The 115,343-nt window shown below is 61.8% G+C and carries 93 protein-coding genes and 1 tRNA gene (2 of these 94 only partly in view); 38 read left to right on the top strand and 56 right to left on the bottom strand.

Going from position 1 to position 115,343, the window contains the following annotated elements; genetic code table 11:
- Positions 1 to 519, top strand: the 3' portion of a protein-coding gene (locus AC1Q9F_RS01495; protein WP_492619205.1) for an MBL fold metallo-hydrolase. Its footprint begins 432 nt before the window's first position; the window shows 519 of its 951 coding nt (coding positions 433-951); its start codon lies off the left edge, out of view; its stop codon occupies positions 517 to 519.
- Between the two features lie 133 nt (positions 520 to 652).
- Here the strand turns inward: AC1Q9F_RS01495 and AC1Q9F_RS01500 are convergent, their stop codons facing one another.
- The 5 genes from AC1Q9F_RS01500 to AC1Q9F_RS01520 all read right to left on the bottom strand — a co-directional run bounded on the left by AC1Q9F_RS01500 (position 653) and on the right by AC1Q9F_RS01520 (position 4,919).
- On the bottom strand, positions 653 to 1,027 hold the full coding sequence (locus AC1Q9F_RS01500; RefSeq protein ID WP_492619204.1) for a response regulator: 375 nt from the start codon (positions 1,025 to 1,027) through the stop codon (positions 653 to 655).
- A gap of 131 nt (positions 1,028 to 1,158) precedes the next feature.
- Entirely contained in the window at positions 1,159 to 1,680 is a 522-nt protein-coding gene (locus tag AC1Q9F_RS01505) for a hypothetical protein (RefSeq protein ID WP_492619203.1), read from the bottom strand.
- 15 nt (positions 1,681 to 1,695) lie between these two features.
- On the bottom strand, positions 1,696 to 2,364 hold the full coding sequence (locus AC1Q9F_RS01510; RefSeq protein ID WP_492619202.1) for an AraC family transcriptional regulator: 669 nt from the start codon (positions 2,362 to 2,364) through the stop codon (positions 1,696 to 1,698).
- Positions 2,365 to 2,450: 86 nt separating this feature from the next.
- On the bottom strand, positions 2,451 to 3,911 hold the full coding sequence (locus tag AC1Q9F_RS01515) for a PAS domain-containing sensor histidine kinase (protein ID WP_492619201.1): 1,461 nt from the start codon (positions 3,909 to 3,911) through the stop codon (positions 2,451 to 2,453).
- A gap of 360 nt (positions 3,912 to 4,271) precedes the next feature.
- On the bottom strand, positions 4,272 to 4,919 hold the full coding sequence (locus AC1Q9F_RS01520; RefSeq protein ID WP_492619200.1) for a response regulator transcription factor: 648 nt from the start codon (positions 4,917 to 4,919) through the stop codon (positions 4,272 to 4,274).
- 418 nt (positions 4,920 to 5,337) lie between these two features.
- Between AC1Q9F_RS01520 and AC1Q9F_RS01525 the strand changes: the two genes are divergently transcribed.
- Entirely contained in the window at positions 5,338 to 6,312 is a 975-nt protein-coding gene (locus AC1Q9F_RS01525; RefSeq protein WP_492619199.1) for a LysR family transcriptional regulator, read from the top strand.
- 110 nt (positions 6,313 to 6,422) lie between these two features.
- Here AC1Q9F_RS01525 and AC1Q9F_RS01530 read toward each other — a convergent pair whose 3' ends face one another.
- Positions 6,423 to 7,241 carry an alpha/beta fold hydrolase gene (locus tag AC1Q9F_RS01530; protein WP_492619445.1) on the bottom strand — a complete coding sequence of 273 codons (819 nt, stop codon included), beginning with the start codon at positions 7,239 to 7,241 and terminating at the stop codon, positions 6,423 to 6,425.
- A gap of 346 nt (positions 7,242 to 7,587) precedes the next feature.
- Positions 7,588 to 9,762 (bottom strand): TonB-dependent siderophore receptor, encoded by a 2,175-nt coding sequence (locus AC1Q9F_RS01535; RefSeq protein WP_492619198.1) that lies wholly within the window; start codon positions 9,760 to 9,762, stop codon positions 7,588 to 7,590.
- 404 nt (positions 9,763 to 10,166) lie between these two features.
- Here AC1Q9F_RS01535 and AC1Q9F_RS01540 point away from each other — a divergent pair, with 404 nt between their 5' ends.
- Positions 10,167 to 10,607 (top strand): hypothetical protein, encoded by a 441-nt coding sequence (locus tag AC1Q9F_RS01540; RefSeq protein ID WP_064596053.1) that lies wholly within the window; start codon positions 10,167 to 10,169, stop codon positions 10,605 to 10,607.
- A 132-nt stretch (positions 10,608 to 10,739) separates the two neighbouring features.
- Here AC1Q9F_RS01540 and AC1Q9F_RS01545 read toward each other — a convergent pair.
- Positions 10,740 to 10,827, bottom strand: a tRNA-Ser gene (locus tag AC1Q9F_RS01545).
- A gap of 122 nt (positions 10,828 to 10,949) precedes the next feature.
- Between AC1Q9F_RS01545 and AC1Q9F_RS01550 the strand changes: the two genes are divergently transcribed.
- The gene (locus AC1Q9F_RS01550) at positions 10,950 to 11,621 is read left to right on the top strand and encodes a Bax inhibitor-1/YccA family protein (RefSeq protein WP_007955123.1); all 672 of its coding nucleotides are present in this window, start codon (positions 10,950 to 10,952) and stop codon (positions 11,619 to 11,621) included.
- A gap of 72 nt (positions 11,622 to 11,693) precedes the next feature.
- On the opposite strand, the gene AC1Q9F_RS01555 is transcribed toward AC1Q9F_RS01550, so the two are convergent.
- Positions 11,694 to 12,020, bottom strand: a complete 327-nt coding sequence (locus AC1Q9F_RS01555) for a YceK/YidQ family lipoprotein (RefSeq protein ID WP_007955122.1) — start codon at positions 12,018 to 12,020, stop codon at positions 11,694 to 11,696.
- 39 nt (positions 12,021 to 12,059) lie between these two features.
- On the bottom strand, positions 12,060 to 12,497 hold the full coding sequence (locus AC1Q9F_RS01560) for an Lrp/AsnC family transcriptional regulator (RefSeq protein ID WP_492619197.1): 438 nt from the start codon (positions 12,495 to 12,497) through the stop codon (positions 12,060 to 12,062).
- 150 nt (positions 12,498 to 12,647) lie between these two features.
- Between AC1Q9F_RS01560 and AC1Q9F_RS01565 the strand changes: the two genes are divergently transcribed.
- Complete coding sequence (locus AC1Q9F_RS01565) at positions 12,648 to 13,541, top strand: DMT family transporter (protein ID WP_492619196.1); 894 nt, start codon at positions 12,648 to 12,650, stop codon at positions 13,539 to 13,541.
- A 3-nt stretch (positions 13,542 to 13,544) separates the two neighbouring features.
- Here the strand turns inward: AC1Q9F_RS01565 and AC1Q9F_RS01570 are convergent, their stop codons facing one another.
- The gene (locus AC1Q9F_RS01570; RefSeq protein WP_492619195.1) at positions 13,545 to 14,582 is read right to left on the bottom strand and encodes an FUSC family protein; all 1,038 of its coding nucleotides are present in this window, start codon (positions 14,580 to 14,582) and stop codon (positions 13,545 to 13,547) included.
- A gap of 49 nt (positions 14,583 to 14,631) precedes the next feature.
- Complete coding sequence (locus tag AC1Q9F_RS01575; RefSeq protein ID WP_179695189.1) at positions 14,632 to 16,257, bottom strand: NADP-dependent glyceraldehyde-3-phosphate dehydrogenase; 1,626 nt, start codon at positions 16,255 to 16,257, stop codon at positions 14,632 to 14,634.
- A 294-nt stretch (positions 16,258 to 16,551) separates the two neighbouring features.
- On the opposite strand from AC1Q9F_RS01575, the gene AC1Q9F_RS01580 reads away from it, so the two are divergent.
- From AC1Q9F_RS01580 to AC1Q9F_RS01640, 13 genes are all read left to right on the top strand, one after another.
- Positions 16,552 to 16,914 carry a c-type cytochrome gene (locus AC1Q9F_RS01580; protein WP_492619194.1) on the top strand — a complete coding sequence of 121 codons (363 nt, stop codon included), beginning with the start codon at positions 16,552 to 16,554 and terminating at the stop codon, positions 16,912 to 16,914.
- Between the two features lie 76 nt (positions 16,915 to 16,990).
- Positions 16,991 to 18,319, top strand: coding sequence for a D-arabinono-1,4-lactone oxidase (locus tag AC1Q9F_RS01585; RefSeq protein ID WP_492619444.1), 1,329 nt, complete (start codon positions 16,991 to 16,993; stop codon positions 18,317 to 18,319).
- Positions 18,320 to 18,393: 74 nt separating this feature from the next.
- Positions 18,394 to 19,602 (top strand): DSD1 family PLP-dependent enzyme, encoded by a 1,209-nt coding sequence (locus AC1Q9F_RS01590; RefSeq protein ID WP_492619443.1) that lies wholly within the window; start codon positions 18,394 to 18,396, stop codon positions 19,600 to 19,602.
- Between the two features lie 271 nt (positions 19,603 to 19,873).
- The gene (locus AC1Q9F_RS01595) at positions 19,874 to 20,500 is read left to right on the top strand and encodes a transposase (RefSeq protein WP_074690888.1); all 627 of its coding nucleotides are present in this window, start codon (positions 19,874 to 19,876) and stop codon (positions 20,498 to 20,500) included.
- A 55-nt stretch (positions 20,501 to 20,555) separates the two neighbouring features.
- Positions 20,556 to 22,151: a ShlB/FhaC/HecB family hemolysin secretion/activation protein gene (locus AC1Q9F_RS01600; RefSeq protein WP_492619193.1), complete on the top strand. Its 1,596-nt coding sequence runs from the start codon at positions 20,556 to 20,558 to the stop codon at positions 22,149 to 22,151.
- A gap of 14 nt (positions 22,152 to 22,165) precedes the next feature.
- The gene (locus tag AC1Q9F_RS01605; protein WP_492619192.1) at positions 22,166 to 23,965 is read left to right on the top strand and encodes a DUF2341 domain-containing protein; all 1,800 of its coding nucleotides are present in this window, start codon (positions 22,166 to 22,168) and stop codon (positions 23,963 to 23,965) included.
- Positions 23,966 to 23,976: 11 nt separating this feature from the next.
- Complete coding sequence (locus AC1Q9F_RS01610; protein WP_007955109.1) at positions 23,977 to 24,402, top strand: ExbD/TolR family protein; 426 nt, start codon at positions 23,977 to 23,979, stop codon at positions 24,400 to 24,402.
- A gap of 3 nt (positions 24,403 to 24,405) precedes the next feature.
- On the top strand, positions 24,406 to 25,110 hold the full coding sequence (locus AC1Q9F_RS01615) for an energy transducer TonB family protein (protein WP_103386885.1): 705 nt from the start codon (positions 24,406 to 24,408) through the stop codon (positions 25,108 to 25,110).
- A gap of 39 nt (positions 25,111 to 25,149) precedes the next feature.
- Complete coding sequence (locus AC1Q9F_RS01620; RefSeq protein WP_492619191.1) at positions 25,150 to 26,847, top strand: putative porin; 1,698 nt, start codon at positions 25,150 to 25,152, stop codon at positions 26,845 to 26,847.
- 16 nt (positions 26,848 to 26,863) lie between these two features.
- A complete protein-coding gene (locus tag AC1Q9F_RS01625) occupies positions 26,864 to 27,493 on the top strand; it encodes a DNA repair protein (protein ID WP_085604179.1) in 630 nt (209 codons plus the stop codon).
- A gap of 29 nt (positions 27,494 to 27,522) precedes the next feature.
- Complete coding sequence (locus tag AC1Q9F_RS01630; RefSeq protein WP_007955105.1) at positions 27,523 to 27,990, top strand: YbjN domain-containing protein; 468 nt, start codon at positions 27,523 to 27,525, stop codon at positions 27,988 to 27,990.
- A gap of 11 nt (positions 27,991 to 28,001) precedes the next feature.
- Complete coding sequence (locus AC1Q9F_RS01635; protein ID WP_492619190.1) at positions 28,002 to 28,934, top strand: peptidylprolyl isomerase; 933 nt, start codon at positions 28,002 to 28,004, stop codon at positions 28,932 to 28,934.
- 171 nt (positions 28,935 to 29,105) lie between these two features.
- A complete protein-coding gene (locus AC1Q9F_RS01640) occupies positions 29,106 to 30,083 on the top strand; it encodes a LysR family transcriptional regulator (protein WP_492619189.1) in 978 nt (325 codons plus the stop codon).
- Between the two features lie 136 nt (positions 30,084 to 30,219).
- Here the strand turns inward: AC1Q9F_RS01640 and AC1Q9F_RS01645 are convergent, their stop codons facing one another.
- The gene (locus AC1Q9F_RS01645) at positions 30,220 to 30,591 is read right to left on the bottom strand and encodes a DUF6124 family protein (RefSeq protein WP_179695182.1); all 372 of its coding nucleotides are present in this window, start codon (positions 30,589 to 30,591) and stop codon (positions 30,220 to 30,222) included.
- 380 nt (positions 30,592 to 30,971) lie between these two features.
- On the opposite strand from AC1Q9F_RS01645, the gene AC1Q9F_RS01650 reads away from it, so the two are divergent.
- Both AC1Q9F_RS01650 and AC1Q9F_RS01655 read left to right on the top strand, forming a co-directional pair.
- Positions 30,972 to 31,481 carry a GNAT family N-acetyltransferase gene (locus AC1Q9F_RS01650; RefSeq protein ID WP_492619188.1) on the top strand — a complete coding sequence of 170 codons (510 nt, stop codon included), beginning with the start codon at positions 30,972 to 30,974 and terminating at the stop codon, positions 31,479 to 31,481.
- A 116-nt stretch (positions 31,482 to 31,597) separates the two neighbouring features.
- Entirely contained in the window at positions 31,598 to 32,089 is a 492-nt protein-coding gene (locus AC1Q9F_RS01655; protein WP_492619187.1) for a hypothetical protein, read from the top strand.
- 131 nt (positions 32,090 to 32,220) lie between these two features.
- On the opposite strand, the gene AC1Q9F_RS01660 is transcribed toward AC1Q9F_RS01655, so the two are convergent.
- Together AC1Q9F_RS01660 and ccoN are read right to left on the bottom strand one after the other, a co-directional pair.
- On the bottom strand, positions 32,221 to 32,442 hold the full coding sequence (locus AC1Q9F_RS01660) for a cbb3-type cytochrome c oxidase subunit 3 (protein WP_492619186.1): 222 nt from the start codon (positions 32,440 to 32,442) through the stop codon (positions 32,221 to 32,223).
- A gap of 15 nt (positions 32,443 to 32,457) precedes the next feature.
- Complete coding sequence (gene ccoN, locus AC1Q9F_RS01665) at positions 32,458 to 33,885, bottom strand: cytochrome-c oxidase, cbb3-type subunit I (protein WP_492619185.1); 1,428 nt, start codon at positions 33,883 to 33,885, stop codon at positions 32,458 to 32,460.
- A 279-nt stretch (positions 33,886 to 34,164) separates the two neighbouring features.
- Between ccoN and AC1Q9F_RS01670 the strand changes: the two genes are divergently transcribed.
- The 3 genes from AC1Q9F_RS01670 (at position 34,165) to AC1Q9F_RS01680 (ending at position 37,418) form a co-directional block, all read left to right on the top strand.
- Positions 34,165 to 35,838 carry a nitrite/sulfite reductase gene (locus AC1Q9F_RS01670; protein ID WP_492619184.1) on the top strand — a complete coding sequence of 558 codons (1,674 nt, stop codon included), beginning with the start codon at positions 34,165 to 34,167 and terminating at the stop codon, positions 35,836 to 35,838.
- Positions 35,835 to 36,314 carry a DUF934 domain-containing protein gene (locus AC1Q9F_RS01675; RefSeq protein ID WP_492619183.1) on the top strand — a complete coding sequence of 160 codons (480 nt, stop codon included), beginning with the start codon at positions 35,835 to 35,837 and terminating at the stop codon, positions 36,312 to 36,314. The genes AC1Q9F_RS01670 and AC1Q9F_RS01675 overlap by 4 nt, the downstream gene beginning before the upstream one ends.
- A gap of 129 nt (positions 36,315 to 36,443) precedes the next feature.
- Entirely contained in the window at positions 36,444 to 37,418 is a 975-nt protein-coding gene (locus tag AC1Q9F_RS01680; protein ID WP_064381826.1) for a hypothetical protein, read from the top strand.
- A gap of 42 nt (positions 37,419 to 37,460) precedes the next feature.
- Here the strand turns inward: AC1Q9F_RS01680 and AC1Q9F_RS01685 are convergent, their stop codons facing one another.
- Positions 37,461 to 39,818, bottom strand: a complete 2,358-nt coding sequence (locus AC1Q9F_RS01685; protein WP_492619182.1) for a tetratricopeptide repeat protein — start codon at positions 39,816 to 39,818, stop codon at positions 37,461 to 37,463.
- Between the two features lie 201 nt (positions 39,819 to 40,019).
- On the opposite strand from AC1Q9F_RS01685, the gene AC1Q9F_RS01690 reads away from it, so the two are divergent.
- On the top strand, positions 40,020 to 40,691 hold the full coding sequence (locus AC1Q9F_RS01690) for a DUF3313 domain-containing protein (RefSeq protein ID WP_085604143.1): 672 nt from the start codon (positions 40,020 to 40,022) through the stop codon (positions 40,689 to 40,691).
- Positions 40,692 to 40,737: 46 nt separating this feature from the next.
- Here the strand turns inward: AC1Q9F_RS01690 and AC1Q9F_RS01695 are convergent, their stop codons facing one another.
- From AC1Q9F_RS01695 to AC1Q9F_RS01760, 14 genes are all read right to left on the bottom strand, one after another.
- Positions 40,738 to 41,721, bottom strand: coding sequence for a DUF3829 domain-containing protein (locus tag AC1Q9F_RS01695; RefSeq protein ID WP_492619181.1), 984 nt, complete (start codon positions 41,719 to 41,721; stop codon positions 40,738 to 40,740).
- Between the two features lie 8 nt (positions 41,722 to 41,729).
- Positions 41,730 to 43,376, bottom strand: a complete 1,647-nt coding sequence (locus tag AC1Q9F_RS01700; RefSeq protein WP_207986095.1) for a J domain-containing protein — start codon at positions 43,374 to 43,376, stop codon at positions 41,730 to 41,732.
- A 99-nt stretch (positions 43,377 to 43,475) separates the two neighbouring features.
- Positions 43,476 to 45,980, bottom strand: coding sequence for a spermidine synthase (locus AC1Q9F_RS01705; RefSeq protein ID WP_492619180.1), 2,505 nt, complete (start codon positions 45,978 to 45,980; stop codon positions 43,476 to 43,478).
- Positions 45,981 to 46,189: 209 nt separating this feature from the next.
- Complete coding sequence (locus tag AC1Q9F_RS01710; RefSeq protein ID WP_273898604.1) at positions 46,190 to 47,764, bottom strand: arylsulfatase; 1,575 nt, start codon at positions 47,762 to 47,764, stop codon at positions 46,190 to 46,192.
- Between the two features lie 52 nt (positions 47,765 to 47,816).
- A complete protein-coding gene (locus AC1Q9F_RS01715; protein WP_492619179.1) occupies positions 47,817 to 48,839 on the bottom strand; it encodes an HAD family hydrolase in 1,023 nt (340 codons plus the stop codon).
- Positions 48,836 to 50,254: a BatD family protein gene (locus AC1Q9F_RS01720; RefSeq protein ID WP_492619178.1), complete on the bottom strand. Its 1,419-nt coding sequence runs from the start codon at positions 50,252 to 50,254 to the stop codon at positions 48,836 to 48,838. The genes AC1Q9F_RS01715 and AC1Q9F_RS01720 overlap by 4 nt, the downstream gene beginning before the upstream one ends.
- Positions 50,251 to 51,831, bottom strand: a complete 1,581-nt coding sequence (locus AC1Q9F_RS01725; RefSeq protein WP_492619177.1) for a VWA domain-containing protein — start codon at positions 51,829 to 51,831, stop codon at positions 50,251 to 50,253. Before AC1Q9F_RS01725 ends, AC1Q9F_RS01720 begins: the two co-directional genes overlap by 4 nt.
- A 1-nt stretch (position 51,832) precedes the next feature.
- Positions 51,833 to 52,825: a vWA domain-containing protein gene (locus tag AC1Q9F_RS01730; protein WP_492619176.1), complete on the bottom strand. Its 993-nt coding sequence runs from the start codon at positions 52,823 to 52,825 to the stop codon at positions 51,833 to 51,835.
- Positions 52,812 to 53,399 carry a DUF4381 domain-containing protein gene (locus AC1Q9F_RS01735; RefSeq protein WP_207986102.1) on the bottom strand — a complete coding sequence of 196 codons (588 nt, stop codon included), beginning with the start codon at positions 53,397 to 53,399 and terminating at the stop codon, positions 52,812 to 52,814. Before AC1Q9F_RS01735 ends, AC1Q9F_RS01730 begins: the two co-directional genes overlap by 14 nt.
- Positions 53,396 to 54,334: a DUF58 domain-containing protein gene (locus AC1Q9F_RS01740; RefSeq protein ID WP_492619175.1), complete on the bottom strand. Its 939-nt coding sequence runs from the start codon at positions 54,332 to 54,334 to the stop codon at positions 53,396 to 53,398. The genes AC1Q9F_RS01735 and AC1Q9F_RS01740 overlap by 4 nt, the downstream gene beginning before the upstream one ends.
- Positions 54,335 to 54,342: 8 nt before the next feature.
- Positions 54,343 to 55,323: an AAA family ATPase gene (locus AC1Q9F_RS01745; protein WP_492619174.1), complete on the bottom strand. Its 981-nt coding sequence runs from the start codon at positions 55,321 to 55,323 to the stop codon at positions 54,343 to 54,345.
- Positions 55,324 to 55,385: 62 nt separating this feature from the next.
- A complete protein-coding gene (locus AC1Q9F_RS01750; protein WP_492619173.1) occupies positions 55,386 to 56,336 on the bottom strand; it encodes a SphA family protein in 951 nt (316 codons plus the stop codon).
- A 12-nt stretch (positions 56,337 to 56,348) separates the two neighbouring features.
- Complete coding sequence (locus AC1Q9F_RS01755; RefSeq protein ID WP_492619442.1) at positions 56,349 to 57,725, bottom strand: DUF1254 domain-containing protein; 1,377 nt, start codon at positions 57,723 to 57,725, stop codon at positions 56,349 to 56,351.
- Positions 57,726 to 58,040: 315 nt separating this feature from the next.
- A complete protein-coding gene (locus AC1Q9F_RS01760) occupies positions 58,041 to 58,466 on the bottom strand; it encodes a YciI family protein (RefSeq protein ID WP_085604104.1) in 426 nt (141 codons plus the stop codon).
- A gap of 132 nt (positions 58,467 to 58,598) precedes the next feature.
- Between AC1Q9F_RS01760 and AC1Q9F_RS01765 the strand changes: the two genes are divergently transcribed.
- The 9 genes from AC1Q9F_RS01765 (at position 58,599) to AC1Q9F_RS01805 (ending at position 73,372) form a co-directional block, all read left to right on the top strand.
- Positions 58,599 to 59,042, top strand: coding sequence for an SRPBCC family protein (locus AC1Q9F_RS01765; protein WP_492619172.1), 444 nt, complete (start codon positions 58,599 to 58,601; stop codon positions 59,040 to 59,042).
- A gap of 132 nt (positions 59,043 to 59,174) precedes the next feature.
- The gene (tpx, locus tag AC1Q9F_RS01770; protein ID WP_492619171.1) at positions 59,175 to 59,675 is read left to right on the top strand and encodes a thiol peroxidase; all 501 of its coding nucleotides are present in this window, start codon (positions 59,175 to 59,177) and stop codon (positions 59,673 to 59,675) included.
- Between the two features lie 188 nt (positions 59,676 to 59,863).
- The gene (locus tag AC1Q9F_RS01775; RefSeq protein ID WP_492619170.1) at positions 59,864 to 61,180 is read left to right on the top strand and encodes an MdtA/MuxA family multidrug efflux RND transporter periplasmic adaptor subunit; all 1,317 of its coding nucleotides are present in this window, start codon (positions 59,864 to 59,866) and stop codon (positions 61,178 to 61,180) included.
- Positions 61,177 to 64,281, top strand: a complete 3,105-nt coding sequence (locus AC1Q9F_RS01780) for an MdtB/MuxB family multidrug efflux RND transporter permease subunit (protein ID WP_085604098.1) — start codon at positions 61,177 to 61,179, stop codon at positions 64,279 to 64,281. The genes AC1Q9F_RS01775 and AC1Q9F_RS01780 overlap by 4 nt, the downstream gene beginning before the upstream one ends.
- Positions 64,278 to 67,385 (top strand): efflux RND transporter permease subunit, encoded by a 3,108-nt coding sequence (locus tag AC1Q9F_RS01785; RefSeq protein WP_492619169.1) that lies wholly within the window; start codon positions 64,278 to 64,280, stop codon positions 67,383 to 67,385. Before AC1Q9F_RS01780 ends, AC1Q9F_RS01785 begins: the two co-directional genes overlap by 4 nt.
- A complete protein-coding gene (locus AC1Q9F_RS01790) occupies positions 67,382 to 68,851 on the top strand; it encodes an efflux transporter outer membrane subunit (RefSeq protein WP_492619168.1) in 1,470 nt (489 codons plus the stop codon). Before AC1Q9F_RS01785 ends, AC1Q9F_RS01790 begins: the two co-directional genes overlap by 4 nt.
- Positions 68,852 to 69,160: 309 nt before the next feature.
- Entirely contained in the window at positions 69,161 to 71,242 is a 2,082-nt protein-coding gene (locus tag AC1Q9F_RS01795) for a putative bifunctional diguanylate cyclase/phosphodiesterase (protein WP_179695157.1), read from the top strand.
- A gap of 85 nt (positions 71,243 to 71,327) precedes the next feature.
- Positions 71,328 to 72,074 (top strand): SDR family oxidoreductase, encoded by a 747-nt coding sequence (locus AC1Q9F_RS01800; RefSeq protein WP_207986111.1) that lies wholly within the window; start codon positions 71,328 to 71,330, stop codon positions 72,072 to 72,074.
- A gap of 158 nt (positions 72,075 to 72,232) precedes the next feature.
- A complete protein-coding gene (locus AC1Q9F_RS01805; RefSeq protein WP_492619167.1) occupies positions 72,233 to 73,372 on the top strand; it encodes a Kelch repeat-containing protein in 1,140 nt (379 codons plus the stop codon).
- 8 nt (positions 73,373 to 73,380) lie between these two features.
- Here AC1Q9F_RS01805 and mapR read toward each other — a convergent pair whose 3' ends face one another.
- The 3 genes from mapR to AC1Q9F_RS01820 form a co-directional block, all read right to left on the bottom strand.
- Positions 73,381 to 74,790 (bottom strand): GntR family transcriptional regulator MpaR, encoded by a 1,410-nt coding sequence (gene mapR, locus AC1Q9F_RS01810; protein ID WP_410238675.1) that lies wholly within the window; start codon positions 74,788 to 74,790, stop codon positions 73,381 to 73,383.
- A 132-nt stretch (positions 74,791 to 74,922) separates the two neighbouring features.
- Positions 74,923 to 76,353 carry a cytochrome c oxidase accessory protein CcoG gene (ccoG, locus tag AC1Q9F_RS01815; RefSeq protein ID WP_492619166.1) on the bottom strand — a complete coding sequence of 477 codons (1,431 nt, stop codon included), beginning with the start codon at positions 76,351 to 76,353 and terminating at the stop codon, positions 74,923 to 74,925.
- Between the two features lie 195 nt (positions 76,354 to 76,548).
- Positions 76,549 to 76,797, bottom strand: coding sequence for a DUF3203 family protein (locus AC1Q9F_RS01820; RefSeq protein ID WP_492619165.1), 249 nt, complete (start codon positions 76,795 to 76,797; stop codon positions 76,549 to 76,551).
- Positions 76,798 to 76,920: 123 nt separating this feature from the next.
- Here AC1Q9F_RS01820 and AC1Q9F_RS01825 point away from each other — a divergent pair, with 123 nt between their 5' ends.
- Positions 76,921 to 77,427: an MgtC/SapB family protein gene (locus AC1Q9F_RS01825; protein ID WP_262192505.1), complete on the top strand. Its 507-nt coding sequence runs from the start codon at positions 76,921 to 76,923 to the stop codon at positions 77,425 to 77,427.
- Here the strand turns inward: AC1Q9F_RS01825 and AC1Q9F_RS01830 are convergent, their stop codons facing one another.
- Positions 77,428 to 77,586 carry a hypothetical protein gene (locus tag AC1Q9F_RS01830; RefSeq protein ID WP_007952133.1) on the bottom strand — a complete coding sequence of 53 codons (159 nt, stop codon included), beginning with the start codon at positions 77,584 to 77,586 and terminating at the stop codon, positions 77,428 to 77,430.
- 218 nt (positions 77,587 to 77,804) lie between these two features.
- Here AC1Q9F_RS01830 and AC1Q9F_RS01835 point away from each other — a divergent pair, with 218 nt between their 5' ends.
- From AC1Q9F_RS01835 to glgB, 3 genes are all read left to right on the top strand, one after another.
- On the top strand, positions 77,805 to 79,802 hold the full coding sequence (locus AC1Q9F_RS01835; RefSeq protein WP_492619164.1) for an alpha-1,4-glucan--maltose-1-phosphate maltosyltransferase: 1,998 nt from the start codon (positions 77,805 to 77,807) through the stop codon (positions 79,800 to 79,802).
- A 146-nt stretch (positions 79,803 to 79,948) separates the two neighbouring features.
- On the top strand, positions 79,949 to 83,290 hold the full coding sequence (treS, locus tag AC1Q9F_RS01840) for a maltose alpha-D-glucosyltransferase (protein WP_492619163.1): 3,342 nt from the start codon (positions 79,949 to 79,951) through the stop codon (positions 83,288 to 83,290).
- A gap of 2 nt (positions 83,291 to 83,292) precedes the next feature.
- Positions 83,293 to 85,533 (top strand): 1,4-alpha-glucan branching protein GlgB, encoded by a 2,241-nt coding sequence (gene glgB / locus AC1Q9F_RS01845; protein WP_492619162.1) that lies wholly within the window; start codon positions 83,293 to 83,295, stop codon positions 85,531 to 85,533.
- Positions 85,534 to 85,681: 148 nt separating this feature from the next.
- Here glgB and AC1Q9F_RS01850 read toward each other — a convergent pair whose 3' ends face one another.
- From AC1Q9F_RS01850 to AC1Q9F_RS01940, 19 genes are all read right to left on the bottom strand, one after another.
- A complete protein-coding gene (locus AC1Q9F_RS01850; RefSeq protein WP_492619161.1) occupies positions 85,682 to 86,752 on the bottom strand; it encodes an autotransporter outer membrane beta-barrel domain-containing protein in 1,071 nt (356 codons plus the stop codon).
- A gap of 323 nt (positions 86,753 to 87,075) precedes the next feature.
- Positions 87,076 to 89,547 carry an autotransporter family protein gene (locus AC1Q9F_RS01855; protein ID WP_492619160.1) on the bottom strand — a complete coding sequence of 824 codons (2,472 nt, stop codon included), beginning with the start codon at positions 89,545 to 89,547 and terminating at the stop codon, positions 87,076 to 87,078.
- 192 nt (positions 89,548 to 89,739) lie between these two features.
- Positions 89,740 to 90,537, bottom strand: a complete 798-nt coding sequence (locus AC1Q9F_RS01860) for an endonuclease/exonuclease/phosphatase family protein (RefSeq protein ID WP_221533837.1) — start codon at positions 90,535 to 90,537, stop codon at positions 89,740 to 89,742.
- Between the two features lie 91 nt (positions 90,538 to 90,628).
- Positions 90,629 to 91,390: a PIG-L deacetylase family protein gene (locus AC1Q9F_RS01865; RefSeq protein ID WP_207986125.1), complete on the bottom strand. Its 762-nt coding sequence runs from the start codon at positions 91,388 to 91,390 to the stop codon at positions 90,629 to 90,631.
- A gap of 183 nt (positions 91,391 to 91,573) precedes the next feature.
- Positions 91,574 to 92,233 (bottom strand): glycosyltransferase family 2 protein, encoded by a 660-nt coding sequence (locus AC1Q9F_RS01870; RefSeq protein WP_207986126.1) that lies wholly within the window; start codon positions 92,231 to 92,233, stop codon positions 91,574 to 91,576.
- Entirely contained in the window at positions 92,230 to 92,829 is a 600-nt protein-coding gene (locus AC1Q9F_RS01875; protein WP_492619159.1) for an SAM-dependent methyltransferase, read from the bottom strand. The genes AC1Q9F_RS01870 and AC1Q9F_RS01875 overlap by 4 nt, the downstream gene beginning before the upstream one ends.
- Positions 92,826 to 93,584, bottom strand: coding sequence for a PIG-L deacetylase family protein (locus AC1Q9F_RS01880; protein ID WP_492619158.1), 759 nt, complete (start codon positions 93,582 to 93,584; stop codon positions 92,826 to 92,828). The genes AC1Q9F_RS01875 and AC1Q9F_RS01880 overlap by 4 nt, the downstream gene beginning before the upstream one ends.
- The gene (locus tag AC1Q9F_RS01885) at positions 93,581 to 94,579 is read right to left on the bottom strand and encodes an acyl-CoA dehydrogenase family protein (protein ID WP_492619157.1); all 999 of its coding nucleotides are present in this window, start codon (positions 94,577 to 94,579) and stop codon (positions 93,581 to 93,583) included. The genes AC1Q9F_RS01880 and AC1Q9F_RS01885 overlap by 4 nt, the downstream gene beginning before the upstream one ends.
- 1 nt (position 94,580) lies before the next feature.
- Entirely contained in the window at positions 94,581 to 96,740 is a 2,160-nt protein-coding gene (glgX, locus tag AC1Q9F_RS01890; RefSeq protein ID WP_492619156.1) for a glycogen debranching protein GlgX, read from the bottom strand.
- A gap of 106 nt (positions 96,741 to 96,846) precedes the next feature.
- Positions 96,847 to 97,179 carry a DUF2934 domain-containing protein gene (locus tag AC1Q9F_RS01895; RefSeq protein ID WP_492619155.1) on the bottom strand — a complete coding sequence of 111 codons (333 nt, stop codon included), beginning with the start codon at positions 97,177 to 97,179 and terminating at the stop codon, positions 96,847 to 96,849.
- A 29-nt stretch (positions 97,180 to 97,208) separates the two neighbouring features.
- Positions 97,209 to 99,983 carry a malto-oligosyltrehalose synthase gene (locus tag AC1Q9F_RS01900; RefSeq protein ID WP_492619154.1) on the bottom strand — a complete coding sequence of 925 codons (2,775 nt, stop codon included), beginning with the start codon at positions 99,981 to 99,983 and terminating at the stop codon, positions 97,209 to 97,211.
- A complete protein-coding gene (gene malQ / locus AC1Q9F_RS01905) occupies positions 99,980 to 102,058 on the bottom strand; it encodes a 4-alpha-glucanotransferase (RefSeq protein ID WP_492619153.1) in 2,079 nt (692 codons plus the stop codon). Before malQ ends, AC1Q9F_RS01900 begins: the two co-directional genes overlap by 4 nt.
- Positions 102,055 to 103,857 carry a malto-oligosyltrehalose trehalohydrolase gene (gene treZ, locus AC1Q9F_RS01910; RefSeq protein ID WP_492619152.1) on the bottom strand — a complete coding sequence of 601 codons (1,803 nt, stop codon included), beginning with the start codon at positions 103,855 to 103,857 and terminating at the stop codon, positions 102,055 to 102,057. Before treZ ends, malQ begins: the two co-directional genes overlap by 4 nt.
- A gap of 18 nt (positions 103,858 to 103,875) precedes the next feature.
- A complete protein-coding gene (gene glgA, locus AC1Q9F_RS01915; protein WP_492619151.1) occupies positions 103,876 to 105,462 on the bottom strand; it encodes a glycogen synthase GlgA in 1,587 nt (528 codons plus the stop codon).
- A gap of 529 nt (positions 105,463 to 105,991) precedes the next feature.
- Positions 105,992 to 106,945, bottom strand: coding sequence for a D-2-hydroxyacid dehydrogenase family protein (locus AC1Q9F_RS01920; RefSeq protein WP_492619150.1), 954 nt, complete (start codon positions 106,943 to 106,945; stop codon positions 105,992 to 105,994).
- Between the two features lie 13 nt (positions 106,946 to 106,958).
- Positions 106,959 to 107,984: an alpha/beta fold hydrolase gene (locus AC1Q9F_RS01925; protein WP_492619149.1), complete on the bottom strand. Its 1,026-nt coding sequence runs from the start codon at positions 107,982 to 107,984 to the stop codon at positions 106,959 to 106,961.
- Positions 107,985 to 108,069: 85 nt separating this feature from the next.
- Positions 108,070 to 108,504 carry a YqaA family protein gene (locus tag AC1Q9F_RS01930; protein ID WP_085667105.1) on the bottom strand — a complete coding sequence of 145 codons (435 nt, stop codon included), beginning with the start codon at positions 108,502 to 108,504 and terminating at the stop codon, positions 108,070 to 108,072.
- Entirely contained in the window at positions 108,504 to 108,950 is a 447-nt protein-coding gene (locus AC1Q9F_RS01935; RefSeq protein ID WP_007957572.1) for a DUF411 domain-containing protein, read from the bottom strand. The genes AC1Q9F_RS01930 and AC1Q9F_RS01935 overlap by 1 nt, the downstream gene beginning before the upstream one ends.
- Positions 108,951 to 109,114: 164 nt before the next feature.
- Complete coding sequence (locus AC1Q9F_RS01940) at positions 109,115 to 111,106, bottom strand: methyl-accepting chemotaxis protein (RefSeq protein ID WP_492619148.1); 1,992 nt, start codon at positions 111,104 to 111,106, stop codon at positions 109,115 to 109,117.
- A gap of 382 nt (positions 111,107 to 111,488) precedes the next feature.
- Here AC1Q9F_RS01940 and AC1Q9F_RS01945 point away from each other — a divergent pair, with 382 nt between their 5' ends.
- The gene (locus AC1Q9F_RS01945; protein ID WP_492619147.1) at positions 111,489 to 112,022 is read left to right on the top strand and encodes a hypothetical protein; all 534 of its coding nucleotides are present in this window, start codon (positions 111,489 to 111,491) and stop codon (positions 112,020 to 112,022) included.
- 40 nt (positions 112,023 to 112,062) lie between these two features.
- Here the strand turns inward: AC1Q9F_RS01945 and AC1Q9F_RS01950 are convergent, their stop codons facing one another.
- The 3 genes in view from AC1Q9F_RS01950 to AC1Q9F_RS01960 are tightly spaced (each overlapping or abutting the next) and all read right to left on the bottom strand, a layout consistent with a single transcriptional unit that may run on beyond the window.
- Positions 112,063 to 113,007, bottom strand: a complete 945-nt coding sequence (locus AC1Q9F_RS01950) for a GNAT family N-acetyltransferase (protein WP_492619146.1) — start codon at positions 113,005 to 113,007, stop codon at positions 112,063 to 112,065.
- Positions 113,007 to 114,296: a phenylacetate--CoA ligase family protein gene (locus AC1Q9F_RS01955; protein WP_492619145.1), complete on the bottom strand. Its 1,290-nt coding sequence runs from the start codon at positions 114,294 to 114,296 to the stop codon at positions 113,007 to 113,009. Before AC1Q9F_RS01955 ends, AC1Q9F_RS01950 begins: the two co-directional genes overlap by 1 nt.
- Positions 114,280 to 115,343, bottom strand: partial view of an aldehyde dehydrogenase family protein gene (locus tag AC1Q9F_RS01960; protein ID WP_492619144.1) — the final stretch only. 1,387 nt of this gene lie beyond the right edge of the window; 1,064 of the gene's 2,451 nt are visible here — the last part of the coding sequence; its start codon lies off the right edge, out of view; it ends in the stop codon at positions 114,280 to 114,282. The genes AC1Q9F_RS01955 and AC1Q9F_RS01960 overlap by 17 nt, the downstream gene beginning before the upstream one ends.

Here is a 115,343-nt window from a genome sequence, read left to right on the forward strand (position 1 = left end):
GGCCTGCTGGTCGACGAAGTGAAGAGCCGGTTGCGTCCGGACGTGCGCATCCACGTCTCGGCGAAAGAGGTCGAGTTCTGGGAAACGCCGGACTTCACCCAGACCGTCATGCCGGCGCCGGTGCCTGACGTTCTGCGTGCGACGGCCAATCAGTTCATCAACGATTACCGCGGCCAGGTGCGCACCTTCGAGGATGAATACGAAGTGGCGCCGGGTGTGGTGGTGAAACTCACCGGCGGCCATACGCCGGGGCACAGTATTGTCTACGTCAACTCCGGCGGCGAACGCCTGACCTTTGCCGGCGACGCGTTGTTTCCGGTGGCCTTCGAGCACCCGGAGTGGCACAACGGTTTTGAGCATGATCCTGAAGAATCGGTGCGTGTCCGTGTGCGCCTGATGCGTGAGGCGGCGGCCAGCGGTGAGTGGTTCGTTGCTACCCATCTGCCGTTCCCGTCGGTGGGCCGCGTGGCGGTCGATGGTGATGCGTTCCGCTGGATCGCAGCGTTCTGGGATTACTGATTGGCTGTTGGCGACCCGGCTGCATTTTGCCGGGCTCCCATCAAGACACGGCCCCGCAAGTGATGAACTTGCGGGGCCTTTTTTTGTTTTGAGGTTTATCGGTCGGGCAGCGGTGCCAGCGCTGCCCAGGTGTTCAACGTCGACGCATCAGCGCCTGCTCGATGCAGGCCAGCAGAGCCTCGGTATGGAACGGTTTGGAGAAATAGCCTTCCGGCGTCTTCACACGGGCACTGAACTCGGGGGGCAGGCCTGGTTTGCCGGTGATGAAGATCGTCGGAATATGGATCTTCCTGGCCGCCAGCGCCTCGTACATTTCGACCCCGCACATGCCCGGCATCTGAATGTCCGAGATCAGACACCCGGTCTGCTCTGGCGCGCTGGATTCAAGAAATGCAAAAGCGCTGGTGAACGTCTTGACTGTATAACCGCAAGACCGCAACAAGCTGTCCAGTGAAACCAGAACAAGTTCGTCATCATCGACAACTGAAATAAGAGCTGAGTTGAACATGGGGGAAACCTTGCGTCTTTTGCGGGTGGCTGTAGCGCCCGCCATACTTGCAAGATACGCTTTCAAAAATTGTGGAATAGTATACGTGGGTATGTTTGAACGGTTTTTTGTTAGTTGCGACAGTTAATCAATTATTCAGGAAACAAGTGGTTGTTGATTAACGAAAGAAAATAACCGTTATGCCGCGTGCAGGCTTCAAAGAGTTGTCGGCTGGCGTAGTCGTTGTTGGCAATTGCGCTGGCGCGACAGTCGCGGAACAAGGCGTCGGCAGCCCGTAGCGTTCGGAGGGCGCGATCGATGCCTTTCAGGCAGTCGGCGAAACACAAAGGCTCTGCAGCGTCATTGAGGCGATAGAGAGCGTCACGCTGGGCATGGCCGCCCAGGTCGGTGATGCCGGTGACGAGAAAGTCGGCGTATCGGGTATTGGCATTCAACAGTCTGCGCAACAGTGTCTGCACCGGCAAAAAGCTGACGGTGCGCAATGTCTGCTGGCTGTGTCTGAGTCGCGCCAGAATGTTCAGCGTAGCGCCCAGGGTCTGCGTCAACGCGTCGATGATCTCCACGCGTTCAGCGGTGGACAAGGATGTGTGCGTGCCATAGCGACTGACGCAGGGCGGGTGACTGACAAGATAGAGTTTGTGCGGTGCGTTCATGACCACCGTCTCCGGCTAGCGCTCGGGCGCGATTGAATGTTGTGATTGCAGCAGCGGACTCCACTGTTCCTGGTTGTCCGGGCGTCGGTAGTACACGACCATGCGCCGGGCGACCTGCATGGCCAGATCGCGACCGTTGTCGGCCTCGACCAGCGCCAGTGCCAGATCGATTCCCGCGCTGACGCCGGCGGTCCACACCGAGGCCTGGCGGACGAAGATGGCTTCGCGATCCAGTTCGACCTTGGGGTACAGCCGCTCGAACATGTCAGCCATCAGCCAGTGTGTCGCCACGCGCAGGCCGTCGAGCAAACCAGCCTGGGCCAGGAAAAAAGCGCCGCTGCATACCGACGTCGTTCGGTCGGCCGTGGCTGCCGTGACGCGCAACCAGTCCACCAGCGGCGCGTTGTCGAGCATGGCCTGGCGAATGGACGCCGAGCCCGGAACGATCAGCGTATTGATCGGCTCATGGCTCAGCTCATCCAGCCGCCGGGTTTGAACCACCAGGCCTTCGCCGGTCCGCACCGGCCCGCCTTGCAGGCTCGCGGTGTGCAAGGCATAACCGGGCAACCCGAGTTGCGCCAGCCTGCAGGTCGCTGCCCAGAACACGGTCTGGGCACCGGTCAGATCCAGCAGGCCCATTTGCGGATACGCCACGAAAACGACGGTTCGGTCTCGTACCGGCATTTCGGGTCCAGCGCCAGGGTTTGTACTTTCGATAGACAATGCGGATCTCCATGTCACCGGCCGGCAACATCAGGGGTGGATGACGGTCATTGATCGTGTTCGAGCGCAGCCAATGGAATTGCAAACACAAACTGCGTTCCGACGCCCTCAGTGCTGTTGACCCAGATGCGCCCGCCGTGGAACTCAATGATCGAGCGGCAGATCGAGAGGCCCATGCCCAGGCCCGTTGGCTTGGTCGTGAAGAACGGATCGAACAGCGAAGGCAGGATGTCTTCGGCAATGCCGACGCCGGAGTCGGCGATTTCAAGCACGGCCTCGTTGTGCAGCATCGAGGTGTTGATCCGCAGTGTCCGGGCCCGGTCATGCACGTTGGCCATGGCCTGGCAGGCGTTGATGATCAGGTTGATGATGACTTGCTGCAGTTGCACCCGGTCGCCTTTGATCAGTGCGCCGCGGGTGCCCAGTTGGGCCTGCGGGCGAACCTCATGGAAGCAGATGTCGTGTTGCATCAGCGTCAGCGAGTCACTGACGATGTCGTCGAACACTTCGACATTGCGCTGCACCTCGCTGTGGCGCGACAAGGCCCGGATACAGGCGATGACATCGGAAACCCTGACGGAGTTTTGAATGATCCGGTCCAGCGAACGGCGCGCTTCTTCCAGGTTCGGCTCGGGACGGTTGATCCAGCGTTTGCAGGATTCACCGCTGGTGATGACCGCCGCCAGCGGCTGATTGATTTCGTGGGCAATCGACGCGGCCAGTTCGCCCATGGAGGTCAGGCGCGTGACGTGGGCGAGGGTGGCCTGGGAGTGAAACAGCGCCTCTTCGGACTGTTTGCTGGCGGTGACGTCCATCAGCGCCCCGGCGTATTCCGTGCGCCCGCGATGCCTGGGCAAGGGGCTGGCGATCATCTGTACATGCTTGATCCGGCCATCCGGCATGAGCAGCCGATGCTCTGCTTCGATCAGCTCCTGCCGGCGCGCGAACTGGTCCAGCACCTGATCGATCACCGGCAGATCATCGGGATGGGTGCGTGACTTGACCAAGGCGAGTGTCGGGGTGACGTTCGGCGGATACTCGAAAATGCGCGAGGATTCTTCCGACCAGGACAAGGACACGCTGACTTTTTTATCGATGATGAAACCGATACTGCCGGTGTGACTGAGCTTCTGTGCGCCGAGAAAGAACGCTTCTTTGCGCCGCAGCGTTTCAGTGGCGCGCTTGCTGCGCAGTGCCAGCAGAGAAATGGTCGTCAGCGCGATCACGCACCTGACGAATCCGGCGATGCCCCGGTGATCGCGATAACCTTCGTCGACCAGGAAGTCAGCGGTCAGCAGTGTGAGGCAACCCAGCGCGACGGCCAGGAATACCGGAACCGGGAAGATGTTCGCGGACATGAACACCAGCGTGATGTAGAACAACGTCGGCGCAACATCCAGATCAAGGTACGCGTTGGTGATATAGATCATGCTGCCGACCGCAATGGCGGCAAGCCAGGCGAAGGCGTCTGAGCAAAGAAGTTGTGCGCGACGTTTGATGATAGACATTTATTCTTCCAGATTTTTGCTATCGGACGGCAGGTCGTGTTCTCTCGATGAAGCAGGCAAACGCTATGAAAGGCGTATTAATGAAGAGGTTTAAAAGTCTGAAGTTGTTTTTCAGGCATGACGGTTGTTGGCGACTGTCGGTCATTCACCAATCGTTGTATTGAGTAATGTTTGTTTGAATAAAGATGTTATTCGAAGCGTTGTTTTCTGGCACCGCTGCATTGGGTCAATCGAAGTATGACTATGTATGAAAGGGATATACCTAAGTGTTAGTTGTGCCGGGTCTGTCGATGTCTTGTCTGATGGCGCAAGCATGCGCCATCCCGGCAATCCTGAGCCGTACCGTATCGGTTCATTCGGTTACCGATTGACAGGCTGCGCCGCGATGACCTCGGCCATGCGCACCAGGTCGGCAAAGGAGCGCGCGCCCATCTTGCGCATGGCCTGGCCCCGGTGGATCTTCACGGTGATTTCACTGAGGCCGATTTCCCCGGCGATCTGCTTGTTCATCAAGCCCGAGGCCGCCAGCGCCATGACCGTCTGCTCACGGGGTGTCAGCGTCCCATGGCGTGCACGCAGCTCATCGGCATGTCGCCCGGACTCGCGACGCTGCTTGTCCCGCGAATGAGCGGCACAGACGGCATCGATCAGGTCCTGCTCGCGAAACGGTTTGGTCAGGAAGTCCACCGCGCCGGCTTTCATGGCGCGCACCGTCATGGCGATATCGCCGTGTCCGGTGATGAACACGATCGGCACGTTGATGCCGGCGGCGGCCAGTTCACTCTGGAAATCCAGCCCGCTGCTGCCTTGCAGGCGCACGTCGAGCACCAGGCAACTCACGGTGTCCGGACGTTGATACTTCATGAACTCGGCGACCGACCCGAACAGTTCGACCTTAAGGCCAATGGAGCGCAACAGGCTGCCGAGGGATTCGCGCAGCGCTGCATCGTCGTCGACGATGAATACCACCGGCTCGCTGGGGCTGTTGCTGATGGGATTGTTGTTCATTGCTTTTTTTCCCAAGAGGTTGTGACGTTGTGGGTCTCGTCGTGGTATCGACGAGGACCCATCAAGAATATGCCAATCCCTCGGCATCGGTGCCTGTGTTTGCTCGTTCGAGTTTATGCCCGACCAAAGGCACGGTCATGCTGCGGGTGTGGGCGGGGGAGCAGATAAACGGTTCAGCATCGTAGTGGCGCGGCACTCCGTCAGCTAGGACAAAAAACCCGAAAAAACGGCCATCGCGGCGGTCTTTTCGCGGCCGGATACAGCCATCCGTATCAAACGGTTCATACGCAAGTATCAAAACTCTCACCTAACGCATGATCTCGCTGACCCCAAGTACCACAGACGCCCGGCAGGCTCGCCCTTAACCTTTACCTGCTCTCCGTCGATCTCAATGGCCGCGTGCCGGGTGGTGAACTTCATGAACAGAAATGATCTCCGTCGTGTCGACATCCATCTGCTGGTGGTCTTCGAGACGCTGATGCATGAGCGCAATGTCAGCCGGGTCGGCGAAAAGCTGTTTCTCGGCCAGCCGACCATCAGTGCGGCGCTGGGGCGCTTGCGCGTGCTTTTCGACGACCCGTTGTTCGTGCGCGCGGGGAGGGTGATGGAGCCGACGGCGCGGGCCGAAGAGATTTTCGCCAACCTGACGCCGGCGCTGGATGGCGTGGTCGCGGCGTTGAGCCGTTGCCAGCCGTTTGATCCGGGCACCAGCGAGGCAACCTTTCAGGTCGGCCTGTCCGACGATGTCGAATATGCGCTGCTCCCGCGACTGCTGCGCCAACTGCGTATCGAGGCGCCGAACATTGCCATGGTGGTGCTGCGTGTCGATCAGCAGCAGATGTCGCAGCGGCTGTTCAATGGCGAGATCTCTCTGGGGATCAGCCCTACGCTCGATCTGCCGGCCAACGCCCGACGCAGGAGTCTGCGGTCGATCCGGCCGATGCTTTTGCGCTCGGACATGCGCCCGGGACTGCTGGCGCTCGATGAATTCTGCGAGCGACCGCACGCCATCGTGTCATCCATGGGCAACGCCAAAGATGACACCGACCACGCACTGGACCTGCTCGGGCGTCGGCGCAAAGTGGTGCTGGCGGTGCCGCAGTTCAGTGCCTTGCCAAGGTTGTTGGCGCAGAGCGACATGCTGGTCATCGTCCCCGATTACGTGGCCAGGGCCATGGCCTCGGTGGAGGGCATCAGGGCCGAGCCGGCCCCTCTGTTGCTGCCATCGCGGGAGCTTTCCATGGTCTGGCGTGCCGCTGCGCACAACGATTGCGCTCAGCGTTGGCTGCGGTCGCGTTGCCAGGCGTTTTTCGGCACGCCGATCGAGTTGCAGGTAGTGCCCAAGCTGCGCCCGGCGTTGCCCGTCGATCAGGCATTGATGATGGCCCGGTAGATAACTGCAACGGCTGTGTCATTCGCCCAATAAAAAAGCTCCGACTTGATCGGAGCTTTTCTTTTTACGGGGTTTTACGCGGCTTGCCGTGGGGGCGCGGCCCCGGCACATCACGCATTGATGAACGCCAGAAGGTCCGCGTTGATGGTGTCGCCGTTCGTGGTGCACATGCCATGGGGCAGGCCGGGATAGGTTTTCAGCGTGCCGTGCTTGAGCAGTTTGATGGACAGATGAGCCGAATCCGCGATCGGCACGATCTGGTCATCTTCGCCGTGCAACACCAGGGTCGGCACATCGATGCTTTTCAGGTCATCGGTGAAGTCGGTTTCAGAGAACGCACTGATGCAGTCGTACTGCGCCTTGATCCCGCCGTTCATGCCCTGACGCCACCAGTTTTCGACGATCGCTTCAGACACTTTCGCGCCGGGGCGATTGAAGCCGTAAAACGGGCCGCTCGGGAAGTCACGATAAAACTGGCTGCGATTCTGCGCGAGTGCCTTGCGCAGTCCGTCAAACACTTCCATTGCAAGCCCGCCGGGATTTTTTGCGGTACGCAGCATGATCGGCGGCACGGCGCCGATCAGCACGGCCTTGGCCACCCGGCCGCGACCATGACGCGCGACATAGCGTGCCACTTCACCGCCGCCGGTGGAGTGGCCGATGTGCACGGCATTGCGGATGTTCAGGTGCGCCATCAACTCGGCAACGTCGGCGGCGTAAGTGTCCATTTCGTTGCCCGTGGCGGTCTGCGAAGAGCGACCATGGCCACGTCGATCATGGGCAATGACGCGAAAGCCCTTGCTGAGGAAAAACAGCATTTGCGCGTCCCAGTCATCGCTGGAAAGGGGCCAGCCATGATGGAAAACGATCGGCTGCCCTTGGCCCCAGTCCTTGTAGAAAATCTGCGTGCCATCCTTGACGGTGAGCATCCCCGAGCCACTGCCGTTGCCGGCGCTTTTGCTGACCCCTGACGCGGATGCCGGTGTCTGCTGCGTCGCCAGCGCCGGCAATGCCACCGCCAGGGTCGCGGCCATGGCCCCCGTCGTGATCAAGCCACGACGCGTGGTTCCGTTTTTCTCGTCAGTCATTTTGAACACCCATTGAGTTATTGAAGTCGCACAGGCGGCGCAAGGCTGCTGCCCTGGCCGAACGTAATCTTTGGGCAAAGGAGAACCGCTGAAAACCAGACATGGGTTTTCGAAATTAACGCTTTGGTATGTGGGGCGTGGCGGGAGGAATCCTGGCGGGGTTGGCGCGTCCCTGCGCCTGGACAAGTCAGAAGGTGTACTTGGCCGTGAGCATCATGTTGCGCGGTGTGCCATAACTGTCGCCGCCGTAGCTGACGGAGTTGGCGATGGTGGAGTAGTACTTGCGGTCGAAGATGTTGTTGGCGTTGAGTTGCAGATCGAGGTTCTCATTGACCCGGTAGCCGGCCATCAGGTCGGTCACGGCGTACGCGCCTTGCTTGAGGCGGTAGTTGCCGCCGTCCAGCAGTTCGATGTCGTTGTACATGCGGCTCTGCCAGGAGATGTTGCCGCCCACGCGCAGTTTTTCCAGCGGGCCCTGGAAGTTGTAGCGGGTGGTCAGTTTGAACAGGTGTTCCGGGGTGTCGGTGTCGAACTGCTTGTTCACGTTCTGCGGGTTCGCCTCGTCCTTGATGGTGTGCGTACGGGCGTAGGTGTAGCCGCCGCCGATCTGCCAGTTGTCGGTGAGCGCGCCTTGCAGTTCGAGGTCGATACCCTGGCTGCGGATCTCGCCGGAGGCCTCATAACAGGACGACTGCGGGCAGTTCGGCACGAACACTTGTACCGCGCGGTTTTCCTGATCGACACGGAACACAGCGAGGCTGGCATTCAGCGCGCCACCCAGGTATTCGCCCTTGATGCCGACCTCGTAGTTCTTGCCCACGATCGGTTTGACCGGACTGCCGGAGGTGTCCTTGCTGCTCTGCGGCGTGAAGATGTCGCTGTAGCTGGCGTACACCGAATGATGGTCGTCCAGCTCGTAGATCAGACCGGCATAACGGGTGACGTTGCGGGTGACCTTGTAGTCGCCGTCGCCATCACGGTTGTCGTAGTCGTACCAGTCCAGACGTCCGCCGAGGATCAGTTTCAGTGGGTCGGCGAGGCTCAGGCGGGTGGTCAGGTACACGCCGTCCTGAGTGGTGACTTCGCGCGTGTTGTTGGTGTGGACGAAGTCCGGTTTGCCGGCATTGATCGGCCAGTTGGTGTCGTAGGGCGAGTAGTTGTGAGTGGTCAGGTCGTAGATGCGTTTGCTGGCGCCGACCACCAGTTCATGGCTTCGCCCGAAGGCTTCGAACGGGCCGCTGAAAAATGCGTCGAGACCGGCCTGGTTTTCATCGGCCTTGGACTGGTAAACCGTGCGGGCGAGGGTGTTGTTGACCCAGCGCGACTGGTACGAACCGGAGAACAGCGCGTTCTGTTCGGAATAGTTGGCGTTGACCTGCAGCTTCCAGTCATTGGCCAGTTGCTGACGGATCTCGGCGAAGACGGTGTTGATCTCCTGATCCTTGTTCTCCCAATAGGTGCCGGGGTTGTAGGAGCGCGGCAGGTCGAGGTGATGACCGTCGAGGCCGATCATCGACGAGCCCCAGAAGTAGTTGGTCTTGTCCTTCTGGTTGGAGAAACCGACGGTCAGCGTGGTGTCATCGCTCAGGTCGGCTTCGGTGACGGCGTAGAACAGGTTGTGCCGCTCGCCCACGTCATCGATGAAACTGTTGGCGTCGCGGTAGGAAGTGACGACCCGGCCGCGCAGGGTGCCGCTGTCGTTGAGCGGACTGGAGGCATCGAGCTCGCCGCGATAGTTGTCCCAGGTCCCGGCGGCGCCGGTCAGCGTGACGCGCTGCTCGGCCAATGGCCGTTTGCGCACCAGGTTGATCGCCGCCGAAGGGTTGCCGGAACCGGTGACCAGACCGGTCGCCCCCCGCACTACTTCCACCCGATCGAACATCGCCAGATTCGGCTGGGACCCGACGTTCACGCCGTTGTAGCCGCTCGGAATGCCGTCGTACATCAGGTTGTCGATGTCAAAACCGCGGGCCTTGTAGGACTGTCGGCCGGGGCCGTTGGAGTAGTCGAGGAACAGACCCGGCGTGGCGTTGACCACGTCATTGATGCTGGTCATCGCCTGATCGTCCATGCGCTGGCGGGTGATGACGGTGACGGCTTGCGGTGTTTCGCGCAGGGTCAACGGCAGTTTGGTGGCGGTGGCCATGGTGCCGGTGGTGTAGGAATCGGAGCCTTCGGTGGTGCTGCCCAGTTGGGTGGACGTGATGGCGGTCGCGCCGAGTTCGAGGGTGGCGGGCGGGGCAGAGTCTTGCGCCTCGCGGGTTTCATCGGCCAGCGCCGGGGTCATGACGGCCATGCATATGGCCATGGACAGCAGGTTGCGTGACGGTTTGGAACTATGCAGCGAGGTAGGGCGCGACATGAAGGCTTCCTGATTTTTAAATAGCAAACAAAGAGCTGTTGAGAATCATTGCTAATAATTGTGTCAGGGTTTTTTACAGCGACAAAGCGATTCGTGAAAAAAATGTGAAATCGCGCAACGGGAGAGGGAGGTGGGCTTGATTCGTTACGGAACCGCTCAAGCACGGACGTTGCAGCGCAGACAGCTGAAAAGCCGTTTGTCAGTTTCCAATGCAAACCAACAGGTTGGCGTCTACTTTTGTGGCCGGGTCAGCCAAATGACAGGAGAAATTCTGAAGTCATTGAAGCGAATTCGGTTGGCCCCGTGACGTTGATTTCAGGATGGATCTTGAATGAGGCGCGGAGCGTCGCTCAGGCGATGCGTAACGGAAACCCGCGCCTTTGAACTCGTTAAGGAGAACGCAGATGGCAATCAGCCGAGTCACCGAAACAACCGATAAAACAGCACTCGTCCAAGCCGAGGTGTACCGCTGGTACAACCTCTTTTTCCCGTGGTCGCGTGGCGTGGCTTCCCAGTCGGAAGATGCGATAAAGCCTTTGTACGATGCCCTGGCGAACGATTTCCGCGTAGTGCTCACGGACGGTCAGATCATGGACCGGGAGAACTACTGGGAACGCCTTTGGGGCCTGCACGGCAAACGTGCCGGAAGCCCCGAATCGCACATCATCAATCTCTCGATCACGCCGCTTCCCGGTGACTTCTTCCTGACGGTTTTCGACCTGGTCAAGAACGGGATCACCAAGAAGAAAGTCGACTCGGCGCTCATGCGCCTCGACCCGGATTCACCGTCGGGAATCTCGTGGATTTACGTCCATGAAAGCGAGCATGAGACGTCGTTCGCGTAAGGTGTTCGATGGCTTTTCGGGTATGCCCGTTGCCAGGGTAATGGCTGGCGCGGCCGTATCCTGAAGGACGGAATTTTCAGAACGCCAGAAACGACAAAGCCCTGAATAATCAGGGCTTTGTCGTATCAAATATGGCGGAGGCGATGGGATTCGAACTCATGGACCTGTTACAGTCGACGGTTTTCAAGACCGTTGCCTTAAACCACTCGGCCACACCTCCGTTGCGTTGCGGGCGCCATAATACCTGAATGAAACACACTGTCAAACTCTGTGCATGGCTTGTTACAGAGCGTCTGTTATGATCTTTGCGACTGAACGTTTCAAACCAACAGGAGTGTCGCCATGCGCGAACAGGATTACGCAGTTCACAACAGCGTGCAGGCTGAGCAGCTAGAGGTTAGCCGCGTCCTGCGCAACACTTACGGTCTACTGGCGCTCACCCTCGCATTCAGCGGTGTGATGGCGTTCGTGGCGCAGCAGATGCGGGTCGGCTACCCGAATATTTTCGTGGTGCTGATCGGTTTCTACGGGCTGTTCTTCCTCACCAACAAGCTTCGTGATTCCGCCTGGGGCCTGGTGTCGGCGTTTGCCCTGACCGGTTTCATGGGTTTCCTGCTCGGCCCGATCCTCAACCGTTACCTGGGCATGCAGGGCGGTGCTGAAGTGGTCAGCTCCGCGTTCGCGATGACCGCACTGGTGTTCGGTGGTCTGTCGGCTTACGTGCTGATCACCCGCAAGGACATGAGCTTCCTCGGTGGCTTCATCACCGCCGGTTTCTTCGTCCTGCTGGGCGCGACGCTGGCAAGCATGTTCTTCCAGATCAGCGGCCTGCAACTGGCGATCAGCGCAGGTTTCGTACTGTTCTCGTCGGTCTGCATCCTGTTCCAGACCAGCGCCATCATCCACGGCGGCGAGCGCAACTACATCATGGCGACCATCAGCCTGTATGTATCGATCTACAACCTGTTCGTCAGCCTGTTGCAGATCTTCGGCATCATGAGCCGCGACGACTGATCGCTGCAGCGCAATAAACAAAAAACCCGCGAAAGCGGGTTTTTTGTTGCCTGCGAAAAGGAGAGCAGGCGATCAATTGATCACGATGCTGCCATCGGCCTGTTGCTTGTAGATCGTGTAAGGCAACAGCAACGTATCGAGCACTCCCGACACGGCCGCGTCCACCAGCAGACCCGGCGTCGCGTTCTTGTAGTTGAACGCATCGACGTCATCCGGCTTTTCGGCGTGCAGCATACAGAAGTCGTACGTCACGCCACTGTAAATACGCGGCACCGCGCCGCAGTAGCTTTTATTCGCTTTCAACTGCTCCGTGGAATGCTTGTCACTGAATGCCACGGTCTGCACCGTCCCGCACCCGGACAGCATCAATACCGTCAGCATCATTGCCTGAATTTTCATACCGCCAATCCTTCGCCGGAAAAACTCAATTTACGCCGCTCAGCCCATCGGCGGCAATCGACGTTTCACCGGGGTCTTCTTGACGATCGCAGTATTGGTTTCAGCCAACGTATTCAGCCGATCAAGCAGGGTATCGAGTTGCTCCATCGAACGCACATGCAGGCGGGCGATAAAGCAGTCCTCACCGGTGACCTTGTCGCACTCGGTGAACTCCGGAATCGACATAATCTGCCGCTCGACTTCCTGGAGCTGCCCCGGTAATGGCCGCACCCGGACAATCGCCTGCAACTGATAACCGAAACATTTCGGATCGATCTCCACGGTGTAGCCCTTGAGCACACCGCGTTCCTCCAGGCGGCGCAAACGCTCGGCCACGCTCGGCGAAGACAACCCGCTGATCTGCGCCAGCGCCTTGAGCGAGCGCCGCGAATCCTCCATCAAGGCTCCGATCAGGATCTGGTCGATATCGTCGGTCATACAAAAAACTCCCGCATTAGGCCAATGACGCAAACCACCCTTGATAAAAAAGGCAGAAAGCGAGTTTAGCCTGCTTTTTGCGCTGGAGAAGCCCCGGTTTCGCTTGGCATACTTTTGCCACGCTTTCGCCAAATGCTAGGGAGATTGATGATGGACAAAACAATCCGTCGCGGCTCATTCGAAATGACCGCCGCCATGTTGATATCCGGGACCATAGGCTGGTTCGTGCTGGTGTCCGGGCAACCGGTGCTGGATGTGGTGTTCTGGCGCTGCGTGTTCGGCGCCGGGACCTTGCTGCTGATCTGCGCCGCGTTCGGCTTCCTGCGGCCGGGCATCCTGACCCGCACCACCTTCCTGCTGGCGGTGCTCAGCGGGGTTGCAATTGTGGGCAACTGGGTGCTGCTGTTCGCCTCCTACTCACGGGCCTCGATCGCCATCGGCACGGCGGTGTACAACGTGCAGCCGTTCATGTTGGTGGGTTTGGCCGCGCTGTTTCTCGGCGAGAAGATCACCCTGCAGAAGCTGTTCTGGCTGGCGATTTCTTTCATGGGGATGCTGGCGATCGTCAGTGCTCACGGCGGGCAGGGCGAGGGCGGTAGTGATTACCTGACGGGGATCGCGTTGGCACTGGGGGCGGCGTTTCTGTACGCCATCGCCGCGTTGATCATCAAGCGCCTGACCGGCACGCCGCCGCACCTGATTGCGCTGATCCAGGTCTGCACCGGGGTGTTGTTGCTCGCGCCGTTCGCGCATTTTTCAGCGCTGCCGCAGGCGCCGAGTGCCTGGGCCAGCCTGGTGACGCTGGGCATCGTCCACACCGGTCTGATGTACGTGCTGCTCTACGGCGCGATCCAGAAACTGCCGACCGCATTGACCGGCGCTCTCTCGTTCATCTACCCGATTGCGGCGATTTTCGTTGACTGGTTTGCGTTCGGCCATCAACTGCAAACCCTGCAATGGATCGGCGTGGCGGCGATTCTGCTGGCCGCTGCTGGCATGCAACAGGGTTGGGGCCTGAAGGCGCGGCGCCTGGCCGCGCAGTAAACCTCAGATGTTCCAGCGCGGCGCAGTCTTCGCAAGGCGCTGGCGCATCTCGCCGACGTTGGCCGCCAGTTGCCGCGTCAGCAAACGGTAGCCGTCCAGCGGGCTATAGACCGGCGTATCGAGGCTGGCGTCCGGCAACTCCAGCGGACGTCCCAGTCGACCGGACGCACCGGTTTTCAACGCCCGGGCCATGCCGATCAATTGCACGCGAATGTGCCGGTGCTCAGCCTTGAGCGCTGCTTGCAGGTGCGCCATGGCGTCGGGGTCGCTGGCGTCCGGGCGGATGTTGCCGAGGATTTCCAAAGTGCTGATGCACATGCGCAGGTTGCGTTGGATCGCGTCCAGTTCGGTCATTGAGACTTTGACTTCCTTGGACACCGACGGCATCAGCGAACGCAATTGCACCATCGCCGCGTTCAGCCGGTTCATCAATTTCAAGTGTTCGTCGGCGGTCACCGGTTGGCCGCCGATGATCCGTCCGTACACCGTGGCGCAATCGCGCAGCGCGTCGGCCAGGTTGTAGCGCCACGAGTACACCGCGTACAGCGGCAGGGCGAAGGAAAAGGCCAGGGCCAAAGCGATACCGATCAGGATATCGACCCCGCGCCACAGCCCGTCGGTGATCGGGTTGTCGCCATGCCCGGCGACGATGAACACGGTGATGGCCGAGAGCAGGGCGGTATAGCCGCCCTTGCCGATGGCGTGATACGAGAAGAATCCGCACACCACCGCCATCGCAAAATAGGTCAGCCACGGCAGGCCCAGCCACGCCTGTTGCGCCACTATCAGCAAACCGACGCCAGCGCCGATCAAGGTGCCGGTGGCGCGTTCGGCGGCTTTTTTGCCGATGTTGCCGTGGTGCTGCAAGCCGCCGATCACCACCAGCATGGTCACCGACGCCCATTCGCCGTGGGGCAGATTGATGCCGGTGGTCAGCAGGATCGTCGCCAGCAACCCCAACGCGACCCGCACCGCGTGGATCGTTCGTGCATGGCGGTAACGTCGATACGGGTCGAGCAACGGCCGCAGGATCCGCCGCAACAGCGGCGGCCAGCGGTGGGGGCTGAAAGTGCTCAGCGCTGATTCCTCCTCAGAAGATGTAGTCGGTGGCGATGAAGTTCGAATCGCGTCCGCGAATGATTTCGCTGATCAGATCCTTGTTGGGTTCCTGGAACTTGGTTGCCACCAGCGTACGGATCGAAAACACCCGCAACGCATCGTGTACCGACAGCGTGCCCTCGGCGGAGTTCTTGCGCCCGTTGAACGGGTAAGTGTCCGGGCCGCGCTGGCACTGGGCGTTGAGGTTGATCCGCCCGACCTGGTTGGCGAAGGTGTCGACCAGACGGCCGACCGCCACCGGGTTGGTGCCGAAGATGCTCAGTTGCTGGCCGAAATCCGATTCCAGTACGTAATCAATCACGGTATCGAGGTGACGGTACGGCACGATCGGCACCACCGGGCCGAACTGCTCTTCCTGATACACGCGCATCTGCGGCGTCACCGGGTACAGCACCGCCGGGTAGAAGAACGAAGCCCGCGCTTCGCCGCCATTCGGGTTGACCACCTGGGCGCCTTTGCTCTGCGCGTCAGCTACCAGCCCGTGCAGATAATCGACCTTGCCAGACTCCGGCAGCGGCGTCAGCGCAACCCCGCTGTCCCACGGCATGCCCGGTTTGAGGCTGGCCAGCTTGGCGTTGAATTTCTCGATGAAGCTGTCCACCACATCTTCATGCACGAACAGGATTTTCAACGCAGTGCAGCGCTGGCCGTTGAACGACAGCGAACCGGTAACCGCTTCGTTGACCGCATTGTCCAGATCCACCTCGGGCAGGACGATGCCGGGGTTCTTCGCATCCAGCCCTAGTGCTGCGCGCAAGCGGTGTGGTTTCGGGTGCAGTTTCTTCAGGTCGCTGGCGGCCTTGTTGGTGCCGATGAAGGCGAAGATGTCGATCTTGCCGCTGGCCATCAGCGCGCTGACGGTCTCGCGGCCGCTGCCGTAGATCACGTTGATCACGCCGGTCGGGAAACTGTCGCGGAAGGCTTCAAGCAGCGGACGGATCAGCAGCACGCCGAGCTTGGCCGGTTTGAACACCACGGTGTTGCCCATGATCAGCGCCGGAATCAATGTGGTGAAGGTCTCGTTCAGCGGATAGTTGTAAGGCCCCATGCACAGCGCCACGCCGAGCGGGACGCGGCGGATCTGGCCGAGTGTGTCCTGTTCCAGCTCGAAACGGCTGGAGCGGCGGTCGAGTTCTTTCAGCGCATTGATGGTGTCGACGATGTAGTCGCAGGTGCGGTCGAACTCTTTTTCCGAATCCTTGAGGTTCTTGCCGATTTCCCACATCAGCAGTTTCACCACGGCGTCGCGCTGTTGGCGCATGCGTCCGAGGAAGGCCTCGACATGCTGGATACGTTCGGCCACGCGCATGGTCGGCCACAGGCCCTGGCCCCGGTCGTAGGCGCGGACGGCGGCGTCGAGGGCGGTGAGGGCGGTGTCGGCGTCCAGCAGCGGCGTGCTGCCGAGGATCACTTGTTCGTCGCCGTTGTCGCCGTGCAGATAGACCGGGCTGCGCACGGTGGCGAGCGGGCCGTCCCAGCGGCGCAACTCGCCATCGACCAGGTATTCGCGTTGCTCGACCTGACCGTCGAGGCGGTATTTTTCCGGGATGTCGCTGACAGAAGGGAACAGGTTGCCAAGGATGTTTGCTGTGGTCATGTCGCTACCCCGTAGAAGATGTCGGCGGGCCGATTGGAAAAGGCTTTACAGGTTATACGCCTGAATTCACTGAAATTTAAACCCGCAAATGTCACGGGAATGTCACGCAAAGGCGCAGAGCAGAGGGCTGGCAACATCAACCTCCACAAAGATTTGTATTTGCACCCGGTCCCAAACCGAATCCTGACTGTCCCCGGATGCCCCCTTCACTGGCCCGCAATGCCCTCAACCCGCCGCCGTCGCTGCCTTAAGGTGTGATCACAACAATAAGCGGCACCTCACGCGAGGATCTTTATGCGGGCATCCCGATTCACCTGGCTGCTGATGCTGGCCGTTGCACTGGCCGGTTGCGGCGAAGACGCCAGACCCCCGACTTCATCCGGCATCGCCCGTAGCGCCATGCCTTCCGACCCGGCGCTGGCGCAGATCTACGCCAACAGCTGTCAGCTCTGCCACGCCAACCCCGCCGCCAATGCGCCGCTCACCCGTGACCGCAAGGCCTGGGAACCGCGCATCCAGCAGGGCGCCGACACGCTGCTCGACCACGCCATCAACGGCTACAACGGCATGCCGCCGATGGGCCAGTGCGTCGAGTGCTCGGAAGAACAATTCCTTCAGCTGATCGGCTTCATGGCCGACCAGCCGCTCCCACAATAAGGATCCTGGCATGCCGATAGATCTGACACGCCGGCAGTTGTTGCACCGGGCAAGCATCGTCGGTGCGTTCAGCGCGCTGGCCTCCAATCCGGCGCTGGGCCAGTTGATGCGCGCGCCGCGACTGATTCCCTGGCGCAACTGGTCGGGCGGGCAGAGCTGCCTGCCGGCGGCGCGGGTGGCGCCGAAGAATCTGGATGAATTGACGACGATCATTCAGCAGGCTCCCGGCAAGATTCGCCCGGTCGGCTCGGCGCATTCCTTCAGCGCGCTGGTGCCCACCGACGGCACGTTGCTGTCGCTGAGCTACTTCAACGGTCTGCTCGACCACGACCCGAAAACCCTGCAAGCGGAATTCGCTGCCGGCACGCCGATGTCGCGCATGGGCGTGCCGCTCAAGGATGTCGGCCAGGCCCTGCAAAACATGGCCGACATCGATTACCAGACCCTTGCCGGGGCCATTTCCACCTCGACCCACGGCACCGGCAAAACCTTCCAGTCCTATTCCGCCCACGTCTGCGGGATGCAACTGGTGACCGCCAGCGGCGAGGTGCTGGACTGCGACAGCCAGCGTCATCCCGAAGTGTTCAACGCTGCCCGCGTATCCCTCGGCGCACTGGGCGTGGCCACCAAAATCCGCCTGCAAAACCGCCCGGCCTATCGCCTGCGGGAAACCCAATGGATCGCCAAGACCGAAGAGCTGCTCGAAGACCTGGACAAGAACACCCGCGAAAACCAGCACTGGGAAATGCTCGTCGTCACCCATTCCGACTACGCCTTGTCGATCGCCCTCAACGAAACCACCGATCCGCCCACGCCGCCGATCCCGCCCGAAGAGGAGGGTGGCAACGAGTTCGTGACCCTGATCGAGAAGATCGACAAGTACGGCAGCGATTTCCCGGGCCTGCGCAGCTCGCTGCTCAACAGCCTGCGGCATCTGGCGAGTTTCGATGACCGGGTGGGCGACTCGTTCGACATCTACGCCAACGTGCGCACCGTGCGTTTCAACGAAATGGAGTATTCGGTGCCCGCCGAACACGGCCCGGCGTGCCTGCGCGAGATTCTCAAGCTGATCCGCGACAAAGACCTGCGCACCTGGTTTCCCATCGAGTATCGCTACGTGAAGGCCGACGACATTCCCTTGAGCATGTTCGAAGGCCGCGACAGCTGCTCGATCTCGGTCCACCAGCACTACCAGATGGACCATCACAACTTCTTCGCCGCCGTCGAGCCGATCTTCTGGAAGTACAACGGTCGCCCGCACTGGGGCAAATTGCACACGCTCAACGCCCGCACGCTGCAAACGCTCTATCCGCGCTGGCAGGAATTCATTCAGGTACGCCAGGCGCTGGACCCCAGCGGCAAGTTTCTCAACGGGCATCTTTCGTCGATTCTGGGGGTGAGCTGATGGCGGTCAATCGACGTAATTTCGTGCTCGGGACTTTGGGTGTCGGCGCTTTGCTGGTGGGGGTTGGCGCGTGGCTGCGACCGGGGGATCGCGGCGGGCCTTACAGCGAATACTTCCGGACGCTGAACAACGAACTCAAGACCAAAGGCCCGATGCGCCCGGTGTTGCTGATCGATCTGGATCGCCTCGACCACAACATCGACGTGGTGATGCGCTCGGTCAAACGCGCGGGCAAGCAGTTGCGGCTGGTGGAGAAATCCCTGCCGTCACCGGGGCTGCTTAGCTACATCGGCCAAAGGGCCGGGACGCAGCGACTGATGTCGTTTCATCAGCCGTTTCTCAATCACGATGCAGTGACGTTTCCGCAGTCCGACATTCTGCTGGGCAAGCCCTTACCGGTGCGCTCGGCAGAGCTGTTCTACCAGACCCACAAAGGCCCCTTCGACCCGGCAAAGCAACTGCAATGGCTGATCGACAACCCCGAACGCTTGCAGCAATACCTCGCGCTGGCCCAGGGACTGGGCACGCGGATGCGGATCAACATCGAGCTGGACGTCGGCCTGCACCGTGGCGGTGTCAGTGACGTGAACGTGCTCGGGCAGATGCTCGCGCTGATCGCCGCCAACCCGCAGCACCTGGAGTTCGCCGGGTTTATGGGCTACGACCCGTTCGTGGGCATGGGCGTGCCGGGGATTCTCGGTTCGCCCGAGGAACTGTTCGCCAAGGTGATGGTGATTTATCAGCGCTGCGTCGACTTCACCCGGCAGCAGTATCCGGCGCTGTGGCATGACGGCTTGTGCCTGAACACCGCCGGCAGCCCGAGTTATCGTATGCATGAAAACGAACATCTGAGCAGTGAAGTGTCGGTGGGGACGGCGATGCTCAAGCCGACTCACTACGACTTGCCGTCGCTGGTTGAGCACGAACCTGCTACGTACATCGCCACGCCGGTGTTGAAAAGCACCGGGGCCGTGAACATCCCAGCGCTGGATGACAAGTCAAAACTGTTTTCGTGGTGGGACACCAACCAGCGGCAGACCTTTTTCATCTACGGCGGCAACTGGATGGCCGAGTTCGAATCACCGCCCGGATTGCAGAGCAATGGTGTTTACGGCCGCAGCTCGAATCAGGAGATGGTCAACGGTTCGAATGCCGTGGGATTGACCGTGGAAGACCAAGTCTTTCTGCGGCCGACCCAGACCGAGGCCGTCCTTTTGCAATTCGGTGATTTGCTGGCGGTGCGTGGCGGCAAGATCGTCGACACCTGGCCCGTCTACACCTGACCAAAAAGCTAAGCCGATCCTTGTGGGAGCGAGCTTGCTCGCGAAGGCGTCCTTTCAGTCACCTTCTATTTGGCTGACACATCGCTTTCGCGAGCAAGCTCGCTCCCACAGGGTTTTGTGTTGTCTGCCAAATCCCGATCAATTTCTGTAATTAAGCTTTTATGACAAAAGTTCGGTAGCACATCGCCAGTCCGGTCATGCCTATGTAACGCGCTTGAGGGGCCCTTTGGGCGCTTTTCACAAGCCGAGGCGGGACGCCGGGAGTGAGGCAATGGGGACTATGGAACGCTACTCGAAAGTGGGCATGCAGGAACTCGATCAACGCCTGTCGAAGATCGTCGAAGCCGCGCGCAAGAAGCCGGTTTCGGTGTATCGCTACGGCGCGCCGTGGGTCTGGATCGTGTCGCAGGATGACTGGCAGGGCGCCTTGAAAGAGGTCTCCAGCTACATTCCGCCGGGTCATTCGCTGGTGCTGCTGCGCCCGCAGATCGATGACCTGCTCGACGCCCACCGCGACCTCCTGCACGACCTCAATGCCCAACCCGGCATGCTGATCGCCCCGCAGACGGTCATGCACATCCTGCTGCTGCAATTGCTGTATTCGGTGCCCAGCGAGCAGCAGCTTTATGAACAGCTCAATTACAACCTGCTGTTCCGCTGGTTCGTCGGCCTGGGCCTGAACCAGAAAGTCTGGAGCTTCAACGTCCTCAGTCGCGACATCGCCACGCTGCTCAACGAGCCGCGTGCGGTGCAGCTCATCCAGAAAATCATCGGTGAAGTGTTCTGCGGCGCGCTGCTGCAAATGCCTGAGTTCTCGCTGAACTTCGCGCTGCTGCACACCTGGCTGGGCAAGCACACCGGGGCCTGCACTTCAGCAATCAAGAACGCCAGTAACTGACGCACACGCAAGGCGCGTAAACGCCAACAGGTCATCGCGAATTTCAGGGGGTAGTGTGGATCAGATTTTCACGTCACGGCTGGCGCTGTGGGGCTGGCTGCTGGTGACGGCCGGCGCGCAGCCGGCGTTCGCCGATGAGGCCGAAAACACAGCAGCGCAGCGTCTGGTGGATGTCAACGAATACTTCGTGCGCGGCAACACCGTGCTCGATGCGCGGGCGATTGAAGAAGCGGTCTACCCGTTCCTCGGTCCGCAAAAAGCCTTGAGCGACATCGAAGGCGCGCGGGATGCCTTGCAGAAGGCCTATCAGGAACGCGGCTACCAATCGGTGTTCGTCGAGCTGCCGGAGCAAGCGGTGGCCGACGGCATCGTCTACCTGCAAGTCAGCGAAACCAAGGTCGGCCGGGTGCGGGTGGTCGGCGCCAAACACTATTCGCCTCTGGATATCCGCGACAACGTCCCGGCGCTGAAGGAGGGCGAGGTGCCGGACTTCGCCAAGGTCCAGGGCGAACTGGCGCAACTCAACAAGACCCCGGGCCGGCAGGTGATGCCGCTGGTGCGCGAAGGTCAGCGCCCCGGCACCATGGACGTGGACTTGCAGGTCGAAGACCAGAACCCGTGGACTGCCAGCGTGGGGCTGAACAACGACTACAGCGCCGACACCGAAAAACTGCGCACCGTCACCAGCCTCGGCTACAACAACCTTTGGCAGTTGGGGCACAGCGTCAACCTGACGTTCTTTACCGCACCGCAGGAGACCGATAACGCCAAGGTCTGGTCCGGCTCCTACACCGCGCCGTTGACCGATCGCTGGAGCGTGCAGTTCTCCGGTTACCAGTCCGACAGCAACGTCGCCACCATCGGCGGCAGCAACGTGCTCGGCAAGGGCCATTCCTATGGCGTAGCGGCGATCTACACGATCCCGTCCAGCGGCAACTGGTCGAACTCGCTGTCGGCGGGCATCGACTTCAAGGACTTCGACGAGCGCCTGACCCTGTCCGGCGAGAGCGACAAGGTGCCGCTCAAATACGCGCCATTCACCTTCGCCTACAACGGCTATCGCTACAGCGAAAAGAGCCAGCTCGGCCTCGGCCTGAGCCTGGTCGCGGCCACTCGCAGCATCTTCGGCTACGGCAGCTCCGACGAAGACTTCGACTACAAACGCTACCGCGCCAACCCGAGTTTCGCCGTGCTCAAGGGCGATACCAACTTCACCTGGACCTTCGACAGCGACTGGCAGAGCGCGAGCAAAGCCGCGTTCCAACTGGCGTCCGGGCCGCTGGTTTCCAACGAACAATTCTCCGCCGGCGGCGCGACTTCGGTGCGCGGTTATCTGGCGGCCGAACGCACCGCCGATGACGGCTTCCTGTTGAGCGAAGAGCTGCGCACACCGTCGCTGGCCAAGTACGTCGGCGGCTGGATGCAGGACTGGCGCTTCTACGCCTTCGCCGAAGGCGCGCAACTCTATCTGCGCGACGAGCTGCCGGACCAGGACGCGAATTACGCCCTGGCCAGCGTCGGCCTCGGCACCCGCGCCAGCCTGAGCAAATGGCTGTCCGGCAGCCTCGACTGGGGCTACCCGCTACTCGAAGGGCCGAACACCTCGAAACAGGAATCGCGCCTGCACTTCAACCTTCAGGCCACTTTCTAACAAGGAGCACTTCCATGCAGCGCCTTTTCCTTTCGTTGTTGATCTGCCTGAGCTTCGTGCTCCCGGCCACGGCCCAGGCCTGGTGGCAGGACGACTGGCATTACCGCAAACAGATCGCCGTCGACACCACACCGCAAGGTGCCGGGATCAATCAGGCCCTCGGCCGCACCGCGCTGCTGGTGCGCCTGCACACCGGCAATTTCACCTTCGACGGCGTTAAAGAGGACGGCTCGGACCTGCGCTTCGTCGCCGCCGATGACAAGACCGTGCTCAACCACCAGATCGAAAGCTTTGATGCGCTGATGGGCATGGCGCTGATTTGGGTAGACGTGCCGAATGTCGAGGGCGGTCAGCGTCAGGACATCTGGATGTACTACGGCAACCAGAAGGCGCCGGCGACCGGCAACGGCCAACTGACGTTCGATCCGAATTACACCGCGCTCTATCACTTCGACGGCGCCACCGGCACCCCGGCCAAAGACACCACCGCGTACGGCAACACCGCACAGAGCGCGACCGGCGCCGCCATCGACGGCGTAGTAGGGCGGGCCTTGCAGTTCAGCGGTCAGCCGTTGCTGTTGCCGGCCAGTCCGTCGTTGCAGCACAACGCCGGCAGCGCGTTCACCTTCAGTGCCTGGCTGCGACTGGATCAGGCCAATGGCGAACAACTGATCCTGGCCCGCCGCGAAGGCGCCAACAGCCTGCTGGTTGGTGTGAATCAGGGCGTGCCGTTCGTGGAAATCGACGGCCAGCGTGCCATCGCTACGCAGCCACTGAATCCGGGTCAATGGCAGCACGTCGCACTGACCGCTGAAGGCGCGAAAGTGACGCTGTACATCAACGGTCGCGAAGGTGCGGCACTGACTCAGGCAATGCCGGCGTTCAATTCGGTCATGGCCATTGGTGCGGATCTGCACGAAGGTCCTTTCCAGCCGTTCGTAGGCGCCATCGACGAACTGCGCCTGTCGAAAGTCGCCCGCCCGGCGCCTCTGCTTTTGGCCGACGCCACCTCCCAGGGCGCCGAGTCGAAACTGGTGGCTTACGGCGTCGATGAAGAACAGTCCGGCTTCGGTTTCGGCAGCCTCGGCTTCCTGCTCAACGCGGTACCGGTGGACGCCTGGGTGATCATTGCGGTGCTGGTGCTGATGATGTTCCAGTCGTGGATCATCATGCTGCGCAAGAACCGCACCCTCAGTCGTGTCACCGCCGCCAACGAAGACTTCCGCGTGCAATTCGCCAAGGTCGGCACTCGCCTGGAAATGTTCGCCGACGACACCCAACTCGCCCAGCGTTTGCAGTACTCGCCGCTGTGGCGCCTGTATCAGGTTGCGGTGAAAGAGATCCGCACCCGCCGCGAGCAGGGCGCCGACACCTCATCGGTTTCCGCCGCAACCATCGAAGCCATCCGCTGCTCGATGGACGGCGTGCGCACCCGGGAAAACCAGCAGCTCAGCTCGAAACTCTCGACCCTGTCCAACGCCATCGCCGGCGGCCCGTACATCGGCCTGCTCGGCACCGTGCTGGGGATCATGGTGGTGTTCCTCGGCACAGCCATGGCCGGCGACGTCAACATCAACGCCATCGCGCCGGGCATGGCGGCCGCGTTGCTGGCCACGGCCATGGGCCTGTTCGTCGCGATCCCGGCGCTGTTTGGCTACAACCGCCTGATCACCCGCAACAAGGAAGTCAGCGCCGACATGCGTGTGTTCGTCGACGAGTTCATCACCCGTCTCGCGGAGATGCACGGCGAAGGCCAGTCCAGTGAAGCGGCGCATCAGCGCGGTCATCACGCCAACCACTCCGTACCGGCCTGAGGAGCACTGACATGGCGTCCGTAAATGCCTCCCACGACGATGACGAAGATGCCGCAGTGGACAGCATCAACATCACGCCACTGGTGGACGTGCTGATGGTGGTGCTGGTGATGTTCATCCTCACCGCCACCGCGCAGGTCTCCGGGATCCAGATCAACCTGCCCAAGGCCAGCGCCGCGGTGTCGCTGTCCGAGGCCAAGACCAAGGCGATTTCGGTCAACGACGGCGGCCAGGTGTTCCTCGACGCCTACCCGGTGACCTTGCCGGAGCTGGAAGAACGCCTGCGCATCGAGAAGGCGCAGAACCCGGACTTCCCGGTGATCGTGCGCGGCGATGCCACGGTGCAGTACCAGAAGGTCATCGAGGTGCTGGATCTGCTGCGCCGGCTCGAACTGTCCCAGGTCGGTCTGGTGACCGGCAAACCGACGCAGGGCTGAGTGATGACTGCACAACTGCCAATCGAGCCTTTGCCGGTCAAGAAGTCGCCACTGCGTTACGTGAAGTGGGGCGCCGGGCTGCTGCTGGGCGCCGTTGCGGCGTTCCTGTTGTGGCAGTGGGCCAACGACATGAGCGGCATCCGCCGGGAAGCGCCGAAGGTGCCGACGATCATTCCATTGCCGCCACCGCCACCTCCGCCGCCGGAAAAACCGCCAGAGCCGGAAACCCCGGTCGAGGAAAAAATCGTCGAGCCCGAGCCAACGCCCGAGCCGCAAGAGGTCAAGCCCGAGGAAGAAGCACCGCCATCGCCGGCGGACGACCTGGCCAACCCGATGCAGATGGACGGTGACGCCCAGAGCGGCAGCGATGCCTTCAACATCGGCGCGGGCAAGGGCGGCGGCATGGCGGGTTCCGGTGGTGGACGACTGGGTAACGGCACCTACAGCCAGTTCCTCGCGTTCACCTTTCAGAAGCTGCTGCGCGAGAACCCCGACCTGCGCAACCTCGCGTTTTCGCTGCAGGCCGATGTGTGGCTGAGCAGTGTCGGCGAGATCACCCGGGTCGAGCTGATCAAGTCCAGCGGCAACCCCGAGATCGACAGTCAGGTGCTGGCCGCCTTGCGTAACGCGCCTCACCTGAGCGAGCGGCCACCGGCCTCCATCACCTTGCCTGTGCGCATGTCCCTGCAAGGGCGGCGTCCGGGTTAACCGAATTCATAAAGCTGTATGAAAAGGAGTTGTGTGCAGATGATTTCCAACGTGAATCGATTGTCCCTGGCAGTCGGCATGGTCATCGCGACCCTGGTCGGTCAGGCCGCGGCAGCGCCTGCGCCCTCGGAGAACGCCACGATCAATCTGATCCGCTTGCTGGTCGAGCAGGGCATTCTGAAACAGGACAAGGCCGACGCGCTGATCGCCCAGGCCCAGAACGAAGCGGCCCAGGCCAAGCAAGCCGCGGCGTCTACCGCTGTGGCAGCCGGGCCGGTCGCCGCACCGGGCGATGTGCGGGTGCAATACGTGCCGGCGGCGGTGCGCGACCAGATCCGCGATCAGGTCAAGGCCGAAGTCATGGCCACCGCCAAGCAGGAAAACTGGGCCGCGCCCAACACCTTCCCGGACTGGGCTTCGCGCATCAGCTTCGACGGCGACATTCGTCTGCGTGACGAATCGCGCTACTACTCGGGCAGCAACAGCAACGAAATCGTCGACTTCGCCAAACTCAACAACAACGGCCCGTACGACGTGAACCCCAACAGCAGCACCGCGTTGCCGCCGTTGCTCAACACCCGCGAAGACCGCGAAAACCTGTTCCGCCTGCGCGCCCGCCTGGGCATGAAAGCAGTGATTTCGCCGGAATGGACCGCCGGCATCCGCATCGGCACCGGCTCGGACAACAACCCGGTATCGACTACCCAGAACCTCGGCGGCGGCTTCTCGAAAAAAGACATCTGGCTCGATCAGGGCTACCTGACCTGGAAGCCGTCGGATGAGTTGACCCTGACCGGTGGCCGGTTCGCCAACCCGTTCATGTCCACCGACATGCTGTATTCCAACGACCTGAACTTCGACGGCGTGGCGGCGATTTTCGATCACAAGCTCAGCCGCGACTGGGGCGTGTTCGGCACCATCGGCGCGTTCCCGGTGGACTACACCAACGACACCACCACCAGCAACGGCTTCGACAAGGAAGAAAGCGACAACAAATGGCTGTACGGTGCGCAGGTCGGCGCCAAATGGGCGATCAACAGCAACAACCGCTTGAAAGGTGCGCTGGCCTACTACCGCTTCGACGACATCGAAGGCCAGCGCTCCAGCCCCTGCGAACCGTGGGCCGGCGCGCCCGGCTGCGACAGCGACGGCACCCGCGCGGCATTCATGCAGAAGGGCAACAGCGTGTTCCTGCTGCGTGACATCACGCCGAACCCGCTCAACCCGACGACCACGCCGCAACCGCAATTCGTTGGCCTGGCGTCCGAATTCAACCTGCTGGACCTGAACGTGGTTTGGGACGCGGACCTGCCGGAAGACTTCAAACTGCGCAGCCAGGGCAACTACATCCACAACCTCGGTTACGACGAAGGCGACATGCGCAAGCGTTCGGCCGGGCAACTGGTCAACAACCTCGACAGCAACGGCAACATCGAAAGCGGCGCCAATGCGTGGATGGTCCAGTTCACCCTCGGCAACGCGCTGGAGCTGAAAAAGCAGGGCGACTGGAACCTGTTCGCCGGCTACAAGTACATCCAGCCGGATGCCTTGCCGGACGGCTTCAACGATTCGTCGTTCCACCTCGGCGGTACCAACGCCAAGGGCTACTTCCTGGGCGGCAACTACGGTCTGGCGAAGAACGTCTACGCCACCGGCCGCTGGTTGAGTTCGGAGGCGGTGTATGGCGCGCCGTTCGACATCGACGTCATGCAGCTTGAGATCAACACGCGCTTCTAAGCGCCGGGAGAGGGTTATGAAAATCCGCTTTTTATGGCTTGGGCTCGGGATGTTGATCGCCACCGGGGCGAGCGCCGAAGGCATGGAAGAACGCCTGCGCACCCAGTTGCGCAGCACCACCCAGCAGCTGCAAACCCTGCAAAGTCAGCAGGCCCAGGCCAGCGCCGCGCAACTGGCGGCGCAGAACGAAGCCAAGGCTGCGCAGGCGCAGATCAAGCAATTGACTGCGGAGCTGGCCAAGGCCAAAGGCCTCGCCGAGCAACTGGCCGGGCAGCAGCAAAGCCTGCACAGTCAGGCCCAGGCGCAAGTCGCGGCCAGCAACGAGCAGACCGGCAAGTTCAAGAAAGCCTATGACGAGTTGTTGGTCATGGCCCGTGCCAAAGAGGCAGAACGGTCTAAGCTTCAAGCGCAATTGACTGAACGTGACACACAAGTGCAGCAATGTTCGGTCAAGAATCAGCAGATGTACGGCGTGGCCAAGCAGATTCTCACCGCCTACGAAAACATCGATGTGGCCGAGGTGATGAAAATCCGCCAGCCCTTCGCCGGCAGCGCCAGGGTCAAGTTCGATGAACTGGCTCAGGGCTTCGGCGATGAACTGTACAAGACTCAATTCGATGCGCCGCAAGCCGCGATCGCGCACTGATTAAAAGACTCATGGACAAGGAAGAAGTAATGACTCAATTGATCTCCCACGTATCCCCGCAATCCCTGACCGACGTGCTGCAAGCCGCCGGATACCGCGTCAACCAGACCGAACAGAACGGTATCGTCCAGTTGCTCAGCGCCAGCCAGGGCATCGGTTATGCCGTGCGTTTCGGCAACCCGGCGGTGGCGGAGCAGGGCAGCTACGTCGACTTCACCTTCAGCTGCGCATTGCGCGTGCAGGGTGAGTTGCCGGCCGGTGTGGCCGAGCAGTGGAACGCAACCCGCCGGTTTGCCCGGTTGTCGTTGCAGGGCGAGTTTCTGGTGATGGAGATGGACGTGGTGGTGGCCGCTGGCGTCAGCAGCGATTACCTTCGCGGCAATCTGGAACTGTGGGATCGCCTGTTGCAGGAATTCATCGTGTATCTGCGTGATTTCACCCAGAACGCTGCTGCCGCCCAGGCTCCAAAGGTTGAGCAAGAGGAAGTCGCGCTGTGACGAAACCTGCCATGGTAATCAGCGCCGCTGCGGTGGCGCTGTTGGTGGTGGCCGTGGCGCTGGTGGTGCGGCCGGGTAATGACCCGGTCGCTGCCCAGCAACCGGCGCCGGTCATTACGGCGAACAGTGGGCCTGCGGTGGCGCGGTTGGGTAATCAACAGGTTTCGCCGGAAGAATTGCAGGCGTTGCTGGCCGCCGTCCCGCCACAGACCCGCGAGCAACTGCGCGGTAATCGTGAGGCGCTGGAGCGCTGGATTCGTTCACGTCTGGCCGAAAAAGCCGTGCTGGAACAGGCTGATGCTCAAGGCTGGGCGCAGCGTCCGGAGGTGGTTCGACAAACCCGTGCCGCCACCGAACAGATCGTGTTTCGCGACTATTTGCAGTCGGTGAGTCAGGTGCCGGCGGATTACCCGAGCGCTGCAGAGTTGCAGCAGGCGTATGACGCGGGCAAGGCCAACTGGCAGACGCCGGCGCTGTATCGGGTCAGTCAGATCTTCCTCGGGGTGAATGAGCCGCAGAATCTTGAGGCCGTGCGCAAGCAGGCTACGGATCTGAGCAAGAAAGCCCAGTCGGCCCCGGCGGACTTTGCAGCGCTGGCCAAGGAGTTTTCTCAGGATCGCCTCACTGCCGAACACGGCGGTGATACCGGCCTGCAACCGTTGCAGCAACTGGTGCCGGAAGTGCGTGGTGCGGTGGCGCGACTCAAGGTTGGTGCGGTTTCAGATCCCGTTCAAAGCAGCGCTGGTTTTCACGTGATCAAACTCACCGAACAACAACCAGCCCGCACCGCGACCCTCGAGGAGCTGCGCGATCAACTGACCCAGGCCTTGCGGGCACAGCGTCAGGAACAGATCGCCCAGGCTTATCTGGACGGCATGCTCAACACCGCGACGCTGAGCATCGACGGGGCGGAGCTCAACAAGGTGCTGGAGGAAAAACTGTAATTCAGATTCACCACTGAACTCTGTGGGAGCGAGCTTGCTCCGGGCGGCGTTCCGACGAAAGCGGTGTATCTGGCAATGAGATGTTGCGTGTGCCGATGCCTTCGCGAGCAAGCTCGCTCCCACAATGGATTTATGCAAAGGCAAACAACAAAGATCGACAGGGAGTCATCGATGTCATTCACCGAACCCGCAGCACGACAGAGCAGCGCCGATTTCCGCTGGCCCCAGGACAAGGACGAACCCTGGCTGGCGCAAGCGGCGACCCTCGACGGCGACGTCGCGCAATATTTTCTGGTCAGCGCCCGTTGCGGCTGCTTCATGCAGGCCGCCCGCAGCCTCAACGTGCGTTCGACCCTGCTGCGCAAACAACTGGCTCAGCTTGAACAGCAATTGCAATGCGCGCTGTTCAGTTTTCAGGGCAGCGCCCTCAGCCTCACCCGCGAAGGCCAGCAATTGCAGGCGCAACTGATCGCCCTGGCCCACGAACGCAAACTCCCGGTGATCGAGCAACCCCTGATCAGGCTGGCCGTTGCCGAATCAATCTTGCATGACATCCTCGGCCGCGACCTCATCGCACTGCTGCGCCGCAACGCCAGCGTGCGCCTGGAGATCATCGCCCTCGACAGCGAACTGGCGCTGCGCGCCGTCAGCGCCGACATCGTGCTGTGGCTCGCCCACGGCAACACCCCGCATCCCGGCCCGACCTTCGCCACCAGCGAACCGCAACGCCTCGCGCAACTGGAATATCAGCCGCACATCGCCAAACGCTATTCCCGCGTCACCGCCCGCCCGGAAAGCCCGGACGATCTCGCCGATTTCATGCTGGTGCAATGGCAGCATGATCGACAGATCGACAGCTTTCGGCCGTGGAATGAACTGGTCGAACAGCGTCTGGCCGGAGTGGTGCAGATGCAGTCGTATGAGCTGATGCTGGAGATGATCCGGTGCAGCGCGTGCATTGGTTTGCTGCCGATGTACATGAGCCGGTTTGACCGTGGGCTGGTGGCATTGCCGGGGTTGTTTGACGAGGCGATGCGGTTGCAGGCGTGGTTGGCGGTGAACTCTGCATCGCGGGAAGTGGCCGAAGTGCAGACGTTGGTTGAGTTGATTCAGCGAACTTTCAATGAGCGGCAGGAGTGGTTTGAGTAATTTTTCTTAGATCGTTTAGATCGTTCCCACGCTCCGCGTGGGAATGCAGCCCGGGACGCTCCGCGTCCCTTCCGGAGCTGGAACGCGGAGCGTCCCTTGAGGCATTCCCACGCGGAGCGTGGGAACGATCATCGAACTAAAGCGGCGCCTCGGCCTTCAACTCCAGATTATCCAGCGCCCGATTCACCGCCAGTTCCCCCAGCATGATCAGTTGTGCAATCCCCAGCAGCACATGCCGATGCGAGCCGTCCACCAGCCCGGCGAAGTCGGTGGCCATGGTTTTGGCCGAGGTCAGGGTTTCGCAGGCGTCGGCCAGCAGTTCTTCGCTGTCGACGCCGGGGGCGATGAGATAGCGGGTGTTCGGTTTGAGCAGCGGTTTTCTGGGGAGCAGGGGATTGAAGTAGTGGTCGAGGGCGCGTTCGGCGGCTTCGTGGAAGGTCTTTGAATCCACGGATTCGTAAGGCGAGGTGGTGTCGGTTTCGGGTGGGTTGGGTGTTGGTTTGATCATCATTGAAACTCCAGAGTCATGGAGCCGCCACGATTCGCTGCGATACGAAGAGGTGGCAGCTATACGCGGGTCGCAGACCGGGACTCTAGAACCGGCAGACCCAAGGGTCTCCCACGTACAGCCGCCATAAAACTGGAGGGTGTTGTGCGTCTAGAGATCGCGGGCTGCGAGACCCGATCGCTGATTCATCAGCGACCCGGAAACGATAGAGCCGGCCCTCAAGGCGCACAAGCCGGCGGATTCTGGCGGATGCGTAGGCAAAGGCGCAAGGAATTGTGGCTTGCCGGACGTTACGGTCAACGGCTTTAAACAGTCGTGGCGAATCCGTGAAGAAGCGGTTTACAGTGACCGGCCACGCACTGATCCAGGAGGGATCTTTCATGCCTGAGCACAACCCCGCCATTCACCTCGAACGCTTCAGCGAATCCCACGTCGAAGGCGTCACCGCGCTTTACAACGACCCGGCCGTGACCCGGCAGGTGTTGCAGATGCCGTTTCAGTCTGCCGAGATCTGGCGTCAACGACTGATGCCGGAAAACGAACGGATGGTGAAACTGGTGGCGTTGCATCAAGGTGCGGTGATCGGGCATCTCGGGCTGGAGGCTTTTTCGCGAATTCGCCGCAGTCACGCAGGCAGTGTCGGCATGGCCGTTGCGGTGGCGTGGCAGGGCAAGGGTGTTGGTTCGAAGCTGTTGGCCGCGGCGCTGGACATTGCCGACAACTGGATGAACCTGCACCGGGTCGAGCTTTCGGTGTACGCCGACAACGAGGCGGCCATCGGCCTCTATCGCAAGTTCGGCTTCGAAACCGAAGGGCTGTTCAAAGACTACGCCGTGCGTGACGGGCGATGGGTCGACACCCTGAGCATGGCGCGCCTGCGCAAACGCTGACCTTCTGTCCGTCAATGGTCGATGGGGCGACCGTGCAGGCAAATGACTTGCACGGTCGTGATCGGCATCTGCCATGCTCGAAGTCCGCAGCACTGCTTCCTCAAAGGAACACCGCAATGGACGACGTACAGCAGCTGGGCGAAATGCTTCGCCACTATGCCGATAGCGAAGCGCACAAGAAGCAAGTGTTCGAGACGCAATCGGCGACCTGGGCCACACGGATTACCGGGTTGTTCGGGCAGATTCAGCAATGGCTGGAACCGGTGCAGGCGCCGGGTTTGCTGGAAGTGAGTCGGGAGGCTTATGTGGCGTTCGGGCCGAGCACTCCGGTTGAGACCTCAACCTTCAAGACTGAAAAACTGAGCATCGTGATTGCCGGCAAACCGGTGGAGTTTGTGCCGGATGTGATGGGCAGTGGCGGGCAGATTTCGCTGGCGGTGGTGGGGTTGACGGCGGCGCGTTACGGGAGTGTTTCGTTGGTGGGGTTGCCCAATGGTGATTGGCAGTGGCGTAAGACTAATGGGTTGAAGGATCCCGACACCTTTGCCTTCGATGCGAATTTCCTCGCGCAGCAATTGCAGAGCCTCATCCCCCGCGACCGAGGTTGACACACTTGATCGTTCCCACGCTCTGCGTGGGAATGCAGCCGGGACGCTCCGCGTCCCTTCCGGAGCTGGAACGCGGAGCGTCCCTTGAGGCATTCCCACGCAGAGCGTGGGAACGATCAGCTAGGGGTGGCTCACATTTCGAGGTTGATCCAGCCCGGTTTGGCTATCTCCGGCGCCACCGCTTTCACGGTCTTACCGGTGGCCATCTCAACCCGCCGAGCCACCTCCGGATCATCCGCAAACGGCGTCAGACTCGCCTCATCCAGGCTCTCGGTCGTCTCGTGCCGCAAGCAGTACTCAACCGCCAGCCACAAAAACAGCACGCCCAAAACATTCAAAAAGATATCGAACATGACCAGCTCCCTTGATCAGGCGATCTGCGCTTCACGGTGGGCAATCGCAACATCCGCCACCCGCACCGTGCGCCACACGTTATAGGCCATCAGCAACATACCGCTGAGGAAGAACACCCCACCGGCAAACCGCACGACAAACCCCGGGTGACTGGCCTGCAACGCCTCGACGAACGAATAAGTCAGCGTGCCGTCCTCGTTGATCGCCCGCCACATCAGGCCCTGGGTAATCCCGTTGACCCACATCGAAGCGATGTACAACACCGTGCCAATGGTCGCCAGCCAGAAGTGCAGGTTGATCAGCGGCGTGCTGTGCATGCGCTCGCGGCCGAAGACCTTGGGCACCATGTGATAGGTCGCGCCGAAGGTGATCATCGCCACCCAGCCCAGCGCCCCGGCGTGTACGTGGCCGATAGTCCAGTCGGTGTAGTGGGAGAGGGCGTTGACGGTCTTGATCGCCATCATCGGGCCTTCGAAGGTCGACATGCCGTAGAACGCCAGCGACAAAACCAGGAAGCGCAGGATCGGGTCGGTACGCAATTGATGCCAGGCGCCCGAGAGGGTCATCATCCCGTTGATCATCCCGCCCCAGCTCGGCGCCAGCAGGATCAGCGACATCGCCATGCCCAGCGACTGCGCCCAGTCCGGCAGCGCGGTGTAGTGCAAATGGTGCGGGCCGGCCCAGATGTACAGGGTGATCAGCGCCCAGAAATGCACGATCGACAACCGGTACGAATACACCGGCCGATTCACTTGCTTGGGCACGAAGTAATACATCATCCCGAGGAACCCGGTGGTCAGGAAGAAACCCACCGCGTTGTGCCCGTACCACCACTGCACCATGGCGTCGGTGGCGCCGGAATACACCGGATAGGACTTGAACCAGTCCACCGGAATCGACAGGTGATTGACCACGTGCAGCATGGCGATCACCAGGATGAACGCGCCGAAGAACCAGTTGCCGACGTAGATGTGCTTGGTCTTGCGCTGCACCACCGTGGTGAAGAACACCACGGCATACGCGACCCAGACTATCGCCATCCAGACCGCGCCGGAGAATTCGATCTCGGCGTATTCCTTGGTGGTGGTGTAACCCATCGGCAGGGTGACCAGCATGATCACGATCACCGATTGCCAGCCCCAGAAGGTGAACGCTGCGAGCTTGTCCGAGTACAGCCGCACCTGGCAGGTGCGCTGTACGGCGTAGTAACTGGCGGCGAATTGCGCGCTGCCGGCAAAACCGAAAATCACCAGGCTGGTGTGCAACGGTCGCAAGCGGCCGAAGGTGGTCCACGGCAGGTCGAGATTCATGTCCGGCCATACCAGTTGCGAGGCGATCCATACCCCCATCGCCATGCCCACGACACCCCAGAAAACAGTCGCGATGACGAATTGGCGGACGACCTTGTAGTTATAAGCCTGTCCGATTGTTGCTGTGCTCATGGTCAGTTCTTCCACGGTTGCAAAGTCTTGCCAGGCCACCCGGTCTGGCACGAGCTGCACTGTAGAAACCCCACCGGAAACAAAACAGGCTCAGGAAATGTTCATTTATGCGGATCAGATCCAGGCGCTGCCTGCGGCCATCTGCCGCGCCCTGATACGGTTTTTATGCGTTCAGGTGAATCTGTAACAGGCTGCGCTGCAACGTCATAGTGCTTTTACAAAACTGTGGGAGCGAGCTTGCTCGCTCCCACAGGAAACTCTTGATGAGGTGGCAGTTGCATGTATCAGTACGACGATTACGACCGGGCGCTGGTGTTCGAGCGCGTTGCGCAGTTTCGCGATCAGGTCGAGCGCTTCATGGCCGGGGAGTTGAGCGAAGAAGAGTTCCTGCCGCTGCGCCTGCAGAACGGCCTGTACATGCAAAAGCACGCTTACATGCTGCGAGTGGCGATTCCCTACGGCACCTTGAGCGCCGAGCAAATGCGCACACTGGCGAGCATCGCCCGGGATTACGACCGTGGTTACGGCCACTTCACCACCCGGCAAAACATGCAGTTCAACTGGATCGAGCTGCACGAGGTGCCAGACATTCTCGAACGTCTGGCGCAGGTCAACATGCATGCGATCCAGACCTCGGGCAACTGCGTGCGCAACATCACCACCGAAGCCTTCGCCGGAGTCGCGGCGGACGAGTTGATCGACCCGCGCCCACTGGCGGAGATCCTGCGGCAATGGTCGACGATCAACCCGGAATTCCTGTTCCTGCCGCGCAAGTTCAAGATCGCCATCTGCTCGGCGAAGCAGGATCGTGCGGCGATCATGATGCACGACATCGGCCTCTACCTTTACCCCGGTCGCGACGGCCAGATGCTGCTGCGAGTGATCGTCGGCGGCGGTCTGGGGCGCACGCCGATTCTCGGTCTGCAGATCCGCGATGGCCTGCCGTGGCAGCACTTGCTGTCCTACGTCGAGGCGGTGCTGCGGGTCTACAACCGTCACGGCCGGCGGGACAACAAGTACAAGGCGCGGATCAAGATTCTGGTCAAGGCGCTGGGTATCGAAGCGTTCGCCAAGGAAGTCGAAGAGGAATGGCAACATCTCAAGGACGGCCCGGCGCAACTGACCGAGGATGAATACCAGCGAGTCGCCAGTGCTTTTGTGCCGCCGAGCTATCGCTCATTGGCAGGCACCGATCTGGATTTCGGCACGCACCTGGCCGACAACCCGGCGTTCGCCCGTTGGGTCGCGCGCAACGTGCAACCGCACAAGGTTCCGGGCTACACCAGCGTGGTGCTGTCGACCAAACCGGGCCTGGCCTCGCCGCCGGGGGACGTCACCGATGCGCAGATGCAGGCCGTGGCCGACTGGTCCGAGCGCTTCGGTTTCGGCGAAATCCGTATCGCCCACGAGCAGAATATCGTCCTGCCGGACGTTCCAAAATACGATCTGTTCGCGCTGTGGCAGCAGGCGAAAGAGCAGGGGCTGGGCGCCGCCAACGTCGGCCTGCTGACCGACATCATTGCCTGCCCCGGCGGTGATTTCTGTGCGCTGGCCAATGCAAAATCGATCCCGATTGCCCAGGCGATTCAGGCACGGTTCGACAACCTCGATTACCTGCACGATCTGGGTGACATCAGCCTGAACATCTCCGGCTGCATGAACGCCTGCGGCCATCATCACATCGGCAACATCGGGATTCTCGGCGTCGATAAGAACGGCAGCGAGTGGTATCAGATCACCCTCGGCGGCGCGCAGGGCAAGAACAGCGCACTGGGCAAAGTCATCGGCCCGTCGTTCAGCGCTGCTGAAGTGCCGCAGGTGATCGAACGGATCATCGGCACCTTCGTGCGTTATCGCGAAGCCGAAGAACTGTTCGTCGATACCGTGGCGCGCATCGGACTGGAGCCGTTCAAGGAGCGGGTTTACCCGAAAGCACTGGAGGCCTCGGTATGAACAATCTGCTGAGGATGGAGGCGAGCGGGGCGCGGCTCGTGCTCGACGATCCGTGGACTTTGATTCGCTCGCCTGAAACGGCTGACAGCACTGAAATGCTGATTCTGCCGCTGGCCCACTGGCTCGAATCGCCCTCGACCCACGCGGTCTGGCTCGGCCCGGACGACGGCGTCGAAAGCCTGTTGCCGTGGCTGACCTCGCTGCCACTGATCGCCCTCGACTTCCCGAGCTTTCGCGACGGCCGCGCCTACAGCCAGGCCTATCTGCTGCGCAGCCGTTTCGGCTGGAAAGGCGAGTTGCGTGCCATCGGCGATGTGCTGCGCGACCAGCTCAGCCACATGCGCCAGTGCGGTTTCGACAGCTTCGCCGTGCGCGAAGACAAATCCGCCGAGGACGCGCTCAAGGGCCTGGCCGGGATGAGCGTGTTGTACGGGCGCTCGGTGATCGAGCCGCGGCCGTTGTTCCGGCGCAGGTGATGCAGGGGAAACCCTTAGAACCCTGATGAATCGGGGATTTTTCCTTGGGTCGATGGTGGCCTTTTGGTAGAGTCCCCGTCGCCAGCGGGTTTTCGGCTGGACGACGGAACGAAGAAGGGAGTCTGATCAGTGAGTCCGGGCAAAAAAATTCTGGGCATCACCGCGTTGCTGCTGATGGTGACGCTGTGGGCCGGTTACATCTATGTGTTCAACGAAAACCGCGGTGGTCAGCTCGGTGGCGTCGGCGAAAGTACCGCGTGGTGCGGCACGCCGCCGAACACCGAAGCAGCGCTGCTGGGCAAGGATCAACTGACCCTGCGCATCACCAACAACCTGCGCGGCGAGTTCATGCTCAGCGGCGCGGTGGTGGTCTCCGAACGCACCTTCAACCGCTATGACCTGGGCCGCAACGAACTGCGTCTGCGCCTGGAACCGTTGCAGTGGTCGTTTGGCGTCACGCCGATCTTCCTCGAACAGGTGAAAGTCCTGCCCCTGAGCCGCAACCTCGCCTCGACCGACAAGAGTGCCTTCGCCGAACTCGAATCGCGGCCGATCAGCGTTCAGGGCCGGGTCACCGAATTTCCCTTCGACACCTACCGCTACGGCTACAAACCGGTGCTGTATTACCTCAAGGGCAGCGAGCGCATCGACCTGCGTTTCAAGAACATCACCACGCTGATGGAGATGTCCAACACCTTCACGCCTATCCAGAAGTACAACCGCGCCGACTACATCAACGAGAAAAACTCAATGATCCGCGACGAGGATTACAAGGCCTACGGCCCCCATGAATGCGCGTTCAGCGTCGAGCGCAAAGGCTCGTTCAAGGTTGTGGTGCTGTTGATGCTACTGGTGCTGTGCCTGCCGTTGCTACTGGTGTTCTACCGCGATGAGCCGGGGATCGACTTCCTTGCCACACTGGTGGGAATCGGCGTGGTGCGCACGGTGCTGGTGGGGCCGGTGCAGGATTTCCAGCTGTACAACATTGATTTTCTGTTCGGTGCGGCGATTTTGCTGGTGGGCACGGTGTCGCTGATCAAGGCGATGCGGGCGAACAGCCGGCGGGAGATGGCGTTGCGCAGCGGAGAGACTTCGAGCTGGTGACGCAATCAGGCGGGAGCAGCAGAGTGCTGCTCCCGCCTGTTTTCACTTCAAAGCCGGATCCCCCATATTCAGCTTCTTCCACCCCTGCAACACCACCTGCGCCTTCGGCTCCTGCCCGCTGTCGAGGTACCACTGAATCAGCGACAACCGCGCATTGCGGTTCGCCGGTTGGAGCTTGAGCAGTGCCTCCAGCTGCGCGCACGCCTCATCGACCTTGCCACTTTCGTGCAGCGCCACCGCCAGCACATAACCGTACTGCGCGTTCTGCGGTTCCAGTTGCGCGGCCTTGCGCAGAGGTGACATGGCGTCGGCCGGCTTGCCGGCGCGGATCAGCGACAGGCCTCGGGTGTGCTGCAACAGGGCGGCATCCGGATGTGCCTTGAGGTTTTCATCCAGCAGTTGCTGCGCCTCGGGGCCGCGACCGTTGGCCTCCAGCCATTGCACCAGCGTCACCAGCGCCGGGTAGAAATCCGGGTCGCGTTTCAGGGCTGTGCGCAACAGGCCTTCAACCTCCGAGCTGCGACCACTGGCCTGATAAAGCATCGCCAGATTCAGGTTCGCCTCGGCGCGTTCGGCCAGGCTTTTCTGCACCGCTTCGTACTCGGCAATCGCCGCTTCCCAATTGGCCTGCGCCGGGCCCAAACCATTGCGGGCCACACTCAGCAGATCCCGCGCCGCAGCGATTCTCACCGCTTTCACCGGATCGCCCAGTAACGGCGTCAACAGAGGCAAACGCTCCGGCGGCGGCAGAAACGCGCTGACCGCCCGCACGGCATTTTCGCGAACCTGTGGCGCCGGGTTCTTCAGGTCCGTCGTCGCCAGCGTCAGGGCTTGTTCACTCGGATAAAGCGGCAATTCCGCCAGCAACGTCGCCCGCTGGATCGCCGGCAGATTGCTGCGCTGCAACTGCTCATACAACGCTTGCGCAGCACCCGGTTGGCCGTTGCGAATCAGCCACAGGCTTTCGTCGTAACGCGGCGCTTGAGGCGTGGTCGAGGCATTCCACAATTCGAATTGCGCGGTCACTTTGTCGCCGGCCTTGCCCTGATGACATGTCAGGCAGGCGTCCGGCGTACCGAGTTTTTGCGCGCGCTCCGGGTTGGGGATGCTGAAACTGTGGTCATGCCGGAAGTCGTTGCCCATGTAGAACTTGCCGGGCATGTGACAATCCACGCATTGCGAACCGGGCTGGCCCAGGGTGTGGCGGGTGTGTTCGACGCTGTCGTAGTTCTTCGCTTGCAGCCCTTTGCCGTCGACGCCTTCGACCGAGGTCTTGCCGGCGGTGTTGTGGCATTGCAGGCACACCGCGTTGCCCGGTGCTTTCAGCTCGGTGCTGTGAGGGTTGTGGCAGTTGCTGCATCGCACGCCCTTGTCGAACATTTTGCTTTGGGCGAAGGAGCCGTGTTCGAACACTTCGTCCTTGATCTTGCCGTCCAGCGCATAGAGTTCGCGGGTGAGAACGCTGGGCAGGTAATCGTCCATCAGCCGATTGCCGACGGTGTAGCCATCGCCCAGCGGTGCGCGGCGGGCGTGGCAGCGGGCGCAGGTTTCGATTTCGACGGTGGCGTTCTTGTCCTTGAGATCGACGGCGAACCCGGCGTGGATCAGGTCGGTTTTCTTCGCCGTCCATTCCAGGTGATTTGACGCCGGGCCGTGACAGGCCTGGCAGCCGACGCCGAGGCTGTTCCACTGGCTGGCGAAGGTGTTGCTGGCCGCATCGAAGTTGCGTTTGTAGCCGGTGGTGTGGCACTCGACGCACATGAAATTGGCGTTCTGGCTCGGCTTGCTCCAGTGCAGCGGATTCTTGAAGTTCACGCCCTGGCCGGGGTAGAGGTGAAACCAGCGGTTCTTCTCGGTATCCCAGGCCACGCCGAGCGCCTGCAACCGACCTTCGCCGACCTCGATCAGGTATTGCTGCAGCGGGGCGATGCCGAAGGTGTAGGCGACTTTGAAGTCGGCGTTCTTGCCGTCGATGCCTGGTGTGTTGACCCAGAAATCATCGCCCTTGCGCGAGAATCGGGTGGTCTCGTTTTCGGCTTTGACAACGACGTTGTTGAAGTCGCCGAGCATGGTTTCAGCGTTTGCCGGTTGCATCGCCAACTGGTGATGGGAGCCTTGCCAGTCCTTGACCTGCTCGCTGTGACAGCCCTGGCATTGCTGCTCGTCGACCATGCTCGCAGGCGCCGCCGCCACGGTGGGTGCAGGTTTGGCCGGCGCCACAACCGGGGCGCTCACGGGCATCGGTTTGACCGGCACCGGCGCGGGGCTGAACAGAAACCAGCCGATCCCCGCCACGGCGGCCAGCAGCACACCGATGGAAACGGGAAACAGGTAACGTGAAAGCGAGGTCGGTGAAGCATCAGGCTGAAGCGGTGCAGCTTTATTTTTATGCTTGGGCATTGCGACTTCCGTAGTCCAGGTGCATTTGCCGTCTGGCGCGCGTTCAAGCTTGATGCAGCTTTGCCGCCGGACTTGCATCTGTCAAATGAGCGCAAGCCGCGTGGTGTGAATATTGTGTTTTGTGATCGCAAACTCCGCGGTTTTAGCTATACCTGTAACTCCCCAATGCAATAAATCCGGCCTTCCGACAGGAGTTACAGCATGAAGCTAGCCGTAATGATGAGCACCCTGTGCATTGCCACGCTGGGCGTGGTGGGCTGCTCCAGCAAAACCGTCGCACCCGACGAGTACTCAGGCTTCCTCAAGGACTACAGCCAGCTGAGGGAGGCCAAATCCCCGTCGGGGGCTGAAGTGATGCGCTGGATTGACCCGAAAATCGATATCAGCAAATTCACCAGCGTCTACGTCGAACCGACCCAGCTCTATCCCAAACCGCAACCCACCGTGAAGATTCCGCAGCAGACCCTCAACGGCATCACCAGCTACTACGATCAGGCGCTCAAGCGTGAGCTGGGCAAATCCCTGCCGCTGGCCTCAGGTCCCGGGCCGGGTGTGATCGTGGTGCGCGCGGCCATCACCGCCGTGAGCAGCAAGACCGAAGGCCTGCATGCCTATGAAGTGATTCCGATTGCTCTGGTCGCCGCAGCGGTCAGCACCGCCAGCGGCATTCGCGATCAGGAAACTACGCTGGCGACCGAGGCGGTGTTCCTCGATGGCGGCACCAACAAGGTGGCGGCGCAGGTGGTGCGCAAAGGCACCGGCAAACCGCTGGAAAACGATTCGCAGGTGATGAAGGCCGATGACGTGAAAAGCGTGATCGATGGCTGGGCGGCGGATCTGCATCAGTCCTACCTCAAGCTCAAGGCCAAGTAAGACCGGCTGCCGGATCGCTCATGGCGGGCGATCCGGCAGGCTGTCATCAGAACTCGGCTCTGGCGCGGCGGTTGTAATGGCTGAGCAGGCCGTCGTAGCTGCGGGTCACGGCATGGAAGTCATCGCTCAGGCGCTGCGGCTCTGCATGGTTCTGCCAGTCTTTGTGCAGGGTGTTCAACGCTTCGAGATATTCGGTTCCGGGTACGCCGATGTGCAGCCACAAATCTTGGGCGGCATCGGTCTTCGACTGAAAAGCGGTGTGGGGCGATCTCAGAAAGGGCTCCCGACGATCCCATGCCTGTTGCAGTTTCGCGGTGGTGTCGGCGAGCAATTGTGGGGTGAGCGTGCGGTTTCTCATGGCCAGGTCGAGCACGTCGACGGTTTCCCGCGCCTGGATCATGTAGGCCAGCAGATACCAATGGATGTCCTTGCCCAGTCGTGTTTCCAGCCGTTTCAGCTGTTCGGGGCGTTGTGCCGCGTCCAGCGGCAGCAGCGCCTGTCGAAGGGCCGTCGAGGCGCGGTTGTAGTCTTCCGATGCCCGCCTGATAGCTTCGCTTTCTTCCTTTGACGGTTGCTGCGACGCGGAAAAGAAGCTCGCTTCTCTGTCGTACCGAGAGGGCGGTATCACGGTCGTGACATATTCCAGCGTCCGGACATACTCATCGGCTTTTTGTGCCAGAACGGGTTGATGGTTCAGCAGCTCGAGTTTTCGGGTGATGCCTCGAAAGCAGGCATCCCGCTGTATGTCCCGCACATTGAACGCGTCGCTGTCGTCGAAAGCCTTGAGGCTGACGAACCATTGCGGGGTGCGTGGCTGAGGTGACTGCGGGTTCATGTAACGGTCGTAGGCCACCCGCCATTGCACATCGACCCGGTTGATGCAGTTGATGACCGGGCTCAGGGCATTGGCTTGCGCCGTGATCGGCGCGTCAAGCTCATCCAGCCAAAGGTCGATCTGGAGCAACGGTCGGGTCGCGCCCGTCAGACCCATCACGACGAGTGCGATCACCAGACCGAACGGAAACAGCATTTTCGCGTTCATGGTCGTTCCTCCTTGCTATACCACTGTTCAACGGTGGCCGGTGCGCTGCATTCGGTCGTGGTGATTGGCAGGCGACTGCACAAGCGTTCGGCCCACGGTTGCAACCCTTGGTTGCGATTGACCGTGCCCTGGCTGGCGATCTGGTTGAACACGCCAAGCACAATCGCCAGAGCCACAATGCCAAGTATCGACATGCAGACTTTCACAGGCGTGCGGGTGTTCTCCCAGGAGGTGTGTGGTTTGACCTGGCGTCGGCGTATCAGGCCGAAAATCGCCAAAGTCCCAGCGTACACGGCGCCGGCAATCGGACCGAGAAACCAACTGAGTCCGGCGACCATCAGCGCACAGGGGACAAGGTCGCGCAGCACCCCGAACGGTGGCGAATCCTTGAGGAAAGCCGGGCACAGGCTTGCGCTGAGCCAGTCGTCCAGCCACCACGCGCGATGGGCAAAGTCGTGCACCAGCCAATTCAGTCCGGCCACGACCACCCCGAACGCCACCGTTGTGAGCATGACAATGTTGATCAATCCGCTGAAGCGCACGCCCAGAGGAATGTAATGGGTGAACGCACCGATCAGGCAGGCCAGCACCACGCCCACATACGTCGGCCAGTCATTGAAGCTCAGTTCCCAGCTTTGCCAGAAAAATGCCGTGCCGCCGGGCATCTGCGCGCAGACATTTGGGTGATTGGCGTACAGCTCCGAACTCAACTTGCGGCACTGCGCCCAGTCTTCTTCGCTCAGGCGTCGGGCCAGTGCGCGGCGGGCACTGAACGAGCCGATGCCCAACAGCAGGCGGGCGGCGCGGTGTTCGGGGGTGGCGGGCGGTTCCAGAGCGAGCTGTTGCTGGCGCGCCAGGTAAAGCGGCGCATTTTTTCGAGCCAGCAGGCGTTGCCATTCACCGTCAGGGCAGGGATTGCCCGTGCTGCCGTGCCAGCCTTGATTGGCGCGCACCCGTTCGAAAACCTCGGGATACCAGACCGGCGCATCCAGCAGCAAATGGCTCAGGGTATGGTCGAACCATTTCTGATGTCGTTCGATTGTCAGCCATTTGAATTGTGCACAACGGGCATACGCCTGGAGGAATCCTTCAACGTCTTCCTGTTCGAGGGCATCTCGCATTGGTTGCGTGATACGCGTGCGCTGCCGTGCCAGCAACAGCTCGATCGATTCTTCATCCAGCTCCAGGCGTTGCCAGGCGCTGAACCAGAAAAAGGTCGGCACCGCCCAGTCCACCAGCGTGTCGGAGGACTCCGGGTGCTCGATGCAGTGATGCAGCAGCGTGTCCTCGAAGATGTGCGCGCAGCCTTGTTCGAGGGCGACGGTATGACGACGTTTCAGCTCTTCAACACTGAGCCCGTCCAGCGAACGGGTCGCCAGTTGCAGGGCATCGACCTCGACCACGGTCAGGCCGCTCAGATCCCAGGATTCTTCGATCTCCTGTTCCTGCTCTTCGTCCTGATTCTGCTCGTGATACTGCTGCCATTCCTTGTACGCCAGCGCCTGCTCATAGGCATCGCGCAGTCGCTGGAAACCCTCGGGGTCATCGTCGGGGCGGGTCTGTTTGAGCAGGACGGCATATTGGCGTTTGATAGTGCGCACATCGGCGTCGGCCGACAGGCCAAGGACGGTCCAGCAACTCATTGCGATGACAACTCCATAAAAACCGCGACGCGATCCAGTGATGGCATTCTGATGTTGCGCACCCTACCTGTTTCGCGTCGAAAAGTCCTCGTGTCTCGCTCAGTCGCCGACGAACCAGCGGAAATACGGATTGCCGCCATCTCCACGCATCACTTCGCGGATATCCCGTCCCCAGGCATCGCGGTCACCGTCGTAGGCATGCAGGCTGGCGCGGTAGAACTGCATCAGACGCTGGCGGTGGGCTTGCATGCGCTCGTCGAACCCGGCGTCGGCGTTGACCAGCGGCGGCGTGACGTACAGGTCCAGCAGGGCCGGCAGCACGCGGGTGATTTCCTTGGTGCGAACCCACGGCGCGTACTCGATGCGCGGCTGGTCGTCGGTCACTGCCGGTGCGTCGGCGGCAAAGCGTTCCAGCCCGGCGCGGTCGGTGACCCAGGTCGACAGCAGCGCTGCCGCCGAGCCGATGCCGACGTCCTGCAAGGCGCCGCGTACGCTGTCCTGTTGCAGGCGCTGGGTGATTTTTCCGGCGTCCAGTTCGATGGGCGTCAGTGAACCCACCAGCAGCATTTCGTGGAACTCGCTGGTCCACAGCGTCGCGTACGGGAACACGTCGAGGAAGCTGCGCACCAGCGAGCGCGAGTCGTCGATGTTCTGGGTCGGCAGCGGCAGCCATTGTGCGACCAGACCCTGTTTTTCCAGGCGGCTGGCGGCCAGTTGGTAGAAGTCGCGGGAATACAGATTGACCACGCCGGCGGCGGAGGGCGGCGGTGGTTCGAGGGTGATCAGGTCGTAAGTCTGCGGACTGCGCAGCAGTTCCTGACGGCCGTCGCGCAGGCGCACATCGACGCCGGGGTCACTGGCGGCGTTGAAGTTGCCCTTGAACAGCGGCGCCGCCTTGACCACCGCCGGCAGCAGCTCGGCAACCACCCGGTGTTCCAGCCCCGGATAACGCAGCAGCGCGCCGGCGGTGATGCCGGTGCCGAAACCGATCACCAGCGCCGAACGCGGTTCGCCGTTGTGGATCAACAGCGGCAGCAGCGCCTGAATGCGCATGTAGCGCAGCGACGGCATGGCATCGCCGGTGTTCGACACGCCTTGAATGTACAAACGCTGGAAGGCATTGCGGCCTGTGCCCTGGCTGACCACCGCCACCGTGCCGCCGCGTCCTTCCTCGTAGAACGCCAGCGTGCCGTTGCGCGCGCCGGGCAGCAGGCTGGCGAGTTTGTTCACGGGCGTCAGCACCGCCAGTGCAACCGACAACAACCCCAGCGCGACCACGGCCTGACGCCGACCCTTCTTCACGCCATGACCCTTGCGCACGGCGAACCAGCCGATGCCGGCGGCGATGATCGCCAGCAGGCCCAGCGTGCGCACCAGCCCCAGCAGCGGGATCAGCACGAAACCGCAGAGCATCACCCCGACAATCCCGCCCAGTGTGTTGAACGCCACCACCGCGCCGACATCGCGACCGATGCGCTCCTGCCCGACGCTCAAGCGCAGGGCCAGCGGAAAGGCCGCGCCCAGCAGCAGAGTCGGGACAAACACGATGGCCAGCGCCGCCACGGCGAAACGCGCGCTCATGCCGGCCAGTTCACTGGCGCCCTGGGTCAGCAGCCAGATTTCCGCCTGGCTCTGGGCGATCACCAGCCAGCGGCCGAGCACGGCGATTTCCAGCAGGGCAATCAATCCTGCGCCAGCGATCAACAGGCCGAACACGCCCCACGGATCACGAATCCGTTCAACCCGGCGGGCGAGCAGGGCGCTGCCCAGAAACAGCCCGGCCAGATACGTCGCCAGCACCACGGCGAAAGCGTAGGTGCGGGTACTCATGAATTGCACGATCGACTGCGACCACACCACTTCGTAGCCGAGGGCCACGCCGCCGGCGATGGAATACAGCCACAGGGCGGTGCGATCCGGCGCTTTTTCGATGTGATGTTTGACCGGCGCTTCGACCGGCATCGGACGCAGGCGCTGCCAGCCCAGCGCTCCGGCGGCGGCCAGCAGGTTGAGCATCGCGGCGGCCAGCGCACTGCCGCGCACGCCGAGGATAGCGATCAGCAGGAACGCCGCGAGCAGGGTGCCGGCAATCGCGCCCAGGGTGTTTGCTGCGTACAACTGACCGCCGGCCTTGCCCGGACTGGCCGCCAGCGAACGCACCAGCACCGGCAACGTGCCGCCCATCAACACCGCCGGAGCGCCCACCAGAAGGAACGGCAACAGCCACGCGAGCAGTCCGACATGATTCTGTAACCAGGCAAACGGGCTGGCCGCCACGCTCATGGCAAAGGTCGCGCCGACGCCCAGCACCGCCACCAGCACCTCCAGCCCGGCATACAGCAACACCGGCTGCTTCAGCCGATCCGCCCAGCGCCCGAACCACCAGCCACCGAGTGCGAGCCCGGCGAAGAAGGCGCTGATCCCGGTGGTGATCGCATAGACCTCGACCCCGACCACCAGCGACAGCTGCTTGATCCACAGCACTTGGTAAACCAGCGCCGCAGCACCGGAGATGCACAAGAGCAGGGCGGGGATCAGCAGCGCCGCGGTGGCGGTGTGCGGGACGGGGTGGGCCGGGGATTTGCTGGCGACACGTGAGGACATGCAGTTGGCCTTGTTCCGGTTCAAGAATGGCTGCGACTGTGCGGGTGTCATCGCGGGCAAGCTCGCTCCCACAGGAATCTCTTGTGAACACTAATGTTGTGTACGACTGAAAACCCTGTGGGAGCTGGCTTGCCAGCGATTGGGCCACCTCGGTCACAAGCCGAAAACAGTGCCGCTCGCCAATGACGGCGAGCGGCGGTCACGCAGGTTTACTTGGCTGCTTTCATTTTCTCGGCAATTTTCTTGTCCACTTCCTCGCGAACCTGGTCGATGCTGAAGCTCGCCGGACGTTGGCTTGGCGGGTAATCGACGAAGGTCTGCAGGAACTTGGCGGACCGGCTTATACCCTGGAAGATCAGGTAGTCGTTTTTCGCCAGCCAGTCGAAGTATTGGTCGGAGACCACGTCGGCGCGTTCGTACGGGTCCATGCGCAGATTGAAAATCTTCGGTACGCGCAGGCACGTGAACGGTTCGCTCCAGACCTTGAAGCCGCCCGGTGCACGCTGTTCGCAGAACACGAACTTCCAGTCGTTGTAACGCATGCTCACCAGTTCACCGTCATCGTTGAAGTAGTAGAACTCGTTACGCGCGCTCTTGTCGGTCTTGCCGGTCAGGTAGTCCAGCTGGTTGAAACCGTCCAGATGCACCTTGAAGTTCTTCCCGCCGACGTCCGCGCCCTTGAGCAGACGATCCTTGATGTCGAGATCGCCCACGGCCGCGAGCAAGGTCGGGAACCAGTCCAGACCGGAGAACATCTGCGTCGAGACTTCACCGGCCTTGACCTTGCCCGGCCAACGAATCATTGCCGGCACCCGATAGGCACCTTCCCAGTTGGAGTTTTTCTCGTTGCGGAACGGCGTGGTGGCTGCATCCGGCCAGGACCATTGGTTCGGGCCGTTGTCGGTGGTGTAGACCACGATCGTGTTGTCGGTGATCTTCAGGTCATCGAGGGTTTTGAGCAGTTTGCCCACGTCGCCGTCGTGTTCGAGCATGCCGTCTGCATACTCGTTGCCGGGCATGCCGCTCTGGCCCTGCATGGACTCACGCACATGCGTGAAGGCGTGCATGCGGGTGGTGTTCATCCAGACGAAGAACGGTTTGTCGGCCTTGGCCTGTTTCTCGATGAACGCCTGCGCGGCGGCGGTGGTTTCATCGTCGATGGTTTCCATGCGCTTTTTGTTCAAGGCGCCGGTGTCTTCGATCTTGCCGTCGGCAAAACTGTGGATCACGCCACGGGGAGACGCGGCCTTGACGAACTCGGCATCATCCTTGGGCCAGTAAGGGCGTTCCGGCTCTTCTTCAGCATTCAGGTGATAGAGATTGCCGAAAAATTCGTCGAAGCCATGGTTGGTGGGCAGGTATTCGTCTTTGTCGCCGAGGTGGTTCTTGCCGAACTGGCCGGTTGCATAACCGTGGGCCTTCAGCGCCTGGGCGATGGTGACGTCACGGGCCTGCAAGCCGACCGGTACGCCCGGCATCCCGACCTTGGACAGGCCGGTGCGCAGCGCTGTCTGGCCGGTGATGAAGGTGGAACGCCCAGCGGTGCAACTGTTCTCCGCATAGTAGTCGGTGAACATCATGCCTTCCTTGGCGATCCGGTCGATGTTCGGCGTCTTGTAGCCGACCACGCCCATCGAGTAGGCACTGATGTTGGTCTGGCCGATATCGTCGCCGAAGATCACCAGAATGTTGGGTTTATCGGCCGCTGAGGCAGTTGCCGACAGGGCCATGACTGAAGTCGCCACCAGGGCGAGCCTGGGTATCCACTTGCGTATGCGAGTCATATGACTTGCTCCTTTAGCGCGGGGGTGGGGTGCACGACAAACGTATTTCCTGTTACTTCACTTGCTCGGGTACGGGCGGATCGAACGGATAGATCCGGCGCCAGTCGCTCGCCATGTCCACCACGGTCCAGCCTCGGGAGTTCGCTTCGTCGAGGGCCTTGTCCAGGCGCCCGATATCGGATTGGCGGTCATAGGCCCATTCGCGCTTGGCGTCGGTGTGATGCACCAGGCCCATGAAGCGTTTTCCGGGACCGGCGGCGGTCCACTGCAGCATCTGCAGGTCGCCGTCGGAGTTGCCGAAGGCGAGGATCGGCCGACGACCGATCGCCGAATCGATGCTCACCGGTTTGCCCGGGCCATCGTCGTTGTGCGCCAATTTGGCGGTGCGCACGATCGAGGCTTTGCCGTCCTTGTATTCGAACGCGGTCACGAAGGTGGTGCCGATCACCTGTTCCGGCGGGATGCCATAGACCTTCTCGGCGAAGGCGCGCATGAAGCCGGTGTCGCCGCCGGAAACGATGTAGGTCTTGAAGTCCTGGCTGCGCAGGTAGTCGAGCATTTCCAGCATCGGCTGGAAGATCATTTCGGTGTACGGCTTGCCGGTTTTCGGATGGCGGGCCTGGGTCAGCCAGGTCTTGGCATAGTCATCGAACGCGTCGGTGGTCATGCCGGTGTGGGTGGCGGCGAAGATCTTCAGGATGCCGTCCATGCCGGCGGCGGCCAGCGCCTTGTGGTCGTTTTCGATCACCGCTTTGAACGGTTGCGTGGTCTTCCATTCCGGGTGCTGCGCGGCGTTGCGCTTGACCTCGTCGAAGGCGAACAGCAGCTCGAAATACGCCGGCTGCTCGCTCCACAACGTGCCGTCGTTGTCGAACACGGCGATGCGTTCGGCGGGTTTGACGAAGTCCTTGCCGGACTGATCGGTGACCGCCTCGACGAACTCGATGATGTGCTTTTTCGCCGGGCTGTCGTTCCACGACGGCAGCGGCTCGCTGGCCTGCGCCAGCAGCGGCAATGCGAGGCCGAACAACAGGGCCAGACCGAAACGTTGGCGGTGCAGCATCGGGTTCGTCATGGGAAATCCTTCTCGTGAACGGGGTTGAGCGGGCGCAGGGCCGGGGCCGGGCGGGCCTGCTGCTGTTCGGCCTGACTGTGAAGCGTAGACAACGATTGGCGCAGATGACCCAGTGCCTGCCCAGCGGCCGGATCGCGCCCGTAAAGGCTGCGCAACAGTCCTTGCAGGCGCGGCCCGGCGTGGGTCAGTTTCAGGCCCAGCCCACAGCGCCGCAGCCACAGGTACAGGGCCGTCAGCTGCGGCGGTTGCCCGGCCAGTTGCCCGGCGACCTGTTGCCACGCGAAGTCGGCCGATTGCTGCCGGGCCTGCTGCCGCGCGAGCTGGCGCTGCTGCCATTGACGGCGCGCACGGCTGAGCGCAGGCCGGCCGAGATAACCGAGCACGCCCAGTGCGACCAGCACGGCGAGCCAGATGAATCCCTGGGTGGAGAGGTGCAGGCGATGGTTCTGGCCGAGCTGGCGCAGGTCCTCGGTGATCGAGAACACCGGTTTGTAGGCGCTGTTGGCACTGGCCTCGAAGGTGACTGCGGGGACTTGTGCGGTGCGGATCTGTTGCGTGCGCGAATCCCACCATTTCACGTCGATGGCCGGCAGGCTGTAGGCCCCGGCGGTGTCGACGCGATAGCTGACGCTGTCGATGCGCTGACCGCCGAGAATATCGCCGCGCCCGTCATCGAGGCTGCTGACTTGTGGCGTCTTCACATAGCGGCTCAGGCCTTTGACTTCGCTCAGCGCAGGGATCGGCAGGGCCATGGCCAGTGCGCCGTCGGCTTGCAGGGTCAACTGGCGGGTGAGGCTGTCGCCGACTTTCAGCGGCGTGGCCGACCGGGTAACGGTTTGGCTGAAGCGCAGCCCGGTGGCCACCAACGGGATTTCTCCGGAGTTGAAACCGGGTGGCAGGGCGGCGCTGAATTGCAGCGGCTGGCTGCGGGCGCTGATTTCAGCGGTGGCCTGGCCGGGTGTGGCGCTTACGGTCAGCGCCGGAATGTCGAAGGTCCGTGCGGCATTGGGCGTGATCAGGTAGCTGTAGCGCAGACCGCTGAAGGCCTGGCCGTCGATGGTCTGGTTCAGGTGCTGGGCCTGACCGTCCGGTGGCATCACCAGCGCGCCATCGAGCTTCAGCTCGGGCAGGGTGGCGGCGCTGGTGAACCAGGTGTCGGTAAGCACGTCGAGTTGCAGCTCCACCAGACCGCCGACCTTGATGCCGTCGGCGGGTTGCAGGTGGGCCTGGACTTTGAGTTGGGGTTCAGCTGCAAAGGCATTTGTTGCGAGCAGGCAACTGGCGATCAATGCAATGAAAGTTGTGATGAGCGGGCTGGCCTCTTCGCGAGCAAGCTCGCTCCCACAATGAAATTTGCGAAGCTGCAGAACCTCTGTGGGAGCGAGCTTGCTCGCGATGGGCGCGACGCGGTTCATGGCCGGGCCTCCGCCTGATCCTGCAGGCTGAATTTCTGCCGGAGGAATTTCGCCGGTGAGGTGGTGAGGTTCTGCAGCCACAGCGCATCCGACGTCGCCTGTTCGGTGGTCACGGCTTTGCTCTGGCCCTTGCCCGGTGTCTTGTCGAACTTGACCTCGTCCGGTTTGGTTTCGGGGGCGTTCTGTTCGGCGCTTTCAGTGTCTTTTTGCAGGGCGATGGCCAGCGCCAGGTTGGCCGTGGCTTCGGGGAATTGTGGTTGCAGCTTCAACGCCTGCTGATAGGCCGCGATGGCCTGATCGAACTTGAAGCGGCGCACGTAAATGTTGCCCAGATAGAAATACGCTTGTGGGGTGTCGAGCCGGGCGAAGGTCGCCAGCGCCAGATCGAAGTCGGCGGCGTGATAGGCCGCGACGCCTTTCCAGTACGGATCGACAAACAGCGCCGCCGCTTGCGGGAAGTGCTCATGCTCGAAGGCCCAGCGCCCTTGCTGGTCGCGGGTGAAGAACGCGTCGGTCAGGGCATTGGCCTGCGCCGGTGCTGACGGCCAGCCGAGGCCCACGGCCACGGCCAGTGCCGGCATCCAGTTCACGCTCCAGCCCCTGCGCACAGTGAACAACGCCAACAGCAATAGCGGCCAGCACAGCCAGTAACCGGCGTCTTTCCAGTGCAATTCCTGCTGCTCGGCGCTGGCGCTCTGAAAGTGTTGTTGCGCGTGCAATTCGACCCAGTCCAGATCGTCGTTCGTCAGCGTCAGGCTGCCCAGCGGCGCATCGAGTGCCGAGGCCAGTTGCTTGATCGCCGCCGGGTCGAAGCTGCCCAGTACCGGGCGACCGTTGCTGTCGGTGCGCGGCTGGCCGCTCGCATCCTGAATCAACCCGCCGTCCTGATTGCCCACCGCGAGCACCAGCACTTGCAACCCGGTGCCCTGCAACTGTTTGCCCAGTCCATCGAGCTGCGCGGTGTCGGCGCCGTCAGTGATCAGCAGCAGGCTGCCCGGAGTTTTCTCGGCCTCCAGCAGACGTTTGGCTTGATCGATCACCGCACCGACATTCTTGCCCGGTTTGTCGATCAGCCCGGTGCCCAGGGCCTGAATGAAACTGTCGAGCAACGCCGGGTCATCGGTCGCCGGCAGCACCAGATGCGCGCTGCCGCCGTAGGCGATCAACGCGGTGCGCGCACCGGCGCGGCGCTGGATCAGGTCGTGCAGGGTGTGTTTGGCGGCTTCAAGCCGAGTGGGCGGTACGTCGCTGGCATCCATCGACGGCGACAGGTCGACGGCCACGATCAGTGGCGCGCGATTCTCCAGAAAGTCCGGCCGATCCTGCTCCCAGGTCGGCCCGGCTGCCGCCACGGCGCCCAGCATCAGCAACGCACACAGCAAATGCACCGGGCGCAGACGCTGGTGATCCTGCGGGGTGACCAGCAGGTGCGGCAGCAGATGCTCGGCGATGTTGCCGCGCAGGCGCCGCTGCAAGTCGCGACTGCGCCGCCAGATCAACGGCAGCAGCGCCGCGAACAGTGCGAGCAGCAACCACAGTGGACGCAGGAAGTGGAAGTCGCCGAGATTGATTTCCATCTCAGGCCTCCTGCCGCTGACGTGCAACTGCCAGCCTTGGGCGCAGCAGCGCGCCGAGGTGATACAGGGTCAGCAACACCAGCGCCGCGCCCAGCGGCCAGTAAAACAATTCGCGCTGGGGTTGATGGCTGAGGGTTTTGACTTGATGGGGCGTGAGCCGGTCGAGGGTGCTGTAGACCTGATCCAGCGCGGTGCGGTCTTCGGCGCGGAAGAACTGGCCGCCGGTGGCCTGGGCGATCTGTTGCAGGCTTTGCAGATTGACCTTGGCCTCACCGGAAGCAGTGGGGTCGCCGATGCCGATGGTATGAATCACCACGCCTTTGGCGGCGGCCATCTCGGCGGCATGGCCGGGGGTGATGGCGCTGCTGGTGTCGTTGCCGTCGGTGAGCAGGATCAGGACTTTTTCCTGTTCATGGGCCTTGTCCAGCAGCTTCAGGCTCAGGCCGATCGCATCGCCAATCGCGGTGTTCGGACCGGCCATGCCGATGCTGGTGTCCTCCAGCAACAGGGACAGGCTGGCGTGATCGAGGGTCAGTGGCGCCTGCGGATAGGCACCGCTGCCGAACACGATCAGGCCGAGGCGATCGTCCTTGCGCTTGTCGATGAAGCCTTGCACGACCTCTTTCACGGCGGCCAGGCGATTGATTTTCTGGCCGGCGGCGTTGGTGAAATCCTCGGTTTCCATCGACTGCGAAAGGTCGATGGCGAGCATCAGGTCGCGCACCGGTTGCTGGCGCTCGATGGGTTTTTCGACGAACACCGGGCGGGCAGCGGCGACCAGCAACAGGGTCCACACCAACACATTCAGCCAGAGCTGCCAAAGATTGCTGCGGGTGCCGGTACTGGCCGGTGTTTCGCCGACGGCGCGGCTCATGGCGCTGAAGAACGGCACCCGAACGGCGCTGCGCGCTTCCTGGTAGGCGGGCAGGTAACGGAAGGCCAGCCAGGGCAGCGGCAGCAGGAGCAACAGCCACGGGTAGTCAAGCTGCCACATGATGGCGCTCCACCCAGTGCTGGCAGGTATCGAACAACGCCAGGCGCTGCGGCGCGGGCAGTGCGCGCAACGCGTCGTCCGGGGCGTAGGCGAGTTGCGCCAGTTGCTCGCTCAAATCCGCCGGCAGCGGCTTTTTGCAGTGCCGCTGCAAGAAGGCTTGCCAATCCAGTCCCTCCAGCGCCGCAACCCCTTGTGGGAGCGAGCTTGCTCGCGATGAGGGCATTCCATCCAAAACATTCATTGACTGGCCTGACGCCTTCGCGAGCAAGCTCGCTCCCACAGGAGGCGGATTGCAGCTCTGCATCGAAAGCGCCACACGCTTGAGTAGTTCCGGCAATTCGCGCAAGGCATTCAAGTCATTACTGCGGCTGCGCAACTGCGCCAGACGCGCCAGGCCTTCGCGCCGATAAGCATCCCGTCGCCATTGCCGATAGCGCCGCACACCGATCAGCACCGCCGCCAGCACCAATACCGCCAGCAACACCCACCAGCCCCAGGTCTGCGGTGCGTAGCTCACCGGCGCAGGCAGGCCCAGCTCCTTGAGCTGTCCGATGTCCGGAACGTTCGGATTCATCGACTCGGACCGGTGGATTTACCGAGTTCGGCGCGTAATTGCTGATGCGCTTCTTCGGCGGTGCTGAACATCATCAGTGGCACCTGACTGCGGCGCAGCAGGGTGGCGACGTCCTTGAGCCGGCCACCGAGGAAATCCCCCAACGGCTGATGCACGCTGCGTTTCTCGACCGCCAGCTCTACCTGCAACTGGCCCTGGGTCACCAACAGCCGGCCGTCGCTCGGCAGCTTCATCGCCATCGGGTCATAGACTTGCAGGGCGATCACGTCGTTGTGCGCCGCCAGTTGCCGCATCAACTGCAAGGTGCGCTCGCCGGCCCCGGCGAAATCACTGACGATGCAGATCAGGTGGTCGTGCCCGGCCACCGCGAGGCAACGCTGCAAGGCCTTGTCCAGTTGATCCTCGTCTTCGGCGTCCGGGTTGCCGGCGTTCAGCGCCTGATTCTGCTGGGCGATGCGACTCAGCAGTGCCTCGACCCGTTTGCGGCTGCGCAACGGCGCGATGCTGTCGATGCGTTGATCGTTGAACACCAGCCCGCCGACCCGGTCGCCGGCATGGAACACCATCCATGCCGCCAGTGCGCCGAGTTCGGCGGCGACGGCGGATTTGAAGCTGCGTTTCGAGCCGAAGAACATCGACATGCGCTGGTCGACCACGATCAACGCCGGGCGGTCGCGCTCCTCGGTAAAGGTGCGCACCACCGGTTTGCCGGTGCGCAGCGAGGCGCGCCAGTCGAGGTGACGCAGGTCGTCACCCGGCTGATAACGGCGCAACTCATCGAAGTTCAAACCCCGGCCACGCAGGCGCGAGGCATGGTTACCAGCGAGGATGCTGCCCTGGGGCTGGCGGGCGAGAAAACTCAGGTCGCGGGCCTTGAACTCCAGCGCCATCAATTGCGCGAGAGAGACATAGACCAGCCCGTCGGTGCTTTCCATCTCTGACCTCAGGCCGGAATGGCCACTTTGTCGAGGATCCGGTCCAGCACCTGATCGGCGCTGACGCCATCGGCCACCGCGTCGTAGCTCAGTTGCAGGCGATGGCGCAGCACCGGGTGCACCACGGCGCGCACGTTGTCCGGCGAAACGAAATCCTGGCCCTGCAACCACGCATCGGCGCGGGCGCAGCGATCCAGGCCAATGCCACCGCGCGGGCTGGCGCCGATGGCGATCCAGCGGGCGAGATCTTCGTCGTAATCCGCCGGATGTCGGGTGGCGTTGATCAGGTCGATCAGATAGCGGTCGATGGCGGGGGAAACGTGCACCGCACTGACTTCCTTGCGCGCGGCAAAGATCACGTCCTGCGCCAGCTCGAAACCCTTGGTCGGCGCGGTGTTGGCGCCCTGGGCAAACTCCTCGGCGCGCAACAGTCGCAGCACCTGGCTTTCGTTGTCGGCGCTGGGGTAATCCAGCAGGACTTTCATCAGGAACCGGTCCATCTGCGCTTCGGGCAGCGGGTAGGTGCCTTCCTGCTCGATCGGGTTCTGAGTGGCGACCACAATGAACAGCTCCGGCAGCGCATGGCTGTTGCCGGCCACGGTGATCTGCCGTTCTTCCATGGCTTCGAGCAGTGCCGCCTGCACCTTGGCCGGCGCACGGTTGATCTCGTCGGCGAGGATCAGGTTGCCGAACAGCGGGCCGGGCTGGAAGCGGATTTCGTTCTTGCCCTCGACCTGATGCAGCACCTCGGCACCGGTGATGTCCGAGGGCAGCAGGTCGGGGGTGAACTGGATGCGGCTCATCTTCGCGTCCAGGTGTTTGGCCAGCGCCTTGACCGTGCGGGTCTTGGCCAGCCCCGGCAGGCTTTCCAGCAGCAGGTGCCCGTTGGCCAGCAGGCCAAGCAGGATCTGCCGGATCACCTGATCCTGGCCGAGCACCGCTTCGGCGATGCTGGCTTGCAGGGCGCTGAGGTCGGTCAGTGCAGTCATGTAGCTTCCCTTCTCGACACGTGAGGATCGAATGGCCGGCTATAAAGAATGCCGGTCGCGGTCTAGAAAAACGCCAGGGTCAGGTTGACGGCGACGCCGTTGCCTTCAGGCCGGTTCTTGGTATCGAACTCCGGGACCCAACGTGCGCTGATACTGGCCTGGGCATCGGCGAACTTGCCGCTCCAGCCGACGGTCGGGCCGGCGCCCACCGAGCGCCCGCGAAAGCCGTTCAGGGTGTCGGCGGTGTCGCCCTTGTCGTCGCTGATCTGCTGGACGTAACCGGCGACCAGCCCGGCGTTCCAGCCATTGCCGAAACCGTGGGTCCACAAGGCTTCGAGGGTGAAGATGTCGCCGGTGCGGTAATCGGTGGCCTTGTTCTCGGTGTAGAACTGCAGGTTGCCGGAGAGGGTGTATTCACCACCTTTGCCGTCCAGGTGAGAGAACGCCACGGTGGGCATGAACGTGTAGTTGTTCTGCCCAGCGTTGGCCAGCCGATTATCGTTATAGGCGCCGGTCGGCACGTAGATCGGCAGCGAAAACGCGATGTGGTTGAGCTCGTCGAAGTGGTAACCGGCGGCAATCGGCGTGATCAGCGCATCGGCAAACTGGGTGCCGGAGTCGCTGGTGCCCAAAGTGCGACCGCGCGGGCCGGTGACGGCGGCATCGATGTCGGTGTACTGGACGGGCACGCCAATGGCCGAGGCGTAATTCCATTGACCTTTGCCGGTGTCCCAGACGTGAGTGAGGTTGGCCATGGTGTAGGAGACTTTCATCTTGATCCCGGCACTGACCTCACCGGAAATCGGCGCGCCGCTGCTGCCCTTGATCTCGCCGTCGTACCAGATGCTGGTCACGGACATCACCCAGCCCGGCGCCGGCGGAATCACACCGGCATTGGAGAAAACCTGCTGGCCGGTGATCGGCCGGCCGACGCCACCTTCAGCCGCGTACACCAACGGACTGCCGATCATGCACAGCGCCAGCAACGGGCGGACAACGCAAGGCTTGACCATGAAGCACTCCGTTTATTGTTTTGAGTCGGATGGCGTCAGCAGCGGCATTTTCCACTCGCCGCTGGCCACTTCCGGTTTCGGCAGATACAGGCGCAACACGCCGTAGAACGGCCCGTTCGGCGCGGGCAGCCAGTTGGCCTGTTTGTCCTTGCCCGGATTCTTGTGCTGTACGTAGAGGGTCAGGCCGCCGTCGGTGTCGAGCTTGAGGTCCGGCAGCATGCGCGAGTTGATCAGGTAACGGTTGAGCGGGTTGGCCACCAGCAATTTGCTCTGGCCGTCGTACATCGTCAGCGACCAGAACGCGTCGGCCGGGGGCAGGGCGCCCTTGGCGAAATGCAGGGTGTAGTCGTGTTTCGAGGCATCCGCCGGCTGGCCGTCCTTGTCGACGAAATAACCGATGTAATCCGCTTCTTCGGCGGAGTTGCCGAAGATCCCCATGTTGGCCCCGGCGTAGCGGTACAGGTAATTGCCCTTGAGGTGATCGCGGGTGCCGAAGAAGTCGCCGCTGCTGACTTCATGGGTCTCCACCTTGTCTTTCTTGAAGGCGGCGAATTCGGCTTTTGCGTCAGCAATGCCGTCCTCCAGTGCTTTTCGGTGTTCGGGGCTGAGTGTCTTCAGGTCAAACGGCTTTCCGGCGCCAATGCCGATTTTGGCAAAGCGGTCGAGCAGGTCTTTCTCGACATCCTGCGGCGGGGTGAAGGCCAGCATGAAATTCAGGTAGCGAAACAGGTCCGGGGTTTCGCTCATGGTCGGCGTCGGTTTCGGCCAGTTGACCTTCGGTGCCGGCGGCGGGGCTTTCTGTTTCACGTAATGGCTCAGGGTTTCGACCTTGTAGCCTTTCTGGATCTGTTTGACCTTGGCCAGGTCCTTGTCGTCGAACAGCTGTGTGCGATACAGCGCGTAGGTGAGGTTGCTTTCGCTGCGCAGCAAACGGTCGATATTGAGCGGTTGCTGACCCTGCCAGTCCGGCCCGGCGATCATGAAGTGGCCGCCGTTGTTGCCGGTGCTGCGGGTGCCCAGGTAAGCGAAATTCTGCGTGTAGGCGTCGATCAGTTGCACCGAGTAATAACGGTGCTCCTCGATGGGCGGCAGGGTGAGGATCAGCGGCTCGGCGCGCAGGTCCATCCAGACAAATGAATAGGGCGTGTCGGCGTTCGGCGTGACGAAAGCAGTGTCCTTCGCGGTGAAGGCCTTGGCGGTGTTGCCGATCTTGTTCAGTGGCGCCTTGTAGTTCGGGCTCTTGGTGTCGATGGCCTGGGTGTAGAGAGTCTTGTACATCTCCACCACCGGAAAACCATACAGATAGGCTTCCTTGGCGATCGCCCGGGCTTCTTCGGGGCTGGCGGTGAAATCCTGAGCGCCGACGCCGCAACTGACGAACATGCTCATCACGCCGTAACCGGCGGCTTTGATCAGCGTTTTCGAACGGCCGCTGAAGACTGACGTCAGCACGCTCGCCGACCACAAGACGTTGATCCTGTTGTGCTTGGACATGATTCCCCGGTTCCCTGGTGGCTCAGTGGACGACTCGGCACTCTCTAGGCCGTTACGACGTAATCCCTTTCTTATCAAGCCTGTAGGACATGTCTGTTGACGCTAGCAGTTAATCGGGGGTTAGCCAGTCTAAGGGGTTAATTCTTTGGTTTTGTGCGCAGGATCACGTTGCTTTGTGCACGAAAGTGATCCTGCGCAAATTTTCGCTACTCAGTGTTTTTTGGCTTGTTCGCGGATGCGTTCTTCCTGCTCGCGCAGTTCCGGGGTGAACTCGGCGCCGAAATCTTCCGGGCTGAACACCTGACGAATCTCGATTTCCGATTCAGTGCCCGGCATGGGGTTCGGGCAGCGCTTGACCCATTCGATGGCCTCCTCTTTGGATTTCACGTCCCAGATCCAGTAACCGGCGATCAGCTCTTTGGTCTCGGCGAACGGGCCGTCGATCACGCTGCGGTTTTCACCGCTGAAGCGCACACGGGCGCCTTTGCTGCTGGGGTGCAGGCCGTCGGCGGACACCAGAATGCCGGCCTTGGCCAGTTGTTCGTTGTAGTTGCCCATGTCGGTCAACAGTTGCTCGCTGGGCATCACGCCGGCTTCGGAGTCGTGGCTGGCTTTGACAATGATCATGAAGCGCATGGTGTTTCTCCGCAGATAGGTGAGGGATTCATGGCTTAGTCGAACGGCCGGGGTCTGAATCGACAGGTCGTTAAAGAAAAGATGCAGACTCGCGTTTTAACAAGCATCACCTTCATTCGGAATGTGTCCGCCATGCCCACCCTGGAACTCACCACACTGATCCCCTGCCGCACCCCGAGCGAGGTGCTCGACTTCTGCCTGGAAGGGGTCAATTTCCCGAAGATCTTCCCCGAGCGCATCACGCCGCTGGGGGATATCGATCTGAGTAACCTGCGCATCGAAGCCGGGCGGCAATTCCGCTTCCGGCACTGGATGTTCAACCTGATTCCGTCGAACTGGACGGTGACGATCCGTGAAGTCAGCGACACGCATTTTGTCGATGAAATGCTCAAAGGGCCGTTGCGGGCTTTTCGTCATGAACATCGGGTGGCGGCGGGTGAGGGCGGTACGCTCTACACCGACCGCGTGACGTATTCGGCGATTGGCGGGGCGTTCAGCGAAGGGCTGCTGGTGAACGGTTACATGCGGCGGATCTTCGAGGCCCGGCATCGCAACATGCTGCAATTGCTGGGTTAGCGCTCAGGGTTGTATCCAATCTGGCGGGGTGGCACATGACAATTTCGGTTCAGGCATAGGTCGTCGGACAATTTCGTGGTTAACTTCCGCCTCTTGCATGCTTTCCCAACAACGTTAAGAAGGACTCCGTTCATGGCTCAAGTCACTCTCAAAGGCAACCCGGTTCAAGTCAACGGCCAACTGCCACAAGCCGGTTCCAAGGCGCCAGCCTTTTCCCTGGTAGCCGGCAATCTGTCCGACGTCACCCTGAAATACTTCGCCGGCAAGCGCAAAGTGCTGAACATCTTCCCAAGCGTCGACACCCCGACCTGCGCCACTTCCGTGCGCAAGTTCAATGCTCAAGCCAACGACATCAGCAACACTGTTGTTCTGTGCATCTCGGCTGACCTGCCGTTCGCCCAGGCTCGCTTCTGTGGCGCCGAAGGCCTGGAAAACGTACAGAACCTGTCGACCCTGCGCGGCGCCGAGTTCATCGAGAACTACGGTGTGGCCATCGCTGACGGCCCGCTGAAAGGCCTGACCGCCCGTGCGGTGGTTGTTCTGGACGAAAACGACAACGTCCTGCACAGCGAACTGGTCAAGGAAATTGCGGAAGAGCCTAACTACGAAGCGGCACTTGCTGTATTGAAATAAGTGTTCTGAAACAAGCGCTTTACAATTGTTAACGGCCTGGCCCTGTCCAGGCCGTTTTCATTTGTGTATCAGTGTTTTGCCTCACACCTTGAAACGTAAGTGGAAGGTAAATTGCCGGTAAAGCTGCTTTGCTAAATCCCTACCAGTGCTTATCGTTCAGCCTCCCGTAAAAGAAGCCCACGCGCCCAATGGTTAATCACTCCATGCAATCGTCTTCCCGAAACTCCCGTCGCTGGCTGTTGAGCCTGCTTGTCCTGCTTGTCCTGCTGGTCATTGCCGGTCTGTGCTGGAAATTCTGGCCCGCCGGTTCGACCCACAAGGAGGGCGGCGAGAAGGCGCAGGCCGGTCACACCGGCCGTTCGGGGATGATGCGTCCGGGCTTCGGCGGGGCGGCAGGGCCGATTCCGGTGCGTGTGGCGCCGGCGGTCACCGGGGACTTCCCGCTTTACTACAAGGCCTTGGGCACGGTGACGGCGCTCAACACCATCAATGTGCGCAGCCGGGTCGGCGGCGAGCTGGTGAAGATCTATTTCGAGGAAGGGCAGATGGTCAAGGCCGGCGACCTGCTGGCGGAGATCGACCCGCGCTCGTACCAGAACGCCTTGCTCCAGGCTGAAGGCACCTTGCTGCAGAACCAGGCGCAGTTGAAGAATGCGCAGGTCGATGTCGAGCGTTATCGCGGTCTTTACAAGGAAGACAGCATCGCCAAGCAGACCCTGGACACCGCTGAAGCGCTGGTCGGCCAATACCTCGGCACCGTGAAAACCAATCAGGCGGCGGTCAACGACGCCAAGCTCAATCTCGAATTCACCAAGATCCGCGCACCGATTGCCGGTCGCGTCGGCCTGCGTCAGCTCGACGTTGGCAACCTCGTGGCGGCCAACGACACCACGTTCCTCGCGGTGATCACTCAGACCCAACCAATCAGCGTCGCCTTCACCCTGCCGGAAAACAGCCTGGAAACCGTGCTCGCCCGCTACCGCAGCGGCGCCAAACTGCCGGCCGAGGCCTGGGATCGTGGCGACACCAAACTGCAGGCCACCGGCGTGCTGCAAAGCCTCGACAACCAGATCGACGTGACCACCGGCACCCTGAAATTCAAGGCGCGCTACGAGAACCGCGATCAGTCGCTGTTCCCCAACCAGTTCGTCAACGTTCATCTGCTGGCTGACACCCTGAAAGGTGTGGTGCTGGCTCCATCGGCTGCCATTCAGTTCGGCACCAACGGCACCTTTGTCTACGCGCTGGACGGCGACAAGAAAGTCACCATCCGCCAATTGAAGATCGGCGCCAGCGACGGTGAAAACACCGTGATCACCGAAGGCCTGGCCGCCGGCGATCGCGTAGTGCTGGAAGGCACTGACCGTCTGAAGGAAGGCAGCGAAGTGGAAGTGGTCAACGACAGCAAGGACGTGCCGACCACCCCGACCGAACACCTGCAAGGCAAGTCCGCCGCTACCGCGCCTGACGCCACCGTCACTGACAAGGCCAAGAAGGGCGCATGAACATTTCGCGTCTGTTCATCCTCCGCCCGGTCGCCACCACGCTGAGCATGCTGGCCATCGTGCTGGCCGGTCTGATCGCCTATCGCCTGCTGCCGGTCTCGGCCTTGCCGCAGGTCGATTACCCGACCATCCGGGTCATGACCCTGTATCCGGGCGCCAGTCCGGACGTGATGACCAGTGCCGTCACCGCGCCGCTGGAACGTCAGTTCGGGCAGATGCCGGGCCTGACGCAAATGGCCTCGACCAGTTCTGGCGGCGCGTCGGTGCTGACCCTGCGTTTCAGCCTCGACATCAACATGGACGTCGCCGAACAGCAGGTGCAGGCCGCGATCAACGCCGCGACCAACCTGTTGCCGACCGATTTGCCGGCGCCGCCGGTGTACAACAAGGTCAACCCGGCGGACACCCCGGTGCTGACCCTGGCCATCACCTCGAAAACCATGTTGCTGCCCAAACTCAATGACCTGGTCGATACTCGCATGGCGCAGAAGATCGCCCAGATCAGCGGCGTCGGCATGGTCAGCATTGCCGGCGGTCAGCGTCAGGCGGTGCGGATCAAGGTCAACCCTGAAGCGCTCGCGGCCAACGGCCTGAACCTGTCGGATGTGCGCACGCTGATCAGCGCATCCAACGTCAACCAGCCCAAGGGCAACTTCGACGGCCCGACCCGGGTGTCGATGCTCGACGCCAACGACCAGCTGACCTCGCCCAAGGATTACGCCAACCTGATCCTGGCTTACGCCAACGGCGCGCCGTTGCGGCTCAAGGATGTCGCTCAGATTGTCGACGGCGCCGAGAACGAGCGTCTGGCGGCGTGGGCCAACCAGAATCAGGCTGTTCTGCTGAACATCCAGCGTCAGCCGGGCGCCAACGTGATCGAAGTGGTCGACCGGATCAAGGCGCTGCTGCCGAGCATCACCGACAACCTGCCGGCCGGTCTCGACGTGGTCGTGCTGACCGACCGCACCCAGACCATCCGCGCCTCGGTCACCGACGTGCAACATGAACTGCTGATCGCCATCGCGCTGGTGGTGATGGTGACGTTCCTGTTCCTGCGGCGTGCCAGTGCGACGATCATTCCGTCGGTGGCCGTGCCGCTGTCGCTGATCGGTACGTTCGGCGTCATGTATTTGGCCGGCTTCTCGGTCAACAACCTGACATTGATGGCCCTGACCATCGCCACCGGTTTTGTGGTCGACGATGCGATCGTGATGCTGGAAAACATCGCGCGTTTCATCGAGGAGGGCGACAGCCCGATGCAGGCCGCGCTCAAGGGCGCGAAGCAGATCGGTTTCACCCTGATTTCCCTGACCCTGTCGCTGATCGCGGTACTGATTCCTTTGCTGTTCATGGCCGACGTGGTGGGGCGGTTGTTCCGCGAATTCGCCATCACCCTGGCAGTGGCGATCCTGATTTCCCTGGTGGTCTCGCTGACCCTGACGCCGATGATGTGCGCACGTCTGCTCAAGCGTGAACCAGAGCCACATGAACAGGGCCGTTTCTACCGCGCCAGTGGCGCGTTCATCGACTGGATGATCGCCGCGTACGGGCGCAAATTGCAGTGGGTACTCAAGCACCAGCCGCTGACCCTGCTGGTGGCCATCGGCACACTGGCCCTGACCGTGTTCCTTTATATGGTGGTGCCCAAGGGCTTCTTCCCGGTGCAGGACACCGGGGTGATCCAGGGCATTTCCGAAGCGCCGCAGTCGATTTCATTTGCCGCCATGGGCGAGCGTCAGCAGGCGCTGGCCAAGGTGATTCTCGAAGATCCGGCGGTCGAAAGCCTGTCGTCCTATATCGGTGTCGACGGTGACAACGCCACGCTCAACAGCGGTCGGCTGCTGATCAACCTCAAGCCCCATGGCCAGCGTGATCTGACGGCGACCGAAGTGATTGCCCGCCTGCAACCGCAGCTGGACAAGCTTGTCGGCATCCGTCTGTTCATGCAGCCGGTGCAGGACCTGACCATCGAAGACCGCGTCAGCCGCACGCAGTATCAGTTCAGCATGTCCTCGCCGGATTCCGAATTGCTCAGCCTGTGGAGCGGCCGTCTGGTCGAGGCCCTGGCCCAGCGTCCGGAACTGACCGACGTCGCCAGCGATTTGCAGGACAAAGGCTTGCAGGTGTTTCTGGTGATCGACCGCGACGCCGCTTCACGGCTGGGCGTGTCAGTGTCGAACATCACCGATGCGCTGTATGACGCGTTCGGCCAGCGGCAGATATCGACCATCTATACCCAGGCCAGCCAGTACCGCGTGGTGCTGCAGGCTCAGGCCGGAGAGAAGATCGGCCCGCAGGCGCTGGATCAGATTCACGTCAAGACCACCGATGGCGGGCAGGTGCGGTTGTCGAGCCTGGCCCACGTCGAAGAGCGGCAGGCGCAACTGGCGATCACCCACATCGGCCAGTTCCCGGCGGTGATGATGTCGTTCAACCTCGCACCCGGCGTGGCGCTGGGGCATGCGGTGGACATCATCGAGCAGGTGCAGAAGGACATCGGCATGCCGATCGGCGTGCAGACCCAGTTCCAGGGCGCGGCCGAAGCGTTCCAGGCATCGCTGTCGAGCACCTTGCTGCTGATTCTGGCGGCGGTGGTGACCATGTACATCGTGCTCGGCGTGCTTTACGAGAGCTACATTCACCCGATCACCATCCTCTCGACCTTGCCGTCGGCGGCGGTGGGGGCGTTGCTGGCGTTGCTGCTCAGCGGCAATGATCTGGGCATGATCGCGATCATCGGCATCATTCTGCTGATCGGTATCGTGAAGAAGAACGCGATCATGATGATCGACTTCGCCCTCGACGCCGAACGCACTCAGGGCATGGCGCCGGAGCAGGCGATCTATCAGGCGGCGCTGTTGCGCTTCCGGCCGATTCTGATGACCACGCTGGCTGCGCTGTTCGGCGCGGTGCCGTTGATGCTGGCTACCGGTTCCGGCGCTGAATTGCGTCAGCCGCTGGGTCTGGTGATGGTTGGCGGGTTGCTGGTGAGTCAGGTGCTGACGCTGTTCACCACCCCGGTGATCTACCTGTACTTCGATCGTCTCGGCCGGCGCTGGGGCCGTGCACCGTCGGCCGTGGAGCCGGTGGAACAGCCATGAACCTGTCCGGTCCTTTCATCAAGCGCCCGGTGGCGACCATGCTCCTGAGCCTGGCGATCATGCTGCTGGGCGGTGTGAGCTTCGGTCTGCTGCCGGTGTCGCCGCTGCCGCAAATGGACTTCCCGGTGATCGTGGTGCAGGCGAGCCTGCCCGGCGCCAGTCCGGAAGTCATGGCGTCCACCGTGGCCACGCCGCTGGAGCGCTCGTTCGGCGCCATCGCCGGCGTCAACACCATGAGCAGCCGCTCCAGCCAGGGTTCGACCCGGGTGATTCTGCAATTCGACCTCGACCGCGACATCAACGGCGCGGCGCGGGAAGTGCAGGCGGCGATCAACGCTTCGCGCAACCTGCTGCCGAGCGGGATGCGCAGCATGCCGACCTACAAGAAGGTCAACCCGTCGCAGGCACCGATCATGGTGTTGTCGCTGACCTCGGACGTGCTGGAAAAAGGCCAGCTCTATGACCTGGCCTCGACCATCCTGTCCCAGAGCCTGTCCCAGGTGCAGGGTGTTGGTGAAGTGCAGATCGGCGGCAGTTCCCTGCCGGCGGTGCGCATCGAACTCGAACCCCAGGCGCTGAACCAGTACGGCGTAGCGCTGGACGATGTGCGCAAGACGATCGCCGAAGCCAACGTGCGCCGGCCCAAGGGTTCGGTCGAGGACGACCAGCGCCTGTGGCAGATCCAGGCCAACGACCAGTTGGAGAAAGCCAAGGATTACGAGTCGCTGATCATCCACTACAACGGCGGCGCAGCCCTGCGCCTGAAAGACGTGGCCAAGGTCAGCGACGGCGTGGAAGACCGCTACAACAGCGGTTTCTTCAACGATGATGCGGCGGTGCTGCTGGTGATCAACCGCCAGGCCGGCGCCAACATCATTGAGACGGTCAACGAGATCAAGGCGCAGTTGCCGGCGTTGCAGGCGGTACTTCCGGCCAGCGTCAAACTGAACCTGGCGATGGACCGTTCGCCGGTGATCAAGGCTACCCTGCACGAAGCGGAAATGACCCTGCTGATCGCCGTGGCACTGGTGATCCTGGTGGTGTTCCTGTTTCTCGGTAACTTCCGCGCGTCCCTGATTCCGACGCTGGCGGTGCCGGTGTCGCTGGTCGGCACCTTTGCGGTGATGTACCTCTACGGATTCTCGCTGAACAATCTGTCGCTGATGGCGCTGATTCTCGCCACCGGGCTGGTGGTGGACGACGCCATCGTGGTGCTGGAGAACATTTCCCGGCACATCGACGAAGGCGTCAAACCGATGAAGGCCGCGTACCTTGGGGCCAAGGAAGTCGGGTTTACCTTGCTGTCGATGAACGTCTCGCTGGTGGCGGTGTTCCTGTCGATCCTGTTCATGGGCGGGATCATCGAAAGCCTGTTCCGCGAGTTTTCCATCACCCTGGCCGCAGCCATCGTGGTATCGCTGGTGGTTTCCCTGACGCTGACCCCGATGCTCTGCGCCCGCTGGCTCAAACCGCACACGCCGGGTGAGGAAAACCGCCTGCAACGCTGGAGCCGCCGCACCAACGACTGGATGGTCGGCAAGTACGCCACCAGCCTCGACTGGGTGTTGCGCCACCGTCGCCTGACGTTGCTGAGCCTGATCATCACCGTCGGGGTGAACGTCGCCCTCTATGTGGTGGTGCCGAAAACCTTCATGCCGCAGCAGGACACCGGCCAGTTGATCGGTTTTGTGCGCGGTGACGACGGCCTGTCGTTCAGCGTGATGCAGCCGAAAATGGAAGTCTTCCGCCGCGCCGTGCTCAAGGACGAGGCGGTCGAGAGCGTGGCCGGGTTCATCGGTGGCACCAACGGAACCAACAACGCTTTCATGCTGGTACGCCTGAAACCGATCAAGGAGCGCAATCTGTCGGCGCAGAAAGTCATCGAGCGCCTGCGCAAGGAAATGCCCAAGGTGGCCGGTGCGCAGTTGATGCTGATGGCCGACCAGGACCTGCAATTCGGCGGTGGTCGCGAGCAGACCACTTCGCAGTACAGCTACATCCTGCAAAGTGGTGATCTAGGCGCCTTGCGCGAGTGGTATCCGAAAGTGGTCACCGCGTTGCGAGCCTTGCCGGAACTGACTGCCATCGACGCCCGTGAAGGACGCGGTGCGCAGCAGGTGACGCTGATCGTCGACCGCGATCAGGCCAAGCGCCTGGGCGTGGACATGAACATGGTCACGGCCGTGCTCAACAACGCCTACAGTCAGCGGCAGATTTCCACGATCTACGACAGCCTCAACCAGTATCAGGTGGTGATGGAGGTCAATCCGAAATATGCCCAGGATCCGGTGACGCTCAAGCAGGTTCAGGTGATCACCGCCGACGGCGCACGGATTCCGCTGTCGACCTTCGCCCATTACGAAAACAGCCTGGAAGACGACCGGGTCAGCCATGAAGGCCAGTTTGCCTCCGAGAGCATTTCCTTCGACATGGCCGAAGGCGTGACGGTGGAGCAGGGCAGTGCCGCTATCGAGCGGGCGATTGCCAAGGTCGGCCTGCCCGAAGACGTGATCGCAAAAATGGCCGGCACAGCCGACGCTTTCGCCGCCACCCAGAAGAGCCAGCCGTTCATGATCCTCGGTGCGCTGCTGGCGGTGTATCTGGTGCTGGGCGTGCTGTATGAAAGTTACATTCACCCGCTGACGATTCTGTCGACGCTGCCGTCGGCCGGGGTCGGCGCGTTGCTGTCGATCTATGTGCTGGGCGGCGAGTTCAGCCTGATCTCGCTGCTCGGGCTGTTCCTGCTGATCGGCGTGGTGAAGAAAAACGCGATCCTGATGATCGACCTGGCGCTGCAACTGGAGCGTCATCAAGGCATGGCGCCGCTGGAGTCGATTCGCAGCGCCTGTCTGCGACGCTTGCGACCGATCCTGATGACCACGCTTGCGGCGATTCTCGGCGCCTTGCCGTTGCTGCTCGGCCGGGCCGAAGGCGCGGAAATGCGCCAGCCGCTGGGCCTTACGATTATCGGCGGGCTGGTCTTCAGCCAGGTGCTGACCCTTTACACCACGCCTGTGGTTTACCTCTATCTCGACAAGCTGCGCCACCGTTTCAACAAATGGCGTGGCGTGCGCACCGATGCCGCTCTGGAAACTCCGCTATGACTGACCGTTCGCTTATCAATCTGGCTACCGCTCGTGGCTCGCGCCTGCTGAGCCTGTCCCTGTGCGTGGCGATGCTCAGTGCCTGCGCCGTCGGCCCGGACTACCAGCGCCCGCAGACCGCCGAAATCGCCCAGTACAAGGAAGCCGAAGGCTGGCGTCAGGCCAACCCGAGCGATTCCCTGGCGCGCGGTGCCTGGTGGGAGCTGTATGGCGACCGTCAGCTCAACGAGCTGATCGAGAAACTCAACAGTTCCAACCAGACCGTCGCCCAATCCGAGGCCCAGTACCGTCAGGCCCAGGCCTTGGTGCGCAGCGCGCGCGGGGCGTTTTACCCGAGCGTTGATCTGAGCGCTGGCAAGACCCGCTCCAGCCAGGGCACCGGGAGCAGCAGTTCAAGCCTGAGCAGTTCCTCCAGCGGTATTCGTGACACCTACAACGCGCAACTGGGCGTGAGTTGGGAGGCGGATGTCTGGGGCAAGTTGCGCCGTGGCCTGGAAGCCAATGAAGCCAGCGCCCAGGCGAGCTACGCCGATCTGGCGGCGATGCGCTTGAGTCAGCAGTCGGAGCTGGTGCAGAACTACCTGCAACTGCGGGTGATCGATCAGCAGAAACGTTTGCTCGAATCGACAGTAGCGGCGTACGAACGCTCGCTGAAAATGACCATGAACCAGTACAACGCCGGGGTTTCCGGGCGTGATGCGGTGGCGCAGGCGCAGACCCAGCTGAAAACAACTCAGGGCGATCTGGTGGACCTGATCTGGCAACGGGCGCAGTTCGAAAACGCCATCGCGGTACTGACCGGCCAGCCGCCCGCCGAATTCAACATTGCCGAAACTCAGGACATTCCCAAGCTGCCGCAGATCCCGTTGAGCCTGCCGTCGCAATTGCTCGAGCGCCGCCCGGACATCGCCTCGGCCGAGCGCTCGGTGATCGCCGCCAACGCCAACATCGGCGTGGCCAAGGCTGCTTACTACCCGGACTTCAGCCTGAGCCTGAGCGGCGGCTACAGCAGCAGTACCTCGCAGAACCTCATCAGCCTGCCGAACCGCTTCTGGTCGGTGGGGCCGAAAATGACTTTGCCGCTGTTCGACGGCGGCATCCGTTCGGCCGAAGTCGACCGCACCGAAGCGGTATACGACCAGACCGTCGCCAAATACCGCCAGACCGTCCTCGACGGTTTCCGCGAAGTGGAAAACTATCTGGTGCAGTTGAAGGTGTACGAGGACGAAGCGGCCGTGCGCCAGGAAGCCCTCGACGCAGCACGGGATTCGTTGCGTCTGACCGAAAACCAGTACAAGGCCGGGGTGATTGCTTATCTGGATGTGGTGGTGGTTCAGGCGACGGCGCTGAGTAATGAGCGCACTGTCCTGAATATCCTGCAGAGCCGTTTGATTGCCAGTGTGCAGCTGATTGCGGCGCTGGGCGGTGGCTGGGACGGGCAGCTGGAAACCAGTCAGAACCCTTAAGGCTGCCTGATCGTTCCCACGCTCTGCGTGGGAATGCCTCTACGGACGCTCCGCGTTCGGCTTTGGAAGGGACGCGGAGCGTCCCGGGCCGCATTCCCACGCGGAGCGTGGGAACGATCTGCCGGCGAGGCGGACGATCTGCTCAAGACACCGAAATAGAGCCTTGTCAGACGATCAAACAAGCGTTTCATCGGGTTGATGGCCATTTGATTACTTTGTCAGTGCGTTCTTCTGTGCAATCAGTACAATCGGCGCATTTGGCCCCGCTGAGAACGGACGCAGTACGGCGGGGTGGTCACGAGAATTCTCATGCTCATCGGTAGCTATTCCTTCACGCTGGTTTTCATTTCGCTGTGTGTGGCGATCCTCGCTTCCTACACCGCGCTCGATCTCACCGGGCGCATTGCCACTGCCAAGGGCCGCGCCGTGCATTTATGGACGGCCGGCGGGGCATTCGCCATGGGCATCGGCGTCTGGTCGATGCACTTCATTGGCATGCTGGCGTTCAAGCTGCCGATCAGCCTCGGTTACGACATTTCAATCACGGCGCTCTCATTGCTGATCGCTGTGCTGTCCTGCGGTTTTGCCCTGTGGCTGGTCAGCCAGCCGAAACTGCCGGCCTGGCAACTGGCCTTTGGCGCGTTGATCATGGGTGCCGGTATCAGCGCCATGCATTACACCGGCATGGCCGCGATGCGCATGCAGCCGGGCATCGACTACGATCCGACACTGTTCGGCGCCTCGCTGTTGATCGCCGTCGGCGCTTCGGCGGCAGCGCTGTGGATCGCATTTCGTCTGCGTCAGCAGTCACCCTACGTTCGACTCTTTCGTGCGGGGGCGGCGATTGTCATGGGCGTGGCGATTGTCGGCATGCACTACACCGGCATGGCGGCGGCGCGGTTTCCCGACGGCAGTTTCTGTGGTGCGGCACTCAGCGGCCTGAACGGCAACGGCCTCGACAATCTGGTGCTGATCACCACGCTGGCGGTGCTGGCCATCGCGCTGCTGACCTCGATTCTCGACGCGCGTCTCGAAGCCCGCACCGCCGATCTGGCCCATTCGTTGACCGTGGCCAACCGCGAACTGACCCAACTGGCTCTGCACGACACCCTGACCGGTCTGCCCAACCGCATGCTGCTGGACGACCGGATCAATCAGGCGATGAAAAAGGTCAACGAGCAGGGCGGTTGTTTTGCGCTGATGTTCATCGATCTGGACGGCTTCAAACCGGTCAATGACGCGTTCGGTCACCACATGGGTGACCAGTTGCTGCGCGAAGTCGGGATACGTCTGCGTGAGGATTTGCGCAGTCTCGATACCTTGGCGCGGATAGGCGGTGATGAGTTTGTCCTGCTGGTGCGCCTGACCGAGCCCAACGATGCACTGGGCCTGGCGGCGCGTCAGGTCGGCCTGATCGCGCAGTCGTTCCGGGTCGCCGAACATGAGCTGCAGATTTCCGCCAGCGTCGGCATCGCCCTGTATCCGGGCAACGGCCAGAACGCCCAGGAACTGCTGATGAACGCCGACGCCGCGATGTACCACGCCAAGGGCGGCGGCAAAAACGGCTACAGCTTCTTCGACGCCTCAATGAACAGCAACGCGCGCAAGCAACTTCAACTGCTGCAGGACTTGCGGGCGGCACTGGAGCACGGCGAATTCAGCCTCCACTACCAACCCAAATTCCATGCGGCCGACGGTCGTCCAGTCGGTGCTGAGGCCTTGTTGCGCTGGGAACACCCGACCCACGGCATGCTGATGCCGGACAAGTTCATCGATCTGGCGGAGAAGACCGGGCTGATCATTCCGATTGGCGAGTGGGTGCTCAACGAAGCCTGCCGGCAGATGCGCGAATGGTACGTGCTGGGTTACACCGACTGGCGGATCGCCGTGAACCTGTCGGCGTTGCAGTTCTGCCATTCAGGGCTGGTGCGCAGCGTGGCCAAGGCGTTGGCCACCCACCATTTGCCGGCCAACAGCCTGACCCTGGAAATCACCGAAACCACCGCCATGAGCGACGCCGATGCGAGCATGACGGTGTTGCAGGAGCTGTCCGACATGGGCGTTGACCTGTCCATCGACGACTTCGGCACCGGTTATTCGAGCCTGATGTACCTCAAGCGTCTGCCGGCCAACGAGCTGAAGATCGACCGCGGTTTCGTCCGCGATCTGGAGCACGACAGCGATGACGCGGCCATCGTCTCGGCGATCGTCGCCCTCGGTCAGGCGCTGGGGCTGCGCATCGTGGCTGAAGGTGTGGAGACCGATTCGCAGCAGGATTTCCTCACGCAACTGGGCTGCGATTCGCTGCAAGGTTATCTGCTCGGTCACCCGATGCCGGCGGATCGCTTCCTGCAGGACATCGTGCGCGGCAAACCATTGGCGGTGAGCTGAGCCGCTAATCGCAGGTCATGCAAAACCCTGCAATGACGGTTATTCTTGCCCCGACTGTTACGTGTGCATCGGGGGAAAGGCCAGCATGGATAAAGTCATTGTGATCACCGGCGGCGGTCGTGGAATCGGCGCCGCCACTGCGTTGTTGGCTGCCGAGCAAGGCTACCGGATCTGCATCAATTACCAGACGGACGAACAGGCCGCTCACCACGTGCTCGACCAGGTGCGTGAGCGCGGCGCCACGGCCATCGCGGTGCGTGCCGACGTCAGTATCGAAGACGAAGTGGTCGCGCTGTTCAACCGGGTCGACAGCGAACTGGGCCGGGTCACCGCCCTGGTCAACAACGCCGGCACCGTGGGGCAAAAATCCCGGGTCGACGAAATGTCCGAATTCCGCATCCTCAAAATCATGAAAACCAACGTCCTGGCGCCGATCCTTTGCGCCAAGCACGCGATCCTGCGCATGTCGCCCAAACATGGCGGGCAGGGCGGCAGCATCGTCAACGTCTCATCGGTCGCCGCGCGGCTGGGCTCGCCCAACGAGTACGTCGATTACGCCGCCTCAAAAGGTGCGCTGGATACGTTTACCATCGGTCTGTCCAAGGAAGTGGCGGGCGAGGGGATTCGGGTGAATGCGGTGCGTCCGGGTTACATCTATACCGATTTCCACGCGTTGAGCGGCGACCCGGATCGGGTCAGCAAGCTGGAGTCGGCCATTCCGATGGCCCGGGGCGGGCGGCCGGATGAGGTGGCGGAGGCGATTGTGTGGTTGCTGTCGGACAAGGCTTCGTATGCGACCGGCACCTTCGTCGATCTTGGCGGCGGCCGCTAGACCGGACGAGGTGACAGCCTCCTGTTTTTTATCGTTGTCAACCTGTTGGTTCTGACAGTTTACGCTGCTTGCCGCTGCGCCTAGATTAGGCGCAGCGGACTTAGGCGACTCGATTCATGTATCGCGCTGTCCGTTTCTGGCGAAGCAGGAGCAGCGTGATGCAAATGATCAAAGGTGGGACCTTCGAACCGACTTCATCCATGATGGTGCCACGTGCGTTGCACACTGCGACCTTGCTTGCGAGCGGCAATGTGCTGGTTGCCGGTGGCCTTAACGCTGCCGCGGCATCTGGAGCGTACCCTCAGTCTGTACGCTTTGAGGCGCTGTTCCCTGGCGGGATGAACCTTGAACAGCAAACGTTCACATCAAGCGTTGAACGCTATGACCCGAATCAGCAAAAGTGGTCATCGGCCGCACCCCTTCATAGGGCACGTTCGTCTCACACTGCGGTTCTTCTTCGTTCCGGGCTGGTCATGGTCACAGGTGGCAGTGATGGAACAACCCTGCGAAGCAGCGAGTTATATGACGCGCCGAGCAATCAATGGATTGCATCCGCTGACCTGAAGATTCCGCGCTTTGCTCATACCGCCACGTTATTGCCTTCCGGCGAAGTTCTGGTGGTGGGTGGAAACAATCTGCAGTCGAGTGGTGGTGATGTGCTTGCCAGTGTCGAGAGGTTTGACCCGGCAACCGGCCAATGGGCTGATGTGCCTAGCCTGCCAGTCGCAAGAATGAATCACACGGCTACATTGCTCGATACAGGCGAGCTTCTGGTTGCTGGTGGTTACTCGGCAACCGACAACGCCGCATTGCGCAGCGCCTGTATTTTCGACCCCCAACGCCGCCTCTGGAGAGAAATCGAACCACTGCCGACGCCTCGAATGCTGCAAACCGCGACGCTGCTGGAAGATGGGCGCGTTCTGCTGGTCGGGGGGGCTGACGAACCTTTCGGCTTACCGTTGAACAGTGGCGTACTTTATTGTCCGAAAGACGAAACCTGGCAGCCGACGACTGCGCTGCAGGTTACTCGCAGTCGGCATACCGCGACCAGATTGAAGAGTGGTGAGGTGCTTGTGGCGGGGAGTACCGGGATTTTCGACACAGGAGATGCGTGGTCCGCCGAAATCTATAACCCTGCCTCCAATGAGTGGGCCCGAGTCGGTGACTTGAGCGACGGGCGTCATTCGCACAGCGCTACTCTGCTCGACTCTGGTGCAGTGCTGATTGCTGCAGGACAGATCCCGACACCCGACCCCGGATATACAAACAGTGCTGAACGGTTCAGCAACACGCCTTGAGTGACTGCTCAGAACGACCGCACAATCCGCCCCAGCGTCTCCATCGCCTTCTCCGAATCCTCGGTCCACGGGCTGCCGTAGTTCAAACGAATGCAATTCCTGAATCGTTGAGTCGGCGAAAAAATCGGCCCCGGCGCAATGCTGATGCCCTGCGCCAACGCCATCTGAAACAGCTTCAACGAGTCCATCTGCGGTGGCAGTTCCAGCCACAGGAAGTAGCCGCCCGCCGGTTGGCTCACGCGTGTCTGCGCCGGGAAGTAGCGGGCGATGGCGGCGAGCATCGCGCTTTGCTGTTCTTCCAGGGCGTAGCGCAGTTTGCGCAGGTGGCGGTCGTAGCCGCCGTGTTGCAGGTAGTCGGCGATGGCTGCTTGGGCCGGCATCGAGGCGCACAGCGAGGTCATCAGTTTCAGCCGTTCGATTTTCTGCGCGTAACGCCCGGCGGCGACCCAGCCGATGCGGTAGCCGGGGGCCAGGCTTTTGGCGAACGAGCCGCAATGCATCACCAGACCTTCAGTGTCGAAGGCCTTGGCCGGTTTCGGCGCTTGCTGGCCGTAATAAAGTTCGGCGTAGACGTCGTCTTCGATCAGCGGCACCTGATGCTGTTTCAGCAGTTCCACCAGTTCCTGTTTCTTGGCCTCGGGCATGGTCGCGCCCATCGGGTTCTGGAAACTGGTCATGCACCAGCAGGCCTTGATCGGGTGCCGCTCAAGTGTCTGGGCGAGTACGCCGAGGTCGATGCCATCGCGCGGGTGCACGGGGATTTCAACGGCTTTGAGTTTCAGGCGTTCCAGCACTTGCAGGCTGGCGTAAAACGCCGGGGCTTCGATGGCCACCAGGTCGCCGGGTTCGGTCACGGCTTGCAGGCACAGGTTCAGCGCTTCGAGGGCGCCGTTGGTGATCAACAGTTCTTCCATCGGCAGCATCAAGCCGCCGACCATGTAGCGCAGCGCGATCTGCCGACGCAGCTGCGGGTTGCCCGGTGACATGTCGGTGACCACCATGCGCGGGTCCATTTCCCGCGCGGCGCTGGCCAGTGAGCGGGACAGGCGTTGCAGCGGGAACAGGGTCGGGCTGGGGAACGCCGAGCCGAACGGTACGGTGCTCGGATCCTTGATCGACTCGAGAACCGAGAACACCAGTTCGCTGACGTCGACCTTGGTGGACTCGTTGACCTGGCTGCTGATCACCGGCTCCGAGAACGGACTCGGCGCGTGGGTGTTGACGAAGTAGCCGGAGCGGGGGCGGGCGCGGATCAGGCCTCGGCGTTCCAGCAAGTAATACGCCTGGAACACTGTGGACGGGCTGACGCCATAAGTCTGGCTTGCATAGCGCACCGACGGCACCCGCTGACCGGGGCCGAGGACGCCGGAGCGGATCAGTTCAGCGATGTCGTCGGCGAATTTTTCGTAGCGTTTCATCTTGGGTCCGGATTGATTTCATTCTGAAAGACCGTTTCGCCTTCATTCGCGAGCAAGCTCGCTCCCACAGTTGACCGCATTTCCCTGTGGGAGCGAGCTTGCTCGCGAATGGCTGCGCCGCAGTCTAAGGGATCAGCGATTCATCGGCGCAACAAACCGGCTCTTCGCCACGCTATAAACCTCAGGCTCATCACTGTCGGCAATCTTGAAGCTCAAGGTCTGCGAGCTGCTGGCCGCGCGTTCCGTGGTCATCGCCACCGACACCGGCACATCGACAATCTCGCCCGGTGCCAGGCTCAGTTCGGTCTTGCCTTGCAACTGGAAGCCTTCACCGTCGACCAACGTCAGGTTGTAGTCCTGGCGCTGCTGGGTCTTGTTGATGACCTTGAGGGTGTAGATGTTTTCGATCTGGCCCTGACCGTTTTCACGGAACAGGCCACGGTCCTTGGTCACGTCCAGCGACACCATCGGCCGTTCGACCAACGCGAGAGCGAGGGCGCCGATCATCACCACCAGCACCGCGACGTAGCCGATCAATCTCGGGCGCAACAAGTGCGTCTTGCCACCCTGCAACTCACGCTCGGAGGTATAGCGAATCAGACCACGGGCGTAATTCATCTTGTCCATGATCGAGTCGCAGGCATCGATGCACGCCGCGCAGCCGATGCATTCCATTTGCAGGCCGTCGCGGATGTCGATGCCGGTCGGGCAGACCTGCACGCACAGCTGGCAGTCGATGCAATCGCCGAGGCCGGCTTCGGCCGGTTTCACCTCGCGTTTGCGCGGGCCACGGTTTTCGCCACGGGCCACGTCGTAGGAAATCGCCAGGGTGTCCTTGTCGAACATCACACTCTGGAACCGCGCATACGGGCACATGTGCATGCACACCGCCTCACGCAGCCAGCCGGCATTGATGTAGGTGGCGGCGGTGAAGAACAGCACCCAGAACAGGCTGACGCCGCCGATCTGCAAGGTCAGCAGTTCTTCAGCCAATGGGCGGATCGGGGTGAAGTAACCGACAAAGGTCAGGCCGGTCAGCACGCTGATTGCCAGCCACAGCGTGTGCTTGGCCGCACGTCGTGCCAGTTTGTTCAGGCTCCAGGGCGCCGCTTGCAGCTTGATCCGCTGGTTGCGTTCGCCTTCGGTGATCTTCTCGCACCACATGAAGATCCATGTCCACGAACTCTGCGGACAGGTGTAACCACACCACACCCGGCCGGCGAACACGGTAATCGCGAACAGGCCGAATGCGGCGATGATCAGCAGCGCCGACAGCAGAATGAAATCCTGCGGCCAGAAGGTGGCGCCAAAGATGTGGAATTTGCTTTCGGAAAGGTCCCAGAGCACCGCCTGACGCCCGCCCCAGTTCAGCCACACCGTGCCGAAGAACAACAGGAACAGAAACCCCGCGCCACTCATGCGCAAGGTGCGAAACAGGCCGGTGAAGCTGCGGGTGAAAATCTGGTTGTCGCTGGTGGCGTGTTTCGCCTTCATTGGGCGCGCCGGTACTTTTTTTATCTGGGGAGATGCTTCTACGGTTCGGACGGGGATTCGTTCGCTCATGGTCGTTCGCTCATCAGCCTCCATCAGGCCAGGGAACTATGAGCGCCGATCTGTTTGCATAACAGACTCAGGTATTTCAATAAAAAGCGTATCAGATGGCTTTTTCAGCCACGCCTGCGACAACTTGAAGCAGCCCGCCGGCCAAGGCGCAGATGCCTATCCCAGACGCCTGCGCCGGTTGTTGATCGAGGTCAGTCAAATCACCGAATCACTATCGTCGGCCTTCAGGTGTTTGCGTCCATCCCGGGCGCCTGCGACGGTCAGTGCATCAGCTTCGGCTTCTGTGATGTAGATGCGCCGTCCTTCCACTTCGACGAACGACATGGATTTTTCGCTATCTGTTCTGACTTCCAGCGTGTCGCAGATCCGAATCTCTTCACCATTTTCCACGGTGAAAAAACAGACTTTCGATTCTGGATTGCTTTCATCGATACGAAGGGGCATGGGGCTGTCCTTTTTCACAGGGGATCTGAACAGTTAGGGTGCGCGGTTTTGCAGATCGTTCTACGCAACCGATTAATGGTCGCCGCTGTCCACCTTCTATAACCCCTTCACAAGGACTGCACGATGAACGCCTGGTGGCATGAAGTGTGGGAAACCCTGCAAGCGGAATTCGCCGACATCGGCGATGCATCGCAGCTGACGCGGATCACCGTGCGCCTGCTGATGGCAGCGATATTGGGCGGGATTCTCGGGTTCGAGCGCGAACACAAGGGCAAGGCAGCCGGGGTACGAACGCACATGCTGGTGGCCCTTGGTGCGGCGCTGTTTGTGCTGGTGCCGCAATTGTCCGGTTCCCAGGCCGATGCGATGAGCCGGGTGGTGCAGGGGGTGATTGCCGGGATCGGCTTTCTCGGCGCCGGCACCATCCTCAAGAACCACGAAGGTGACGAAGGCCACGTCAAAGGCCTGACCACCGCCGCCGGTTTGTGGATGACCGCCGCCATCGGCGTCGCGGCCGGTCTGGGCCGCGAAGCGACGGCAGTGCTCAGTACGTTGCTGGCGTTGGGGATTTTCAGCGTGATGCCGAGGATCGTGAAAATCTTTGAAAAAGATAATGACGATCCTCGCTGATCAGACGATCACCGGCGGCATGGTCGTCGGCGGTTCTTCCTTGGGCGGCGGCGTGGTGCCAGGCGGTTCCTGTTCGGGGATCGGCTGCGGTTCGGTCTCGGGCAGGACCGGTTTGTCGATGTTCGGATCAGGTGTTTCGGCCGGAATCGGAATAGTCATCGGGTGAACCTCCGTGTGGCACTTGGCGTGGGAAGTGCTTAAGTGGGTTGACCACTTCACTGCGAAATCGATCCGATTTTGTGGCGGGGCAAATCCCTGTGAACTTTTCCCGGCAACGGTCGCTCGGAACCTGAGAGAGTTCATCGCCGGGCGCAGGCCTGGCCGTGACCGCCAAACAGGCAAACGAGCGTCCTTGGGGCGTTAAGGAGAGATGCTCAATGACTGCTGAAAAACCCTCCGAACTGAGCTACAACCCGCACATGCCGCTGTCGCAGGCTCTGCTGCTGCCGCGCATCGTCATTGAAAACACCGTGCCGACCCTCGACGGCGGACAGTTTGCGGTCAAGGCAATTGCCGGCCGGGAGATCGTGGTCACCAGCAAGGTGTTCGCCGACGGTCACGACAAACTGGCGGTGCGTATCCGCTGGCGCGAAGAGGGCGATGAAACCTGGCAGACCGAGGTCATGAGCGATCAGGGCAACAACGGCTGGCGCGGTGTGTTTCAGCCGCAGCGCATGGGCCGCTATCTGTTCCTGATCGAAGCGTGGATCGACCAGTTCGCCAGTTTTCAGTACGAACTGGAGAAGAAACACACCGCCGCCGTCCCGGTCAGCCTCGAACTGCAAGAGGGGCGCACCATGGTGCAACAGGCCGCCGAACGCAGCGAAGGTCAACTGAGCGAGCAACTGGCTGGCCTGCACCACGAATTGTCCGGCCTGCTCGAAACCGAGCAGGTCGCGTTGTTTCTGCACTCGCGCAGTGCGCAACTGATGGCCGAGGCCGATCATCGCGCCTACCTGAGCCTAAGCCCGGAGTTTCCGGTGGACGTCGAGCGCGAACTGGCGGAATTCGCCAGTTGGTATGAACTGTTTCCCCGCTCGATCACCGACAATCCCGCCCGCCACGGCACTTTCAATGACGTGCACTCGCGCCTGCCGATGATTCAGGACATGGGCTTCGACGTGTTGTACTTCACGCCGATCCACCCGATTGGCCGCAGTCACCGCAAGGGCCGCAACAATTCCCTGACCGCCGGCCCGGACGATCCCGGCAGTCCGTATGCGATTGGCAGCGAGGAGGGCGGCCATGAAGCGATTCACTCGCAGCTCGGCACCCGCGAGGACTTCCGTCGGCTGGTGGCTGCCGCCGCTGACCATGGTCTGGAAATCGCCCTCGATTTCGCCATCCAGTGTTCCCAGGATCACCCGTGGCTCAAGCAGCATCCGGGCTGGTTCAACTGGCGGCCGGACGGCACGATCAAATACGCCGAGAACCCGCCGAAGAAATACCAGGACATCGTCAACGTCGACTTCTATGCGCCGGAAGCGATTCCGAGCCTGTGGGTCGAGCTGCGCGACATCGTGGTCGGCTGGGTGCAGGAGGGCGTGAAGATCTTTCGCGTCGACAACCCGCACACCAAACCGCTGCCGTTCTGGCAATGGCTGATCGCCGACGTGCGCACGCTTTACCCGGAAGTGATCTTCCTTGCCGAGGCCTTCACCACCCCGGCGATGATGGCGCGGCTGGGCAAGGTCGGTTACACCCAGAGCTACACCTATTTCACCTGGCGCAACACCAAGACCGAACTGGCGACCTATTTCAGCGAACTCAATGAATCGCCATGGCGTGAGTGCTACCGGCCGAATTTCTTCGTCAACACCCCGGACATCAACCCGGCGTTCCTGCATGAGTCGGGACGTCCCGGATTTCTCATCCGCGCGGCGCTGGCGACCATGGGTTCGGGCCTGTGGGGCATGTATTCGGGGTTCGAACTGTGCGAATCGGCGCCGGTGCCGGGCAAGGAGGAGTACCTCGATTCCGAGAAGTACGAGATCCGCGTCCGCGACTTCAACCAGCCCGGCAACATCATTGCCGAGATCGCCCAACTCAACCGCATCCGCCGCCAGAACCCGGCGCTGCACAGCCATCTGGGCCTGAAGATCTACAACGCCTGGAACGACAACATTCTGTATTTCGGCAAACGCAGCGCGGACGGCAGCAACTTCATTCTGGTCGCCGTCAGCCTCGATCCGCATAACGTTCAGGAAGCGAATTTCGAGTTGCCGCTGTGGGAAATGGGCCTGCCGGACGATGCCACCACCCACGGCGAAGACCTGATGAACGGCCATCGCTGGGACTGGCACGGCAAGTACCAGTTCATGCGGATCGACCCGGCTTACCAGCCCTTTGGAATCTGGCGCATTACTTCTTCCTGATCGTTCCCACGCTCTGCGTGGGAATGCCGTCATGGACGCTCTGCGTCCGCCTTTGGGACGCAGAGCGTCCCGGTATGCATTCCCACGCGGAGCGTGGGAACGATCAGTAGCAGGTTCGGCTTCAATGAATTGAACAGGAGTTTCACATGGCGAAGAAACCCAAGTCAGCCACCTTCATCAAGGATCCGCTCTGGTACAAGGACGCGGTTATCTATCAAGTTCACGTCAAATCCTTTTTCGACTCCAACAACGACGGGATCGGCGACTTTCCCGGCCTGATCGCCAAACTCGACTACATCGCCGAACTCGGCGTCAACACCATCTGGCTGTTGCCGTTCTACCCCTCGCCACGCCGCGACGACGGTTACGACATCGCCGAATACCGGGGCGTACACAGCGATTACGGGACGATGGCCGATGCCAAGCGGTTCATTGCCGAAGCGCACAAGCGCGGGCTGCGGGTGATCACCGAGCTGGTCATCAACCACACCTCCGATCAGCACCCGTGGTTCCAGCGTGCGCGCAAGGCCAAGCCCGGTTCGGCGGCGCGAGACTTTTATGTGTGGTCGGATGACGACCAGAAATACGACGGCACCCGGATCATTTTCCTCGACACCGAAAAGTCCAACTGGACCTGGGACCCGGTGGCCGGCCAGTACTTCTGGCACCGCTTCTATTCGCACCAGCCCGATCTGAATTTCGACAACCCGCAAGTCATGAAAGCCGTGCTGTCGGTGATGCGTTACTGGCTGGACATGGGCATCGACGGCCTGCGCCTGGACGCGATTCCGTATCTGATCGAACGCGACGGCACCAACAACGAAAACCTTCCGGAAACCCACGACGTCCTCAAGCAGATCCGCGCCGAAATCGATGCCAACTACCCGGATCGCATGTTGCTGGCCGAAGCCAATCAATGGCCGGAAGACACCCAGCTGTATTTCGGTGACACCGACGCCGAGGGCGTGAATGGCGATGAATGCCACATGGCGTTCCACTTCCCACTGATGCCGCGCATGTACATGGCGCTAGCCCAGGAAGATCGCTTCCCGATCACCGATATCCTGCGTCAAACCCCGGAGATCCCGGCCAATTGCCAATGGGCGATTTTTCTGCGCAACCACGATGAGCTGACGCTGGAGATGGTCACCGACAAGGAGCGCGACTACCTCTGGAACTACTACGCCGCTGACCGCCGCGCGCGGATCAACCTTGGCATTCGCCGGCGGCTGGCACCGTTGATGGAACGCGATCGCCGTCGTATCGAGCTGCTAAACAGCTTGCTGCTGTCGATGCCCGGCACGCCGACCCTGTATTACGGCGATGAAATCGGGATGGGCGACAACATCTATCTGGGCGACCGCGATGGCGTGCGTACACCGATGCAATGGTCGATCGACCGCAACGGCGGATTTTCCCGCGCCGATCCGGCCAGTCTGGTGCTGCCGCCGATCATGGACCCACAATACGGCTATCAGTCGGTCAACGTAGAAACCCAGGCCGGCGATCCGCATTCGCTGCTGAACTGGACCCGACGCCTGCTGACCGTGCGCAAGCAGTCAAAGGCATTCGGTCGCGGCACCTTGAAGATGTTGTCGCCGGCCAACCGTCGCGTGCTGGCCTACACCCGCGAATACACCGGCCCGGACGGCAAGCACGAAACCATTCTGTGCGTGGCCAACGTGTCGCGCAGCGCCCAGGCCGTGGAGCTCGACCTGTCGGCCTACGTCGGCATGGTGCCGGTGGAGATGCTCGGCGGTAACGCGTTCCCGCCCATCGGCCAGTTGAGTTTCCTGCTGACCTTGCCGCCCTACGGTTTCTACTGGTTCGGCCTGGCGGCGGAAAACCAGATGCCGAGCTGGCACGTTGAGCCGGCGCAGAGCCTGCCGGACTTCACTACGCTGGTGCTGAAAAAGCGCATGGAGGAACTGCTCGAAGCGCCGTCCCGCGCCACCCTCGAACAGACCATCCTGCCGAACTGGCTGCAGAACCGCCGCTGGTTCGCCGGCAAGGACGCTGCGATTGACCAGGTGAAACTGGCCTACGGCGTGCGCTTCGGCGACGCGCAGCATCCGGTGCTGTTCAGTGAAATCGAAGTGCAGAGCGGCGGACAGACCAGTCGTTATCAATTGCCATTCGGCTTCATTGCCGAAGATCAGGTCGGGCCGGCGTTGCCGCAGCAACTGGCCTTGGCCCGAGTGCGTCGGGTGCGTCAGGTCGGGTTGATTACCGATGCGTTCAGTCTTGAAGCGTTTATTCGCGCGGTGCTCGAAGGCATGCAGGGCGGGACGGTGCTGGAATCCAGTGAGGGTGAAATCCGATTCGAGGCAACGTCGCAACTGGAAAAACTCGGCCTCGGTGCGGAGTCCGAAGTGCGCTATCTGTCCGCCGAGCAATCCAACAGTTCGGTGGTGATCGGCAACAGTCTGGTGCTCAAGCTGATCCGCAAAGTCGCTTCCGGCGTACACCCGGAACTGGAGATGAGCGCTTATCTGACCGCTGCCGGATTTGCCAATATCTCTCCGCTGCTCGGTTCGGTGATTCGCCGGGACGGGAAGGGCGAAGACAACCTGCTGATGATCGCGCAGGGTTATCTGAGCAATCAGGGCGACGCCTGGGAATGGACGCAGAACAACCTCGAACGGGCGCTGCGCGACGAACTGGCCGACGCTGTCTCCGAACAGGCGCAGCACTACAACGCCCTGGGTGAACTGAAGGATTTCGCCGGCATGCTCGGCCAGCGTCTTGGGGAAATGCATCAGGTGCTGGCAACGCCGAGCGACAACAAGGACTTCGCGCCACAGGTCAGTTCGGCCAAGGATGTGCAAGCGTCCGGCAAGGACGTCGGGGCTCAGGTCGAGCATGCGTTGAAGCTGCTCAAGCAGCATCAGGGCGAACTCGATGCGGCGGATCAGAAGCTTGTCAGTCGGTTGCTCGACAACAAGAAAACCATCCTTGCCCATGTGCAGGAACTGGCGAAGCAATCCGCTGGCGGCTTGCGGATCCGCGTGCACGGCGACCTGCATTTGGGGCAGGTGTTGGTGATCAAGGGCGACGCGTACCTGATCGACTTCGAAGGCGAACCGGCGCGGCCACTGGCCGAACGCCGAGGCAAGCACAGTCCGTACAAGGACGTCAGTGGCGTGCTGCGTTCCTTCGACTATGCCGCGGCCATGGCCCTGAATGTGCACAACGTCGACAACAGCCCCGAGGCCGAAGCCGCGCGTCGGCGGGTCACGGAGCGTTACCTGCGTGAAGCCCGGGAAGCATTTCTCCAGGCATATCGCCAAGCGGCAGCTAGTCTTGATCATGCTTGGCAAGATCCTGAAGGTGCCAACGCCGCACTGGCGTTGTTCGGTCTGGAGAAAGCGGCCTACGAAGTGGCCTATGAAGCCGAAAATCGCCCCACCTGGCTGCCCGTGCCGCTGCACGGTCTGTATGGGTTATTGACGGGGCTCAAACCCTTTTCCGATCTTGGTGGAGAGTAGTCATGAGTTTCTCGAACAAGGAACAGGGTCACGTTAACGAACGATTGCTGCCCAGGGCGAAGGACATCGATGCCCTGGTGCGCGCGGAACACCACGACCCGTTTTCCATTCTCGGCCCCCACGGCGATGGCGCCGGCGGGCAGTTCATCCGGGCGTATTTGCCCGGCGCGTTGAGCGTCTCGGTACTCGACCGGCACAGCGGCGAAGAGCGCGGTCCGCTGGAAGCCACCGAAACGCCGGGGCTGTTTGTCGGCCATTTCGACGACGCGCGGCCGTACCTGCTGCGTACCCGTTGGGCGGGTGGCGAACAGGTCGCGGAAGATCCCTACAGCTTTGGTCAGCTGCTCGGGGAAATGGACTTGTATCTGTTCGCCGAAGGCAATCACCGCGACCTCAGCAGTTGCCTCGGCGCGCAGCTGAAAACCGTCGATGGCGTCGACGGTGTGCGCTTTGCCGTGTGGGCACCGAATGCCCGGCGGGTGTCGGTGGTCGGCGATTTCAACGTCTGGGACGGCCGGCGGCATCCGATGCGCTTGCGACATCCGTCCGGCGTCTGGGAGCTGTTCATTCCGCGCTTGCAGGCGGGCGAGTTGTACAAATACGAAATCCTCGGCGCCCACGGCATCCTGCCGCTGAAGGCCGATCCGATGGCGCTGGCCACCAGCCTGCCGCCGGACACCGCGTCGAAAGTCGCCTCGCCGTTGCAGATCGACTGGCAGGATCAGGACTGGATGAGCGGCCGTCGCGAGCGCCAGCAACACAATGCGCCGCTGTCGATCTATGAATTGCACGCCGGTTCCTGGCAATGCGAACTCGACGATCTCGGCGAAGTGTCCCGCCAGTACACCTGGCCGGAGCTGGCCGAGCGCTTGATTCCGTATGTGAAGGAGCTGGGTTTCACCCACATCGAACTGATGCCGATCATGGAGCACCCGTTCGGCGGTTCCTGGGGTTATCAGTTGCTGTCGCAGTTCGCCCCGAGCGCTCGTTACGGCACGCCGGATGAATTTGCGGCGTTCATCAACGCCTGCCACCAGGCCGATATCGGGGTGATTCTCGACTGGGTCCCGGCGCATTTTCCGACCGATACCCACGGTCTGGCGCAGTTCGACGGCACGGCGCTGTACGAGTACGGCAATCCGCTGGAAGGCTTCCATCAGGATTGGGACACGCTGATCTACAACCTCGGCCGCACCGAAGTGCACGGCTACATGCTGGCGTCGGCGTTGCACTGGCTGAAGCATTTCCATGTAGACGGGCTGCGGGTCGATGCAGTGGCTTCGATGCTGTATCGCGACTATTCGCGCAAGGCCGGCGAGTGGGTGCCCAATCGTCATGGCGGTCGCGAAAACCTGGAAGCCATCGACTTCCTTCGCCACTTGAACGATGTGGTGGCGCTGGAAGCACCGGGGGCGCTGGTGATCGCCGAGGAATCCACGGCGTGGCCAGGCGTCAGCCAGAGCACCCAGCAGGGCGGTCTGGGGTTTGCCTACAAATGGAACATGGGCTGGATGCACGATTCGCTGCATTACATCCAGCAGGATCCGGTGTACCGCGCCCATCACCACAACGAGTTGAGTTTCGGTCTGGTCTACGCCTGGTCCGAGCGTTTCATCTTGCCGATTTCCCACGACGAAGTGGTGCACGGCAAGCATTCGCTGATCGACAAGATGCCCGGTGATCGCTGGCAGAAATTCGCCAACCTGCGCGCCTATCTGAGTTTCATGTGGACCCATCCGGGCAAGAAGCTGCTGTTCATGGGCTGCGAGTTCGGCCAGTGGCGCGAGTGGAATCACGACCAGCAGCTGGACTGGTATTTGCTGCAGTATTCGGAACACAAAGGCGTGCAGAAACTGGTCGGCGACCTCAACCGGCTCTACCGCGAAGAGCCGGCGCTGCACGAGCAGGACGATGCGCCGCAAGGCTTTCAGTGGTTGATCGGCGACGATGCGATCAACAGCGTTTACGCATGGCTGCGCTGGAGCAAGGACGGAACGCCGGTGCTGGTGGTGGCCAACTTCACCCCGGTGCCGCGCCAGTCGTATCGCGTCGGTGTGCCGTTTGCTGGACGCTGGAAGGAATTGCTCAACAGTGACGCCGACACGTATGCCGGTTCCAATTATGGCAACGGCGGCGGGGCGTTCACCGAAGAGGTCGCCAGCCATGGGCAGGCGTTGTCGCTGGAATTGAATTTGCCGCCGCTGGCGGTGTTGATCCTCAAACCTGAGGGCCCGAGCGCGTAACTCGACCCCACGCGCAATACTGATCATTCCCACGCTTCGCGTGGGAATGCCTCAAGGGACGCTCCGCGTTCCAGCTCTGGAAGGGACGCGGAGCGTCCCGGGCTGCATTCCCACGCAGAGCGTGGGAACGATCATCTGAGGCTCATCTTCACCACCGCATCCGGATCCCCAGACTGCCAATCAACCCGTTCAGGTCATTGTCATCCACGTCGCTGCTGTAATCGGCGCTGACGTACAGGCTGACCGTCGGCGTCATTCTGGCCACCAGCCCCAGTCCGACTTCAACGGTCGAGGATTTGCGGCTGCTGCTGATCTTGTCCACCTGATCCAGCGTCACCGTGTTGCCGGTATAAACCGTGTGCCACAAGTTCGTGCGCACGTAAGGTTCGACCGGCAGACCGTTCAGATCGTAGCTGCCTTTCAAGCGTGCACCGACCCGGCCGCTCCACGATGAAATGTCGCTGGAAGACGCATTGCCCGAGCCCGCATAGGGCGTGTCCAGGGTGATGCGCTGGTTGATCAATTGCGCCTGCGGTTCAACCACCCAGTTTTCCCCCAGACCGATCGGGAATCCGCCTTCCACCGACAGCGTCATCGCGCTGCCTTCGGTAGCCAGGCGTGCGCCTTGCTCGTTACGGCTGAAACCGCTGACCCGGCCGCCACTGGCCGACAGATCGACGTGCCAGCCCTGCGGGCCGATCAGGCTGTAGTAAGCGCCCAGGCTCTGGCCTTGCAGGTTGAGGGTGTCGGTGGTCGGGTCGGCGAGGGCGCGGCTGGTGATCAGGCCGTTGCTGTTGCCCTGAATCTGACTGACCCCGCCGATCAGGCCGACCTGCTGGGTGTGGCCGCTGCTGCTTTTCAGGGTCAGCACGGCGGGGCCCTTGAAGTCGCCAGTGCCGGGCATCGCGAAGCCCGGGCTGAGGACATCGGTTTGTGCCTGGCGGGAGGTCGCTCCGTAAAGCTGATCCCAGGCCGAGGGGGCGAGGTCTTCGGTAATCAGGTTTGTCCCGCGCAGATCCGGCTGTGGGCTCAGACGTTGCGGGCCCGGGGTCACGACCGTGGCGGGCAGGGTCATGACGGGAATGTCCTGGCGATACCAGGGCGTCGCCTCGTCCGCCACAGGACCCGCCTGCGCCTCCATGGACGAGCACAGCAAGATAGAACTTGAAACAGTGCAAAACGTTATTTTGATCTCTTGTGAGGTGAGTGAAGTTTTCATGGAGGTCTACCTTGCTAGCGCACGCGGTATCTCGCCTTGGCGTCTCTCCTACCCCGAACGAGGGGCGACCGAATGGAGCGTGGCGAACCCGTGGCCGCCCGTTTTGACGAGTGACCCGGGGTTCGCCCCGAGTAGTATTTCCGGGGGTAGTAAGGTAGAGCTAAGAAGACCCGAGCCCTTGCGTCAAGAAATTGGACGATGAGCGGTATGGCTAATTTAGAGGTCGCAAGCGTTTGTTTTTCTGCACATATCTAAGTTGTTGTTTGCAGGGAAAAACACGCTTCGAGCCGCGAAACAGAGCGCTTGCTTAGCCTGCTATCGGCCTACCAACTGATGCGAATCCCCAGATTTCCTGCCAGACCCCGCAGGTCGTTACTGTCAATATTGCTGCTGTAGTCGGTGCTCGCGTAGACGCTCACGGCGCGGTCAAGGGTCAGCACGACGCCGAGACCGACATCCGCGGTCGACGATTTCTGTTCACTGTCGATGGTCGTGGTGCCGTCGAATGTCACCGAATCGGTGCCGGAAAAGGTGTGCCACAGATTGGCCAGCAGGTACGGCTCCAACGGCAATCCGTTGAGCTGATAACGCCCCTTGAGCCGTGCGCCGAGGCGTCCGGTCCATGCACTGTCGGAATCGAACGATACCCGTGAGATGCCGTCGTCCTGGCTGTCGAGCGAGATTTTCTGGTGGATCACCTGCGCTTGGGGCTCGATCACCCAGGTGTCATTCAGGGCGAACGGGTAACCGGTTTCGGCGGAGAGCGTCAGGGCGTGGCCGCGGTTGTCCAGTTTCAGCCCTCGGTCGGAACGGCTGTCGCCGTCGAAACGCGTGCCCATCACCACCGTATCGACGTACCCGCCGTGCGGATCGGTCAGCGTCCAGTACAGGCCATAACTGTCGCCTTCCAGTTTGATCTTGCCTGCGCTGTTGTGTTCGAAGCCTTCGTTGAAGCCGTCCACATCGCCGCGAATCCGGCTATGGCCGACGAACAGGCCGATGCGTTGGGTTTGACCACCCGAGGTCTGTGAACTGTACAGATCGTTGCCGACCTGAAACCCGTTGAGTGAGCCGTCCAGCCTTGGCGTGACGGTGCCGGCCCAGGTCTGGTCGAGGTTCTTGCCGTAGACCCGGCCCCAACCGGCGCTGAACGCACCCGTTTCGCTGAGCAGGCGTTGTTCGCCCTGACGGTCATGGAAAGTACCGAGAGCGCTGAGGGTCAATTGGGCAGCCGCGGGTGGCAGGACTGACCAGGTGGGGACCTCGGGACGATAGATCGGAATCGGCGCCTCGCCTGCCACGGCAACCGGAAGCACCGGCAGAGCGGTCAGTGACAGATCCGGTTGCCCGGATTCCGAAATGATCGCGGCCGCCACCGGCACAGGCACTACCGGCACCAGAAGCGGAGGCTGTGTCGGATCGGAATTGGGCACGCTCACCACCTGAGGCGCGACGACAGCGGAGCGCAAATACCAGCTGTTTTCGGTGCCCGCGGTGACCCCGCCCTTGAACAGGTAGTAATCGTAGGCACCCTTTGAGACCGGGCCGTTGAGGACGAAGGCGGAATTGTTGCTCACCGCAGTACCCTGGGCCTGCACCAGTTGAATACCGTTTTCCAGCGTCAGCCCACCCGGCCCGCCGAGGTTGCTCACGGTGATGGCGGTCGTGCCGCTCAGGCTGCCGTTGTTGACCACCAGTTTGTCACTGGGGGCGCCGTCGCCGTCGAGTACGCTTTGCAGCAACAACTGTCCGCCATTGCCGACGTAGTTGCCGTTGATCGTCAATGTGTCGTCGGTGCGGCTGTTGTTGCGGGTCAGATCGATCACGCCCGCGTTGTTGAAGGTCGCCGCTTGCCCGGCCACGGCGGGTGATACCGCGCCCTGAGTCGAAAACACGCTGCTGCTGGCGTCGACGTTCAGCACCCCGGTGCCGCTGACGCTATCGCCGAGCATTAAGGTGCCCGAGCCCAGGTCCAGTTGCGAGGCGTTGTTCAGGTTCACGGTTTCCCAATTACTGAAGCGCGCCGGCAACGCAGTGCGGGTGTTGTCGAAGGTCAGCACGTCGTTGCCTGCGCCACCATCCACGTTCGGCGTCAGTGTCAGCACACTGTCATCCAGATTGCGCAGCGTGGCGCTGTCGTTGCCGTCGCCCATCACAATCGCCGAGCGGATGATCCCGCCGCTCCAGAGCAGCGTGTCGTTACCGGCGCTGGCGAGGATCGAGCCGGCAATTTCGCCGCCGGTCACGGTGATGCTGTCGTTGCCGCCGCTGACGCTGATGTTGCCGCCGATGCGCCCGCCGGAAACGATGATGGTGTCGGTTCCGAACGCGGTGACCAGATTGCCGAGGATCTGTCCGCCGGACAGGTCGAAAATATTGTTGTCGAGTTTCATGTCGACCCGGCCTATGGTGCCGCCGGTCATGCGGGCTACATCGCCGTCTTCGAAGGCACCGACGATGGTGCCACCGGTCATCAGAAAGGTATCGCGGCCGTCGCCCTGATTGACAGCACCGGTAATGACCCCGGAGTTGATTTCGGTCCGATCGGTGCCGGCGCCAAAAGTCACGTTGCCGTTGATTTGGCCCGTGCCGTTGGCGGGGAGGGTCAGGCTGTTGTTACCCGAAAGATCGGTGAGCGAACCGCTGTTGCCGCTGTCGCAGGTGAAGGCATCGTTGCCAGGGCCTGGGACCAGCGAACAGGCGGCGAAAGTCGTTGGGCTGTTGAGCAGCAGAAGGGAGGCAGGCACCAGTAAAGCCTGCGGCAGTGCCCACAGGTATCTTGAGTCGCGCATCATGACGATTGCCTTCGGCTGAATTCGCGAAATTCATCCTTGAGCGAGCCATGCGCGGACCTCTGGTGCAACTAAGGCATTACGTGAAGTCCGTGCTCTAACGACTTGTCTGCGCGATCCTTGAGCTGTCTTAGGTGTAGAAGATTCTGCTCGCCGATCAAACGCAACTGACCAACGGCCATGTCAGATTCGCCACTACAAATGCACTTCAACCGCCAGCGGCAAGTGATCCGAGAGATGCGTCCACGGTTTGTTGCCGAGGATCTGCGGGTCGTGGCTGCTGGCATTGCGCAGATAAATCCGATCCAGTCGCAGCAACGGGAACCGCGCGGGGTAGGTCTTGGCCGGGCGGCCGTGATGACGTTCGAAGGCTTCGTGCAGGTAGTCGCGGCGGGCGAGGGCGACGTTGCCCTGCAACTGCCAGTCATTGAAGTCGCCGGCGATGATCACCGGCGCATCGTCGGGCAGCGATTCGAGCAACTGGCAGAGCAGCTGCAACTGCAATTGCCGATGGCTTTCGAGCAGGCTCAGGTGCACGCAGATGGCATGCACTTCGGCATGCCCCGGCACATCCAGTACGCAATGCAACAACCCGCGCCGTTCAGGGCCGGTAATGGAGACGTCGAGGTTGCGGTATTCGCGGATCGGGTATTTCGACAACAGGGCGTTGCCGTGATGGCCATCGGGATAGACCGCATTGCGGCCGTAGGCAAAATCGCTCCACATGCTGTCGGCGAGGAATTCGTATTGCGAGGTCTGCGGCCATTCGTTGTAGCGGCTGGAATGCCGCTCGTGTTCGCCCACCACTTCCTGCAGAAACACCAGATCGGCCGAGGTGCTGCGCACCGCTTCACGCAGTTCCGGAAGGATGAAACGTCGATTGAGCGCGGTGAAACCCTTGTGTGTATTGACCGTCAGCACCCGCAGGCGATGGATGGCGGACGGGGTCGAGGTCTGCGCGTCGACGGCATGACGCTTGGGATCGCTGGACACGTTCACTCCTCTGAATCATGGCTGCCTGTTCATGCGACTGATCCGGGCGCGGGCAGTTCACTTTGAGTGGCTGCCCGCGCCCGGCGGATCGTCAATCGACGAAGACGATTTCGTAGGGCAGGCGCATGCGCTCCAGAATCGACTTGGGCAGCAGCGGCGCGATACCGATCGCCGGTTCGCCATTGAGCTGGCTGGCGTAGGCGTGGGTGGCGTGGCTCTTGCGCGCGACGGTCCAGGTGTCGAGGCGCAGCTTGCGTGCGCGATGCCACGGGATCTGCGCCTGATCCCGTTCCGGCCAGTGCCAGGCCCAGACCGGCACATCGTGATAAGTGGCGCCGACCTGTTGTGCTGCTTTGGCACTCGCCCGGCCGACCACTTCATGATCGGCGGTCCCGTCTTCGCGCCAGGTGCTGAACACCACATCACCGGGGCGCAGGTAGCGAGCGATGAAATCGGTCAGTTGGGTTTCCTGGTCGAGCAGGGCGTTGTCGGTGAAACCGCCGCGCACCCATTTCAGGCTGTGCATCGGCAACCCCAGACGGCGCAGGGCTTCGACGCTTTCCTGTGGGCGGAACACGCTCAGGCGTTTCTCCGACCATTGGCGCGAGCCCGGATGACTGGCGCTGCCATCGGTGATCGACAGCAGTTGCAAGGGATGTCCGAGGCTGGAAAGCAGTTGCAGCAGGCCGCCGCAGGTCACCACTTCATCGCCGGGGTGCGGGGCGATGACCACGGCGCGGGCACCCGGTGGCACCAAAGTATGGGTATTGATAACGGGAATATTGTCGAGCTGCGGGGCGCTGTTCCAGATCTGCGCCGGCAGGCCGCTCTCGCTGAGGGATAACGGTTTCATGAGTGATACGTCCTTGTTGTGTCTCGCCCTCAGTCGCCCAAACGCTGGTGATACCAGGCGTGTGCGACCCGTGAAGGCTGGTGGATAGCCCTGCAGCGCTCCGAACCCTGGATTGCTGCGCAGCAGAGTATTGCTCAAGACGGGCGGTTCGTCGCGTCACAGATCAACCTGATCCGCTTTTTTTTATTCAGTCTGTGCCAACTGTCGCAGATAGGCGCCAAAACCGCCGCGTGCGCGGCTGTCCAGACGGGCGCTGGTGATGACTTGCGGGCGATGGCTCCAGGCGATGCTGGCCCCGGAACGCTCGAGTTGACGCACCAGTTGCACGTCTTCATCGCAGGGCAATGGCTCGAAGCCGCCGGCGCGGACGTAGGCTTGCGCACTGACACCCAGATTGGCGCCATGGATGTGCCGGTGACCTTCGCAGGCCCGGTAATCACGGTGATAGCGAATCTGCGCCGCTTCATCGAACCCGTCCTGCCACCGGTCAACGGTCACCGTGCCGCAGACGGCATCGGTGCCCAGCCCCAGTTGTGCCACCAGCCAGTCTTCGGCGACCCGACTGTCGGCGTCGGAGCAGGAAATCCAGCGCGCACCGCGCTCAAGCAATTGTTGCGCACCGATGGCCCGCGCCTGGCCGACATTGCGCGCTTCGATGCTCAAAGCTTGCACCGGATACTGGCTGACGATGTGCGCCGAACGATCGGTGCAACTGTCCAGCACCACCAGAATTTCCACCGGTTCACCCGCCAGCATGGGATGCCCGCCAGCTCGCAAAGCAGCGTGCAGGCAGTCATCAAGCCATTCTTCTTCGTTGTGCGCAGGAATCAGGATGCCAATCATCGCAACCCCTCCAGCGCGGCCACCGAGCGGGGTTCGCGGCTCCAGACTTCCAGCAGGAAATCCGCTTCCTGATGCAGGACCAATCGCGGCAGGTGCAACTGTTCGTGAATCAGGTCGTGAACCTGTCGCGCATTGAGCGGGCAGCCTTCGATGGGCGGGCGCCAGTGACAGGCCAGCAATTGCCCGTCCGCCGTTAATGAATCGCTGATGCGCCGGATGACCTCTGTCAGATCCTGTCGATCAAGGTAGTAGCCGATTTCGCTGAATACGATCAGGTCGAATTTTTCCTCAGGCCAGTCGCCCGGCAAGCGACCGTGCCGCACCTCGGCGTGGTCGAACAGGCTCAGCCGGGTACGCGCCAGATTGGCTGCGGCGGCGCTGGTGTCGCAGCACAACAAACGATCGCAGCGTTCGGCCAGTGCCGCACTCAGTTCACCGTTGGCACAGCCCGGCTCGAAGATGGCCCGGTAGTGCGGGCGGGGCAGGGCCGCCAGGGTCACGAGGCGTTTGCGTTGTTCGTACCAGCGCTGGCGAAATCCCCACGGGTCGTTATTGCCCGCGAACAGGCCTTCGAAGTAGCGATCCTCGACACTCATAGAAAGACCACCTCGAACGGTTGCAGCAGTCGATCGATGACATAGGGTTTGAGCACTGGAGCCAGGCCGGCGTCGGGATCGCCTTCCAGCTGGCTGGCGAAGGCGTGCACCGCATGACGCTTGCGAGCAACCTGCGCCGGGCTGAGCAGGATTTTGCGCGCCCGTTCCCAGGGCACAATGGCGTCTTCGGGCGTTGCCCAGTGCCAGGTCCAGACCGGCAGTTCGTGGCAAATCGCGCCTACGCGGCGCGCCGCTTCGACGCTGGCGCGGCCGACGGCTTCGTGGTCGCTGTGGCCGTCTTCGCGCCAGGTGGTGAAGATCACGTCGTCGGGTTGCAGATAGCGGGTCAGGTATTCGCACAGCATCGACTCGCGCGCGGCGACCTGGGTGTCGGGGAAGCCGCCGCGCAGCCACTGCAACTGGTGCATGGGCAGGCCGAGGCGGCGCAGGGCTTCGGCGGATTCCTGCGGGCGCACCACACTTAGACGCTCCACCGACCAGCGGTCCGAGCCCGGATGACTGGCGCTGCCATCGGTGACCGAGATCAATTGCAGGGTGCGTCCCGCCTCAGCGAGTCGTTGCAGCAGCCCGCCGCAACCGAGCACTTCATCGTCCGGGTGCGGAGCGATCACCACGGCTCGCGATCCCGGCGGGACCAGATCAAGAATGTCGATGCTGTCCACCGCCGCCAGATGCCGTGAGCCCTGCCATTCCTGCAGTGAAGTTCCCTCGCCGACGATCGGATTGCGCTTCATAGCGACCAACTCGCGCGCGGTTGCTGCGCAATCAGTTGGCCCAGTGCTGCCAGATCCCGTTCGGCATGGCTCTGGCGCAGATAAACCGGCAAGTCGGCCGCCAGGCGGGCAAAGTGCGGATCCTTGCAGAACGGCCCGGCGCCGAGGGCCCGACCGGTCTCGCGGATCACCAGTTCAGCGGCATCCTCGACCACGGCGCGAACACGGCGGGCCAGCAACTCGGCGTTGGCGTGGGGATTGCTGTCGATTTCCAGAGCGCTGACGCGCAGCGCTTGAGCGGCGCCGTGCAAGGCGCTGTCGATGGCGCCCAGACTGGCTAGCGCATAGGGTTCTTCACGCCGCGCACATTGCTGGCGCAAGCGCTCGCCGATCTCCCTCGCGGCGCCGTACCAGCACGCAGCGATCCCGATCCCGCCGTGCCAGAAACCCGGACGTTGCAGGTAGTCGCCAGGGTCGCCGATTGCCTGGGCCTCCACATCATCGAACAGCACCTCGACGCTGCCGGTGGCCGCCATGCCGACCGCTTGCCAGCCCTGATCGGTCACGCTCACCCCCGGTTGATCGAGGGCCACGGCCACCAGTTGTTGACGATCATCCTCATCCCAAGCCGTAAGCAGGGCATGACTGAGCACCGTCGCGCCGGAGCACCAGGCCTTGCGCCCGTTCAACCGCACCAGTTGCCCCGAACGGCTGACCCGAACCCGCGCCTGCGGTGGTTCGGCCGCCCACATGCCCCACGTGCTGCCGGGCGTCGGCGAGCCACCGAGTTGCTCGATGATCGCCAACGCATCGGTATGGCCTTCATAGAGTTTGCACAGCCCCAGATCATGCCCGCCGACCTCGGACAGCCGTTGCCAGCGCTCCAGCGTATGACCGCTGCCGGGCAGTGGCAGACGGTCGAGGCCGGCCTCGACCATTTCCCGCAGACACGTGCCGAGGGCAGCCGTGTCGCGGAAATCCGGGGTGTGCCGTGAGAGATAGCCGGGCAAGTCCATGTCAGTCCTCTTCGTCACGTTGCAGTTCGAACAGCAGCAGCGAACGCCCGGTGACCGAGTACTCGTGACCGAACGTGAAGCGCTCCTGACCCCGGATCGATGGCTGGTTGGTGTCGATCATGCAGGTCCAGAAACTGCCTTCCGGCACTTCCGGCAAGGTGAAGTTGACGATGTCGTGATGGGCGTTGACCACCAACAGCAACGTGGCGTCGGCACCCTTGCGGCGAATCCCGGTTTCCTGGGCGCGGCCGTCGAGCAACATGCCCATGCAGCGGTTGTGCGCGTCATGCCAGTGTTCGGTGGTCATCTCGGTGGCGTCCGGCGCAAGCCAGGTCACGTCCTTGACCCCGATGTCCTCGTTGTATTCGCCGACCAGAAAACGCCCGCGTCGCAGGATCGGGTAAGCCAGGCGCAATTTGATCAGGCGTTTGACGAATTTCAGCAGGGCCTTGCCGTCCTCGCTCAGGTCCCAGTTGACCCAGCCGATTTCGCTGTCCTGGCAATAGGCGTTGTTGTTGCCGTCCTGGGTGCGGGCGAATTCGTCGCCGGCTACCAGCATCGGCGTGCCTTGGGACAAGAGCAGGGTGGCGAAGAAATTGCGCATCTGCCGGTGGCGCAGCGCATTGATTTCCGGGTCGTCGGTGGGGCCTTCGACGCCGTGGTTCCAGGACAGGTTGTTGTTGCTGCCATCCTGATTGTTTTCGTCGTTGGCCTCGTTGTGCTTGTCGTTGTAGGACACCAGATCGTTGAGGGTGAAACCGTCGTGGGCAGTGACGAAGTTCACCGACGAATACGGCCGACGACCACGCTGGTTGAACATTTCCCCGGAGGCGGTCATGCGGCTGGCGAAATCGGCGAGCTGGCCGTCGTCGCCTTTCCAGAAGGCGCGCACGGTGTCGCGGAACTTGTCGTTCCACTCGACCCAGCCCGGCGGGAAGTTGCCGACCTGATAACCGCCGGGGCCGCAGTCCCAAGGCTCGGCGATCATTTTCACCTGACGCAGCACCGGGTCCTGGCGGCAGGCCACAAGGAAACTGTGGCGTTCATCGAAACCGTCGTGATAGCGGCCGAGAATGGTCGCCAGATCGAAACGGAAGCCGTCGACGTGCATCTCGCTGGCCCAGTAGCGCAGCGAGTCGGTGACCATTTGCAGCACGCACGGGTGGCTCAGGTCGAGGGTGTTGCCGGTGCCGGAATCGTTGATGTAGAAGCGCTTGTCGTCCGGCATCAAGCGGTAGTACGAAGCGTTGTCGATCCCGCGCATCGACAGGGTCGGGCCTTGCTCGTTGCCTTCGGCAGTGTGGTTGTAGACCACGTCGAGAATCACTTCCAGGTTGGCCTCGTGCAGGTGCGCGACCATTTCCTTGAACTCGGCAATCTTGCCGCTGGCCAGGTAGCGCGGGTCCGGGGCGAAGAACGCGATGCTGTTATAGCCCCAGTAATTGGTCATGCCCTTGTGCAGCAGGTGCTGGTCGTTGACGAATGCATGGATCGGCAGCAATTCAACAGTCGACACGCCGAGTTTGCGGATATGTTCGAGCACATCGTCGACCATCAAGCCGGCAAACGTCCCGCGCACGTTCTCCGGCACGGAAGGGTGGCGCATGCTGATGCCGCGCACGTGGGTCTCGTAAATGATGGTTTTGTCCCACGGCACGCTGACGCGATGGTCGTGGCCCCAGGTGTGCGCCGGGTCGATGACTTTGCACTTGGGGACGAAGGGCGCGCTGTCGCGCTCGTCGAAGCTGAGGTCGGCGTCCGGGTGGCCGATGGTGTAGCCGAACAGCGCCTCGGACCATTTCAACTGGCCGACCAGTTGTTTGGCGTACGGGTCGATCAGCAACTTGTTGTGGTTGAAGCGGTGGCCGTTGGCCGGGTCGTACGGGCCGTAGACCCGGTAGCCGTAAATAAGGCCCGGATGCGCATCGGGCAGGTAGCCGTGGTAGATCTCGTCGGTGTATTCCGGCAGCTCGATGCGTTCGAGTTCGACTTCGCCGGCATCGTCGAAAATGCACAGCTCGACCCGGGTGGCGTTGGCGGAAAACAGCGCGAAGTTCACCCCCAGACCATCCCAGGTCGCACCGAGCGGGAAGGGCAGGCCTTCACGGATGCGCGAGGGTTCGGCGTGCGCGGCGGGCTCGGCTTTCTTTGGACGGGTCATAGGTGCTCCTGCAAAAAATCGGGGTGGGCATTTTTCGAGGACGAGTGCGCCCTCGGTGGCGGGCTAACCCGCCACACGGTCGTTCAGTTCAACGGTTCGGGACGCGTCAAACCGCTGGCGGCTTGCGCGGCGCGCGGGGCTTTTTCTCGGCGGCTTTTTCGCCCGGGGGAATGACCTTGGCGGCACTGGCGGGCTTGGCCTTGGCGGTCGTGGCCTTGGGTTTGGCTACGGGCGCCTTGCCATCGACGGCTTTGCCGGTGGCGGTCTTGCCGGCGGTTTTACTGCCGGCAGCCTTGGGCGATTTTTTCGGTGCCAGCGCCTCGGACTCGGCCAGTTTGCGCGCCATCTCCCAGTGGCGGGCTTCCTGGCCCTCGGGTTTACCTTCGGATTCCCAGATCTGATAGGCGAATTCGCGAATGCGTTTATCGTCGGTACTCATCGCAATGCTCCTGAACTGAACTCATGCTGCTAGACGTGTTGGATAAGCAGATTGACCGGGAAATCCCCCAGCGCGGCGCTGACGTGCAGCTCCCTGTTTTTTGTGACTGCGCTGCTTGAAAAAAGTCCCTTCAGATTTTCGTCAGAGGCGTCGAACGGTAAAACCACCCGCGTATCGCCCCAGCGCAGCGCATCGACCATGGGTAGGGCACTGTTTTCCAGCAGTGTTGCGCAACGGATCGGCACGATCACGATGACCCGTTGCTCCCCATGCTCGCGGGCAAACGCGAGCACGTTGTGCGCCTGGCTGCCCAGCACCTCGAGGGCCTGGTACGAACCGCGGCGGAACAATTCGCTGTGTTCGGTGCGCATCTGCAGCACCTGGGCGATCAAGGCCTGCTTGATTCGCCCGTCCCGCCAACCCGACAACAGTTCCTCTGCGGGCGTCGCCGTCAGGGTCTGTTCGCGCAGGCCGTAGTCCACCGGCCGGCGGTTGTCCGGATCGACCAGACTGAAATCCCAATACTCGTTGCCCTGATACAGATCCGGCACGCCCGGCACGGTCATGCGCAGCAAGGTTTGCGCCAGACCGTTGAGGGCGCCGGCCGCAGCGATGCTGTTGACGGTCTTGGCCAGCGCCCCGCGCAGCAGTTCGCCTTCGGGGGCCAGCAGCAATTGTTCGGTGAACGCTTGAGCTGCGTTTTCGTAAGCCTCGTTCGGCGCGCTCCAGCTGCTTTGCAGCTTGGCTTCGCGCAGGGCTTTCTGCTGCCACTGCCAGACACGTTTGGCGTAGTCGGCGAAAGCGGCCTGATCGTCGTCGCGCAGGTCCAGCGGCCAGCTGCCGAGCAGCGCCTGATAGAGGATCAATTCGTCCGCCGACGACGGCAGTTGATCGTCATGGCGCAGCGGCCGGGCGAGGGCGCGCCACAACTCGATCTGCTCGGCGTACCAGTGACTGCGTTCGCTGAGCACGGCCAGCCGCGCGCGGGTGTCTTCGCCGCGTTTGTGGTCGTGGGTGGCGGTGGCCAGCAGGTTGTCCGGGAAGCTCGCCAGACGTTGCTGGTTCACCGCGTGAAAGTCGCTGACCGGCGCGCTGAACTGCTCGGTGTTGTAGCCGACGTCATTGCGCGACAGCAGCACCGCCGAGCGATACAGCGCGGTGTCCTCCATCGCTTTGGCGGCAGCCGGTGAAGTGAGTTGCTGAAAGCGCACGCAGGCATGCTTCAGGATCTTGCGCGAACGGCCACGGGGTTTGCGCCGCCACGGCTGGCCGCCAAGCCAACCGGCTACGGAGTCGAGCACTGGCCAATCGGCTTCGCTCAATGTCTGTCGCGCACCGTCCATGGCCTGCTGGAAAAACACCTCGTCCCGCGCCGAGCGGCCCATCGGGGTGATGTAGGTGCGATAGACCGGGAAGTGCACGATCAGCGCCTGCAGCACCCGGCGGATCGAGCCGAGTGTGAGGTCGCGGGTCATCAAGTCATCGCGCGCCACTTGCAGCAGGGCCTGGGCGACGCTTTCGCAATCGCTGGCCAGCGAGCCGTTGAGGATTTGTTGGCGCGCCAGTTGCGCTTCTTCGATAAACGCCGAGGGGCGTTCGGTGCGGCGTTTCCACAAATCGCCGAGTACATGTTCGCCGTCCGGATCGTGTTGCAGCAGCGACAGCTGGTTCATGAATTCATAACCGGTGCTGCCGTCCACGGACCAGTCGGTGGGCAGGGTTTCGCCGTCGCCGAGGATCTTCTCGACATAGATCGGCAGGTGCCGACCCGGTGCCAGGTGGTCGAGGCGGCGGCGCAGTTTGCGGCAGTAACTGCGCGGGTCGGCGAGGCCGTCGATGTGGTCGATGCGCAGGCCGTCGATCAGACCTTCGCCGATCAACTGGAAAATCTTGCCGTGGGTGGCCTCGAACACCGCTGGGCGCTCGACGCGTAAACCGCCGAGTTCGTTGATGTCGAAGAAGCGCCGCCAGTTGATGTCATCCGCCGCCGTGCGCCAGCTCGCCAGGCGATAGCTTTGCCGCTCCAGCAATTGATGCAGGCGCTGAAAACCTTCTTCGGTCTTCGAATCGTAGTGGGTCAGGTTGCGCTGGATGGCCTGGAGGATTTGCGGGTCGCTGGCCAGTTGCTGGAGTTCTTCCTTGAGCGGGATGGCCAGCGAGCGGGCGTCGGTCTGATAACTGAGCGCACTGAAGCGGTCGGCGAGGGCCTTGAGCGCTTCGTTCGGGGCGTCATCGGATTTGAGCAATTCGCCGTAATCGCCGGGGCAGATCGGGAAGTGATGTTCGTAATGCTCGACGTGGAAGGTTCCGCTCTCGGCGTTGAACACCAGCGGCAGGGCCGCGTCCTGTAGCGCGACGCCGTAATCGCTGCCGAGAAACGGCAGCAGCAACTGGCCTTCCATCAACGGGTCGGGCGAGTGCCACTGAATGTCGAAGAATTCGCCGTAGGGGCTGAGCCGGCCCCATTCAAGCAGGTCGAGCCACCACGGGTTGTCGCCGCCACCAACCGCCATGTGATTGGAGACGATGTCGAGGATCAGCCCCATCCCGTGCTCGCGCAGGCTGGCGACCAGGCGGCGCAAGGCCGGCTCGCCGCCGAGTTCCGGATTGACCCGGGTCGGGTCGACGACGTCGTAGCCATGCATCGAGCCCGCGCGGGCGGCGAGCAGCGGCGAGGCATAAATGTGGCTGATACCGAGTCGGGCGAAGTACGGCACCAGCGGCACCGCCTGATCGAGGGTAAAACCGCGATGAAATTGCAGGCGAACCGTGGCGCGCAGTGTCTGGATAGGCAGTGCACTCATCGGTCACGCTCGGCTGCCTGAAGACGCGCGCAAGCCAGCAGTTCCAGGCGTCGTGCTGCGTCGACGCCGTCGAGCAGCGCCTCGCTGGTGCCCGGCAAACGGCGTGACCAGTTCGGGTGGGTGTCGATGGTGCCGGGCAGGTTGGCCTGTTCGTCGAGCCCCAGCGCATCTTCCAGCGGCAACAGCACCAGCGGCGCGCGGGTGTGGCCGAGGAAACGCACCGCGGCGTCGACCACCTGATCGGCCTCGTGGGATTCCTCGCGAAAATTCTGCGGGTCCTGACTCAACGCGCCGCGCAGGCCTTCACGCTCGCGCTCGCGGTAACGGCGCCAGTCGATTTCGCCGTTGGCGTCGATCAGCCCGAGTCGCGCATTCCAGTCGATGTCGCGGCCATGCCACCAGCCGTTGAGGGTCGGCAGATCGTGGGTGCTGGTGGTGGCCAGCGCATTGTCTGGCCAGTCGAGGATCGGTTTGAAATGAGTATTGTCCTGTTCGAACAACAGCACGCGCATGCCGAGCATGGCCCGGGCGATGAGTTTTTCCCGCAGGCCGTCGGGCACGGTGCCGAGGTCTTCGCCGAGCACGATCGCTTGATGGCGATGGGATTCGAGGGTCAGCAGACGCAACAGGTCATCGACCGGGTAATACAGGTAGGCGCCGTCCGCCGGGAGTGCGCCGTTGGGGATTACCCACAGCCGTTGCAGGCCCATGACATGGTCGATGCGCAGCCCGCCGGCGTGGGCGAAGTTGGCGCGCAGCATGTCGATGAACGCGCGAAAGCCGTTGCGCACCAGACCTTCAGGCGAGAATGCAGAAATGCCCCAGCCCTGACCCGAGCGATTGAGGATGTCCGGTGGCGCGCCGACGGTCAGCGAGGCCAAAAGTTCGTCCTGAAAACTCCAGGCCTGACTGCCGGCCCCGTCGGCCCCCACCGCCAGGTCGGCGATCAGGCCGATGCCCATGCCGGCGCTGCGGGCGGCGGTCTGGGCGCGCTCCAGGCAGCGGTGTATCAGCCATTGGCAGAATGCGAAGTAACTGATGCGCTCGGCGTATTCCTCGGCAAACGCACCGAGGGCGGCGCCGCGCGGGTCGTGCCAGTGTTCCGGCCATTGGCGCCAGTCGAGGTTTTCGCCACGGGCGGCGCGCATTTCCTGAATGGCTTCGAAGCGGCAGTGGTTTTCCAACGCTTCGCCGCCGGCATCGCGGAAACTGGAGAAGTCGGCGTGCAACGGGTGCTCGCCGCTGATGAAACCGTCGTACAAGGCTTGCAGCAGTTTCAGTTTGGCCTCGGCGGCTTTCGGCCAGTCGATCAGTTTCAGGTTTTCCAGTTGCTCGAACTGATCGGTCAGGCCGGCCGCGTCAATCGCATCGCGCAGCGCACGCTCGCCGAGGATTGTGCCGGGTGCGGCATACAACGAATTGAGAAACAGCCGACTGGATGGCGAGTAGGGGCTGTAGCGCCCGGTGTCGGCGCTGAACATCGCGTGCAGCGGGCTGATCGCCAGTGCATCGGCGCCGCGCTCGCCGGCCACCCGGGCCAGCTCTTCCAGGGCTTGGGTGTCGCCGAAACCGCCATCGCCGGGGCGGCGCAAGCCATATAGCTGCACGCTCAGACCCCACACGCGGGGGATCGGGCTGTCCACCGCGTCACCCACGCTGAAGCAGCGTTCCGGTGCCACGGCCAGAGTGAATTGCTGATCGGCGATGTGCACTTGCTGATAGCCGACCGGAATTTCGCCGGGCAACACGGCCTCGGCATCCAGTTTCAGGCTCAGGCGCGAGCCGTCTTCAAGGTGAATCTCGCAAGGGGTTTCGGGTTCGAAATAACGGGCCAGATCCAGCCCCACGCCGGCGTCGGCGGTGAGCAGCGGCGGCAAATGGCGATTTTCCTGCACCTGTTGCAGTTCGAGCAGGCTGGCGTCGATTTCCTGGGCCGTTCCAGCCGGGTGACCGAGGCCGGTCAGCACGTTGCGCAGCACCGCCGGGGCGACTTTTTGCGGGCGACCATTGGCGTCGATCCAGTCGACGGCAAGGCCGGCTCGGCTGGCGAGAATTTCCAGTTGCGCATCGCTCATAGGCGCTCTCCATCCAGGGGTGGCAAAGGGGTTGCGGCCGTGAGGCTGACGAGCGCGCAATACGGGGGCAGTTGCCCCTCATCCGACAGGCCGGCGGTGGAGGGCTGGCGAAACAGCCACACCGATTCGGTCTGTGGAAGGTTGACCACTGGCGTGTCGCCGAGGTTCAGGTCGATTCGCAGCTCGCTGCCATCGCCCAGCCGCCAGCGCGCACTGACGGCGCCGGGGCCCAGCACCTGGGCGCCAAGCGCTTGTGTGCCGGACAGGTTGGGAATGATGTATTGATGGCGCAATTGCAGAAGCTGGCGATAAAGCGCCAGTGTCGCCCGTTGCCGGGGTGTGCCGCTGCCGACCAGTCGCGGTTGTGAAGCGTGAAAGGTTTGCTCGGCGTTCGGGTCGGGAATCTGCTCGCGCTTGTGCGGATCGGAAAAGGCACTGAATGCCGCAAACTCGTTCCGCCGGCCTTCGCGCACCAGCTTCGCCAGTTCGCCATGGTGGCTGGTGAAGAACAGGAACGGTTGTTCGGCGGCGTATTCGTCGCCCATGAACATCAGCGGAATCATCGGTGACAACAGCAACAGCGCTGTCGCAGCCTCCACCGCGCGCGGGTCGGCCAATTGATGCAGGCGCTCGCCGAAGGCGCGGTTGCCGATCTGGTCGTGATTCTGCAGGAACAGCACGAACGCCGTGGAGGGCAGATGCTCGCTCGGCTCTCCACGGGGTTCGCCGTGGCGGGTGATATGACCCTGAAACACGAAACCCTGGCTCAGGCAGCGGGCCAGTTGCTCGGTGGGTTGCAGCGCGTAGTCCGCGTAATAGGCGTCCGTTTCACCGGTGAGCAGCACGTGCAGGGCATTGTGGCCGTCGTCGTTCCACTGCGCGTCGTAGTTTTCCTCCAGCAGGCTGGACTGGTTGAGTTCATTTTCGATGGTCAGCCACACATGGCGGGCAGGGTCGATCTGCTGACGGATGCGATGTGCCAGTTCAGGCAGAAAGTCGGGGCTTTGTATGGCGTGCACCGCGTCCAGGCGCAGGCCGTCGAAGCGATATTCCAGCAGCCACATCAAGGCGTTTTCGACGAAGAAGTCCCGCACTTCGCGACGGCGAAAGTCGATGGCCGCGCCCCACGGCGTGTGTTTGTCTTCGCGGAAAAATCCCTTGGCGTAGCGATGCAGGTAATTGCCGTCGGGGCCGAAGTGGTTGTAGACCACGTCGAGAATCACCGCCAGGCCATAACCGTGGGCGCTGTCGATCAGGTGTTTGAGTTGTTCCGGCGTGCCGTAACTGGCCTGCGGCGCAAAGTGCAGAACGCCGTCGTAGCCCCAGTTGCGATCACCGGGAAACTGCGCGATCGGCATCAGTTCGATAGCGGTGATGCCCAGCCCGGCCAGACGCGCCAAATGCTGCTCGACTTCGGCAAACCCGCCGAGCGCACCGACATGCAGTTCATAGATGACCGCTTCATTCCATGGCCGACCGTGCCACGCAGTGTTCCGCCAGCCATAGGCATGCGGATCGACCACCACACTGTGGCGGTCGAGATCGCCGTCCTGCGCCCTGGAGGCCGGGTCGGGCACCTCCAGTTCGCCATCGATGTTGAAACGGTAGCGGCTGCCGGCGGGGCAGCGGGTTTTGATCACAAACCAGCCATCGCCCTGCGGCAGCATCGGCAGGGACTGGCCGTTGTCCAGCTCGACGCTGACGTAAAACGCATCCGGCGCCCACAACGCGAATTGCGTGTGGTCGGCATCCAGCATGATCGCGCCGTGGGGCCAGCTTTCAGGTGTCCGTGACGGCATCGTTGAAAACCTCCCTGGTTATTTGTGGTGCGTTTTACCCAGCGCCTTGGCCACCAGTTGTTCGTAGAGTTCGGCGTAGGGTTCGACCGCCTTGCACCAGTTGAACGGCGCGGCCATCGCCCGGCAACGCATGGCGTGCAGCAGGTCGGGGAAAGCAAACACCTTGAACGCGCGGCTCAGGGCTTCGCGGTAGCTGTCGGCGGTCGATTCGTTGAACAGGAAACCGGTGACACCGTTTTCAATGGTGTCGGCCAGCCCGCCGGTGTTGCGTGCCACCGGCAGCGAGCCGAAACGCTGGGCGTACATCTGGCTCAGACCGCAGGGTTCATAACGCGATGGCATCAGCAGGAAATCGCTGCCGGCGAACATGCGTCGGGCGTCGGTTTCATTGAAGCCGATGCGCACGCCGATCTGGCCGGGGAAGCGCAGCGCCAGTTCGCGCATGGCCTGTTCTTCTTCCGGCTCGCCACGACCGATGATCGCGATCTGGCCACCGTTCTGCACGATGTATTCCGAGACCGCTTCGGTCAGGTCGAGGCCTTTTTGATAGACCAGACGCGAGACCACGGCAAACAGCGGGCCTTCGGAATCCTGCAGACCGAACAGTTCGCGCACATGGGCGGCGTTGACCGCTTTGCCTTCCCAGTCGCCGATCGCGAACGGTGCGAACAGGTGCGGGTCGGTGGCGGCGTCCCAGCTTTCATCGATGCCGTTGGGGATGCCACTCAGCAAACCTTGCTGGGTCTTCGCGGCGAGAAAACCGTCGAGACCGCAGCCGAAATCCGGGGTGGTGATTTCCTGCGCGTAGGTGGCGCTGACCGTGGTGATGTGGCTCGAATAGGCCATGCCGGCCTTGAGGAACGACATCTTGCCGTAGAACTCCATGCCTTCCTGTTGCAGCGCATGGGCGGGAATCCCGAGTTCCGGGCACGAACCGAGGCTGGTCACGCCTTGATAGGCGAGGTTGTGAATGGTGAACAGGGTCGGCGTGCGTTGCCCGCGCCAGTGCATATACGCAGGTGCCAGCCCGGCCGGCCAGTCGTGGGCGTGCACCAGATCCGGGCACCAGTGGATTTGTGCGAGGTTGGCGGCGATATCGGCAGCGGCCAGACCCAGGCGGGCGAAGCGGATGTGGTTGTCCGGCCAGTCGCGACCGTTGTTGGCGCCATACGGGCCGCCGTCACGGGCGTAGAGTTCAGGGCAGATCAACACATAGATGACCAGGCCGTCAGGCATGTCCATGCGCCCGATCTTGCAGGGCGGCAGCGCGGCGTGGCCACCCAGTTCGCCGATGATGTGGATCGGATTCTCGCTGTTCATCACTTGCGGGTAACCGGGGATCAACACCCGGACGTCATGCAGGTGCGCCATGGCGCGGGGCAGGGCGGCAGAAACGTCTCCCAGACCGCCGGTCTTCACCAGATCGGCGATTTCCGAGGTCACGAACAACACTTTCTTCTTGTTGGGGTTCTGACTGGCCACCGGGGTCAGCGTCTTGGTGCCCGGGACGTTGATCGACCGGCTGCCGGGAACGTTCACGGTGCTCGACTCGCCGACCGGCTGGTGAGCACGCTCTCCCTGAATATCCAATGCCGCACTGATCATATGAATCTCCCGTCTTTTTTGATCTGATTCTTGTGTTAAACAAGCGATGTCCATGGCCAAGTCCTGTGGCCGGGCGCAAACGCGCCACGCATCGGTGAGCAAACGCTACCCAACACGCGCAAGCAGAATGGGTGAGGGGACCATTGCAAGACTTGAACCAGTCGCTTTGGCCCTGCCTATCAGATGACACGTCGCGATCAGCAAAAGTTTCGACAAAATTTCCGCTTTGTGACCGGCCGGTTTTACCCCGCGAAAACCAGTCTAGGCCAGATCCTAGAGCGGGCCAGGCCAATCGGATGAATTGTTCGACAATCTGTTGCAGGCTCACGAAATCCGTGGCTTCGGGAGGGGGTACGCCCCGACGAAGTGCATGTCTGGCGGGGTCGATGGTGCAAAATGGTGACCGGCCGGTCACGATTTCGGGCGCCGGGAAAGTGCGGGCGCACTGTTGCGGTGCGGACAGTTGTGTTGGCGGGCGAACAGCGGGTGCTGCTTCGCGGGCAGGGATTGCCCGCGAGGGCGAGGCGGCTCAATTGAGCAGGCGGACGGGTTCCCCGGCTGACCAGGCTTGAATGTCTTCGATCATCTGCGAAAAGAACAGCTCATAGTTCTGGCGGCTGACGTAACCGACATGCGGTGTGGCCAGCACGTTGTCGAGGGTGCGAAACGGGTGCAGCGCAGGCAGCGGTTCCTGATCGAACACGTCGAGGGCCGCACCGCCGAGGCGCTGTTTCTGCAAGGCCTTGATCAGCGCGGTTTCGTCGACAATCGGTCCGCGCGCGGTGTTGACCAGCAGCGCGGTCGGCTTCATCCAGTCCAGTGCCTGGGTATCGACCAGGCCCCGGCTGCGGTCGCTGAGCACCAGATGCACCGACAGTACGTCAGCCTGTTCGAACAACTGTTGCTTGCTGACATAAGTGACGCCGGCCTGTTCGGCACGCTCGGTGGTGAGGTTTTCGCTCCAGGCGATGACGCGCATGCCGAACACCTGACCGAACTGCGCCACCCGCTGGCCGATGCTGCCGAGCCCGAGAATGCCCAAGGTCTTGCCGTGCAGGTCGCCGCCCAGACCTTGCTGCCATTGGCCGGCGCGCAAGGCATTGGCTTCGGTCACCAGATTGCGGGTGGCGGCCATGATCAGCGCCCAGGTCAGTTCCGGCGCCGCGTGTTTGTAGCTGTCGGTGCCGCAGACCTTGATCCCGAGGCGAGCAGCGGCCGGCATGTCCAGCGCCGCGTTGCGCATGCCACCGGTGACCAGCAGCTTCAGGTTCGGCAGGCGTTTGAGCAGGTCTTCATCGAAACGCGTGCGTTCGCGCATCACGCAAATCACTTCGAACCGGCCCAGACGTTCGGCCAGCGTGGCGTTGTCCGCCGGGTACTCATGGACGAAGGTGACTTCGCCGAGACTGTCGAGCACCGACCAGTCGACCACGTCGCGGGCCACGTCCTGCCAGTCATCGATCACCGCAATCTGCACCGCCATCAGCGTTACCTCTTCAACGAACGGGATTGGTTTTGTCCAGCCAGCCCAGCAGTGCCTCATGGAATTTCGCCGGCTCTTCCATCTGCGGGGCGTGGCCCATGCCGGGGAATTCAACCAGCGTGGACTGAGGAATCAGTTTTGCCACCTGCTTGCCGAGCACTTCGTAGTGACCGATTTTCGCCTTCACTTCCGGCGGCGCAATGTCCTTGCCGATGGCGGTGGTGTCGGAGGTGCCGATCAGCAGCAGGGTCGGCATCTTCAGGTCCTTGAACTCGTAGTACACCGGCTGGGTGAAGATCATGTCGTAGATCAGCGCCGAGTTCCATGCGACCTGAGTCTTGCCCGGGCCATTGCTCAGGCCGGCGAGCATGTCCACCCAACGGTCGAATTCGGGTTTCCAGCGGCCGTCGTAATAGGTCGTGCGTTCATAGTCGCGAATGCCCTGGGCGGTGACTTTCAATTCGCGCTGATACCACTGATCGACGCTGCGATACGGCACGCCGAGGGCTTTCCAGTCTTCCAGGCCGATCGGGTTGACCAGCGCCAGTTGCTCGACCTGATCCGGGTATTGCAGCGCGTAACGGGTGGCGAGCATGCCGCCGGTGGAGTGGCCGAGCAGGGTAGCCTTCTGTATGCCCAGTGCCTTGAGCAGTTTCTGGGTGTTGGCTGCCAATTGCTGGAAGGTGTACTGGTAGTGATCGGGTTTGCTGGAGGTGCAGAAACCGATCTGGTCCGGGGCGACCACCCGGTAACCGGCCTCGCTAAGGGCTTTGATCGAACTGTCCCAGGTCGCGCCGCAAAAGTTCTTGCCGTGCATCAGCACCACGGTGCGTCCGTTGGCCTTGCCATCAGCGGCGACGTCCATGTAACCCATCTGCAGCGATTTGCCCTGGGATTGAAAGGCAAAGTGCTTGAGGGTGTAGGGATAATCGAAGCCTTGCAGCTCCGGGCCGTATTGCGGGCCTTCGGCGTGTGCAAGCAAGGGCAGGGCGGCGGTCAGCAACAGGCCGGGCAGCCAGCGGGTCAGCGACACAGACATAGGACAACTCCACAAGAAATCGGCCGATGCTGGAACGGCCGGATTAGGGCGACGTTAAACACAGGCAATGCCTGCGCCCGATCGTTCAACCGAGCCAGCCCAGGGTGAGCATCGCCAGCACCCCGTAGCGGGCGCCTTTGGCGAGAGTGACGATCAACAGAAAACGCCCGAGGGGTTCGCGCATGACGCCGGCGATCAACGTCAACGGATCGCCGATCACCGGCAACCAGCTAAGTAGCAGCGACCAGTGACCATAACGCTGATAGTGAACTCGGGCGCGCTCCATATGCCTGGGGCTGACCGGAAACCAGCGCCGGTCCTGAAAGCGTTCCAGCCCGCGCCCCAGCCACCAGTTCACCAGCGAACCCAGGACGTTGCCCAGCGTGGCTACGGCCAGCAGCCCCCACAACCAATAACGGTCGCTGACCAGCAGCCCGACCAGCACGGCCTCCGATTGAAGTGGCAATAACGTCGCCGCACCGAATGCGGCCAGGAACAGCCCGAGATAACCCGCCGTCATCAATGGGCCGGGTAATCCGCCACCACCACATCGGCGCCGTCTTTCTTCAGGCCGATCACTTGATACGCATCGCTCATGCCGTCCATTTCCATGCCCGGCGAGCCCATCGGCATGCCCGGTGCGGCAACGCCCAGCAGGTCGTCACGTTTGCTCAGGGCCAGCACCTGTTCCGCCGGCACATGGCCTTCGACGAATTTGCCGTTGATGATCGCGGTGTGGCAGGACGCCAGACGTGGCGGAACGCCGTGTTGCTGCTTGAAGCTGCTCATGTCGCTTTCGACGTGGTCTTCGACTTTGAAGCCATTGGCTTCCAGGTGGCTGATCCACTTTTTGCAGCAGCCGCAATTGGCGTCGCGGTGGACTTCGATCGGAATAAGGTCGGCGGCTTGCGCCAGGGAGGAGATGAACAGGGCGCTCAGGGCGGCCAGACGCAGGTGGTTTCGCATGGAGGGCTCTCGGCTCGAAGGAGGAACGGTCAAAAAAGGAAGGCATTTTGACCGGTTTTTCCTGCCGGGCATCAACGGAGTGTTTCCAAGTGATACGAGGCAGGCCTGCCAACATGATCGTAGATCAAAGCTGACAGGCCACTGAGCGCAAGATGACAAAACTGTCAGCGAACCTTGAAGCGCCCCATGATCGCGCTCACCCGGCTGTTGGCTTCCAGCAGCTGGCGGGTGTTGAGTTCGCTGGCCTGACCGCTTTCCACCAGCTCATCAACCATGTGGCGGATCTGCACCATGCTGCGGTTGATCTCTTCGGTGACCGCGCTTTGCTGCTCGGCGGCGGTGGCGATCTGGGTGCTGAGGCTGTTGATGTGGCTGACCGAACCGGCCATCTCGTCGAGGCCACTGTTGACTCGCGCAGTGGCATCCGCGGCCGACTGGCAACTGGCCTGGGTGTTTTCCATGGCGCTGACCGACGAGCTCACGCCTTGGGTCAGACGGCTCAACATTTCGTTGATTTCCGAGGTGCTGGCCTGGGTGCGGGCGGCGAGGGCACGCACTTCGTCCGCCACCACCGCAAACCCACGGCCCTGTTCACCGGCCCGCGCCGCTTCAATTGCCGCGTTGAGCGCCAGCAGGTTGGTCTGGCCGGCAATGGCGCCGATAACACCGAGGATTTCGGTGATGCGCTGAGCGTCCTGCTGCATGCTTTCAACCTTGTGGGTGGCGCTGGCCACTTCGTCGATCAGCGCGACCACGCTGCTTGAGGCTTCGCCTACCACCACCCGCGAGCGGTCGGCGTTTTCGTTGGCGCGCTGGGTGAACGCGGCGGTTTCGGCAGCATTTTGCGCGACGCTTTCGGCGGTCGAGCTCATCTCGTTGATTGCGGTAACGGTCTGATCGGTTTCCGAAGCGTGACGCAGCAGAATCTGGCTGGTGTGCGCCGAGGTGCGTTGCAGGTTGTCGAGGCTCGAAGCCATGGCGCCGGTGGCCTGGGTGACTTCACCGATCATGTTCTGCAGGTAGGCGATGAAGGTGTTGACCGAATGCCCGATGGCGCCGAGTTCATCTTCAGCGCGGATGGTGATGCGCCGGGTCAGGTCGGCATCGCCGCTGGACAACGAATCGATGTTGGCTTTCAGCGCTTTCATCCGCGAAACCAGTTGGCGGATCGCATAGACCTGCAACAGCACCAGCAGGATCACCAGCGGAATCTGCAACAGGCTCAGGCTGCTGAGCACATCGTCACGTTGCGCGGTGAGCATTTTGGTCGGCAGCGCGGTGGCGAGGAACCACGGGGTTCCTTCGATCGGGCGCATGAAGAAGGTGCTGGCTTCACCGTGGTTGTCGAATTCGACGCGTTGCGCCTGCTCGCGGTTTTGCAGCCCGGCCTTGACCTGGCTGGCGAAGGTCGAGCCACCGGCCAGTTCGCTGATGTTCTTCAGCACGATCGGCCCGCTGATGCGCGAGCTGTTGCTGATGATCTTGCCGTCGGCCTCGACGATCAGCATTTCGGCGTTGAGGTCCTTTTCCTTGCGCGCCACCAGATCGTTGAAGAAACCGAGAGTCACGTCGATGGTCGAGACGCCCCAGGCGCTGCCGTTTTTCTGGATGGCCATGGCGCAGTTGGTGCGCGGTTCGGCGCTGGCGTCATCTTTATAGGCTGCGGCCCAGGCGCACTGGCCGCGCGGGGTCTGCATGCCGCCCTTGTACCAGCTCTGGTCGTAATAGTTGGGGGCCGCGTCGCTGTTCCAGAAGGTGTTCACCGCCAGTTTGCCGGAGGCATCGCGGTGCCAGAACGTACTGAACTTGTTGCGCCCGGCCTCACGCTGACCGGGCAGCGGCCAGATGCCGCCGCCGAAGACTTTCAGCTCGCCGTATTGGTCCACCAGCCCGGGCAACACCGTGTCGATGGCCGCGCTGTCGAGCAGCGCAATGGTCTGGGTGATGCTGCGCTGCTGCGCCTGGACCTTGTTCAATTCGCCCTGGATCTGCTCGGCCACTTCAGCAATGCGGTTGAGCACGACTTGTTCTTCGGTATGGCGCAGCTTGGGCGCGACCAGCTGGCTGATGCCAACCACGGTCAGCACCGACAACAACAGAATGAACAGAACCAGAAACAGCGTGTAACGAGCCTGAATGGTGCGGAATGCGGGCATGGAAACCGGTCCTTGAGCAGGGATTCTTATTGTGGGCAGGGAAAAAACAGCGCGGGTTTCCTAACGTATCGTCGGGTCTTCGGGAAGCTTTAGGTACTTTCGTCCTAAAAGAGGCGATCCTGACCAAAGGAACGTATCCAGCCTGATACATAAGAACTAACCGTCCCGAACATTAGGGCAATAAACCCACTTTCATCCCATAATCATGAACGCTCTAGTCCCGTATTTCCGGGGCTGTTACCGGTTTGTATCGTGAATGTACAAAAATTGTAAAAAGGTGCAGAAAGGGGTTGGTGTCATTAGTTTGCCGGCCGATACTCCGGGCAACTCAAAAGTGGTTCAACAAGGAATTTTTCATGTTTTCCTCGCAAGGAGCTTGCTCATGACCATCGGATATACCGGTGCCTGGCAACCCAAGACAGGTTTGCTGGTTCGAGATACAGGAAGCTCGAGCAAACCGGTTTCTCAAAGCGTGAAGGTCAAGCAGATGCTGGCCCTGGTGGGTAACGATCCCACCGCGATCAATACGGCGGAGATGGACAAGCAGGGGCTGCACAAGAACATCAAGGGTTTCGATCCCACCAATGTTTCGGCCAAGCAGCTGGGCAGTCTGAGTGCGATGTTGCGCAGCCGGGGCCTGATTTCCGAGATCACGTCCATGACCCTGCTCAACGCCGGCGACAAGTTTGATCGCTTCGGCGTACAGAAGGATCCGGATGCCAAGTTCAATGCGCTGGAGTATTTCGCGACGCAGCTGGATACCATCCAGAACAACAATCTCAAGGGCAACAAGTACGCGAATACGTTGATCCCCGAGTTCAAGAAAGCCATCTATGTCCTGCAGAACCTGCAGACTTACGGTCAGGGCGGGGAGCGCAAGCTTCCTACCGATCAAGGTGTCAAAGCGAAGGCGTGACACACAGGGCCCGCCCCGGCAACGGGGCGGGCTCTTTCGTTCATGGGGGGCTGTCGAAAATCTGAAGTTCCACCAGCGGACCGGTCTGTCGCTGCATATCGTCATGCAATCGCTGCATTTTCGGGCAATGCAATGTCAGGGCTCTGGGCTGGAATCCGCGATGAAACAGCGCCAGCCATCCTGCACCTTTGTCATCAGGCGCCAGTCCGCTGAACACGAACCCCATCATCGATAACCGGCGCCAGGCATGGTCGAAACCCTGCGCCAGCCTGAGCCTTATCGATATCAGCCAATGAGCGGGCAGTTGCTGCAACTGTTTGAGCAGGCTGTCATCCACTTCGTTGAAAACCCCGTCGTATCGGCCCCAACGCTGTTCCAGTTGCGCCGGCGCGCCCATCCAGGGCGACACGTTCAACCGCGTTCCGAACACGTCGCACATGTGTTGCATGAATTCGCGGCATTCATCCGGCCAGGTCAAGGTCGGTAGCGGGCGCTGGTAGCCGTCGACAGGGGCGTAACCCAATACGAGCGATTCCGGGTCCGAGCCGCCAAAGGGCGACGGTGCATGATCGGGCAACAGGCCGGTGTTGTGAAAACCAAGGCTGGCGGCCATTTTCTGGGTGTAGGGGTGATGGGTCATTTGTCTGATCGTGACACCCTGATAACCAAGCGCCTGCGCGTGGATCAGCAGGTGTCGGCCCAGTTGCGTGGCGACTTGTTGCCCACGGATTTGCGGATCGACCACGCTCAGGGCCAGTTCGGCGAGGGATGATCCTTTGTCGAGAATCAACGCGGAGTGCCCAGCCACTTGGTCGTCCGCCACCGCCACCAACGAGTGCCAGCGGCCATCGGCATGGTTCTGACTGATCATCCGGGGCAGATAGACATGCGGCTGAGCGTAATGGTCGCCATAGATCTTTCTGAACAGGCGACTGACGGCCGGGGCGTCGCTGGTGCGATAACTTCTCAGTGTGATGGATTCCATCAGCAACGCTCCTGGGCAGAGCCGTTGTAAACGCGCCGATCCAGCACGCACTGACGTTTGCCGGAGCGGGGATGGCGTTCCAGCTCCTGAACCGTGCAGCAACGAATTCGTAGCGCCAGCAGGCGATCGGCGCTCAGTTGCTCGATCAACGGATAGTCTTCGATCAAAGCTCTGTGCAGCGTCCGGTCGGCGTCATCGATTGCCGAAGACCGGGCATCCGGTACCCAGTGCAGGCTCAGGATATCCATGACGCCGTCCTGCTCGATCACCAGTTGCCAATCGTCGCTGCCGGTGATGCGCCGCACGGTCTCGCCGATCGATTGTGGCAGCAGGGTGAGGATGCCCACCCGCACGCGCTGGCTGTCGGCGCAGCGTCCCATCAGCGCGAACTTGCGCCGGAACGTTCCGGGTGGCTCGCGCCAGCAGGCACGGTCGCCGACCGGGTAGCGGATCAACGGCATCAATCGGCGCGTGAGGTTGGTCATCACCAGGCGTCCGACACGGTCGCAGTCTTTGATCACTTCACCGGTTTGCTCGTCGAGGATTTCCAGCACACTGTGGCCTTCGGGAACCCGATGTTCGCCCAGCTCGCAGTCACGATGGCTGGCACCGATAAAACCGGCGTCGACGCTGGCGTAGCCGATGGAGGCCACACGTGCATTGGGAAACACCCGCGCCAGCCTTTGCAACTGTGCGTCAAACAGACTTTCACCGGCGTAGAGCAAGGTGGTGACGCCCTCAAGGAACCGATCATGTTGCTCCAGCCACGCCGCAAAACTCAGCAGATGGGCCGGCAGCCCCGCCAGCACGTTGATCCGGTGCCGGGCAATTGCATCGGCCAGGAGGCTCGAGTCGACATGACCGGTGAAGGGAAACTCGACGATCCCGGTTTCAACCTGCGCCAGCGCGTCGTGGGTAAAGATGAAACTGGCATACAGGTCGCCGGCAAAGAACAGGTTGGCGATTCGGTCCCCGGCGCTCAACTGCGCGTCGAGACTGCGACCGAAGTCCGTCACCAGCGTTTGCCATTCCTCACGCCGGAACAGTGAAAACTTGCCGGCGCTGGTGGTGCCCCCGGTCTTGAAAACCAGTGCGTCATTCATCGGCGCCGTCAGGACAGGCCAATGATCGAGGTCATGACTGCCTTTCCAGTATTCCACAGGGTCAATCACCGGCAGTTGTTCCAGCGATGAGATGAGCAGGGGAATGTCGGCGAAGTGACGCGCATAAAAACCGGATTGCTGTCGCGCAAACGTGACCAGTTCTTGCAGTTCAAACCGTGTGTTCATGTTTGGCTCCTCGCCTGTCTGCACAGGGACGAACGCCCCGATTGTCGATCAGCAGCGGCGTCTTGCCGCTGTGCCTGTTGCGCGTGAAGCGGTCGCTGCCGCAAACCTCAACCTCAACGGTCAGCAGGCCTGTCTGGATGAGTGTGGCCAGGGTCGGATAGTCCAGCAGGCGTCGCTGAACATCATCAGGTTGCCGTGGACTGCGAAACCGCATGCGCTCCAGGCCGTCCGGAGCGTGTTCGAGTGTCAGCTGGAACTCGGTCTGCAGATGCTCGGCCAATTGCGACAGGCAGATGAAGTCCGTGCCGATGCGCATCAATCTGCCGTGACGTTGCAGCAGCTCGAAGCGCGGCGTGGGCAGCCCGCAGTCACACGCACCGGGAATCCAGCGACCGCTGTCGCCGACGTCGTAGCGCTGAACGTCCTGACCTTCGCGCTCGATGGAGGTGAACACCAGGCGCCCGGTTTCACTGCCTGTCACCGCTCGATCAGTCTCGAATTCGACGATTTCCAGGTGTTGGATATCGCTCATCAGATGGAACACGCCATCGCCGGTGGCCGGGCAGGCATGGCCGAGCGGGCCGGCGTCGACACTGCCGTAAACGGCCGAGCGGATCAGCCTGACGCCGCAGTCGCGCATCAGCGCAAGGCTTTGTTCGCCGGGATGTTCGCCGCCGAGGAAGACCTTTTCGATCCCGCCATACTCGCGTAGCCGTGTCTGCTCGTTGAGGAACAAGCGGTGCAGGGTGCTGGGCATACCGACCAGCACGGTGACGCGCTGATCGATGATTATCTGCGCGATCTCGCGGTAATCGTCATCGGCCGGCGCACCCATCGGCAGGTGCGCGGCCCCCAGCAGCTCAAGCACTTTGGAAAAGCTGAAGAAACCGCCATACAGCCCGCCGCTGAAAAACAGGTTCATCACCCGGTCGTGGTTCGGGTCGAGGCCCGCCGCGAACAAGCCATCGGCACTGGCGCGCATCTGCCGATCGAAATCGCGGTAGCTGTAGCCGGCCAACGCCGGGGTGCCGCTGCTGCCGCCGGAGC

The sequence above is a fragment of the Pseudomonas sp. GW823-FHT04A03 genome (genome assembly GCF_058796615.1).

Excerpts from the sequence above, each read along its gene's own strand:
- AC1Q9F_RS01500 (WP_492619204.1), bottom strand. The coding sequence starts at position 1,027 with ATGTTCAACTCAGCTCTTATTTCAGTTGTCGATGATGACGAACTTGTT.
- AC1Q9F_RS01505 (WP_492619203.1), bottom strand. The coding sequence starts at position 1,680 with ATGAACGCACCGCACAAACTCTATCTTGTCAGTCACCCGCCCTGCGTC.
- AC1Q9F_RS01510 (WP_492619202.1), bottom strand. The coding sequence starts at position 2,364 with ATGCCGGTACGAGACCGAACCGTCGTTTTCGTGGCGTATCCGCAAATG.
- AC1Q9F_RS01515 (WP_492619201.1), bottom strand. The coding sequence starts at position 3,911 with ATGTCTATCATCAAACGTCGCGCACAACTTCTTTGCTCAGACGCCTTC.
- AC1Q9F_RS01520 (WP_492619200.1), bottom strand. The coding sequence starts at position 4,919 with ATGAACAACAATCCCATCAGCAACAGCCCCAGCGAGCCGGTGGTATTC.
- AC1Q9F_RS01525 (WP_492619199.1), top strand. The coding sequence starts at position 5,338 with ATGAACAGAAATGATCTCCGTCGTGTCGACATCCATCTGCTGGTGGTC.
- AC1Q9F_RS01530 (WP_492619445.1), bottom strand. The coding sequence starts at position 7,241 with ATGCTCACCGTCAAGGATGGCACGCAGATTTTCTACAAGGACTGGGGC.
- AC1Q9F_RS01535 (WP_492619198.1), bottom strand. The coding sequence starts at position 9,762 with ATGTCGCGCCCTACCTCGCTGCATAGTTCCAAACCGTCACGCAACCTG.
- AC1Q9F_RS01540 (WP_064596053.1), top strand. The coding sequence starts at position 10,167 with ATGGCAATCAGCCGAGTCACCGAAACAACCGATAAAACAGCACTCGTC.
- AC1Q9F_RS01550 (WP_007955123.1), top strand. The coding sequence starts at position 10,950 with ATGCGCGAACAGGATTACGCAGTTCACAACAGCGTGCAGGCTGAGCAG.
- AC1Q9F_RS01555 (WP_007955122.1), bottom strand. The coding sequence starts at position 12,020 with ATGAAAATTCAGGCAATGATGCTGACGGTATTGATGCTGTCCGGGTGC.
- AC1Q9F_RS01560 (WP_492619197.1), bottom strand. The coding sequence starts at position 12,497 with ATGACCGACGATATCGACCAGATCCTGATCGGAGCCTTGATGGAGGAT.
- AC1Q9F_RS01565 (WP_492619196.1), top strand. The coding sequence starts at position 12,648 with ATGGACAAAACAATCCGTCGCGGCTCATTCGAAATGACCGCCGCCATG.
- AC1Q9F_RS01575 (WP_179695189.1), bottom strand. The coding sequence starts at position 16,257 with ATGACCACAGCAAACATCCTTGGCAACCTGTTCCCTTCTGTCAGCGAC.
- AC1Q9F_RS01580 (WP_492619194.1), top strand. The coding sequence starts at position 16,552 with ATGCGGGCATCCCGATTCACCTGGCTGCTGATGCTGGCCGTTGCACTG.
- AC1Q9F_RS01595 (WP_074690888.1), top strand. The coding sequence starts at position 19,874 with ATGGGGACTATGGAACGCTACTCGAAAGTGGGCATGCAGGAACTCGAT.
- AC1Q9F_RS01605 (WP_492619192.1), top strand. The coding sequence starts at position 22,166 with ATGCAGCGCCTTTTCCTTTCGTTGTTGATCTGCCTGAGCTTCGTGCTC.
- AC1Q9F_RS01610 (WP_007955109.1), top strand. The coding sequence starts at position 23,977 with ATGGCGTCCGTAAATGCCTCCCACGACGATGACGAAGATGCCGCAGTG.
- AC1Q9F_RS01615 (WP_103386885.1), top strand. The coding sequence starts at position 24,406 with ATGACTGCACAACTGCCAATCGAGCCTTTGCCGGTCAAGAAGTCGCCA.
- AC1Q9F_RS01620 (WP_492619191.1), top strand. The coding sequence starts at position 25,150 with ATGATTTCCAACGTGAATCGATTGTCCCTGGCAGTCGGCATGGTCATC.
- AC1Q9F_RS01625 (WP_085604179.1), top strand. The coding sequence starts at position 26,864 with ATGAAAATCCGCTTTTTATGGCTTGGGCTCGGGATGTTGATCGCCACC.
- AC1Q9F_RS01630 (WP_007955105.1), top strand. The coding sequence starts at position 27,523 with ATGACTCAATTGATCTCCCACGTATCCCCGCAATCCCTGACCGACGTG.
- AC1Q9F_RS01635 (WP_492619190.1), top strand. The coding sequence starts at position 28,002 with ATGGTAATCAGCGCCGCTGCGGTGGCGCTGTTGGTGGTGGCCGTGGCG.
- AC1Q9F_RS01640 (WP_492619189.1), top strand. The coding sequence starts at position 29,106 with ATGTCATTCACCGAACCCGCAGCACGACAGAGCAGCGCCGATTTCCGC.
- AC1Q9F_RS01645 (WP_179695182.1), bottom strand. The coding sequence starts at position 30,591 with ATGATCAAACCAACACCCAACCCACCCGAAACCGACACCACCTCGCCT.
- AC1Q9F_RS01650 (WP_492619188.1), top strand. The coding sequence starts at position 30,972 with ATGCCTGAGCACAACCCCGCCATTCACCTCGAACGCTTCAGCGAATCC.
- AC1Q9F_RS01655 (WP_492619187.1), top strand. The coding sequence starts at position 31,598 with ATGGACGACGTACAGCAGCTGGGCGAAATGCTTCGCCACTATGCCGAT.
- AC1Q9F_RS01660 (WP_492619186.1), bottom strand. The coding sequence starts at position 32,442 with ATGTTCGATATCTTTTTGAATGTTTTGGGCGTGCTGTTTTTGTGGCTG.
- ccoN (WP_492619185.1), bottom strand. The coding sequence starts at position 33,885 with ATGAGCACAGCAACAATCGGACAGGCTTATAACTACAAGGTCGTCCGC.
- AC1Q9F_RS01670 (WP_492619184.1), top strand. The coding sequence starts at position 34,165 with ATGTATCAGTACGACGATTACGACCGGGCGCTGGTGTTCGAGCGCGTT.
- AC1Q9F_RS01675 (WP_492619183.1), top strand. The coding sequence starts at position 35,835 with ATGAACAATCTGCTGAGGATGGAGGCGAGCGGGGCGCGGCTCGTGCTC.
- AC1Q9F_RS01685 (WP_492619182.1), bottom strand. The coding sequence starts at position 39,818 with ATGCCCAAGCATAAAAATAAAGCTGCACCGCTTCAGCCTGATGCTTCA.
- AC1Q9F_RS01690 (WP_085604143.1), top strand. The coding sequence starts at position 40,020 with ATGAAGCTAGCCGTAATGATGAGCACCCTGTGCATTGCCACGCTGGGC.
- AC1Q9F_RS01695 (WP_492619181.1), bottom strand. The coding sequence starts at position 41,721 with ATGCTGTTTCCGTTCGGTCTGGTGATCGCACTCGTCGTGATGGGTCTG.
- AC1Q9F_RS01700 (WP_207986095.1), bottom strand. The coding sequence starts at position 43,376 with ATGAGTTGCTGGACCGTCCTTGGCCTGTCGGCCGACGCCGATGTGCGC.
- AC1Q9F_RS01705 (WP_492619180.1), bottom strand. The coding sequence starts at position 45,980 with ATGTCCTCACGTGTCGCCAGCAAATCCCCGGCCCACCCCGTCCCGCAC.
- AC1Q9F_RS01710 (WP_273898604.1), bottom strand. The coding sequence starts at position 47,764 with ATGACTCGCATACGCAAGTGGATACCCAGGCTCGCCCTGGTGGCGACT.
- AC1Q9F_RS01715 (WP_492619179.1), bottom strand. The coding sequence starts at position 48,839 with ATGACGAACCCGATGCTGCACCGCCAACGTTTCGGTCTGGCCCTGTTG.
- AC1Q9F_RS01720 (WP_492619178.1), bottom strand. The coding sequence starts at position 50,254 with ATGAACCGCGTCGCGCCCATCGCGAGCAAGCTCGCTCCCACAGAGGTT.
- AC1Q9F_RS01725 (WP_492619177.1), bottom strand. The coding sequence starts at position 51,831 with ATGGAAATCAATCTCGGCGACTTCCACTTCCTGCGTCCACTGTGGTTG.
- AC1Q9F_RS01730 (WP_492619176.1), bottom strand. The coding sequence starts at position 52,825 with ATGTGGCAGCTTGACTACCCGTGGCTGTTGCTCCTGCTGCCGCTGCCC.
- AC1Q9F_RS01735 (WP_207986102.1), bottom strand. The coding sequence starts at position 53,399 with ATGAATCCGAACGTTCCGGACATCGGACAGCTCAAGGAGCTGGGCCTG.
- AC1Q9F_RS01740 (WP_492619175.1), bottom strand. The coding sequence starts at position 54,334 with ATGGAAAGCACCGACGGGCTGGTCTATGTCTCTCTCGCGCAATTGATG.
- AC1Q9F_RS01745 (WP_492619174.1), bottom strand. The coding sequence starts at position 55,323 with ATGACTGCACTGACCGACCTCAGCGCCCTGCAAGCCAGCATCGCCGAA.
- AC1Q9F_RS01750 (WP_492619173.1), bottom strand. The coding sequence starts at position 56,336 with ATGGTCAAGCCTTGCGTTGTCCGCCCGTTGCTGGCGCTGTGCATGATC.
- AC1Q9F_RS01755 (WP_492619442.1), bottom strand. The coding sequence starts at position 57,725 with ATGAGCATGTTCGTCAGTTGCGGCGTCGGCGCTCAGGATTTCACCGCC.
- AC1Q9F_RS01760 (WP_085604104.1), bottom strand. The coding sequence starts at position 58,466 with ATGCGCTTCATGATCATTGTCAAAGCCAGCCACGACTCCGAAGCCGGC.
- AC1Q9F_RS01765 (WP_492619172.1), top strand. The coding sequence starts at position 58,599 with ATGCCCACCCTGGAACTCACCACACTGATCCCCTGCCGCACCCCGAGC.
- tpx (WP_492619171.1), top strand. The coding sequence starts at position 59,175 with ATGGCTCAAGTCACTCTCAAAGGCAACCCGGTTCAAGTCAACGGCCAA.
- AC1Q9F_RS01775 (WP_492619170.1), top strand. The coding sequence starts at position 59,864 with ATGGTTAATCACTCCATGCAATCGTCTTCCCGAAACTCCCGTCGCTGG.
- AC1Q9F_RS01780 (WP_085604098.1), top strand. The coding sequence starts at position 61,177 with ATGAACATTTCGCGTCTGTTCATCCTCCGCCCGGTCGCCACCACGCTG.
- AC1Q9F_RS01785 (WP_492619169.1), top strand. The coding sequence starts at position 64,278 with ATGAACCTGTCCGGTCCTTTCATCAAGCGCCCGGTGGCGACCATGCTC.
- AC1Q9F_RS01790 (WP_492619168.1), top strand. The coding sequence starts at position 67,382 with ATGACTGACCGTTCGCTTATCAATCTGGCTACCGCTCGTGGCTCGCGC.
- AC1Q9F_RS01795 (WP_179695157.1), top strand. The coding sequence starts at position 69,161 with ATGCTCATCGGTAGCTATTCCTTCACGCTGGTTTTCATTTCGCTGTGT.
- AC1Q9F_RS01800 (WP_207986111.1), top strand. The coding sequence starts at position 71,328 with ATGGATAAAGTCATTGTGATCACCGGCGGCGGTCGTGGAATCGGCGCC.
- AC1Q9F_RS01805 (WP_492619167.1), top strand. The coding sequence starts at position 72,233 with ATGCAAATGATCAAAGGTGGGACCTTCGAACCGACTTCATCCATGATG.
- mapR (WP_410238675.1), bottom strand. The coding sequence starts at position 74,790 with ATGAAACGCTACGAAAAATTCGCCGACGACATCGCTGAACTGATCCGC.
- ccoG (WP_492619166.1), bottom strand. The coding sequence starts at position 76,353 with ATGAGCGAACGAATCCCCGTCCGAACCGTAGAAGCATCTCCCCAGATA.
- AC1Q9F_RS01820 (WP_492619165.1), bottom strand. The coding sequence starts at position 76,797 with ATGCCCCTTCGTATCGATGAAAGCAATCCAGAATCGAAAGTCTGTTTT.
- AC1Q9F_RS01825 (WP_262192505.1), top strand. The coding sequence starts at position 76,921 with ATGAACGCCTGGTGGCATGAAGTGTGGGAAACCCTGCAAGCGGAATTC.
- AC1Q9F_RS01830 (WP_007952133.1), bottom strand. The coding sequence starts at position 77,586 with ATGACTATTCCGATTCCGGCCGAAACACCTGATCCGAACATCGACAAA.
- AC1Q9F_RS01835 (WP_492619164.1), top strand. The coding sequence starts at position 77,805 with ATGACTGCTGAAAAACCCTCCGAACTGAGCTACAACCCGCACATGCCG.
- treS (WP_492619163.1), top strand. The coding sequence starts at position 79,949 with ATGGCGAAGAAACCCAAGTCAGCCACCTTCATCAAGGATCCGCTCTGG.
- glgB (WP_492619162.1), top strand. The coding sequence starts at position 83,293 with ATGAGTTTCTCGAACAAGGAACAGGGTCACGTTAACGAACGATTGCTG.
- AC1Q9F_RS01850 (WP_492619161.1), bottom strand. The coding sequence starts at position 86,752 with ATGAAAACTTCACTCACCTCACAAGAGATCAAAATAACGTTTTGCACT.
- AC1Q9F_RS01855 (WP_492619160.1), bottom strand. The coding sequence starts at position 89,547 with ATGATGCGCGACTCAAGATACCTGTGGGCACTGCCGCAGGCTTTACTG.
- AC1Q9F_RS01865 (WP_207986125.1), bottom strand. The coding sequence starts at position 91,390 with ATGAAACCGTTATCCCTCAGCGAGAGCGGCCTGCCGGCGCAGATCTGG.
- AC1Q9F_RS01870 (WP_207986126.1), bottom strand. The coding sequence starts at position 92,233 with ATGATTGGCATCCTGATTCCTGCGCACAACGAAGAAGAATGGCTTGAT.
- AC1Q9F_RS01875 (WP_492619159.1), bottom strand. The coding sequence starts at position 92,829 with ATGAGTGTCGAGGATCGCTACTTCGAAGGCCTGTTCGCGGGCAATAAC.
- AC1Q9F_RS01880 (WP_492619158.1), bottom strand. The coding sequence starts at position 93,584 with ATGAAGCGCAATCCGATCGTCGGCGAGGGAACTTCACTGCAGGAATGG.
- AC1Q9F_RS01885 (WP_492619157.1), bottom strand. The coding sequence starts at position 94,579 with ATGGACTTGCCCGGCTATCTCTCACGGCACACCCCGGATTTCCGCGAC.
- glgX (WP_492619156.1), bottom strand. The coding sequence starts at position 96,740 with ATGACCCGTCCAAAGAAAGCCGAGCCCGCCGCGCACGCCGAACCCTCG.
- AC1Q9F_RS01895 (WP_492619155.1), bottom strand. The coding sequence starts at position 97,179 with ATGAGTACCGACGATAAACGCATTCGCGAATTCGCCTATCAGATCTGG.
- AC1Q9F_RS01900 (WP_492619154.1), bottom strand. The coding sequence starts at position 99,983 with ATGAGTGCACTGCCTATCCAGACACTGCGCGCCACGGTTCGCCTGCAA.
- malQ (WP_492619153.1), bottom strand. The coding sequence starts at position 102,058 with ATGAGCGATGCGCAACTGGAAATTCTCGCCAGCCGAGCCGGCCTTGCC.
- treZ (WP_492619152.1), bottom strand. The coding sequence starts at position 103,857 with ATGCCGTCACGGACACCTGAAAGCTGGCCCCACGGCGCGATCATGCTG.
- glgA (WP_492619151.1), bottom strand. The coding sequence starts at position 105,462 with ATGATCAGTGCGGCATTGGATATTCAGGGAGAGCGTGCTCACCAGCCG.
- AC1Q9F_RS01920 (WP_492619150.1), bottom strand. The coding sequence starts at position 106,945 with ATGGCGGTGCAGATTGCGGTGATCGATGACTGGCAGGACGTGGCCCGC.
- AC1Q9F_RS01925 (WP_492619149.1), bottom strand. The coding sequence starts at position 107,984 with ATGTCTGTGTCGCTGACCCGCTGGCTGCCCGGCCTGTTGCTGACCGCC.
- AC1Q9F_RS01930 (WP_085667105.1), bottom strand. The coding sequence starts at position 108,504 with ATGACGGCGGGTTATCTCGGGCTGTTCCTGGCCGCATTCGGTGCGGCG.
- AC1Q9F_RS01935 (WP_007957572.1), bottom strand. The coding sequence starts at position 108,950 with ATGCGAAACCACCTGCGTCTGGCCGCCCTGAGCGCCCTGTTCATCTCC.
- AC1Q9F_RS01940 (WP_492619148.1), bottom strand. The coding sequence starts at position 111,106 with ATGCCCGCATTCCGCACCATTCAGGCTCGTTACACGCTGTTTCTGGTT.
- AC1Q9F_RS01945 (WP_492619147.1), top strand. The coding sequence starts at position 111,489 with ATGACCATCGGATATACCGGTGCCTGGCAACCCAAGACAGGTTTGCTG.
- AC1Q9F_RS01950 (WP_492619146.1), bottom strand. The coding sequence starts at position 113,007 with ATGGAATCCATCACACTGAGAAGTTATCGCACCAGCGACGCCCCGGCC.
- AC1Q9F_RS01955 (WP_492619145.1), bottom strand. The coding sequence starts at position 114,296 with ATGAACACACGGTTTGAACTGCAAGAACTGGTCACGTTTGCGCGACAG.